The following is a 111,174-nucleotide window of genomic DNA, read 5'->3' as shown; positions in this document are numbered from 1 at the left end:
CTGCTGCTGGCCCTCAAGCAAGGCATTGAAAGTATGAAAGAATTCTTCCTGTGAGCGATCCTTTCCCGCAAAGAACTGAATGTCATCGATCAGTAGGGCGTCCGCCGAGCGATAGTGCTGCTTGAATTCGTCGATCGCGTTGTGTTGCAACGCCTTGATCATGTCGGCCACGAAACGCTCGGAGTGCAGATAGATGATCCTTCCCTCCGGGTGGCGCGCCAGGATGCTATGCCCGATGGCGTGCATTAGGTGGGTTTTGCCGAGTCCGACCCCGCCGTAGATGAATAGGGGGTTATAGGCGACACCGGGGTTTTCGGCGACCTGCAGACTGGCCGCTCGAGCCAGCTGATTGGACTTACCTTCGACAAAGGTCTCGAAGGTGAAGGCGGGGTTGAGATTGCTCACGGGCCCTTGCGGGCGTGGCGCGGCCCGGGAGGTTTCCGCCGCCGTCTGTTGGCTGCCAGCTGACTGCTCGCGAGTCGCCGCGGCCGACACTGCAGGCAGTTCGGCACCCCCGATCCCCAGGCGGACCCGGCGGGCGTCTTGGTCATTACCTGGCTGCAGTTCGTCCACCGCCGCCTCGATCGATTCGAGCAGATGATCGCGGACATGTTCGAACACGAACTGATTCGGGGCGAGCAGGCGCAGGGAGCCGTCCGCTTCCTCGGCATGCAAGGGCCGTAGCCACGTATTCAGTTGCTGCTCGCTGACCTTCCCCTGCAAGCGATCCAGACAGGCTGTCCACAGGGTCTTGGCTGACACGCGATCGTCTCCGGGGCGGCGGGGCATTGGAAGCCACCGAGTCTACGCCGATGCGACCACTGGGTGCTAGCCGGTCTCCTCAGGTCGAGATTGACTTTGCTGCCAGATAACGCTAGTTTTCACCGCCCTTTAACCAAGCGTCACGGGAACTTGTCATGAAGCGCACTTTTCAACCCAGCCGGCTCGTTCGCGCCCGCACGCACGGCTTTCGGGCCCGCATGGCCACCCGTGGTGGTCGCAAGGTCCTAAACGCTCGCCGCGCCAAGGGCCGCAAGCGCCTCTGCCCGTAGTACGGGCGGCGCGCCGGCTCCCGTGACCGCGGCGCCTGTTATCCAGACCTTTCCGCGGCACGCCCGTCTCCTAAGCGGAGCGGATTACCAGCGTGTGTTCCAGGATGCCCGGCGCCAGCGGGGCCGCGAGCTGACGTTGCTGTACCGGCATTCGGAGTCTGGCGAAGCCCGCCTTGGTCTGGCCATCGGTAAACGCCACGTCCGCCGCGCGGCCGACCGTAACCGGATCAAACGGCTGGTACGTGAGGCCTTCCGCCATCGGCGGACCCGTTTGCCGGCCATGGACCTGATCGTACTAGCGCGCGGTAGCGCGGCCACGGCGGACCGTCGTGTGTTGCGCGCCGAGATCGACAGCCTGCTGGAGCGTCTGTGATGACCCTGCCACGCAAGATTGCCCTGTTGCCCGTGCGGGCCTACCAATACGGGATTTCACCGTTCATGGCCCCCCACTGTCGTCATTACCCGACCTGTTCGGCCTACACCGTTGAGGCCGTCGAGACCCACGGGGTTCTAAGGGGATTCTGGCTGGGGCTGCGGCGTATCCTGCGCTGTCACCCCTGGTCCCCGGGTGGCTATGATCCGGTCCCGGCCCCGCGTTCCGATTCTCCCAGCACCCGACCCTTAAAGTAGTCGCGCTCATGGATAACCTTCGCCCCCTTCTGTGGCTGACCCTGGCCTTTGTCCTGTTCCTGATGTGGCAGGCCTGGAACCAGGATTACGGCACTGCTTCGCAGCCCGAAACCGCTGCCGAGCAGGCTGAAGACGACCCCGATGCCCGGCCGGAGGATGTCCCCGACGCCCCGCAGTTCGAATCGGAGGCGGATTCGCAGGCCGAGGATGCCCCGCAGGTGCACACCCTGCAGGAGCCTGATCGCCGCCAAATTACGGTGCGGACCGACACCCACGAGATCCTGATCGACACGCGCGGCGGGACCCTGCTGCGCGCCGACCTTCTGCAGTATCCGCGGGACCTGCAAGACGACCCCCTGGTGCCGGTGCGCTTGTTTGACCATCGCGTGCGTGGGTATGTGGCTCAAAGTGGTCTGACCCATGACCGGGTCGATGACCGATCCATGGAGCGCCGCGCGCCCTCGCACCATGCGAATTTCGAGGTCGATCAGGATCGCTTCGAGCTCGGTGAAAGCGACGATCAAATCGAGGTCCCGCTGCGTTGGACCTCCGAGGATGGCGAGATCGAGGTCATCAAGACCTACACGTTCACCCGTGGCTCGCATCTGATCGACGTGCACTACGAGATCCATAACCGCTCTGACTCCACCTGGAGCGGTCGCCAGTACCGTCAGCTTCGTCACGGCCCGACACCGGACCGCGAGTCCTGGTGGCTGTACACCTTCACCGGGGCGGCCTACTTCGACGGTAGCTATGAGCGCGAGCGTTTCGAATCCCTGCGGGACGATCCGATCCAGGCACGCATCCAGGGTGGTTGGGTCGCGATGATCCAGCACTACTTTGTGTCCGCCTGGATTCCGGGCGAGGACGAGGTCAATGCGCTGTATGCCCGCGCCGTCCCGGGCGAGGTGGGTGACGAATACCTCATTGGCCTGCACTCCGAATCGCGCCAGATCGCCGCCGGAGAAACGGGCGAGTTCCGCACCCGCCTGTGGGTTGGGCCCAAGCTGCAGGACGAGCTCTCCGAAATTGCCCAGGGGTTGGAGCTTACGGTCGACTACGGCATGTTCACCTTCCTGTCCAAGCCGCTGTTCTGGCTGCTGGACAAGATCCACATGGTGGTGGGCAACTGGGGCTGGTCGATCGTCCTGCTGACCATCCTGATCAAGCTCGCCTTCTTCAAGCTGTCCGCGACCAGCTACCGCTCGATGGCGCGCATGCGCAAGGTCGCGCCCAAGCTGCAGGCCCTGAAGGAGCGCTACAAGGACGACAAGCAGCGCATGAATCAGGCGCTGATGGACCTGTACAAAAAGGAGAAGATCAACCCGCTGGGTGGCTGTCTCCCGATCCTGGTGCAGATCCCGGTGTTCATCGCCCTGTACTGGGTGCTGCTGGAGAGTGTGGAACTGCGCCAGGCGCCGTGGTGGTTGTGGATCCAGGACCTGTCCTCGCGTGATCCGTACTTCATCCTGCCAATCCTGATGGGCGTGTCCATGTTCGTGCAGTACAAACTGAACCCGCCGCCGATGGACCCGGTGCAGCAGAAGATCTTCATGGCGCTGCCATTCGTGTTCACCATCTTCTTCGCCTTCTTCCCGGCGGGCCTGGTGCTGTACTGGTTCACCAACAACCTGTTCTCCATCGCCCAGCAGTGGTACATCACGCGCAAGATCGAGGGCGGAGAGGACCCGGACAAGAAGAAGGAATGACCGCGTCGTGACCGTGGCGGAGACCATCGTCGCGGTCGCCACCCCGCCGGGGGTCGGCGGTATCGGCGTGGTTCGTCTGTCGGGTCCCGAGGCACTCCCCATTGGGCGGCGGCTCACCGGGCGCGTGGATCTGTCTCCTCGCCACGCCCACTACGTCACCCTCCGTGACTCGAGCGGTGCCACGCTGGATGACGGGGTTGCCTTGTTCTTCCGGGCGCCGCATTCCTACACGGGCGAAGACGTGGTCGAATTACAGGGCCATGGCAGCCCCGTCCTGCTGGACGCCATCGTCGAGACCTGCGTGGCCCAGGGTGCCCGCCGCGCGCGGCCTGGCGAGTTCACCGAGCAGGCCTTCCTCAATAGCCGCCTGGATCTGGCGCAGGCCGAGGCGGTCGCCGACCTGATTCATGCCCAGACCGAGGAGGCCGCGCGGCTGGCCCGCTCCAGTCTGGACGGCGCCCTGGCGACCGAACTGGAACCCGTATCCCGCGCGATCCGCGAGATGCGGGTGATCATCGAGGCCGAGATCGATTTTGGCGAGACCGATCTCGAGTCCGAGGCGGCGGCCGACATCGCGCATCGTTCCGGCTCGTTGCACCAGACGGTAAGCCAGTTGCTCGAACGCCTCCGTCCCGCGCGCTACTTCGCTCAAGGCATGCGCCTGGCCCTGGTCGGAGCCCCGAACGTCGGCAAATCCAGTCTGATGAACCGCCTCGCCGAGAGCGAGGTCGCAATCGTGACCGATCGCCCCGGGACCACGCGCGACGTCCTGCGCTCGCCGATCGCGATCCACGGCATTCCGGTGGAGATCATCGATACCGCGGGCCTGCACGCCAGCGAGGACCCGGTAGAGCGCATTGGTATGGAGCGGGCGCGCGAGGCCGCGACCGGTGCCGACGTCATTCTCGAATTGCGGGATCTGACCCGGCCGGATGCACGCCCGGACCTTCAGGCACCGGAGGCGATCCCCCGTATCGTGGTGTGGAACAAGAGCGATCAGGTCAACCAGTCTGTTGCGGCCGGCGACGGCGGCGGGTTGCAGATCTCTGCCCTTACGGGCCGGGGCGTCGAGGCCCTCAAGCTAGCCATCGTGAACCAACTCGGCGTCGGTGACGGGGGCACGCAACGGTTTAGCGTGCGCGCCCGGCACATCGACGGACTCCGCGCCGCGGCCACCCATCTCGCCGCAATCGACGCGCTCGCCCCGCCGGACCTCATTGCCGAGGAACTGCGCCTGGCCGAGCGCGCCCTGGACGAACTCCTTGGCCGGCAGGACCACGAGGCCCTGCTGGGCGAGATCTTCGCCGGGTTCTGCATCGGCAAGTAGCCACGCCGCCGACGGAGCCCGAAGCGCACGCCGCAGTTGCTGCGGCCCCGCCGCGACCCCGTAATAACGAGGACACCGGGTGCCCGGAAAACCATCCGCGTCCGGGGGCGCTTCGCGCGCGCGTAACTCCCTGCTAGAATTCCGATTTTTAGAGGCCCCCCAAGGGGTCGCGCCGCGTGCAGGCACAGGCCACAGACTGGCCGGGATAGCAGGACCATGGCAAACGCTTTTGATGTCATTGTGATTGGCGGCGGACACGCCGGGACCGAGGCCGCACTGGCCGCGGCGCGCGGCGGTGCGCGCACGCTGTTGTTGACCCACAACATCGAGACCATCGGCCAGATGAGTTGCAACCCCGCCATCGGCGGTATCGGCAAGGGCCACCTGGTCAAGGAAATCGACGCCCTGGGCGGGGTGATGGCCCGCGCCGCGGATGCCGCCGGGCTTCACTTTCGTATCCTGAACCGGCGCAAGGGTCCGGCCGTGCGCGCCACGCGGGCGCAGTCCGACCGGCAGCTGTACCGCCAGGCAATCCGCCAGTTCGTGGAAGCCGAACCCAACCTTGAGGTCTTCCAGCAGCCGGTGGCCGATATCACTCTGGACGGTGACCGGGTCACCGGGGTCGTGACCGAGGCCGGGATCGCGTTCGGGGCCCGTGCCGTGGTGCTGACCGTCGGGACGTTCCTGAATGGGCAGATGCATACCGGCCTAACCCAGCAGCCCGGCGGGCGTGCGGGCGACCCGCCCAGCGTGCGCCTGGCCGCGCGTCTGCGTGAGATGGCCTTTGCCGTGGGACGCTTGAAGACCGGTACGCCGCCGCGCATCGACGGGCGCAGCGTGGACTTTTCGCGGCTCGAGCCGCAGCCCGGGGACGATCCGCGACCGGTGTTTTCGTTCATGGGGTCGACCGCCGATCACCCGGCCCAGCGTCCCTGCCATATTGCGCGTACCAGCGAGAAGACCCATGACCTGATCCGGGAGAACCTGGACCAGGCGCCGATGTACAGCGGCCAAATCGACAGCACTGGCCCACGCTATTGCCCGTCGATCGAGGACAAGGTCGTGCGCTTTGCCGACAAGACCAGCCATCAGGTCTTCGTCGAGCCGGAAGGACTCACCACCCATGAGCTCTACCCGAACGGGATCTCCACCTCGCTGCCGTATTCGATCCAGGTACCCCTGGTGCAGAGCATCGCCGGCTTCGAGCAGGCGCGGATCACCCGCCCGGGCTATGCCATCGAGTACGACTACTTCGATCCGCGCGGTCTGCGCCCGAGCCTGGCGACCCGCGAGGTGGGCAACCTGTTCTTTGCCGGACAGATCAACGGCACCACCGGCTACGAGGAGGCCGCGGCACAGGGACTGGTCGCCGGTCTGAATGCCGCGCGCCTGGTGCAGGAGGCCGAGCCGTGGATCCCGCAGCGCTCCGAGGCCTATATCGGTGTGCTGATCGACGACCTGGTGACCCGCGGCACCCAGGAGCCTTACCGCATGTTCACCTCGCGCGCCGAATATCGCCTGCTGCTGCGCGAGGACAACGCCGATCTGCGTCTGACCCCAGTAGGCCGCGAGTTCGAATTGGTCGACGATGCACGCTGGGCACGGTTCGAGGCACGCGCCGCGGCCATTGATGCGGAGCGCGAACGCCTGAGCGGCCTGCGCCCGGACCGCGAGCAGCGTAACCGTGCTGCCCTGACCGAGCTGCTGGGGGCCACCCCCGACCCCGAGGCCACCGTCCTGGATCTGCTGCGCCGACCGCAGGCCGACTACGCGAGTCTGATGGCGACCCTGCCGGAGTTGGCCGCTGAATGTGCCCCGGACGTCCGCGAGCAGGTCGAGATCCAGGCCAAGTACGCGGGCTACATCGAGCGCCAGCAGGCCGAGATCAATCGCCAGGCCAAGGCCGAGCAGACGGCTCTGCCGGACAGCTTGGATTATCATCGAGTTCACGGATTGTCGAACGAGATTCGCCAGAAACTGGCGGAGTTACGGCCGCACACCATGGCCCAGGCGCAGCGAATTCCCGGCGTCACCCCGGCCGCCCTGTCAGCCCTGGCTGTGCACCTGAAGCAGTGCGCCAGTGGCGAGTAGCGACTGGGCGGCCCAGCTCGAGCCGTATGCGGATACCTGGGATCTGGATCCTCGAGCCTGCGCGGTGCTGGCCACGTATCTTGCCGAACTGGTGCGCTGGAATAGGGTACATAACCTGACCGCGGTGCGCGATCCGACGCAGTTGATCCCGCGCCACATCCTCGACAGCCTGACCCTGCGCCCGTATCTTCAGGGCGGGCGCGTCCTTGACGTGGGCACGGGGGCCGGGCTGCCGGGCTTTATTTTGGCAGCGACCGAGCGTGAACAGGCCTTCTGTCTGCTCGATAGCGCGGCCAAGCGCATTCGGTTTCTGCGCAATGTGATCGGCCTGACCGGTCTGTCGGGTGTCGAAGCCCTGCACTCTCGGATCGAGGATTTCCATCCCGAGGCGCTGTACACCACGGTGCTGTCGCGTGCCTTCAAGGCCCCGGCCGAAATGCTGGACCGGGTGGGCCACACGGTTGCGCCGGGGGGTCGTGTACTGGCCATGCTGGGCCAGCGGCGGGTCGTGGACGACCCATTACCTGCGCCGTGGTCGTATCACCGCGTGGACCCAGTTACCATTCCTGGCGAAATGGCCGAGCGCCATGTTGCCATTATCGAGAGAGCCTGAGCCGTGACCGATACACTCGCGATCACCAATCAGAAGGGCGGAGTCGGCAAGACCACCACCTGCGTCAATCTGGCGGCGTCCCTGAGCCGGTTGGGCAAGCGTGTGCTCGTCGTGGACCTGGACCCGCAGGGCAACGCGACCACCGGTTCGGGGGTCGACAAGCATGCCGACGACCCGACCTCCTGCGAGTTGCTGCTGGGCGAGACCACGGTGGAGCGCGCCGCGCATCGGGTCGAGGCCGGCTACGATCTGGTCCCGGCCAACGGCGACCTGACCGTGGCCGAAGTCCGCTTGATGGAGTCCGAGCGCCGCGAATACCGCTTGCAGGACGCCCTCGCGGACGCCGCAGCGAATTATGACTACATCCTGGTGGACTGCCCGCCCTCGTTGAACCTGCTGACGGTCAACGGACTGGTGGCCGCCGACGGGGTCGTGATCCCAATGCAGTGCGAGTACTACGCGCTGGAGGGCCTGACGGCCCTGATGCGTACCATCGAAAGCATCCAGCGGGGGCCCAACCCGAAGCTGCGGATCTCCGGCTTGCTCCGCACGATGTTCGATCCGCGCAACCGCCTGTCCGGCGATGTCTCCGCACAACTGACCGGCCATTTCGGCGAGCGGGTCTTTCGCACGGTGATCCCGCGCAACATCCGCCTGGCCGAGGCCCCCAGTTTTGGCCAGCCAGCCTTGTTGTATGATGCCTCCTCGCGCGGCGCGGTGGCCTACCTGGCCCTGGCCGGCGAGATGCTGCGGCGCTGATCGCCGCCAACCCCTTACCCGACTGCCCGCAGGAACGACAGACCATGGCGAAACGTGGATTGGGCCGAGGCCTGGATGCCCTGCTCTCCGGCGCCCAGGCCGGTGGCGACGAAAGCGACAGCCTGGAACAGCTCCCGATCGAGCAGATCCGGCGTGGCAAGTACCAGCCGCGGGTCCATATGGCCGAGGCGGCCCTGGCCGAGCTCGCAAATTCCATTCGCGCCCAGGGCATCGTTCAGCCGGTTGTCGTTCGGCGGCTGGAGGAGGGCTATGAGCTGATTGCCGGCGAACGCCGCTGGCGTGCCGCGCAGATCGCCGGCCTGGAGACGGTCCCGGCCGTGGTGCGCGACATCCCCGATCAGGCCGCCGCCGCAATGGCGCTGATCGAAAACATCCAGCGCGAGGATCTGAATCCTCTCGAGGAAGCCCAGGCCATTCGCCGGCTGATTGGCGAGTTCGAGATGACTCACCAGGCGGCCGCTGATGCCGTGGGTCGCTCGCGGACCTCGGTCACCAATCTGCTGCGTTTGCTCGAACTCCACGACACCGTCAAGGAACATGTGAACGAGGGGCGGCTTGAGATGGGCCATGCGCGTTGCCTGTTGGCCGTCCCGCTGGATGACCAGCCCGGTGTCGCCGCCACGGTCGTCAAGCGCGGTCTCTCGGTTCGTGCCACCGAGCAGTTGGTCAAGAAAGTCCTTGCCGCCACCCCGGAACCGAAGAAAGAAGCTGCCCCCTCGCCCGAAGTGCGTCAGCTCGAGAGCCGGCTGTCCGATCAGCTGGGCGCGGCCGTTCAGGTGCGTTACAACCGCCAGGGAAAGGGCCGGTTGGTCATCGAATACAATAGTCTGGACGAGCTCGACGGCATCCTCGCGCACATTCAGTAACGCCTCCGCTACCCCCAAAACCAGGCCCCGCGCGGTTTGACGCAATACAAGCGCTCTCTTATACTACGCGCACTTTTTGGGAGAGGGGTGGGCGTTCCCATCCGCTAAATGACACCGCGACGCTTCAGCCACGCAAAACAATCGCTGGGCCTGCAGCTCGCCTTAACGCTGATACTATCGGGCCTGCTTTTGGCCCTGTTTCCCCCGATCGTGGCGATCTCGGCCGCGGTGGGCGGCATGACCGCGACCCTCGGCAACGCCGTGGCCGCGGTTGTCGTGTTTAGGGCCTACCGTTCCGATCAGGTGGGTGCGCTAACCGCCCGCATGATGGGCGCCCAGTTGGGACGATTGGCAATCATCGCGGTGGCTTTTGGTGTGACGTTCGCTTACCTGAACGAGCCGGATCTATTGGCCCTGTTCGGTGTCTTCCTCCTGGTGCATCTGGCCCCCTTGTGGTGGCTCCACCGGGTTTCTGATCAAGCAATGACGAGATAACTGCATGGCTTCAGAAAGCGAACTGCCCACCATGGAAGAGCATATTGCTCACCATTTGACGAACCTCACGTTCGGGCTACACCCCGAAAACGGCATGAGCTTCGCCACCACCAGCACCGAAGCGGCCGAGATGGGTTTCTGGGCCATCCATGTCGATTCCATGATCTGGTCGATTGCGCTGGGCCTCCTGTTTATCCTGACGTTCCGCGCCGCAGCCAAGAAGGTCACCGCTGGTGTCCCAGGCGGCTGGCAGAACTTCGTCGAAATGACCATGGACTTCGTTAATGACAACGTCCGTGGCTCCTTCAAGCACAAGAACGATATGGTCGCGCCGCTTGCGCTGACTATATTTGTCTGGATCTTCCTGCTCAATCTGATGGATCTGGTGCCGGTGGATCTGATCCCGCACATCGCCTATCTGCTGGGCATCCCGTACTTCAAGATCGTGCCGACGACGGATATCAACGTCACGGCGGGTCTCGCGCTGGGCGTGTTCATCCTGATCATCTACTACTCGCTGAAGATCAAGGGCCCCGTCGGCTTCATCAAGGAACTGACCGGCATCCCGTTCCAGACGAACATCGTGTTCCTGAAGCCGCTGTTCTGGACGATCAACTTCGTGCTGGAGTTCATCAACCTGCTGGCCAAGCCGGCCTCGCTCGCCCTGCGACTGTTCGGCAACCTCTACGCCGCAGAGATGATCTTTATCCTCATTGGCGTGATGTACTCCGCGGGCCTGATCCTGGGTCTGGCCGGTGGTGTGCTGCACGTGGGCTGGGCGATTTTCCACATCCTCGTGGTGCCGCTGCAGGCCTTCATCTTCATGGTGCTCACCGTCGTCTACATCGACATGGCGTACAGCGAAGACCACTGATTCCGACTTCACTACTCAACTGACTGTTTCAACACTCGACTGGAGATACAAAAATGGAAATGGCAAACGCTTTGATCGTTCTGGCTGGCTCTCTGCTCCTGGGTCTGGCCGCTGTCGGCGCCGCGATCGGCGTGGGCACCCTGGGTGGTCGTTTTCTGGAAGGCGCCGCGCGTCAGCCGGAACTGATCCCGATGCTGCGTACCCAGTTCTTCATCGTGATGGGTCTGACCGACGCCGTGCCGATGATCGGCGTGGGTATCGGCCTGTACGTTCTGTTCGCCCTGGGCTAAGAGGCTGACCGAGTCCCGAGGATCCCTCACACTCGTCAACCCGAGGTAGCAGGATGAATATCAATCTGACCATCATCGGCCAGCTGCTCGCGTTCAGCGTCTTCGTGTGGTTCACGATGCGCTACGTCTGGCCGCCCATCTCCACCGCCCTGGAAGAGCGTCGCAAGAAGATTGCCGACGGCCTGGCCGCCGCGGAACGTGGCGAGAAAGAGCAGGAGCTCGCCCAGGAGCGTGCGACCGAGGTCCTTAAGGACGCCAAGCAGCAGGCGAACGAGATCGTCGCCTCGGCGCAGAAGCGCGCCAACGAGCTGGTCGAGGAAAGCAAGACCACGGCCCGTGAGGAAGGCGAGCGCATCAAGGAAGCGGCGCAGTCCGAAATGGAGCAGGAACTCAACCGTGCCAAGGAAGAGCTGCGTAAGCAGGTCTCCCAGTTGGCGGTTGCCGGTGCCGAGCAGATCCTGGCCAAGGAGATTGACGCCAAGGCTCACGGCGATCTGCTGAAGAAGCTCGCGGCCAAGCTCTAAGGAGACGTTATGTCAGACCTGATTTCGGTCGCCCGACCCTACGCCCGCGCAGCATTTGAGCGGGCCCGCGAGGCCAACGATCTCGCTGGCTGGGCCGAGCAGCTCGAGTTGTTGGCCGCCATTGCCAGCGACTCGCAGATGCACAGTCTCCTCTCCAATCCGCGGCTCCCGCGCCCGGACCGCGCCCAGCTCGTGCTGGACGTCGCCGGCGACAAGATCGGCGCCGAGGCCGGGAACCTGGTCCGCTTGCTGGCCGAGAACGGCCGCCTGCCGGCCCTGCCCGCGCTGCGCGACGCCTTTGCAGAACTGAAGGCCGCTGCCGAACAGCGCGTGCAAGCGGACGTCACCGCGTTTCGCAAGCTCACGCAGGCGCAGGAGAAAGAGATCCACGACGCCCTGGCCAAGGGCCTGGGTTGCGAAGTCGATCTCGAGTGTTCGGTCGACAGCTCCCTTCTTGGAGGGGCCATCATCCGCGCCGGCGACCTGGTAATCGACGGCTCCGTGCGAGGCCAGCTGAACCGCCTGGCAGCCAATTTGAGTCGCTAAGAGGACATTTATCATGCAACTGAATCCCTCCGAGATCAGTGATCTGATCAAACAGCGCATCGAGAAATTCGATGCATCCTCCGAGGCCTCCAACGAGGGCACCGTCGTCAGCGTGACCGACGGTATCGCTCGTGTGCACGGCCTGGGGGACGTCATGCAGGGCGAGATGCTCGAATTCCCTGGTGACACCTTCGGTATGGCGCTCAACCTTGAGCGTGACTCCGTCGGTGTCGTGATCCTGGGTGACTACAAGCACATCACCGAAGGGCAGACGGTCAAGTGCACCGGCCGTATCCTGGAAGTCCCGGTCGGCGAGGCTATGCTCGGCCGCGTGGTCGACTCCCTCGGCCGCCCGATCGACGGCAAGGGCCCGGTGAACACCGACCTGAGCAGCCCGATCGAAAAGATCGCCCCGGGCGTTATCGAGCGCCAGTCGGTGGATCAGCCGCTGCAGTCCGGCATCAAGGCCATCGACGCGATGGTCCCGGTTGGCCGCGGCCAGCGCGAGCTGATCATCGGTGACCGCCAGACCGGCAAGACCGCGGTAGCGATCGACGCGATCATCAACCAGAAAGACTCCGGCGTTAAGTGTGTCTACGTGGCGGTTGGCCAGAAGGCCTCCTCGGTGGCCTCCGTGGTGGCCAAGCTGGAAGAGGCCGGCGCGATGGATAACACCATCATCGTTGCGGCCAACGCCTCCGAGTCGGCCGCGATGCAGTTCATTGCCCCGTACGCCGGCTGCGCGATGGGCGAATACTTCCGCGATCGCGGCGAAGACGCCCTGATCGTGTACGACGATCTGACCAAGCAGGCCTGGGCCTATCGTCAGGTCTCCCTGCTGCTGCGTCGTCCGCCGGGCCGTGAAGCCTATCCGGGTGACGTCTTTTACCTGCACTCCCGTCTGCTGGAACGCGCGTCCCGCGTGAATGCGGAGTACGTCGAAGAACAGACCAACGGCGAAGTGAAGGGCCAGACGGGTTCGCTGACGGCGCTGCCGATCATCGAGACCCAGGCCGGTGACGTGTCCGCATTCGTGCCGACCAACGTGATCTCCATCACCGACGGTCAGATCTTCCTCGAGACCGACCTGTTCAACTCGGGTATCCGCCCGGCGATCAACGCCGGTCTGTCGGTCTCCCGAGTGGGTGGGGCCGCGCAGAGCAAGATCATCAAGAAGCTGGGTGGTGGCGTGCGTCTGGCGCTGGCCCAGTACCGTGAGCTGGCGGCGTTCTCGCAGTTCGCCTCGGACCTGGACGAACTGACCCGCAAGCAGCTGGATCGCGGCAAGCGCGTGACCGAGCTGATGAAGCAGGGCCAGTACCAGCCGATGTCCATTGGCGAGATGGCCTTCTCCCTGTACGCCGCCAACGAGGGCTTCCTCGATGACGTCGACGCGGACAAGATCGTGAGCTTCGAAAAGGAACTGATCGCCTATGCGCGTTCCTCGCAGAAGGAGCTCCTGGACGAAATCAACAGCACTGGCGACTACAACGACTCTATCCAGGAAAAGCTGAAGAAGGCCCTGGAAGAGTTCAAGGCCAAGCACAGCTGGTAACGGGAGCACGCAATGGCGGGCACTAAGGAGATCCGGACGCAGATCAAGAGTATCCAGAATACTCAGAAGATCACCAAGGCCATGGAGATGGTCGCGGCGTCCAAGATGCGCAAGGCCCAGGACCGCATGGAAGAGTCCCGGCCTTACGCCCAGAAGATTCACGACGTGATCGGTCACGTCGCCATGGCGAATGCGGAATACAAGCATCCGTTCATGGTCGAGCGCGAGGTCAAGCGTGTTGCGCTGATTATCGTGTCGACGGACCGCGGCCTTTGTGGCGGGCTGAACACCAACCTGTTCAAGAAGGCCGTCATCGAGATGCGCCGCTACCGCGACGAAGGCGTCGAGGTGGACCTGTGTGTGATCGGCAACAAGGCGCTGCAGTTCTTCAAGCGATTGGGCGGCAACATCGTGGCCGAGGCCAAGGATCTGGGTGACCGTCCCCACATCAACGATCTGATCGGGTCGGTGAAGGTGGTCCTGGATGATTTCCGCGACGGCAAGATCGATCGCGTCGTCCTGCTGGAGAACCAGTTCGTCAACACGATGACTCAGCAGCCCGAGGCGACCCAGTTGTTGCCGACGGCCCCGAGCAGTGACGAATCGCTCAAGCATCACTGGGATTACATCTACGAGCCCGACACGCATCCGGTGATGGATACGCTGCTCGAGCGCTATGTCGAGTCCCTGATCTACCAGGCGGTGGTCGAGAACGTGGCCTGCGAAATGGCGGCACGTATGGTGGCCATGAAGTCCGCCTCCGACAACGCCGGAACGATGATCAAGGATCTGCAACTCGTCTACAACAAGGCGCGTCAGGCTTCGATCACTCAGGAGATCTCCGAGATCGTCAGCGGCGCAGCAGCGGTCTAGCGCCCAAACGAATCGGTCGACTCGGCACGAATTACGACTTACGAGGATGAACAAATGAGTTCTGGAAAGATTGTCGAAATCATCGGCGCCGTCGTGGATGTGGAATTCCCCCACGGCGAAGTGCCCAAGATCTACGACGCACTGACCCTGGAAAACGGTCTGACGCTCGAGGTCCAGCAGCAGCTGGGCGACGGCATCGTGCGTACCATCGCCATGGGTACCACGGAAGGCGTCAAGCGTCAGACCCCCGTGACCGCGACGGGCAGCCCCATCTCCGTGCCAGTCGGCACGGGCACCCTGGGCCGTGTGATGGATGTCCTCGGCCGCCCGGTGGACAACGCCGGCGACGTGGAAGCCCAGGAGACCTGGTCGATCCACCGCGCCGCCCCCACCTTCGACGAGCAGGCGGGCTCCACCGAGCTGCTGGAAACCGGCATCAAGGTCATCGATCTGCTGTGCCCCTTCGCGAAGGGCGGCAAGGTCGGCCTGTTCGGCGGTGCCGGCGTGGGCAAGACCGTGAACATGATGGAGCTGATCCGCAACATCGCGATTGAGCATTCCGGCTACTCGGTGTTCGCCGGCGTAGGCGAACGTACCCGTGAGGGCAACGACTTCTACCACGAGATGAAGGACTCCAACGTCCTCGACAAGGTGGCCCTGGTCTACGGCCAGATGAACGAGCCGCCGGGCAACCGCCTGCGGGTCGCGCTGACCGGTCTGACCATGGCCGAGTTCTTCCGTGACGAAGGTCGCGACGTGCTGATGTTCATCGATAACATCTACCGCTACACCCTGGCCGGGACCGAGGTCTCCGCGCTGCTGGGCCGTATGCCCTCCGCGGTGGGCTACCAGCCAACCCTGGCGGAAGAGATGGGTGTGCTGCAGGAACGCATCACCTCCACCAAGAAGGGCTCGATCACCTCGATCCAGGCCGTGTACGTGCCGGCGGATGACTTGACCGACCCGTCCCCCGCCACCACGTTTGCGCACCTGGATGCGACCGTCGTGCTGTCGCGCCAGATTGCCGAGCTGGGCATCTACCCGGCCGTGGATCCGCTGGATTCCACCTCGCGTCAGCTGGACCCGCAGATCATCGGGCAGGAGCACTACGATACCGCCCGTGCGGTGCAGGGTACGCTGCAGCGCTACAAGGAGCTGAAGGACATCATCGCGATCCTCGGCATGGACGAACTGTCGGAAGACGACAAGCTGGTCGTGGCCCGCGCACGTAAGATCCAGCGCTACCTGTCGCAGCCGTTCTTCGTCGCCGAGGTCTTCACCGGCGCGCCTGGCAAGTACGTCTCCCTGAAGGACACCATCCGTGCGTTCAAGGCGATCGTCGCCGGCGAATACGATCACCTGCCGGAGCAGGCCTTCTACATGGTCGGCACCATCGAGGAAGCCGTCGAAAAGGCCGAGAAGCTCGGCTAAGGAGCAGGCGTTATGCCCATGACTATGCATGTGGATGTGGTCAGCGCGGAGGAGTCGATCTACTCCGGCAAGGCCCTGATGATCGCCGCACCTGCCGAAGGTGGCGAGGTCGGCGTGTATGCCGGGCATACCCAGATGCTCGCCCGGCTGAATCCCGGCGAGCTGCGCATCCTGGAAAAGGAAGGCGAAGATCCGCAACCGGTGTTCGTGTCCGGCGGCATCCTCGAGGTGCAGCCTTACCATGTGACCGTTCTGGCCGACACCGCGGTCCGAGCCAAGGACCTCGACGAGGCCGAGGCGCTGGAAGCCAAGAAGCGTGCGGAAGAGGCCCTGGCCAACTCCAAGGCCGATTTCGACTATGCCCAGGCTCAGGCCGAGCTGGTCGAAGCGGCGGCCAGATTGCAGATGATCCAGAAGCTGCGCCGAAAATAACTCGGCAAATTGCGAAGGATGACCTACCTTAAGGGCCAACCATGTCGGTTGGCCCTTTATCATTGCAACCATGCCTGAAACGAGCCCACTTCATATCGCGGTACTTGCGGCGGGAAAGGGAACGCGCATGCGTTCACACCAGCCAAAGGTCCTCCAATCCCTTGCGGGGCGACCCTTGCTCGCGCATGTGCTACAACGCGTGTCCGCGCTTGAGGTCGCGGCCTGCCATGTGGTCGTTAGCCACGAGCAAGAGCGGGTTCGGGCGATGTTCAGCGAATCCACGCTGGCGATTGACTGGGTCGACCAGGGGGAGCCCCGAGGCACCGGACATGCGGTGTTTCGCGCCCTCGAAACCATTCCGGAAGCCGCGCGAGTTCTGGTCACCTACGGGGATGTGCCGCGCATCCCGGTCTCCGACCTTCGGGCTTGTGCCGCCGGCGACGGGGTCACCGTACTGGCCGCTCGCGTGGCCGACCCCGCGGGGTACGGACGCCTGATCCTGGATTCCGCCGGACATCTCGAGCGGATTGTCGAGGATAAGGAGGCCACGCCGGATGAAAAGACGGTTGATCTCATCAATACGGGCGTTCTCGCCGCTCCTGCGGGCGAACTGCGCCGCTGGCTGAAGGCCTGCGAGCCGGCCGCCGGGGGAGCCCGCGAGTGGTACCTGACCGACGTGGTTGCGGGGGCGCGAATGGACGGCCACGCGGTGACGGTCGTCGAGAGTACCGATGCCTCTGCCGTTCTCGGCGTCAACGATCGCCAGCAACTCGCTGTCCAGGAACGCCTCTATCAGTCCGAGTTGGCCGCGCAGATGATGCGCGAGGGACTCGCATTGGCGGACCCCGCTCGCCTGGATGTTCGAGGCGATCTCAGTTTCGGAGTCGATTGCGAGATCGACGTGAATGTCGTGATCGAAGGCACGGTCACGCTCGCGGATGATGTCTACATTGGCCCCGGCTGCGTCCTGCGGGACTGCGAAGTGGGCCCCGGAACGCAGCTTGGCGCCTATTGTGTCCTCGAGGGTGTGCGGATTGACGCAGATGCGCGCGTCGGACCGTTCGCCCGTTTGCGACCGGGGACGCAGCTCGCTCGCGGTGCCCGCGTGGGCAACTTCGTGGAGATCAAGAACGCCACACTGGGGCCCGGGGCCAAGGCGAACCATTTGACCTATGTCGGCGACGCCGAGGTTGGCGCGGGCGCCAATCTGGGAGCTGGCACGATCACCTGCAATTACGACGGCGCGAACAAGCATCGAACCGAGATTGGTGCCCGCGCCTTTATCGGTTCGAATACCGCGTTGGTGGCGCCCATCCGAATCGGCGACGATGCAACCGTTGGTGCAGGGTCCACCCTGTCGGACGATGTCGAGCCGGGCGCCCTGGCGCTCACGCGTGCGCGGCCCCGGACCATCCGCGATTGGCCGCGGCCGAAAAAGCGTGGCAACAAAGAGGAAACCTAAGCAATGTGCGGACTGGTTGCAGGCATTGGCGAACGGAACCTGGTCCCGGTCCTGGTCGAGGGATTGCACCGCCTCGAATACCGCGGCTATGACTCGGCCGGGGTCGCCGTAATCAACGACCAGGCGGTGGCGGATATCCGCGCGATTGGCAAGGTCGCCGCCCTGGAACAGCGCATTGATGCCGCGGGTACCCAGGGTCCGGTGGGTATCGCCCATACCCGATGGGCAACGCACGGCGCCCCGACCGAGGAAAACGCCCACCCCCATCGGTCACGCGACGGCCGCGTGGCAATCGTGCACAACGGGATTATCGAGAACCATGCCGATCTGCGCGCCCGCCTGGATGCCGCAGGGTGGCCCTGCATCTCAGCTACCGACAGCGAGGTCATCGCCCACTGGCTGGAACAGGCCCTTGAGGCGGGTGCCTCGCCGTGTGAGGCCATGCGCAGCACCTGCGCCGAGCTTCACGGGGCCTATGCGATTGCGGCGGTCTTCGCCGACTTCCCGGATGAAGTGATCGTGGCCCGCTCCGGGAGCCCGGTCCTGATCGGCCTGGGCATTGGCGAGACCTTCGCCGCCTCGGACGTCCAGGCCCTGCTGCCGGTTACCCAGCGTTTCATCGACCTCGAAGACGGCGATATTGCGCGGCTTACCCGAGCTGGTGTGGAGATCAAAGGCGCCAATGGCGTCCCCGTAGAGCGCGGAATCCGCGAAAGCCGCTGCCAGGTCAGCATCGCGGATCGTGGCGAGTACCGGCATTTCATGCTCAAGGAGATCTACGAGCAACCCCACGCCCTGGAAGAGACCCTGTCGGGGCGTCTGGGCGAGTCCGCCGTCCTCGAGAACATCCTTGGACCCGGTAGCGACAAGCGCCTGGCCGACGTCACCGCCGTTCAGATCGTCGCCTGCGGTACGAGTTATCACGCCGGTATGGTCGCGGCCTACTGGGTCGAAGAACATCTCGGCCTCCCGGCTCGGGTCGAGGTCGCGAGCGAGTATCGTTACCGCCGCCATGTCCTCGCACCGGGGACCCTGCTGGTTGTCATCTCGCAGTCCGGAGAGACGGCCGACACCCTCGCCGTATTGCGCCAGTCCCAGGACGAGCCGTTCCTGGCCCGACTGGCGATCTGCAACGTGCCCGAGAGCACGATGGCGCGTGCGGCCGATCTTGTATTGATGACCCATGCCGGCCCCGAGATTGGCGTCGCCTCCACCAAGGCGTTCACCACCCAGCTCGCGGCCCTGTCCATCCTGGTGCTTCTGCTGGGCCAGGTTGCAAAGGCCGCGCGTATGCCGGCGGCCGAGTGCGCAGAAGCGGTCGCCGCCTTGCGAAGTCTGCCGGAACAGGTGGCCCGGATTCTCGCCCTCGATACGCCCATCGCACGCATCGCCGAGGACCTCCTCGAACGCCAGCACGCCTTGTTCCTGGGGCGTGGCGCCCATTACCCGATTGCGCTGGAAGGCGCGTTGAAGCTGAAGGAGATCTCCTACATCCACGCGGAGGCCTATCCCTCCGGTGAGCTGAAGCACGGACCCCTGGCACTGGTGGATACCGAGATGCCGGTGGTCGCCGTGGCACCGGACGATGCCCAGTTGGAGAAGCTATCGAGCAACCTTCAGGAGGTTCGGGCCCGCGGCGGCCAGCTGATCGTGATCGGTGAGTCCAGTGCGGCGCGTGCGCTCGCGCCGGAAGATACCTGGATCGGCCTGCCCCAGACCGACACCGTCAGCCCCTGGCTGGCCCCGATCCTGTTTACCATCCCGTTGCAGCTGCTGGCCTATCACACGGCGGTGCTGAAGGGGACGGATGTTGACCAGCCGCGCAACCTGGCCAAGTCGGTGACCGTCGAGTAGCCCGCCGTAGCCGCCAACCGGTTCAATCCATCAGGAAACGCTTGTATTCGCGCCCCGGGTCCGCTAGATTCGGGCGCGCTTGAATAACCTGTCACAGGAGTACCTTATGGATCAGCAAGAGCTCAACAACCGCTGCGTTTCCCTGTTTCAGTCCCCGCGTATCCAGACCAAGTTGTGGAATCCGCGGATGTTCTGGGAAGTGGGCCGCAAGCTCAACACCAACCCGGACGAGCTGACCCAGCCGAAGGTCGATCTGTGCGAGCTGGAAGTGATGCTCTCCGCAGCCGCCTACGAGCCGTCGCAGTGCGCCGACAATCTGAACCACCGTGAGGCCGGCCGAGCCGACTTCATCCGTCGTGCGGTGCAGTCCGGCCAGCGCCCGTTCCTGCGCCGCGCGGCCTGATCCGCAGCACGCAGCGAACCCCGGGACCCGGCCTCGTGCCGGGTCTTTTTGTTTTGGGGTATTCCGACACCCGCTTGTTCACCACAGAGGCCACAGAGGATCCGGAGAATGGCGGGTCAAGGGCCTTTCACAGGAAGACGGGAAGCGGATGAAGGTTTTGAATGGAATGCCGTGGGACCGCCAGGTGATGGATCATCCCGGCCCTACCCCGCATCTCTCTCGCACCCACAGAGCCCTTATCCGGGGAACCCTTCTAGGGGTTTCCTCCGTGTTCTCCGTATTCCCTGTGGTAAAGCCGCCCTTCGCCGTCCTTCGTTTCTTCGTGTCCTTCGTGGTGCAATCCGCCCTTGACCTTCCGCGTGCACTCGGCAGGGCGCTACGGCCCCCGGGCCTCAAGCCAGAAGGTGACGGGCCCGTCGTTGGTCAGGCTCACCTGCATGTCGGCACCGAAGCGACCGCTGGCGACGGGGTGATGCCGCTCAGCGGCGCGCTCCACCAGTCGCTCGAACAGCGCGGCCCCGTGCTCGGGACTCGCCGAGCCGGAGAAGCTCGGGCGCATGCCCTTGCGAGTATCCGCCGCCAGCGTGAATTGGGGAACCAGCAGCAGCCCGCCCCCGGTCTCGCCCAGGCACCGGTTCATTCGGCCGGTCTCGTCCGTAAACACACGGTATCCCAGTAGCCGGTCCAGCATGCGCTCCACGCTGGCCTCACGATCGCTCGGCTCCACGGCGACCAGCGCCAGCAGCCCCTCGCCGATCGCGCCAACCTCCTCTCCCTCGATGGCGACCCGCCCCTCACGGACCCGTTGAATCAGTGCGATCACGCGTGTGCCCTGCCGGTACCGGGTTCCACCATGCCGGCCAGATCCGCGGCGAGCTGGTCGGTTGCCGCCACCAGCCGCCGGACGATGCCGGGCTCGGCCGCCGAATGCCCGGCATCCGCCACGATCTCCAGCCGGGCCTGCGGCCAGGCACGGTGCAGGGCCACCGCCTGATTCACCGGGCAAACCACGTCATAGCGCCCGTGCACCAGAACGCCCGGAATGTCCCGCAGGCGTCCGGCATCGCGCAGGAGCTGATCGGGCTCGAGGAAGGTGTCGTTCATGAAGTAGTGGCACTCGAGCCGGGCCAGGCTGACCGCGACGTCCGGCTCCTCGAAATGCGCGATCACGTTCTCGTTCGGAATCAGGCAGGAGGTGCGGCCCTCCCATCCAGACCAGGCCCGGGCCGCCGCCTCGCGCACGGCGCGGTCGTCGCCCGTCAGCCGGCGGTAATAGGCCGCGACCATGTCACTGCGTTCCGCTTCGGGGATCTGCGACTCGTAGTCGGCCCAGGCCTCCGGGAACAGGCGATCGGCCCCTGTCTGGTAGAACCACTGGATGTCCTGGGGCCGACACAGGAAGATTCCCCTTAACACCAGCCCCAGCACGCGTGCGGGGTGGGTCTGAGCATAGGCGAGTCCTAGCGTGGAGCCCCAGGAGCCGCCGAACACCACCCAGCGTTCGACCCCCAGGTGCTCGCGCAGGCGCTCGATGTCGGCGACGACATGCCAGGTGGTGTTCGCCTCCAGGCTGGCGTGCGGCGTCGAACGTCCGCAGCCGCGCTGATCGAACAATACAATGCGGTAGCGCTCCGGGTCGTAAAACCGGCGGTGCCAGCCTTCGCACCCGGAGCCCGGGCCACCGTGCAGGAACACCACCGGCATGCCGTCCGGGTTCCCGCATTCCTCGAAATAGAGTTCGTGGCCGTCGCCGACCTTCAGGCGGCCCATGCCGTAGGGTTCGATCTCGGGGTACAGCGCGTCCATCGCGGCTCTCCGGGCAAAACCCCGAGTGTCGCCAAAATCCCCGAGCGGGGAAACCCTTGATGCGGGTCTATTCCGGATCCTCAATGATGCGCCCGCGGTATACGCGACGCTTCGGTGAATGGGCGTGTGACGCGGATGACCCGCCTTCCTTGTTGGGTCGTTCCACTTCGGGCCGCTTCAGGTACCCGCTCCCCTCCAGCTGGCTGCGCAGCGTCAGGGCAGCTGCCTGGACCATATTCGATTGCGAACGTCCGGCGTAATCCAGGATCGCCTCCATGAAGTCCGGGTCGCTCACCGACAGCCTGGCCACTGCGGGAAACTCGGCGCGCAGATTGCGCCGTAGTTCGGCGGCCAGACTCAGGCTCTTGCGGTCGTGCATGACTCCTCCCGGAGGGCTTTCCCATCTGACTGCTTGCAAGCCGAGTGCCAACGGTCGTGCTGCCTGTGGCGGCGTCGTGGAGGTCAAGCGTGGGCATGCGTGGGGCGTCTTGCCCATCCCGGGTGCGTCCATGGCGCGAACCGCACCGCGTCGGTGCGCGCCTCACCCTAAGCAGGCACGCTTGCGCACAACGCCCCTATTCGTGGCGGTCGCCCTTGCGCAGTGGCCGTCTGCGCCCTATGTTGCGGGGCCATGGAGACACCATCCGTTCCCACCTCGATCCGCCGTCTGGCCGGGCGCGCCATCGCCGATTTCGACATGATTCGGGACGGTGACCGCATCCTGGTTGGTCTGTCCGGCGGCAAGGATTCGCTGACGTTGTTGTGGCTGTTGCACAACCTGTCGCGGCGGGCCCCGGTACGCTTCGAGGTCGGTGCGGTGACGATCAACCCGGAGATTGAGGGTTTCGAGCCGCAACGTCTGATGGATTACCTCGGCGGCTACGGCATCCCATATCACTTCGTGTCCGAGCCGATCGCGGAGCTGGCGGATGCGCACATGGACAATGACTCGTTCTGTTCCTTCTGCTCGCGGATGAAGCGCGGCCTGATGTATCGTACCGCGCGTGAGCAGGGCTACAACGTGCTCGCCCTCGGTCAGCACCTCGACGATCTTGCCGAGAGCTTTATGATGAGCGCCTTCCACGGCGGCCAGCTGCGGACCATGAAGGCCCACTACGCGATCGATGCGGGTGATCTGCGGGTGATCCGCCCGCTGGTCTACGTGCGCGAGCGCCAGACCCGCGACTTCGCCGACGCTGCCGGGCTCCCGATCATTCTCGACAACTGCCCGGCCTGCTTTGCCATGCCCACCCAGCGCGAGCATATGAAGCAGCTCCTGGCGCAGGAGGAGGCCAGTCACCCGCGGTTGTTCCGCAACCTGCGCACCACGCTCAAGCCGCTGATGACCGAGGGCGGCATCCCGCCGCGCACGCCAGCCCAGGCCGACACCGACCACCCCGAAGCCCCAGCCCATGGCCCAACGTCGGCATCTGCGTGACCGCCTGATCGGCGGTGCGCTGCGTCTGCTGGCGCGACTGCCCCTGCGGATCAACCATGCGCTGGGCGGCGCGGTGGGGACGCTGGTGTGGTATTTCCCAACTCGCGCGGCCCGGATCACGCGCATCAACCTGGCGCTGTGTTTCCCGGAGAAGGACCCGGCCTGGCACCGGCGTGTCGGGCGCCGTTCCCTGATGGCCATGGGTCAGGCCCTGACCGAGTCTCCCTGGTTGTGGCAGTCACGTCCCGAGACCCTGCAGCATCTCGCGATTGAACCGCCGCAATACGCACGCCTGCGGGCGCGCCCGGCGGGCCAGGCACTGTTCCTCTGTGCCCCGCATCTGGGTTCCTGGGAGTTCGCGGGCCTGCAGGCCGCCCAGCATGGGGCAATGGCCACGCTCTACAGCCCATTCAAGACGCCGGAGATCGACCGCTGGGTCCGTGAGGCCCGGGCCTCCACCGGGGCCGAACTGGCCCCGGCCGATCGCAGTGGCCTGCGTATCCTGCAGCAGGCCCGCGATCGCGGCGAGATCATCGGCATCCTCCCGGACCAGAGCCCCAAGGGCGCCTCGGGCCAGCACGCGCCGTTCTTTGGCCGCCCCGCCCTGACCATGACCCTGTTGCCGCGGCTACTGCGCGGGCGGACGGATCATGTGGTGTTCCTGTTTGCCGAGCGCCTGCCCAAGGGGCGGGGTTTCCGCTATCACGAGATCGAGGCCGGGCCCGAGGTGGGCGATCGCGACTTCGCCCGAGCGGCCGCTGCCATCAATGCCCATGTGGAGACGCTGGTCCGCCGCTGCCCCGAGCAGTACAACTGGGCCTACAAGCGCTTCCACCCCGCCCCGGAGGGCTGGCTGGACCCCTATCGCAAGGCTTGAGCGCCCCTACGGGCGCGCCTCGGCGCTGGATGGCAGGGTCATCACGCTGGCGGCTCAGAGGATGTAGCGCGACAGGTCCTCGTCCTCGACCAGGTCGCCCAGGCGCTCGTCGACGAAGGCCCGGTCCACGATCACGGCACCGTCGACATCAGGGGCGCGATACGCGACGTCCTGCAGCAGGCGCTCCAGAACCGTGTGCAGGCGGCGTGCGCCGATATTCTCGGTGCGCGAGTTCACGTCGAACGCGATCTCGGCCAGGCGCCGCACGCCATCCTCCTCGAAGCGCAGCTCCACCGCCTCGGTCTTCATCAGTTCGGTGTACTGCTCGGTCAGCGAGGCCGTGGGCTCGGTCAGGATGCGTACGAACGCATCCACCGACAGCGAGTCCAGTTCGACGCGGATCGGCAACCGGCCCTGCAGCTCCGGTACCAGGTCGGATGGCTTGGACAGGTGGAAGGCACCCGAGGCGATGAACAGGATGTGATCGGTGCGCACCATCCCGAGCTTGGTCGAGACCGTGGTGCCCTCGATCAGCGGCAGCAGGTCGCGCTGCACGCCCTCGCGGGAGACCTCACCTCCGCTGGTCTTTTCGCTGCCCTTGGCCACCTTGTCGATCTCGTCGAGAAACACGATACCGCTTTGTTCCACCCGCTCGATCGCCTGCAGCTTCAGCTCTTCCTCGTTGATCAGGCGTGCCGCTTCTTCCTCGATCAGCAACTTGCGCGCCTCGGCAATCTTGAGCCGCCGCGAGCGGGTCTTCTGGCCCCCAAGGTTCTGGAACATCGACTGCAGCTGGCTGGCCATTTCTTCCATGCCCGGCGGCGTCATGATCTCCACCCCCTGCGGATTCTGCGAGACCTCGATGTCGATCTCGCGATCGTCCATGTCACCCTCGCGCAGGCGCTTGCGCAGCTTCTGGCGGGTCTCGCTGTTGGAATCCTCCGGCTCCGATTCGGTGAAGCCGGCGTTGCGCGGTCGCGGCAACAGGGCATCGAGGATGCGTTCCTCGGCAGCATCCTCGGCCTTCACGCGATTTTCCTTGATTGCTTCATCGCGCAGCTGCTTGACCGCGGCCTCCGCAAGATCGCGGATGATCGACTCAACATCGCGCCCGACATAGCCCACTTCGGTGAACTTGGTCGCCTCGATCTTGATGAAGGGTGCGCGCGCCAATTTCGCCAGGCGACGGGCGATCTCGGTCTTGCCGACGCCGGTCGGGCCGATCATCAGGATGTTCTTGGGCGTGACCTCCGGCTGCAGCTCCGGTGGCAGCTGGCGGCGGCGCCAGCGGTTGCGCAGGGCAACCGCCACGGAGCGCTTGGCCTCGTCCTGGCCAATGATGTAGCGGTCCAGTTCCTGGACGATCTCGCGGGGGGTCATGTCGGTCATGGCTATCGGGCCTTGGTCGAATCGCTTGGAGAGGGCAGCAGGCGCTGGCGCGTTATTCCGCGTCCAGGCTCTCCAGGGTGATGTTGTGGTTGGTGTACACGCAGATGTCGGCCGCGATGTTCAGCGACTTCTCGACGATCTCGCGGGCCGAAAGATCGGTGTTCTGCAGCAGCGCCTGGGCGGAGGCCTGGGCGTAGGGACCACCGGAGCCAATCGCGATCAGGGCATTTTCGGGCTCGATTACGTCGCCATTGCCGGAGATCACAAAGGAATTCTCGCGATCCGAGACCGCCAGCAACGCCTCCAGCTTGCGCAGGGCGCGGTCGGTGCGCCAGTCCTTGGCCAGTTCCACGGCGGCGCGGGTGATGTTGCCGGAGTGTTTCTCCAGCATGCCCTCGAAACGCTCAAACAGGGTGAAGGCATCCGCGGTGCCGCCGGCGAAGCCGGCCAGGATGCGGTCGTGGTAGACGCGGCGCACCTTGCGCGCGTTGCCCTTCATCACGGTGTTGCCCAGCGATACCTGGCCGTCGCCGCCAAGCGTGACGGCGCCGTCCTTACGGACGCAAACGATGGTGGTGCCGCGAAACTGTTCCACGGGCGGTCTCCTTTTGCTGCAGTCGGGGGCGATCCTGGGACGGTTCAGGCCCCAGGGCCCCGGGTGCGGCGTGCATTCGGCCGGCTTACCCGAGGCCGTGAGGGTGCGGTGTCCCAAGGCTTCGCGCAATGAATCGTTGGCGAGGGTGTGGCTTCTCCCGAGGTTTTTGACGATCCTGCGGCCGTGTTCAGTCAGTGTCGGCCGGGCGGCTCCGCCGGGCCCGCGGGTGGGCCGCATCATACACCTGCGCCAGGTGCTGATAGTCGAGATGGGTATAGATCTGGGTCGTTTCAAGGTTGGCGTGGCCAAGAAGTTCCTGGATCGCCCGCAGATCGCCGCTGGACTCCAGCAGGTGGCTGGCAAAAGCGTGGCGCAGCCGGTGCGGGTGCAGGTGTACGTCGAGACCGGCGCGCCGCCCGGCCTCGGCCACCCGGCGCTGGACTGCGCGGTTGCCAATACGCTGGCCTCGACGGCTGACGAATACGGCGCGCTCGTCCGCCGCCGCCCACTTGCCCCGGCGCTTCAGCCAGGCGCGCAGCGCGTCGCGGGCCACCCGTCCGACCGGGACGCTGCGTTCGCGCCGGCCCTTGCCGAGCACCCGCACCAGCCCCGCATCCAGATCGAGATCGATCAGGTCCAGCCCGGTCAATTCCGACAGCCGCAGGCCGGAGGAATACAGAAGCTCCAGCATGGCGTGGTCGCGGGCGGCCAGCGTCGGGTCCAGGCCCTCGGGTGGGGCCAGCGCTTGCTGGGTTTGGTCGACATCGAGATCACGCGGCAAGGCGCGCCCGGCGCGCGGGCCGCGCATGCCGGCGGCCGGGTTGGCCGGCATGCGCCGCTGTTCTACCTGGTAGGCGAAGAAGCCGCGCACGGCGGACAGAAAGCGCTGAATGGAGCGCGGGTGGCGGCCCTGACGGGCAAGCTGCCCCGCGATGCGGCGCATGTCGGCCGCCTTGAGCGCATCCCAGGGGCCGTTGTGCAGCGCGCGCAGTTGCGTCAGGTCGCGTCGGTAGGCCTGGACGGTGTGTGGCGAATGGCCGCGAATATCGCGTAAATGCGCCAGAAACGCCGCGATATCCGCATCCAGCGAGTCGGCGGCCTTGTCAGGCTGCAGCGTGGGTCCGCTCGACATGACAGCGGATCGATTCGGCCAGCAGGTCGCCGATATGGGTGACGAAGTAGGTGCCCATGTCGGGCTGGAAGCGATCCGCGGATTCGCTGGCCAGACCGAGCACGCCGATGCGGTTGGTATCGTCACCCAGCGGCATCAGGATCCCAGAGCCGATCTCTTCGGTGTCGTCGAACAGCACATCCAGCATCTCGGCCGGCACTCGCCCGCACTGGGCCTTGCCGCGGCTGAACAATGAATCGAAGGTCGCCAGCTCGCTGGACTCCAGCGCGTGCAGGTCCGCGGCCTCGCGATGGGCCAGGCGGATGCTGACGCGCTCCGCGCCCAGCTCGTTGCGCAGGGCGTCCTGGGTCAGGGCCAGCACGGCGTCCAGATTTTCGGCCCGCATCAGGGTCTTGGCCAGCTCGTGCAGGTGTTGGCCCATGCGTTCGTTGTCGCGGGCGCGTTCGACCAATTCGCCCATGTGCTGCTCCATCGCGCGGTGCTTCTCGCGCAGCAGGGCCACCTGGCGCTCCAGCAGGGACACCGCGCCACCGGTCGGGTGTGGCAGGCGCAGGATGTCCAGCAGAGGCAGGTGCTCCTGGAAGAAGTCGGGGTGGTCGCGCAGATAGGCCTCGACATCGGCCGCGCGGATCGTGTCCTTGACGCTGTTTTTCGGGTTGCGGGTCTTTGTTGCAGAGGCGTTTGAGGATTGCCCAGTCATAGATCGATCCAGCCGTTGAATACCGTGGTGGCCGGGCCGGTCAGCCAAACCGGTGCCTCGGCCTGTCCGTTCCAGCTTAGCACAAGGCTCCCGCCCGGCAGGGCCACCTCGACTTCGTCGTCGACCAGTCCGCGGCGACGCAATACGGCCATCGCGGCGGCTGCGCCACTGCCGCAGGCCAGCGTCTCGCCCACTCCGCGTTCGAACACGCGCAGGTCAACATGGCTGCGGTCGCGCAGCGCGGCAAAACCGACGTTCACCCGCCGAGGGAAGTTGTCGTGACGTTCAATGATCGGGCCGATCTCGGCGACCGGGGCGTGGCCCACGTCGTCCACCAGGATCACCGCATGCGGGTTGCCCATGGACACCGCGCCCAGGGTGATCGAGTGGCCCTGTATGTCCAGGGTGTAGGCGTCGGCCTCCTGCTCGGCGACCAGCGGGATTCGTTCGGGCGTGAACACGGGCTGCCCCATGTCCACCCGGACCTGCTCGTTGTCCTCGATGTGCAGCACGATGCGGCCGCCCAGGGTCTCCACCGGGATCTCGCGGGCCTCGGTCAGGCCGTGCTCGCGCACGAAGCGGGCAAAACAGCGGGCACCGTTGCCGCACTGTTCCACCTCGGAGCCGTCGGCATTGAAGATGCGGTAGCGAAAAAGTGCCTGCGCGGGATCGCCCGGTGGCTCGACCAGCAGGATCTGGTCGCAGCCGACGCCGAAGTGACGGTCCGCCAGCAGGCGCAGGCGGGGTTCGTCCAGGGCGACGTTCTGGCGCATGCCGTCGATGACCACGAAGTCGTTGCCCAGGCCGTGCATCTTGGTGAATTCCAGGCGCATCAGCGGGCCTCCGGTAAGCGACCGTAGATGATCATGTGCCGGTCCGAGGTAGTCCGTACCTCGAATCCGCCAAGCCCGGCGGCGGCCAGTTGTTCGCGTACCTCTCCCGGGGTGAAGGCGGCGTGCAGGGAGTTCTCGAAGTCATGGCGCAGCACCTCCGGGTCATTGGCCGCGTACTGCGCGACCAGGGCCTGGACCGTGTCGGTCGAGTCTGGCCGTCGCAGGTCCATCACGAAGACCAGCGCGCCGGGGGCGCCGTCGCGGCGGACGGCCTGCCACAGGGCGGAAGGATCATGCAGGTGGTGCAGCAGGGAGTTGCTGATAAGCGTCGCATAGGGCGCGCGCGGGCCCCGGGCCTCGGGCAGGCAGCCTTCCGCGAGGTGCACCCGATCTACCGCCGGATGGCCCTGCATCAGGGTTTCGCCGACAGCCAGCATGGCCGGGGCACCGTCCAGCCCGTCCACCTCGCAGGTCGGGTAGCGCGCGGCAAAGCGCAGCGAGACATCCCCTGGCCCGCAGCCCAGATCCAGCACAGGGCCGGACACGGACCCCGGGAAGACCTCGGCAAAGGCATCCACAAAGCCCTCGTGCGGGGCGGCGAAGTCGGCCTCGGCATAGGCGCGGGCCTGTTCCGGCGCCAGCATCAGCTCGGGTTCCGGGCGTCGCGGGATCACGGGTCCACGCCCCCCGGCGGATTCTCGTCGTCGGGGTCATGCGGCAGCATGCTCTCGCGCATCATCAGGTGATCCACCTGCTCGCGGCGGTTGATGATCTGGAAGTGGTCGCCGTCGACCATGACCTCCGGCGGGCGCGGGCGCGAGTTGTAGTTGCCGGCCATTACATAGCCATAGGCCCCGGCCGAGCGCACCGCGAGAAGGTCGCCCGCGGCCAGCGCCAGTTCGCGCTCGCGACCCAGGAAGTCGCCGGTCTCGCAGACCGGGCCGACGATGTCGTAGGTGCGCGCTGGCGTGTCATGGTGCTGTACGACCGGGACGATCTCTTGCCAGGCGCCGTACAGCGCCGGGCGCAGCAGGTCGTTCATCGCGCCGTCGACGATCGCGAAGTCGTGGGCCTCGGTATGCTTGAGGTACTCGACTCGGGTCAGGAACACGCCGGCGTTCGCCGCGATCGCGCGGCCCGGCTCCAGCAGCACCTTCATCTTGCGCTCGCCCATGACCTCGCGCAGTGCGCTGGCCCACGCATCCGGCTCCGGTGGCGTCTCGTCGCGGTAGCGTACGCCCAGCCCGCCGCCGACATCGATGTGCTCCAGTTCGATGCCGTCGGCGGCCAGTTGGTCGATCAGGGTCAGCACACGCTTCAATGCGTCGGTAAACGGATCGATGCGGGTCAGCTGCGAACCAATGTGAAAATCGACTCCGGTTGCCTCGAGATGCTGGCTGTCGCGCACCCGGGCATACAGCGAGGGCGCCTCCTCGATGGCGACGCCGAACTTGTTTTCGCGCAACCCGGTGGCGATATACGGATGGGTCTCGGCGTCCACATCCGGATTTACGCGGATGGACACCGGGGCTTGCACGCCCATTTCCGCCGCGACGGCCTCGAGGCGTTCCAGCTCGGGGGCCGATTCGACGTTGAAACAGTGGATGCCGACCCGAAGCGCCCGGCGCATCTCGGCTGCAGTCTTCCCGACGCCGGAGAACACCACCCGCGCCGGATCGCCGCCGGCACGCAGCACGCGTTCCAGCTCACCGCCGGAGACAATGTCGAAGCCCGCGCCCAGACGCGCGAGCACGTTCAGCACCCCCAGCGCGGAGTTCGCCTTGACCGCGAAGCACACCTGATGCGGTATACCGATCAGCGCCTCGCTGAACGCGCGATAGTGACGCTCCAGAGTGGCGCGGGAATATACGTAGGCGGGAGTGCCGACCAGCTCCGCAAGGCCGTCCAGGGCCACGCCCTCACAGAACAGCGTGCCGCCGTGGTAGTCGAAATAGTCCATCAGTGGTCCTTCAATGGGATCAGTACGGGTTCAGCATTCCTGTGGCGTTTCGCTGCAAGGATCACTCGCGACGCTCCTCGGTTTCTTCGTCGTCGGGTAGGTAGAGATCCCCCTTCTGTCCGCAGGAGGCGAGCATCTGCATCGTGCCAAGCACGATAACGACGGCGATCAGGAGCCATTGGGCCTTGCAGGAGAACATGGGTCGAGTCCGGGGTTGCGTTGCATCAAGAGGCGATAGTGTGCCATTGATACGCCGCTGGCTTCAGGTGTGGCTCGCCTTCGTGGCGGCGATTTCCTGGAAATCCACCCGATATTGAACGGTGATGATTTTTGTTCATCAATGATTCAGCCAGGTTTGGGACGATGCACCTGCAAGACCAGCAAAAGACCACCAAGCTGGTCAGGGGCGGAACCCGATCCGCTGGGAATAGAGACCTGCCGGTCGCCGTCCAGAGCAACAGGCGTCACTGCGGTTTACCGCACCGACGTCCCGGAATGATCCGGAACTGACCCACAAGATGAGAGGAGATCATCCATGATTAGCACCAAGCGCCGTGTCTTCCTGAAAGGCACTCTCGCCGCCGGTACTGTCGGTGTCGCCGTCGGGGCCGGTCTGCTGGCTCCGAGCAAGCTGCTCGCCGCCTGGCCGTCCGAAGCCTTCGAAGCCGAAGGCCTGGAAGCCGCCTTTGAAGCCGTCACCGGCTCCAGCGAAATTGCGGATGGCGATGTGACCCTGAGCGCCCCGGAAATCGCCGAAAACGGCGCCGTGGTTCCGGTGTCCATCGAGTCCAGCCTGGACGACATCACCGAAATGGCCGTGTTCGTCGAGCTGAACAACCAGCCGCTGACCGCTCACTACGTGCTGGGTGATGGCGCCCACGCCAACATCTCTGGCCGTATCCGCATGGGCGAGTCGTCCAACGTGGTCGCCGCCGTGAAGTCCGGCGACACCTGGTACAAGACGGTTCAAGAAGTGAAGGTCACGGTTGGTGGTTGCGGCGGCTAACGCCGACCCCCAATCGCTGATCCGAACACTACTGGAGGTTTAAGATATGTCTATTCGAGTTCGCGCCCAGGAAAGCAATGGCGTAATTAACATCCGTGCGCTGATGAGCCACGACATGCTCGTCCCCGAAGATGACGGTGGCCCGCACTTCATCGAGACCGTGGAAATTGGTCGCAACGGCGAAACCGTGCTGACGGCCAACTGGAACTACACCGTCTCGCGCAACCCCTTCGTGCAGACCGAGATCGATGGTTCTGCCGGTGACACCGTCTCCGTCTCCTGGACGGACAACAAGGGTGAATCCGATTCGACCGAGGTCGAAGTAGGGTAATAAGAGGGATTTCATTCCTCTTGAAGAAGCCGGGGCTTGTCCCCGGCTTTTTTTGTTTCTGGGCAACGGGAATGCCCCGCAGCCCCTTTGTTTCGCAACGAAGCGCACGAAGGTGCGAAGAAGGGCCAGGTCAAGAGCGGTTTACAGGAAGATGGGAAGCAGGGAAGGGATTGGTTGAAGTGCTCCTGGATGGTCAGGACCTTGAGGGGCGACCGACCGCCGGATCGTCATGCCCGCCGGAGCGCGGCGAAGAGCGCGGGATCTCCAGCGTTTGCAGTGCCACATCGGGAAGATTCCAAATCACTGCTGCGAGGTGTCCGGGATGGCAAAAGCGTATGGCATGCCTCACCGCGACGGCATTCTGGACAATCCAAAAACATCCAAACGCCCTTCTTCCAACCTTCCTGCCTTTCTGTAAATCGCTCTTGACCTGGCCTTTCTTCGTGCGCTTCGTAATGGAGCCAACCGTAAAGGCGGTCAGGCGGCGGGGAGCCGGGCTGTGGCCTACACTCAGTTCAGACCCATGTGTAGCGATCCGTTATGCCACCTGAACCGCTTATCTCCCCCGCGGGCACCGAGATGCGTCCGGCCTTGCTCCTCGAACCCCACCAGCCGTTGTGGCAACGCCTGCCCCGGCGCGACGCCGAAGGCCGGCGCCTGGCGGATTTCATGATGCTGATCCCCGGCCTGCGCGAGCGGCCCCGCGCCGAACTTCACGCGCGAGCCCACGCCATCGAGCGGGTGCTGAATGGGTATGGCCGCGAGATCGCGTTCGTGGAGTTGAACCTAAAGCTGAATACGCTGTGGGTGTCGCTGACAGCCCGCCCCGGCATCTGCAGCGAACTCCCCTGCGCGATCCAGGCGGTTGTGCCCGAGGCCCTGCTGGTCGGTCCCAAGCTCGCCCCGAGCCGATAGGCTCTCCTTCGAGGCCGCATTCCACGCGCTGTCATACCGGGCGCGCGCCAGCCTTGCTACACTGGCCTTTTACCGTGCCTGAACCGGAACATGACTGAACGTACTGCATCCGTCCGCCGCGACACCCTGGAGACCAAGATCGCCATCGAGTTGAACCTCGATGGTACCGGTCAAAGTCATCTCGAGACGGGCATCCCGTTCCTCGATCACATGCTGGATCAGATCGCCCGCCACGGCCTGGTCGATCTCGATGTGCGCGCCGAGGGTGACCTGCACATCGATGCCCACCACACGGTGGAGGACATCGGGATCACCCTGGGACAGGCGCTTGCAAAGGCCCTGGGGGACAAGAAGGGCATTCGCCGTTATGGCCATGCCTACGTCCCGCTGGACGAGGCGCTGTCGCGGGTGGTCATCGACTTCTCCGGGCGTCCGGGGCTGGAGATGCATGCTGATTTCCGTCGTTCGCACATCGGCGAATTCGACGTGGACCTGTTCCATGAATTCTTTCAGGGGCTGGTCAACCACGGCTGGATGACCCTGCACATCGATTGCCTGCGCGGAGACAATGCGCACCATGTCGCGGAGACCATCTTCAAGGCCTTCGGGCGTGCCCTGCGCGCGGCGGCGGAGATGGATCCGCGCGCGGCGGGCATGATGCCGTCCACCAAGGGCAGTCTGTAAAGAATCAGAGGACGAGACCCGGCCATGGAAACTGTTGCCGTCATTGATTACGGCATGGGCAATCTGCACTCGGTCGTGCGTGCGCTGGAGCACGAGGCGGCGGCCGACCAGCGTGTGCTGCTCACGGACGACCCCGAGACCTTGCGCGAGGCGGACCGCCTGGTATTTCCCGGCCAGGGCGCGGCGGGTGATGCCATGCAGGCACTGTCCAGCCGGGGGCTCGATCGCCTGTTGCCGGAACTTGCGGCCGACCGCCCGTTCTTGGGCCTGTGCCTGGGCCAGCAGATCCTGATGGATTCGAGCGAGGAGAGTGGCGGCGTTGACCTGCTCGGGATCCTGCCGGGCAAGGTCGCCCGTTTTCCGGCGATGGATGGCCCGGACGGGCGCCGCCTGAAGATCCCGCACATGGGGTGGAACCGCGTGCTGCCGGCCGCGGAGCACCCCTTGTGGCATGGCCTGCCGGAGACCCCTTGGTTCTACTTTGTCCACAGTTACCGGGTACAACCCGAGCGCGAGGCCGATGTGGCCGGGCGTACCGACTATGGCGAGACCTTTGCCTCGGCACTGGCACGGGGCTCGTTGTTCACCATGCAGTGCCATCCGGAGAAGAGCGCCGCCTGCGGGCTGCGCCTGCTGCACAACTTTCTGCGCTGGGACGGAGACGGTCCCGGGGCGTCGTGAGGAGTCGAAGATGCTGGTCATCCCCGCAATCGATCTGAAGGAAGGCAAGTGCGTTCGCCTGCGCCAGGGGAACATGGACGATTCCACGGTGTTCGGCGAGGACCCGGTGGAGATGGCGAAGCGCTGGGTGGACGCCGGGGCCGAGCGCCTGCACATCGTGGATCTGGATGGCGCCTTTGCCGGCCAGCCGCGCAATGCTCAGGCGGTGCACGCGATCGCCAAGGCCTTCCCCGACCTGCCGATCCAGATCGGCGGTGGCGTACGCGACGAGGACACGGTGCAGGCCTATCTCGATGCCGGGGTCGAGTTCGTGATCATCGGTACCCGGGCGGTCAGCGCCCCGCACTTCGTGAACGACCTGTGTCTGGAGTTTCCAGGCCGCATCATCGTCGGTCTCGATGCCAAGGATGGCAAGCTGGCGGTGGATGGTTGGTCCAAGCTGTCGCACCACGACGTGATCGACCTGGCCCAGCACTTCGAGGCTGACGGCGTGGTCGCCTTCGTCTACACCGATATCGCCCGTGACGGCATGATGAAGGGTCCCAATGTGGAGGCGACCGCGCGTCTGGCCAGCAACGTGCGTGTGCCGGTTATTGCTTCCGGCGGTATCAGCTCGCTGGACGATCTGCGCAACCTCGCCGCCCAGGAGGAAGAGGGCATTACCGGTGCCATCGTCGGGCGCGCACTGTACGAGGGCGCCTTCACCCTGGAGGAGGCCCGCAAGGCCGCCGCGAACTGAGATGCTTGCCAAGCGCATCATCCCCTGCCTGGATGTCGACGCTGGCCGCGTGGTCAAGGGCGTCAACTTCGTTGGCATCCGTGATGCCGGCGATCCGGTGGAGATCGCTCGGCGCTACAACACCCAGGGTGCGGACGAGATCACCTTCCTCGACATCACCGCCTCCAGCGATGACCGCGAGACCATTGTGCATGTGGTCGAGGCGGTTGCGCGCGAGGTCTTTATCCCGTTGACGGTGGGTGGCGGCGTGCGTGCGGTGGAGGACATCCGCCGCCTGCTGAACGCCGGGGCCGACAAGGTTTCCATCAACACCGCCGCCGTGCACCGGCCCGAGCTGGTGCGCGAGGCCGCTGACTGGGTCGGCAGCCAGTGCATTGTGGTCGCGATCGATGCCAAGCAGGTCAGCCAGGGCAATGAACCGCCGCGCTGGGAGGTCTTTACCCACGGAGGCCGCCGCGAGACGGGGCTGGACGTGGTCGAGTGGGCGCAGCGCATGGAGTCGCTGGGCGCCGGCGAGATCCTGCTGACGAGCATGGACCGCGACGGCACTCGGGTGGGTTTCGATCTAGCGCTTACCCGCGCGGTGAGCGATGCGGTCGGCGTGCCGGTGATCGCCTCGGGTGGCGTCGGCGAGCTGCAGCATCTGGTCGAGGGCGTGACCGAGGGCCACGCCGACGCGGTGCTGGCGGCCAGCATCTTTCACTTCGGGCAGCATACGGTGGGCGAGGCCAAGGACGCGATGGCGGCCGCCGGGGTGCCGGTGCGGCCAAACGACGCCGGGTTGGCCACGCAATGACCGATTCGACTTCTGCGCGTCCGAGTGGTGCCGAGGTGCTATCCGCGCTGGCCGAGGTGATTGAACAACGGCGTCAGGCCGATCCGGGGCAGTCCTATGTGGCCAAGCTCCATGCCCGCGGCCTGGACGAGATGCTCAAGAAACTGGGTGAGGAATCGGCGGAGACGTTGATCGCCGCGAAGAACGACGACACGGACGCGCTGGTGTCGGAAATGGCCGACCTGTGGTTTCATGCCTTGGTGGTGCTCGCGGCACGCGGCCGGCACCCGGATGATGTACTGGACGAGTTGGCTCGGCGCTTCGGTCTGTCGGGTGTTGCCGAGAAGGCCGCACGCGAGAGCAGTGGTCGACGCTCCGACCATTAGTCGTGTCCCGGCCCCTTTTTATTTTCGGCCGTAAAGCGTTCGTTCATGTGGCTTGGCTACACTGCGATCACTGCGTCTTGTCTACGAAATCAAAAGGGACTTGAGCGCGAACGTGTACATTACTCGGTGTGCCCCTAGTTGATTATGCGCCTGGCGCCGTTCAGGCTACCCCCAAAGTCGTTTTACCGGAGACAGAGTTCATGGGTATCGGTGGTATCAGTATTTGGCAGCTCCTCATTATCCTGCTGATTGTCGTGCTGCTGTTCGGCACCAAGAAGCTGCGCAACATGGGTGGGGACATTGGTTCGGCCATGAAGAACTTCCGCCAGGCGGTCAAGGATCCCGACGCCGAAGAGAAGAAGGAAGGCGAGGAAGACGGTGAGCCGCGCGAGGTCGAGGACCAGACCGACAGCGACGGCCGGGTGGTCGACGCTGAGGTGAAGAAGAGCAGCGAAAAGGATTCCGACGCCTCGCAATCGGACAAGAAGTCCTGAGCGCCGCGCCCTGCGCGGTGACTGGGTCCAGGCGGCGGTAGCCCATGTTCGACATCGGCTTCTGGGAGATCATCATCATCGTGCTGGTAGCGCTTCTGGTCGTGGGGCCGGAGCGTCTGCCCGGGCTCGCGCGCGAGATCGGGCGCTGGGTCGGCAAGACCCGGCGGTTCGTGCATAGCGTGCGTTCCGACTTCGAGCAGGAACTCCAGACCGACGAACTGCGCAACATGTTGAAGAGCCAGGATCGCGAGATCCGCCAGCTCAAGAACATGATGGACGAGACCGAGACCAGCCTGCGTGAGGACATCGAAGACACCGAGCGAGGTCTCCGCGAAGACATCGAAGGCGAGCCAAAGAAGGGCGGCAAGGATCTCTCCACTCAGGAGAAGAAGGCCCTGGCCGAGAAAAAGAAGGCCAAACCCGCGGTGCGCGACAAGCCCTCCCGGCAGGTTTCCGATGATGCCGCCGATCCTGACGGCAAGAAGGATACGGCGGATGACAGCGCTGAGGGAGACGCCACCGAGGTGCGTCGGGTCCCTGCGAAGGGCGGCCTGGATGGCAACTTGATGACCGACGACCCGGCTCTGGCCGCCGAACAGAAGGCCCGCAGCGCCGATGGCCCGCGTCCGCAACGCAAGAAGCCTGCCGTGCGCGAGCGCCGCACGCCGGACACAGCCAACGAGCCGCCGGCTCCGGATTCAACCGCCAACGCCGATACCACCCACGACGATCAGACCCCTGACAAGCACTCATGAGCAAGACCAAACCGGGGGTTGAGCCGAGTCCGGAAGCGACCGAGACCCTGCTCACGCACCTGATCGAGCTGCGCGACCGCATCCTCAGGATGTTCATTGCCATCCTGGTGATGTTCCTGATCCTGTTCCCGTTCGCGAATCCGATCTACACCTGGCTGGCCGGCCCGCTGATGCAGCATCTGCCGGAAGGCACCAGCATGATCGCGATCGACGTGGCCGCGCCGTTCCTGATCCCGTTCAAGCTGACCCTGCTGCTGGCGGTGGTGCTCAGCATCCCCTATTTGCTCTATCAGGTCTGGTCGTTTGTGGCCCCGGGCCTGTACGCCCACGAAAAGAGTATGGCGCTGCCGCTGGTGGCCTCGTCCACCATGCTGTTTTACCTGGGCATGGCGTTTGCCTACTTTGTCGTCTTCCCACTGATCTTCGCGTTCTTCACGGCCACCGCACCCGAGGGTGTGGCCGTGATGACCGATATTTCGCGATATCTGTCGTTCGTGATCATGCTGTTCATTGCCTTCGGCATCGCCTTCGAGGTGCCGGTGGCGACGATCCTGCTGGTCTCCATGGGGGCCACCACGCCGGCGAAGCTGGCACAGAAGCGCCCCTACGTGATCGTCGGCGTGTTCCTGGTCGGCATGGTCCTGACCCCGCCGGACATCATCTCGCAGACCCTGCTGGCCCTGCCGATGTGGCTGTTGTTCGAGATTGGCCTGATCCTGTCGCGCATCATGGAGCGCAAGAAGGCCCAGCGGGCTGCGACCGCGGGTGGACCCGACGCGGATCTGGATGACGACGGACCGTACGATGACGGCCCTGACGACGATGGCCCTGGGGGCGGTGGCGGCTCCTCGCGCAAAGGCTCTAGTGGTTACAAGCGGTACTCCTCCAAGGTCGCGAACCCCTCGAAGGGCGGCTCCAAGGGGGTCGCCAAGGGTGCCGCCAAGGGACAGGCGAAGGCGAGCAAGGGCACCAGTGCCGCCGCGCGGACCGGGTACACGCCACTGACTGACGATGAGATGGACGCCGAACTCGACCGCCTGGAGGAAGAACAGGCCGAGTTGCGCCGCCAGCGGGAGGCCCGCCAGACCGGTACGGCAACGGAGGATGCGGCGCCGGAGTCCACGGACAAGCCGCTGCCGGACGCGGATGAACGCGACGCCACTGGCGCCTCGGAGCCGGATCAGGACCCGCCGCGGGACCGCTGATCTGGCGCGCCGATTTGTGTGGGGTCGCGCCCCATCCAAGCATCGGAACTTGCTAAAATGCCCGGGTAATCCATTGACTCAGGTATTGATTCCGCGATGGCCGATCCGCGTTCGACCCCCCGCCGCCCCGTCCTGTTGATCATCATGGACGGGGTGGGCGTCAATCCCGCCAAGGTGAATAACGCTTACGCCGAGGCGGACACCCCTCGCCTCGACGAGTATCTGTCCTCCCATACGCACACCACGCTGGATGCCTGCGGTCGTGCAGTCGGGCTACCCGACGGGCAGATGGGCAACTCTGAGGTGGGGCACCTGACGCTGGGTGCCGGGACCGTGATCAACCAGGACCTGGTGCGCATCGATGACTCCATTTCCGATGGCAGCTTCTACGAAAACGATGCCCTGGTCAGCGCCGCGCGGGCGGCCGCCAATAACGACTTGCCGTTGCACCTGATCGGCCTGGTCTCCGATGGCGGTGTGCATTCGCATATCCGTCATCTGCGAGCACTGGTCGAGATCTGCCAGCGCGAAGGCGCGCGCCCGATGGTGCACATGATCACGGATGGCCGTGACACCGCTCCGCGCTCCGCGCTCCAGTACCTCGACCCATTGGAGGAGGAGCTGGCCAACGCTGGCGGCGCGATCGCCACTGTATGCGGCCGCTATTACGCCATGGATCGCGACAAGCGCTGGAACCGGACCGAGAAGGCCTTCCGTGCAATCGCCTACGCCGAGGGTGAACCCGCCAGCTCCGCGCGCGAGGCGATCGAAGCCGCTTACGCCGCGGGCGAAGACGACGAGTTCATCAACCCGCGCATCATTAACGGCGGCGCGCCTCTTGGGCAGGATGCGGTCTGCGTGCTGTTCAACTTCCGCAATGACCGTCCGCGTCAGCTTACCGCGGCGCTGGGCATGGATGATTTCGACGGTTTCGACCGCGGCGATTTTCGGCCAGTCGCCGAGACCTGCCTAACCGAGTACGACCCCCGCTTCCTGTCGCCGATCGCCTTCCCGCCGGAGCGCCCGTCGACCACCCTGGGTAGCACGATCGCCTCCGCCGGCATCCCGCAGTTCCACTGTGCGGAGACCGAGAAATATGCCCACGTCACCTTCTTCTTCAATGGCGGCAAGGAAGAGCCCTACGCCGGCGAACAACGGGTGATGGTCCCGTCGCCGGCGGTGGACACCTATGACGAGCAGCCCGAGATGAGCGCACAGGAGGTCGCGGACGAGACCATCAAGGCGATGGAGAGCGGGCGTTACGGCTTTATCCTGGTCAATTTTGCCAATGGCGACATGGTTGGCCATACCGCCAAGCGCGAGGCCTTGCTGGAGGCCGTCCAGGTCCTGGACCGCGAAGTCGGGCGCGTCCTGGATGCGGCCAAGGAGCTGGAATATTCCGCGATTGTCACCGCCGACCATGGCAACTGCGATGAGTACGTCGATCCGGTCACCGGCGCTCCGCACACTCAGCACACCATCTACCCGGTGATGTGCATGATCACCGACTCGCAGCGCTGGCGCCTGCGCACCGGCGGCGGTCTGGCCGACGTCGCCCCGACCGTCCTCGAGCTGATGGGCGTCCCCAAGCCCGCCGCGATGGGGGGCAGCAGCCTGCTGTTGGAGGAAGTGCCGGCCTCGGCCTGAGCACTCGAACGCGATGCACACCCGTTACTCCGACATCCCGGCCTACGACACCAAGGACGGCTCCGAGATCCGTGAGCTGATGCACCCCGCGGTGCACGGAAACGCCGCACAGAGCCTGGCCGAGGCCGTGGTCGAGCCCGGAGCGATCACCCGCCTGCACCGCCACGCCCACACCGAAGAGCTCTACCATGTGACCCGCGGGCAGGGCGAGATGCGTCTGGGCGAGGACCTCTTCCCGGTGACCGTGGGCGACACCGTCTGCATCCAGCCCGGTACGCCCCACAACATCCGCAACACGGGCCCCGAACCGCTACATATCCTCTGCAGTTGCTCCCCGCCCTACTCGCACGACGACACCGAACTGCTGTAGTCCCGCGGTCATCTCAGTCCGAAACCCTCCGGTCCCTTTCCCTCTCGTTGAGAGAAAACAAACGACGATGCTCGCGCCTTCCAGGGCCTCACAGTGCCGGGAAGGCTAGGGAGACGCTGATTTAATCGCGCGTCGGCGTTGGTGCCTCCTGTTTTCCGAGACAAGGCGCGTCGTGTAGCGGGTAGTGGTTCTACCCGCCCGTTTCTGATGGATTGGGGGCGCAACGCAGGATCGGGGAACAGGGGGCACCAACCCCACAGGGGCTCGGCCGCCCGTTGTTATCAAAAACGGGCGCGCGCACGGCGTTGCGGCTCCCTTGTGCAGAATGACTGCACGGCAGTCACCGCGCCTTGTTCCCACGCAAAAGCGACTCGAGCGCGGACGCGCGATTAAATCAGCGTCTCCCTACACCCCGTATTCGGCCCGGTAGGCGCGCAGGGCCTCGAGGTGCTCGGGGTCGCGGCCCGTCTCTTCCAGCATGGATACCAAATCGCCGAGGCGGGCGACGCGCACGACCTGAAGGCCGAGGTCGGCTTCGACCTCCTGGATGGCCGAACGCTCGCCTCGGCCGCGTTCTTCACGATCCAGCGCGATTGCGACGCCGATCGGGGAGGCCCCGGCGGTGCGGATCAGGTCCACCGACTCGCGGATGGCGGTGCCCGCGGTGATTACGTCGTCCACGATCAGTACGCGGCCTTCCATTGGTGCGCCAACGATGTTGCCGCCCTCGCCATGATCCTTGGCCTCTTTGCGATTAAAGGCCCAGGGGCGGTCCATACTGTGGTCGCGGTAAAGCGCCTCGGTCACCGCGGCGGCCAGCGGGATCCCCTTGTAGGCCGGGCCGAACACCAGGTCGAACTCGATCCCGGAATCGACGATCGCTTGTGCGTAAAACTCCCCCAGCCGAACCAGATCGGAACCCCGATTGAACAGGCCCGCGTTGAAGAAATACGGGCTGATGCGCCCGGATTTCAGCGTAAATTCGCCAAAGCGCAGGACATCGCGTTGCAGGGCGTATTCGAGGAAGGCATGGGCGGTCATCGGGTGGCTCCGGTCTCAAACATCGTATTTTGACACAGACCTGTGCCGGTGCCGCAGTCCGGGGCTTTTCCACGCGCCCGGGCGCAGGTATCGTTCGTCGCCATGCGCATACTCTCGATGAACGCCAATGGCATCCGTGCCGCGGCCCGCAAGGGCTTCTTCGACTGGCTCCCGGGGACCGAGGCCGACGTGGTCTGTATCCAGGAGACCAAGGCTCAGATCCACCAGATCCAGGGGGAGCCCTTCCATCCGCCCGGCTATCACAGTGTCTATGTCGATGCGGTCAAACCGGGTTACAGCGGTGTGGCCCTGTACAGCCGCCGCCAGCCGGACGAGGTGATCACCCGTATCGGCTTCGAGGAGGCCGACAACGAGGGCCGCTATGCCGAGATGCGCTTTGGCAACCTGTCGGTGGTGTCGCTCTACCTGCCCTCGGGGTCTTCGGGCGACCATCGCCAAGATTCCAAGTGGCGTTTCCTTGAGTTCTTCCGCCCTTGGCTGGAGGAGCGCATGCAGGACGGGCGTGAGTGGGTCATCTGCGGCGACTGGAACATCGCCCATAAGGAAATCGACCTCACCAACTACAAGTCCAACCGCAAGAATTCGGGCTTCCTGCCGGAGGAGCGGGCCTGGCTGGACCATCTGTTCGACGAGATCGGTATGGTGGATGTGTTCCGCCGGCTAGATGATCGGCCGGAGCAGTACACCTGGTGGTCCAACCGCGGCCAGGCCTGGGCCAAGAACGTGGGTTGGCGGATCGACTATCAGATTGCCACCCCGGGCATTGCCGCCACCGCGCGCGATCCGTATATCCACACCGCCGATCGTTATTCGGACCACGCGCCGTTCTGGATCGACTATGACTCCTAGCGGCGTGCCGGACTCGGGGCTGATCCGCTTCGGCGACTCTGCATGACCGACGTCGTCGAGGCGCAACGTCCGCCCCATCGCGACTGGCGCGCTGCGCTGGCGGTTTACCGCCACCCCCGCGTTCTCGGGATGCTGTTCCTCGGCTTCGCCGCCGGGCTCCCGTTGCTGCTGACCGGCGGCACGTTTACTGCCTGGCTGCGCGACCTTGGGGTGGAGCTGGCCTCCATCGGTTTTCTCTCCTGGGTCGGGATGGCCTACAGCATCAAGGTCTTCTGGGCACCGGTGGTCGATCGCATGGCCCTGCCGGTGCTGACTCGGGTCTTCGGACGGCGCCGAGCCTGGATGCTGTTCGCCCAGGCGGTGATCATCCTGGGGCTGGCCGGCATCGCGCTGACCGACCCCACGGAAAAGCTCTGGCTGGTCGCCGTCTGGGCGGTACTGACCGCCTTCGGCGCTGCCACCCAGGACATCGCCATCGACGCCTACCGCATTGAGGCCGTTAGCCAGGAACGCCAGGGTGCGATGGCTGCGGCCTACGTAACCGGCTACCGCGTCGCGCTGCTAACTGCTGGCGCCGGCGCCCTGCATATTGCCGCAGTGGGTAGCTGGAGCCTGTCCTACGGCGCGATGGCCGCGCTCATGTTGGTCGGCGTGGTGTGTACCCTGATCGTTCGTGAACCTGAAGTACTGCAGCGGGATTCGGCCACCGCGCGGCTTGAGGACCGAGTGGTCGCCTATCTCAACAGCACCGCGGATACCGGCTGGTGGCGAGACTTCAAGGCCTGGTTTATCGGGGCCGTCATCTGCCCCTTTGTCGAGTTCTGGCAGCGCTTTGGGCGAGTCGCACTGCTGGTGATCACATTTATCGCGGTCTTCCGCATCGCGGACATCTTTATGGGGGTGATGGCGAATCCGTTTTATCTCGACATCGGCTTCACCAAGGACGAGATCGCCAACATCGCCGCCGCCTTCGGTCTGGCGATGACCCTCACCGGTGCTGCGCTGGGCGGGCTGCTGGTCGTGCGCTTCGGCATCATGCGCATGCTGATTGCCACCGCTGTGCTGGCCCCGCTGACTAACCTGACCTTCTCCTGGCTGGCTACCCTGGGCCCCGAGACCTATGGCCTGGTGTTCGCGATCATGGCCGACAACTTGTCCGGCGGCATGGCGATCTCGGTGTTCATCGCCTACCTCTCCAGCCTCACCAACAGCGCCTACACCGCCACCCAGTACGCCCTGTTCAGCTCCATCATGACCCTGCCGGGGCAGTTCCTCGCCGGCTTCACCGGAGTGCTGGCCGAGAACATCGGCTGGGTCTGGTTCTTCGCCAGCTCCGCCCTGATCGGCATTCCCACCATCCTGCTCGCGTTCGCCCTGATGCGCTGGGCTAACCCGGATCGTATGGCTCAGCCGGGCCGACCGATTCCGAACCGGTTACCCGAGAGTAGTTGTCGACGGCTTCCATCCGGCGGTCACTAAAAAGCCCGCACCATAGTGGGCGCGGGCTTGAGTCATCCGCCTGCAGCTGGAGGTACGTTAGAAGCTGTAGTGAACACCAACCATGAACACGTTATTGCTACCCCCACCTGAGGGAAACGGAATCGGGTCGGTACCAGAGTCCCGTGCCTTGACCGCAGGGATTGCTCCAGTCGCTTCTTCTTCATAGTAGTACTCGGCGAACAGGGTCAAGCCGTCCATCCAGTTAAAGGCATAGCCCAAGTGGTAGACGTCCTCCCCATAGTTGTCGACATTCGCGTACGTACCGTGGAAGACGTGCTGTCCCATGGTGTAAGCCGCGTAGATGTTGGCCGCAACGTCACCATCATCGCCGAACGCACCAATGTCTTGGTCACTGTCGATGTACTCGACCTTCGCGGCTAGCGACAGCGGACCCATGGTGTGCATCGCAGAGAGGCCCCAGATGCGGGTGTTGTTTGCACCATCGACGTCATCGACCCCGACCGAAAGCGTGGTATCCCCTACGCTGTAGGTGCCGGTCAGCTGTATCCGGTCATCGGCGGAACCAGAGCTGTCCGCGTAGCCAGCGTTTGCACTATGGGATGCAGCAAAGGAAAAGCCGTTGAAGTCAGGCGAGTAGTACATGACGCTGTTGCTTTCGCGGAACGTCGTATAGGTCGCGAATCCGCTCTGGAACGAATAGAACATGTCCACCGGGAAGGCGATCGCGTTGTAGTAGGGCAGCCAGTCGCGACCGTAGGCCACGGTACCGAAGTTGCCCGAAAGCCCGATCTTGCCTATCCGGATGTCTTCATCACGGGTGTTGAAGGGGTCCTGGATTTTTCCATTGGCGAGATCAAGCGGTACTTCCAGCTGTGCGAATGCACTGATGTTGTCGTTGATTTCATAATTTGCGTTGAAGCCGATGCGGGAATACGCATCTCGAAAGCCGTCGTAGCTATCTTCGCCCTTGGGGCTCGCCGCTTCGTACTGCAATCGCAGTGATCCATAGAAATCGAACTCCACGCCGCCAGCGCCTTCCTGCTGTGCCAAGACGGTATTCGGGCCCAGGATCAGGGCCAACGCAACGGCACCGGACAGCGGCGCCAGGGTCCAACTCATCGTCGTCTTCATTGCGATTCCTCTCGGGTCAGGCGGTTGGGTGTCGCCAGGTCCTGCCCTGGCAGACACAGTGCGCAGGCATGCGAAGGTTTCTCTGCGCTCTCTTTATAGGCAGGGGCCGGGACGTTGTAAACAAGACACGTTAACTCGACGTTCTGTTGCATGACCGCGACACCCATCCCTTGTTCCTGGTGATGGCCTTCGCGTGTCAGTGGCTCTTTTCCAGCTCGGCTTTCCCGCTGTGAAGGCGTCGGCAAAATGCTCGCGCGATCTGCCCAAATCACCTACTTAGAGCTCTTTGCGCCATTTCGCCAGCCGAGGTGCAAGTTGCAATGGAACTATTTTTGTACAAAACTAACTATACGAGTAATTAAACCTGCGAGAACTCCGATGTCCCTGAGCCATGCCTCCCATTCATCCCCGGATAACCCGCCCGGCACCTCCGCCAGCTCCGCCGAGCCGGATGTTGCGCGTTCGGTGATCCGCCAGCTGCGGGTGATCATCCGCGCCCTGCAGGGGCACTCGCGGACGGTGGAGAGGGCCTGCGGGATCAGCGCCTCGCAGCTCTGGGCGCTGTGGGAGTTGCAGCGAACACCGGGTCTGAACGTGAGCGACCTGTCGCGTCGGCTATCGGTCCACGCCTCGACCACTTCCAACTTGCTGGACAAATTGGAGTTTCGCGGCCTGATTGAGCGCCGGCGTCCGGAGAAGGACCAGCGCATTGTCCGCCTGTATGTGACGGACGCGGGTATGGAACTGCTGGACAAGGCCCCGGCTGCGCCACAGGGCGAGCTCAACCGGGCCTTGCAGTCGTTGCCCAAGGGTCGGCTCGAAGAACTGGACCAGGGCCTGGATCTGCTGGTCGAGGCCATGAACACCACCGAGCCCAAGGCCGGTCTGCAGCCGTTCGACGGCAAGTCCTGAACCGGTCGCCGCGGAGCCTCTTGATGCGTCTGGTTTTCTTTCTTCTGTTGCCTCTGCTCTGGAGCCCGCTGGTGGCGGGCGCAGCGCCGGCCTTTGACGCGCCCCCCGAGCGCTCGACCGACGGCGGCTTCACCCTGAACTGGGATGCGGACACCCCCGTGGTGCTGGAGCAGTCCACAGGCCCGGATCATGCGGATGCGCGCATCATCTACGAAGGTGGCGACACCAGCACGGTGATCAGCGGCCTGTCCGATGGCGAATATCGCTTCCGGCTGCGTGCCGCGGAGGCCGATGACTGGGCCGATCAGGCCACGGTCACGGTGGAGCATCACAGCCTGGCCCGCGCCTTCGGCTTCTTCGCGGTGGGCGCGATCGTCTTTCTGGTCCTGATCGGGGCCATCCTGCGCGGGCGTCCGCGCGACTGATTCACTTGGTCCAGTCCTGGCGATCCGTGTTCATCTGACGTTGAAACGTGACCCGGACTGGACCCGCTTTTGGAGGATTCCATGACGGATCTGAAGATCAACATGCAGCGTCTGCAGCAGGACATCAACGAGCTGGGTCAGATCGGACGCGATGCCGACCGAGGCCTGCATCGCCGCGCCTTTAGCGAGGGCGATCGCGCCGGTCGTGAGTGGTTTCGCGGACGCCTGGAGGCCGCCGGGCTGGATGTCTGGCAGGACGGAGCCGCCAACCTCCACGGGCGCCTGGACTACGACGGCAAGCGGCCTGTAGTCGCGATGGGTTCGCACCTCGACACGGTGCCGGGCGGCGGTCCGCTCGATGGCGCGCTGGGCGTTCTGATCGGCCTGGAGGTGCTGCGTACCGCGAAGGAAAACGAGGTGGATCTGGCGTACCCCCTGGAGGTGATCGACTTCACCGACGAGGAGGGTCGCTTCGGCGGGATGTTCGGCTCGCAGGCCATGGCCGGCAAGCTGACCCCGGAAAGCATCAGCCATGCGCGCGATCTCGAGGGCGTGACCCTGGTCGAGGCGATGGCCAACTGGGGCCTGAACGCCGACGATGCCTTGGCCGCGCGGCGTGACCCACACACCCTGCACGCCTTTATCGAGACCCATATCGAACAGGGTCCGGTCCTCGATCGGCGGGGCCTGAGCGTGGGTGTCGTTGAGGCGATCACCGGGCTGTTCAAGTGGGAGGTGCGCCTGAAGGGGCAGCCGAACCATGCGGGCACCACGCCGATGGACATGCGCATCGACGCCTTCCAGGGCCTGGCCGAGTTTGGTGGCGAGATCAATCGCCTCCTGGAGGAACACGGCAGCCCCAACTCGCGGGCCACTATCGGACGCGTGGAACTGGCGCCCGGTGCGGCGAATACTGTCCCCGGCATGGCGACCTTCTCCTTTGAGGTGCGCGATACCGACGAGAAGGTACTGACGGCGCTGGCCCATGCGGCCCGCCGCACACTTTCCAGCCTGGCCCGCCGTCGCGACCTGATGTTCGAGTTCGACGTGCTGTCCGAGATCGACCCGGTGCGTTGCGATACCGGCATCGTGCAGACCATCGAGGCGCAAGCCGAGCGCATGGGTCTGGAGTACCTGACCATGCCCAGCGGTGCGGCCCACGATACGCAGAGTATGAGCGCCATCACCCGCACCGGCATGATTTTCGTGCCGAGTCTGCAGGGGCGTAGCCATTCCGCCGCGGAATGGACAAACTGGGAAGACATCGAGACCGGTGCCAATCTGGCCCTGCAAAGTGCCCTGGCGTTGGCGGCCCGGCAATAAACCGCGAATAAAGGAAACGCCCGGAATGGTCGAAAACGACAACGTCTCCCATATCAGTGACTACGATTACGACAATCTGGACCCGCTGCGCGAGCAGTACCAGGAAAGCCTGATTACCACACCGGTCCTGCGCCGGGAGCTGCGGGAGCACCATGTGGCGCTCTTGTGCATCGATTTGCAGTACCTTGATGCCGCTCGCGGTCACGGGGTGTTTGCCGACTCCGCCGAATCTGGCGTGCCGCTCGAGGCCCAGGAGTACTACTTCAACCGTCTGGAGCAGACGGTGCTGCCGAATGTGCGGCGCCTGCAGGACGCCTTCCGCGAGAAGGGGCTGGAGGTGATCCATACCCGCATCCGTTCCCTGACCCACGACGGCCGCGACCGCAGCCCCGGCCACAAGCGCCTGAATCTGCATGCCGCTCCGGGCTCCAAGGATGCCGAGTTCGTTGAGCAGGTCGCCCCGGTGGGGGACGAGATCGTCCTGGACAAGACGGCCAGCGGAGTCTTCAACTCGACCAACCTGCATTACATCCTGCGCAACCTGAACATCAGCGCGTTGTTTATCGTTGGGGTGTACTCCAACGAGTGTGTGTCCACTGCGGTGCGCGATGCCTGTGATCTCGGGTTTTATGTCAGCCTCATGGATGACGCCACGGCCACGGTGACGCCCGAGATGCAGAAGGCTACGATCACGACCATCAAGGATCGCTACGCCCGGGTCATGAGTACGGACGAGGCGATCCGCGAGATCAAGAAGGTGAAGGAGGCCTCGTGACCGGTCTCGACGACCCCATCCTGCCCACCTCTATTGCCTGGGGGCTGCTGGCGGCGTTCAGCGTCCTCTGGGTGGTGCTGGGCTGGTGGCTGGGTCGTCGTAACAAGACCGCTGAGGACCACATGCTGGCGGGCCGTAATGTCGGCCTGGCGCTCGCCACCGCCACGGCGATGGCGACCTGGGTCACCGCCAACACCACCATGACGGCCCCGCAGCTAGCGCTGCAGTTGGGTGTCTGGGGCATGCTCGGGTATTCGCTGGGTGCGCTGGGCCTGATCCTGTTCGCGCCGCTGGCGCGACGCATCCGCGAGCTGATGCCGCGCGGATTCACCTCCGGCGACTTCATCCGCCTGCGCTTCGGCACCTTCACCTGGCGCGTGTTCCTGGTGGTCTCGCTGATCTACGCCTTTGGCTGGCTGGTCTCGATGGCGATGGCCGGCGGGGTGCTGATCAATGCCCTGGCCGGGATCGACTATCGCGTGGGCATGACCGTGATCCTGACCGTGTGCGTGCTCTACACCCTGCTCGGTGGTCTGCGCGCGGTCATCGGGACCGATTTTATCCAGACCATCATCATCATCGCGGGTGCGGCGTTCATCGCCTGGCTGACCATCGACAAGGTCGGCTTCGAGGCGATCCACTTCAACCTGATGGAAGAGCGTCCGGAACTGCTGAGCCTGTTGTTCCCGGCCGCGATCATGTTCCTGTTCAACAACCTGCTGTTCGGCGTCGGCGAGATCTTCCATTCCAATGTCTGGTGGTCGCGCGCCTTCGCCTTCGGTCGCCACGTCGGCTTCCGCGCCTATCTGTTCGGTGGGTTGCTGTGGCTGCCGATCCCGATTGTCGCGGGGTTCATCGCCTTGGCCACGCCGGCCCTGGGGATCAACGTACCCGCGGCGGACATGGTCGGCCCCTTGGTCGCCGCGGAGGTGCTGGGCCTGACCGGCGCGATCGTGGTGTTTATCGTGGTGTTCGCCGCGCTCGCCTCCAGCCTCGACTCGTTGCTGGCCGCGACCTCGGATCTGGTGACCCGCGACATCTATCGCGGTCATATCCGGCCGCAGGCCAGCGAGCAGAACCAGTTCCGTGCCACCAAGGTGATTGTGGTCCTGCTGGGGCTGTTGACCTGGCTGGCGGCAAGCTACCGCGGCGAGCTCCCGATCGTCGGTTCGCTGGCCGAGCTTCTGTACTTCACCGGGGCCTTCGTGGCCTCGGCCATCTGGCCGATCGTGGCCGGGCTGTACTGGAAGCGAGCGAACCCGCAGGGTGCCGCCTGGTCGATGATATTGGGGTCGGGCCTGGGGCTGGCCAGCTATTTCATGATCGGGTTCTACGTCGCGGCTCTGGTGGGCGCGGCGGTGTCCCTGGCGGTGATGGTGCTGGCCACCTGGCTGGCCCCGCGCCCGTTCGATTGGGACCGTCTGGCCCGTGATGACACCCAAGTGATGGGGAGCCCGGCATGACGATCTCGACCACCGCCCTGTCCATCATCGTCGTGATCGCCACGCTGGTGGCGACGCTGACCCCGATCCTGTTGATCGCCCTGTTTATCCGCGACTGGAAAAAAGGATGCCTCTGGTGAATTACACCGAAGATCCCCTGCACGTGCTCCACCCGAAAGACGGCGCGGCCGGCACCGACCGACCAAAGGCTTTGCTGGACGCGGTGGAGGAAGACCCGGATCCGCTTCTGAAGCTGGCGGCCTCGCATGTGGTCTCCAGTCAGCAGTTCTCTTGCGACGAGTTGCTGCAACTGTTCCGCCTGGCGGCACAGTACGAGACGACCCCGGCCCTGATGCACCTGCCGCTGGCGGGCAAGATCCTGATCAGCGCGTTCTACGAGCCGTCCACCCGCACGCGATTGTCGTTCGAGAGCGCCTGGCACCGCCTGGGCGGGTCGGTGATGTCCATTACTGACCCCAAGAGCACCGGGATCGCCAAGGGCGAGTCGCTGGCGGACATCGCCGAGATGTTCAACAACTACGGCGACGTGCTGGTGCTGCGCTCCTCCGATGGCGAGGCGGCGCACAACATGCTGGAGAACCTGCGTATCCCGCTGGTCAACGCCGGCAACGGGATCGACGAGCATCCGACCCAGGCCCTTGCCGATGTCTATGCCCTGGCCAAGTGGCGCCCGGAGCTTTTTACCGGCGAGGTGCCGCCGGAGCAGCGGATCAAGGTGGGCATCATCGGGGTCCCTTCGCGCATGCGCACGGTCCGCTCCCTTCTGCGGCTGTTGAGCCTCTTCCCCGATGCAATCGAGGAGGTTGTGCTGATCTCGCGCGCGGACGAGAACTTCGATCCCGGCCAGCGCGAGGAACTGGAGCAGGCCGGCCTGAAGCTGCGCGTGGTGCACGACCTGGACCCGGAACTTCCGGGGCTCGATGTCGTGTACATCAACGCCATCGCCTGGGTAGGTGATACCTTCGAATCCATGGGCGAGGGGTTGAAGCTGGATCGCAACTCCCCGCTCAAGAAGGGCGCCATCATCTTGCATCCGCTGGCACGTGGGGACGAGTTGTCCACCGACCTCGATGCCACGCCGCACAACTGGTATTTCGCCCAGGCCCGCGGGGCGGTGTTTGTGCGCATGGCTTTGCTGACCACGGTGGTGCGCCGCATTAGCGCAGTGATGGATACGCCCGAAGGTTGAAACCCGACTCGTAAACCGAACCGCGAGCGGCGTGGCGCGCCGGGATGGCCCGGGCCGCGCCCCGCTCGCCCTGATTGAATAACCAAGGAGACATGCCATGTGTGGCATTGCCGGAATCTTTAATGCCGACCCGAACCGCAAGGTCGATCCCCAGACGCTGGTCAACATGGCGGCGATCCAGTATCACCGCGGCCCCGACGGCTTCGGCTACAAGACCCAGGATGATCGCGGCGTGGGCTTCTCCCATGCCCGGTTGTCGATCATCGATCTCGACGAGAATCGCGGCCGCCAGCCGTTCTGCATGAGCGACGGGGAGATCATGACCGCGGTCAACGGCGAGCTCTATGACTACAAACGCATCCGTACCGATCTCACCTCGCGAGGCGTGAAGTTCAACACCAAGAGCGACTCCGAGATGGTGATGCACCTGTATCAGCGCGAGGGGCTGGAGGACGCGGTGAAGCACTTTCGCGGCGAGTTCGCGATCTCGCTGTATGACCGCAAGCACGACCGGCTGATCCTGATCCGCGACCGCTTTGGCATCAAGCCGCTGTACTTCACCGAGGCCAACGGCAGTTTCGTGTTCGGTTCCGAGCTGAAGGTGTTGTTCGCCAACCCGGACGTGCCGCGCCAGTTTGCCGATGACGGTCTCTATCATCAGCTGATGCAGACCATGGTGCCCGGCACTACCGCATTCGAGGGCATCCACCAGGTCAAGCCGGGCCACATGGTCATCGTCGAGCGCGCCCACGGCAAGCTGAAGATCCGCCAGGAGAAGTACTGGGACATGGACTTCCCGCTGGCCTCCGAGCGTCCGCCCGAGAGCGAGACCGACGAGAACTACTGGATCGAAGGCGTGCGCGAGAAGCTGATGGAGGCGGTACAGCTGCGCCTGGAGGCCGACGTGCCGGTGGCCTGCTACCTCTCCGGCGGGATCGATTCCTGCATCACGCTGGGGCTGGCCTCGGCCAGCCAGCAGTCGTCGGTCAAGGCCTTCACCATCGGCTTTGACAACGACGACTACGACGAGACCGCGATCGCCCGCGAGATGGCCGAGAGCGTCGGCGCCGACCAGGACATCATGACCCTGAATGCCGACCACCTCTACGACAACTTCGAAGAGGCCCTTTGGCACGCCGAGCGCACCATCTACAACACCCTCGGCGTGGCCAAACTCCTGATGAGCCGCCACGTGAACAAGGCCGGCTACAAGGTGGTGGTAACGGGTGAGGGCTCGGACGAACTGTTCGGCGGTTACCCCGCCTTCCGCCGCGACATGTTCCTGCACGGTCTGGACACCCTGCCGGAGGCTGACCGTCAGGCCTGGCAGCAGATGCTGAACGAGTCCAACGAGCTGGTCTCCGGCGCGATGCTGGCCGAGAACGAGCTGGACGATCCCGAGTTCACGAAGATGATGGGCTTTACGCCCTCCTGCCTGCAGCCCTGGCTGGCCGCGGCGGACCACGTGCCAGGCCTGCTGCACCCGAAGCGTCGCGAGCGCCTGCAGGGCTACCAGCCCGGCAAGGCCATCGCCGATGCCCTGGACAACGATATGCTGGAAGGCCGCCACCCGTTGGACAAGGCCCAGTACGTCTGGATCAAGACCATGCTGGAGGGCCAAATCCTGACCTGGGGTGGCGACCGCATGGACATGGCCAACTCGATGGAGGCGCGCCCGCCGTTTCTCGACCATCACCTGGCCGAGTTCGCCGCCCATCTGCCGCCGACCCTGCGCATCAAGGGCAAGACCGAGAAGTACGTGCTGCGCGAGTCGATGAAGGGCCTGCTGCCGAAGGTGCTCTACGAACGCGAGAAGTTCGCGTTCATGGCGCCGCCGGCGCACACCGATCCGGTCAAGTGGGCCGCGATGAAGGCCCTGGCCGACCGCTATCTCTCACCCGAGAAAGTGGAGGAGGCCGGCCTGCTGGATCCGGAAGGCGTCCGTCAGGTCTTCGAACTGCACGAGTCGGAGGACACCCCGGCCGCCACCCAGGTGCAGCTGGACGCGGTGATCAACCACATGATCGGAGTACAGGTGCTGCACGAGAAGTTCGTCGCCACCGACATCCCGGCCCTGGCGCGACAAAAAGCCGAGGAGTTCGGCTGGCACGCTTGATGGACTCCGTCGGGGGCCACACCAGAGATTGAGTGGCACCCCCGCACGGGGTATCAGGCGGGCAGCCAGTCCCGCGTGGCGTGTTGGTAAAAACCGGTGTCGGCCGTGGTCGCGCCCTGCAGGCTGCAGACGGTCGCGGCGAAATCCAGGGCGCGTTCCAGCGTTGTGTCCCAGGCCCAGCCATTGAGTTGGCCGATGATGGCGACGCTGGCGAAGGCATCGCCAGCACCGACGGCGTCGCGGAAGCCTTCGACTGCAGGGGCCGGAGCCTGCCTGGACTCGCCGTCGACGGTGTGGATCGCAGCGCCGTCGGCACCATGAGTGAGGATCAGGGCCGAGCGGATGCTGGCGCGTTCCAGCAGGACGAAGGGGCGGTCTTCGGCCGCTGCATCCGGTGCCAGGATCGCGGCTTCGTCGGTGTTCAGCTTGACCACGTCGGCACCACGTATCAGGGCCAGCACGTCGTCCGTTTCGTACCAGGGCGCGCGCAGGTTGGCGTCCACAAAACGGCTCTGGGCGCGTGCCTGCAGCCGCTCCAGCAGGTCGCGATTGCCGGAGCGTAACGCCAGGGTGCCGTGGTACAGGATTGGACTGGTGTCGGGCAGTTGCTCGGCCCAGTCCGCCGGGACCGCGTCGTAGGCCTGGTCGGGGACGATCGTGTAGGCGGGCTCGCCGTCTTGAAGCTCGACTCGCACCTGCCCGGTGGCGGTCGAAGGGTGCCGGTACAGGCCTTGGTCATCCATGCCGATGGCGGCCATCCGCTGACGGATCTCCTGGCCTGCCCGGTCGTTTCCGACGCCACCTACGAAGCAGGCAGCCTGGCCCAGTTGATGCAGGTTCCAGGCGACGTTGAAGGGCGCGCCACCGAGCACCCGGGTGCCGTCGGGGAAGACATCGAACAGCGCCTCGCCAAAGATGAGGCTGGGGGCCTGCGTGCCGCTCACGGTCCGGCCCTTTCGATACGGTCCCGACCCCGCTTCTTGGCCTGCAGCAGGGCCTGGTCTGCCGCATCGAAGATGGCCTCCGGCGTATGGGTGGGATCGACCCCGGCCAGACCGGCCGAGATCGTGACCTTGAGCCGCTTCTTCCCGGCGCGGACGATCAGCCGATCCACCGCCTCGCGGATGGTGTTGGCCTGGGTCTCGGCGACACCGGGTTCGTGGTGGATGATCATCACGAACTCCTCCCCACCGTAGCGCGCGACGAAATCCGGCTCGCGGACGCCTTCGGCCAGGATCTCGGCGACCGCCCGCAAGACCTTGTCCCCTGCCGAGTGGCCGTATTCATCGTTGATCGACTTGAAGTGGTCGATGTCCCAGACGAGCAGCGAGGCCGATCCGGAACGCTCGATCTTCCGGGGGAGGTCGCGCAGACGCTCTTCAAACGCGGTGCGGTTGGGCAGCCCGGTGAGGCTGTCCCGTGTGGCCTCGGCGCGCGCTTGTTCCAGCCGGTTGCGCAGCGCTTGCACTTGCGTTTCCAGGCTGCGGCCCTTGGAGCGCAGGAGGCGGTTGCGTTCCAGCGCAGCCAAAAGCTCACTCTCTTGTGTGTCACGGAAGGCGCTAACGCGCTCGACCATGCGATCCAGTCCGCGGGTGACTTCGGCGCGCAGGGTCGGCAGGTCATTGATATCGACCACCCGGCCCTTGATGTGCTCCACATCTCCGGAGATCCCGGCCTGCAGCTCGGACACCGACTCGCGGGCCCGCTGGCCCCTTGCCTCGTCCTCGGACAGGGCCGTGTCCACATCCTCCAGCCGGTGCCAGATCTCGCCCACCACTTCCGTGAGCTCTTCGCGCTCGGTCATGGCCTGCTTGCATTTGTCGTGCAAGACCGAGAACAGGCGGCCCAGGGTGCGTTCGATTGCAGTCTTGTCGCGGCGGTCGGCTGCGCGAGCCAGGGCCTCCACCTCGGGATCGAGGAACTCGAACCCGTTCAGACCCCGCCTTACGACCTCCAGGATGCCCTCCGCCAGGTCCTGACGATGATCGCTGGAGCGGACGGCATCCGCGAGCTGTCCGCTCAGGCGGTCCAGCCAGGCGGTATCGCCGGGATCGGATTCGATCGCCCGGGTAAGATCCCGCACCGCGCCTTCCAGGGCGGGTGCCTTGGCGGCTACAACGGCGAGAGACCGCAACGCTACACGGCGGGTGGCATCTTGTACCGCACGTTCCCGGTCCAGCGATCGTTCCAGATCGATGATGGTCTTGCGCAGGTCGCTGTCGGACATCGGGAAATCCCGGAAGGATGGCGCATCAATTTAAACGCGGAATTGGGTTGGATGCTACCGCTTCAAGCCTACTGCTATGTCTTGATCGCTTTAGTGCGATGGATCATGAAGGGCCTGGCGTTGAGGTAACTCGATTTCGATGCCGACCGGAAGATGGTCGGACAGCGCTACGTTGTAGACCCGGACGTCGCTCACATGAAGGTCGGGCGTAAGCAGGATGTGGTCGAACACCAGGCGCGGATCCCAGGCGGGATAGGTTGCGGGGCAGGCCATGGGCTCCATCAGACCGGTGCGCGCGATGAGTTGGCGCAACTCCTCGCTGTCCTGCTGGCAGTTGAGATCGCCCATCACCACGGCATGTGGCAGGTTCTGAATATGCTCGGCGACGTAGGCGAGCTGCGATTTTCGGGTGCGCTTACCCAATGCCAGATGCAGCAGGAACAGCACCAGCTCCTCGCCATCCCCCATCGCGTAGCGGGCCTCAATGGCCCCGCGTCCGGGCAGGGCGCCGGGCAGCCGATGCATCTCGACGCGATCCGGTTCCAGGCGCGAGAACAGCGCGAGGGAGTGCTTGGCGAACTGGCCCAGATCGCGATTGATGCGGTTGTAGGTATGGGGGAACTGAGCCCGTTCGGAGAGATAGGACGCCAGATCGACGAAGTTGCTGCGCAGGCTGCCGCCATCCAGCTCCTGAACGCCCACGATGTCGAATTCGGATATGAAGCGCGCCACGCGGTCGAGATTGTCCATCCGCCCCCCGTAGGGCAGCACGTGTTTCCAACTATTGGTTACGTAGTGGTGCAGGCGGGAGGAGTGAATACCGACCTGGGCATTGAAGCTCAGTAGCCGCAAGCGCTGGTTGCCGGGTTCGTGCTGGTAGCCCAGTTGTTCGGGGATGGTGTTGTTAGTCGAACCGGAGACGTCGGACGCAGGGTCCGATGCGTGGTCATGCGTGGGCGCGATCGAACTCATCGCGGGTGTTCTCCTGCTGGCGGGAAAGTCCGTGTTGTCAGAATGGACAAACGAGCTCGCCCAAACGTTCCGTCAGCTTCATGTTCTCACTGTAGTCGACCGGGCAGTCGATGACCGTTACGCCGGGGCTCACCAGGGCCTCGCGCAGCGCCATCTCCAAGCTGTCGCCGGGCTCGATGCGCACGCCCTGGGCTCCGAAGGACTGCGCCAACTGGACGAAATCGGGGTTGCCGAACTCGACGAAGGCCTTGCGGCCGTATTCGCGGACCTGCTTCCACTCGATGAGGCCGTAGGCGTTGTCGTTCCAGATCAGTACCACGAAGTTCAGGCCCAGGCGTACCGCGGTTTCCAGTTCCTGCACGTTCATCAGGAAGCCGGCATCGCCGGTGACGGCGACCACCTGGCGTTCCGGGTAGAGTTTCGCGGCCGCGATGGCGCCCGGCAGTGCGATCCCCATGCTGGCAAAGCCGTTGGAGATCAGGCAGGTGTTGGGCAGCTCGCAGCGGAACATGCGCGCCATCCAGAGCTTGTGCGCCCCCACATCGGTGATCATGATCGCGTCGAGATCTGCGGCGGTGCGCAGGTCCCAGATCAGCTTCTGCGGCTTAAGCGGCACCTGGGTATCGTCGCGGTGCTCGTTCATGTCCGCGATCAGGCTCTGGCGCAGCGGCCGCAGGATGGTCTCCTCGCGCGGGCTCACCTGCTCGGCCAGTCGGTGCAGGCAGGTCACCAGGTCGCCCAGCACCTCGGCGGTCACATTGTAGTGGCCGTCAATCTCGGCCGGGGCCGAATCAATATGGATCAGGGTACGATCCGCGTCCGGGTGCCAGAAGCTGGGCGGATATTCGACCAGGTCGTAGCCGATACAGACGATCACATCCGCCTTGTGGAAGCCGAAGTTCACAAAGTCCTGGCTCTGCAGGCCCACCGAGCCCAGCGCCAGCGGATGTCGGAAGGGCAGTACGCCCTTGGCCATGAAGGTGTTGGCAACAGGGATATTCAAGGCGCTGGCGAGCGCCGCCAGGGCGCCACTGGCGCCGGAGCGGATGACGCCGTTGCCGGCGAGGATCAGCGGATGGTGGGCCTCGTTCAGCAATCGAGCAGCCGCTTCCAGGGAGGCCTCGGCGGGAACAGCGGCGGGGCCCGAATGCACCGGTAGTGGCGGATTCGGGCACGGCATCGACGCGATGTTCTCCGGGAGCTCGAAGAAGCTGGCGCCGGGCTTGCCGCCTTCGGCCCACTTGAATGCCTTGCGCACGATCTCCGGGAGGATCTCCGGCTCGACAACACTGGAGCTGTATTTGGTGATTGGCTGAAAAAGCCCCTTCAGGTCCAGGACCTGGTGGGATTCCTTGTGCAGCCGGTGGGTGCTGGCCTGGCCGGCAATGGCGACCAGGGGCGCATGATCCATGTTGGCGTCCGCGACGCCGGTGATCAGGTTGGTCGCTCCCGGTCCCAGGGTCGCCAGGCAGACCCCCGCGCGACCCGACAGCCGACCGTGCACGTCGGCCATAAAGGCCGCGCCCTGCTCGTGACGGGTTGTGACGAATTCAATGGGGGAATCGGCGAGGGCATCGAGAACCGCCATGTTCTCTTCGCCTGGGAGACCGAAGATGCGTTCAACGCCCTCCTGTTCCAGGCATTCGACCAGGCGTTGTGCAGTGGTGGGCTCGCTCATGGCCGCGTGGCCAATCGTGTGCCGGCCACGCGGGATGTAGCCCCGTTAGCCGCGGGCACGTTCGATCAGGTAGTCAGCAACCTCCAGCATCTCGTCGTGACCGCCGGCCATGCTGGCGGAGACGATGGCTTCGCCGTTGATGACCAGCGTGGGTACGCCGCCCACTCCATAGTCCTGTACGGCCTCGGTGGCCTGCACGACACGGCGCCGGATCTCGTCCGAGCGCATGGTCTCGCGGAACTCGTCCGCGTCCAGGCCGCGCTGGTTGATGAAGCGCAGGATGGCGCTCTCCGAGCGCAGCTCGCGACCCTGGTCGTGGATGGCGTCGTAGAACGCCTGGTGGACGTCGTCCAGCACGCCCAGTTTTTCGGCGGTGTAGAACACGCGGGCGTGCAGGGCCCAGACGTCGTTCATCGGCGCCGGCAGGTATTCAAACTGCACGTCGTCGGCCAGTTCGGGCTTCCAGGCCTGGACCTTGGGCTCGAAGGAATAGCAGTGCGGGCAGCCGTACCAGAAGACCTCGACGACCTGGATCTTGCCGTCTTCCAGGCCGGTGTCGACCGGCGGCTGGATGGCTCGGTAGTGCTGACCTTCGCGGAATTCCGCGGCCAGACTGGTGCCGCTGGCGAGGAGCAGGCCGGCCCCACCCAGGGCCCCCATGAATTCACGACGCTTCATTTACAGCTCTCCGTAGGAATGCAGCCCGGACAGGAACATATTCACGCCCAGGAAGGTAAACGTGGTCACGAACAGGCCGATGATGGCCCACCAGGCCATGACCGGACCGCGCCAGCCCTTGGTGAAGCGCATGTGCAGCCAGGACGCATAGGTCAGCCACAGGATCAGGCTCCAGGTCTCTTTCGGGTCCCAGGTCCAGTAGCCGCCCCAGGCCTCGGCCGCCCACATGGCACCGAGCACCGTGGCGATGGTGAAGAAGGCGAAACCGATCGCGATCGCCTTGTACATCACGCTATCCAGCGCGTCCTTGGAGGGCAGCCGATGGGTGATCGGGGCGTCCGGACGGGTGCGTTCGAAGCGGTGCTTGACCAAGTACGCCACGCCCAGCATGGCCGCGATGGCGAAGCCGCCGTACCCGACGAAATTGGTGGGCACGTGGATCTTCATCCACCAGCTGTTCAGAGCGGGCACCAGCGGTTCGATCTCTGCGGCCCCTCGATCGTAGGCGTACCACAGCAGGAAGGTCACCGAAGCGGCAATCACCAGCATCACGAACGCGCCCATGGTCCGCTGCCCGGTGCGGCTTTCATAGTACAGGTACATCAGCGTGGTCATCAGCGCGAGCAGGATGAACACCTCGTAGAGGTTCGCCACTGGGATGTAGCCCCAGCTCGGGTCGGTCAGGTAGATCTCGCGCCAGCGAACCAGCAGTGCCATCAGGCCGGCACCCGAGCCGACCCAGGCGAAGGCCGCGCCGGCGCGGCTCGGGAAGGTGGAGCTGGAGAACAGACCCATTACGTAGGCCGCGGTGGCCAGGTAGAGCATCACGCTCATCCACATCACACCGGCCTGACCGGAGCCGATGTAGTTCAGCCAGAAGTTGGTTTCTCCTCGCGTGAGGTCATCGCCATACATCCAGATACTGAACAGTGCGAGGGACCCGACGATGATCGAGTAGGCCTGCCAGGGCCGCCAGAACCAGCCCATCCAGGAGCTGGCGACAACCGCTAGGATCAGGCCTCCAACGTCGTAGCGGTCCATCATGTGACCGTACAGCGAGTAGGCAATCACACCCGTGGCGACCATAAGGGCGAAGTACGCCCAGTCGCGCAGCTGAATGCGCCGGAAGATGCTCGGCCGTTCGAAATCCAGGGCCTCGTGGGGTACGGACATGGGTAGTGCTCCTCCGACTTCTCGCTGACTCAGTCGTTCTTGTTGGTGTTAGAACCGGTGGTTTTTTGGCCATCGTCCGCGTTCTGCTGATCGATGATCCACCGCTTAAGATGCGCGAAACGCTCTTCAAATTCCACTTTATGGCGATTGCTGGTGCCTGCCATGGTGACATGGGTTCCTTGGCCATCCTCGCGCCGTCGCGCGATGATCCACAACCGTTGATACGACACGTAGAACAGCAGGAAAATCCCGACGATCAACATTACGCTGCCGGTGTAGACCGTGCTTTGTCCAGGAGCCCTTGCGATCTGCAGGCCCGAGGCCTCGCGGTGCTCGAAGTCCTTCAAGTGGAAGAAGAACGGCGACTGGTACAGGCTGATCGCATTGATTGCCGAGATGGTGTCTTCCAGGAAGCGTTGCTCTTCTTCCTGGATCGAGACTACACCCTCGTCCTGCAGGACTTCCATGTAAAGCCCCTGGAGGCCCGCGTGCAGGATGCGGATCATCAGGTCGCGCACGTCGTCCAGACGCTCGGCCGGGACTCGGCGTTCAATCTCGTTGTGCACTGCCGTGTAGCCGCCTTGAGCGAACAGGCCCATCAGCTCGGCGGTAGTGCTCGCGATAGCCTGAGTCTGCTCATTCGGGACGGTTTCGTCGTCGCGGGCCACCTGGCGGGCGATTTCGTTCCGTACCTCGGGGTTGTGCAGCATCGCCAGGTAGGTGCGGAAGCGGTCTAGCGACTCATCGGCGTCCGCCGGTAGGAACAGATAGTGGAACTCGTCTGCCGGACTCTCGCGTACGCCACTGAGGAAGTACATTGCGCCTTCCTGCAATGCGGGGCGCTTGTAGTTGCGGTAGTACAGACCGTGGCCAGTGCGGTCCATCAGGCGGAAGTCGAAGCTCGGCCCCATGTGCCGGTTCTCGCGCACACCTTCTTCGTTGAGAAGCTGGATCACGTTCTCCACCTGGAAGTTGATGAACTCGATCGTGCGGGTGTTACCGTCCGGGGTCGGGATATCCATCTCCTGGAACACTCGGCCGGGCACTTCCAGTTCGCGCAACGCCTCGGCACCCAGCGGGATTGCATCGATATCCAGCCGGGTTCCGCCGTCGGCAAAGCTCGCCTGGTAGATCGCGTAGCCGTTGTAGATCAGTGGATGGTTGACCGAGATGGTGTGACGCAGGGGCTCGTCCCGGTCCGGGTCATGGATGATCAGGTCGGATTCGTAGGAGCTCTCGGCGCCCGTGGAGAAACGCTCAATGCGGAATTCTTCCAACTCGATACGGAACGGCAGCTCCTGTACGAAGTAACCCTCGCGCATGGGCAGGAACACGACGTTGGCTGAGGCGCCCTCGGGGATCTCGACCGATCCACGGAACGACGGATTCCATTCCGGAATCCAGGCCGAGCGCGGGACCTCGGAGATCGGCACGCTACGGGTCTCGATCTCCAGATTCCCCAGCCACTCGTTGATCTTGAGCAGGGTGGTGCCGTCAGCCAGGGCGCCGACGCAGATCACGACGATGCCGACATGGGTCAGCAGGTAGCCCATGCGGTTCCATCGCCCGCGCATCGCGGCAATCACGGTCTGGCTGTCGGAGTTCTTTTCGCGCGCCCTGAAGCCCTGGGCCTTCAGCACCCGGTGGGCGTGTTGGACAAACTCATCCTGGGGCTGGTCCAGGTCGCTGGCTGCACTCGAATGGAACGAGAGCAGGGACTTTTCCTTTACCTGAAGGTTGTAGCGGCGCAGGTCTTTTAGCAGGCCCGGGGACTGGCGGTAGACACAGAACGAGGTGGAGACGACCAGAAAGCCCACCACCAGCAGGAACCAGGTCGCCGAATACACCTGATAGAGACCCATCCCGGCAAAGATCTCGTGCCAGAATGGCCCGAAGTCCATCAGGTACTCGGTGTAGGGTTCGTTCTGCACCAGGACGGTGCCGATTACCGACGCGATGGCCAGTGCCACCAGCAGGGTGATCGCCAGGCTCATTGAGCCCATGAAATCGACAAGAATACGGCTTCGCCGCGGCTTGCGCGCGGTTTTCTGGCGGGATGCGGGGACCGTTCCGGTGGTCGCGGCCTGATCGTTATTGGACATTCTTAAACCTGCTTTAACCCTGGCGACTATGCGAAGCAACCCGACGGGGGTTCAATTTCCACGATAAACAGCGCGGGCGTTGCCCGGTGCACTGGATGGACCCATGACGAGCCCGGGAGTTCGTCATGCCCCACCATGACGCACTCGGTTGCAGGGGCATTCCCGCACAGGCCATTTTTTTGCCCAATGAAAAGGGGCGGCCGAAGCCGCCCCTTCCCTGGGTCCTGCGCACCGCCAGTCCAGCGCGGCGCTGCACTGCGGTCCGTATCAGTTGCCGGACTGCAGGCCAGCCATGTACTGGGACACGGCTTCGATGTCGGAGTCGGACATGTTGCGCGCGACATTGCGCATCATGCGGCCGTTGTCATTGGCGCGGTCGCCGCTGCGGAAGTAGCGCATCTGGTCAGCGCTGTACTGCGCATGCTGACCGGCAACGGCCGGGAACATGGCTTCCGGGTTGCCCTGACCGTTCGGGCCGTGGCAAGCGATACAGGCGGCAACGTTCTGCGACGGGATGCCGCCGCGGTAGATCTGCTCGCCGCGCTCGACGACGTCTTCGTCGGCGGTTTCACCGGACATCTCCTGTTCGGCGTAGTAGGCCGCCAGGTCACGCATGTCCTGCTCGTCGAGGTCGGCGACCTGGCCCAGCATCAGGCTGTTCTCGCGGCGCTCGGACTTGTAGTCCTGCAGCTGCTTGACGGTGTACTTCGGATGCTGACCCGCGAGCTTGGGCCACTCCGGGTTGGTCGAGTTGCCGTCAGCCTGGTGGCAGGCCGCGCAGGACTGGGACAGTTCCTGGCCGCGCTGAGGATCGCCCGCCTGGGCCGCCGACAGCGGGAGCAGCAGGGATACGGACAGGGCAGCAAAGAGAGCGGAAAGCTTGTGGTTCATGATGGAAGAATCTCCTGCTTGTAAATGCGTCCCGGGTTTCGACCCGTTCCTTGTGCCCCGTGGCAGGGCGATCTGTACCCGCGCCCCATCGGCACGGCGTGCAACATAAGGGGCGCAGTTTATAGCACAATGCTAAATTGCGCTCAAAAATATCCCTAGCCCTGTACTCGGCCAAAGACCTCTGTGAGTCTTCTATGCAGCCCCGATTCCGTGAGACCGCCTTCCTTCAGGGCGTAGCCCAATTGCATCAGTTGCCGGCGGATACCGGGGTCGAGATCGCCTTTGCCGGGCGTTCCAACGCGGGCAAATCCAGCGCCCTCAATGCCTTGTGCGGCCGCAAGGCGCTGGCGCGGGTCGGGCGCACGCCTGGGCGCACCCAGGAGATCAACCTGTTTGGTTTGCCGCCGAACGAGAATTCGCGCCTGGTGGATCTGCCGGGCTACGGCTATGCGAAGGTTTCGGCGGGCAAGCGCGCCGAGTGGGATCAGCTTCTGGGCGGCTATCTGCAGAAGCGCCAGTGCCTGATCGGACTCGTATTGATCATGGATATCCGCCGACCCCTGACCGACCTGGACCGCCAGCTCCTGGACTGGGTCCCGCTGGAGCGCTGCCGGTTGCACTGCGTGCTGACTAAGGCGGACAAACTCTCCCGCCAGGAGGCCGACAAGCAGTTGCGCAAGGCCCACGGTGAGCTGGAGGCGATGGGCATCGAGGCCTCCCTGCAGACGTTCTCCTCTCTGAAGAGCCAGGGTGTTGATGACTTGCGCGGCCTGCTGGGCGACTGGCTCATCGAGCACGCGGCCGGAGACCTTGCAGGCGACTGAAGTCCGCCCCGGGAGCTGGAGGGGCGTAGACAAAAAGAAGCCCCGGCCTTGGGGTTGGACCGGGGCTAACTTCGGCCTCTACAGGGGGAGAGAGACCTATTTGCCCGCACAGGGAGAAAAGCGGGCCGCGCTGGGCTAGAGCGCTTACTGATTGAGAAAGCGGCGCACGGGCAAAGTTCCGGCGGGGTTTGCTGCAAATGCGATTTTTTTCACAGTTTCTTTCTTCGTCCGCGCCGAACACGTTTCGCGGCGCCCCCGGGCGATTCATTCATCTTCCGATTCCGCGTTCATGTGGGCTTTGAGTGACTCCAGCAGTTGGGCCGACGACGTCCCGTGCGGGTAGATCTCCAGTAGCTCGCCGTTCGGGCCGACCAGGTAGGTCGACGAGCTGTGGTCGATTACGTAGCCCATCGCCGAATCCGTCTCCGCCCGCTCGAAGAACACGCCATAGTTCTGCGCCGCCGCGTGCACCTGTTCTTCCGGCCCGGTCGCGGCGTGAATGGCTTCGTGGAAGTGGCCGACATAGTTGGCCAGGTGGTTGCGCGAATCCCGCTCGGGGTCCACGCTGATCAGCACGCCGTTGACCTGGCCTCGCAGGTCATCAGGCAGTTGGTTCAGGGCGCCGCTGATCCAGCCCAGGCCGGTCGGGCAGGCATCCGGACAACTGGTGTACCCGAAGTACAGCCATACGTACTGGCCCTCGTAGTCGTCTAGATCGAAGCGCTCGGCATGAGTGGCCACTGGCAGCTCGATGGCCCCGCCGCGGACCTCGTCCGCCACCGGCAGCTGTGTGTGGCCCGGTTGCGGGTGGGGTGGCTCCCCAGGGTTCAGGGTGACGAATACGAGCAGGGCCCCGGCCGCCAGAACGGCCAGACCCCAGAAAACGCTGCTGATCGGGATTCGTTGCATCGTGGTTATGGCTGATGATCGCGGGCGGTAACGAAGCGGAATTGTACGAAGGATGCCTCGGGCGTGCCGGCTGGCATGGCCGTGGCGGCCCAGGTCATGGATTCGGTGGTGCAGATCGGCAGTGTTGTGGTGCCGCGGTAGAGGCCGCCGCCCGTGTGTTCCAGGCGGGGGCGCTGAAAGCCCATGTACATCTCCACTCCGGCCAGGTCCAGTTCCAGCGCGTCCGGTTCCTCAAGGGCCACGCGGGCGGTGGTATCCAGCTCCAGCTCCAGTGTCAGCTCCCGCAGCATGGGTATGGGCCGCGGGGTGATCGTCAGGCGGACCTCGCCTCCCAGCGGCAGGACGGTGCTACAGGCGCCGGTGTTCAGGTCGCACTCTTCCGGTTGCACGACGGCGAGGTCGGTGGGTGCGTCGGTGTCCAGGTAGCGCTCGGCCAGCATCCAGGCGGTGGCGACCAGCAGGAGCGCGACCAGCCAGGCAGCAATGCGGTTGAAACGGGTGGCAAACATTCGGGTCACCGGATTAATGGGCATCGTTCCAGTTGGGGCCGGCGCCGACATCCACCACCAGGTCGACGTCCAGCTCTGCGGCGCCGCCCATCGCCTCGCGAGCGAGACCAGTCAGCGCCTCTATCGCGTCGACCGCCACCTCGAATACCAGTTCGTCGTGCACCTGCATGATCATGCGGGCATCGATCCCGGTCTCGGTCAGGGCGTTCGCCATGCGCACCATCGCGCGCTTGATGATGTCGGCTGCGGTGCCCTGCATCGGAGCGTTGATCGCCACGCGTTCGGACTGCTGGCGGCGGGCGCCGTTGCGGCTGTTGATCTCCGGCAGGTACAGGCGACGACCGAACAGGGTCTCCACGTAGCCATTCTCGCGCCCGCTGGCGCGTGCCTGCTCCATGTAATCGTGCACCCCGGGGTAGCGGTTGAAGTAGCGGTCGATGTACTCGCGCGCCTCGCCCTGCTCGATGCCGAGGTTGCGTGCCAGGCCCCAGGCGGACATGCCGTAGATCAGGCCGAAGTTGATCGCCTTGGCGGCACGCCGTTGGTCGCTGGTGACGGCGTCCGGCTCATACCCGAAGACCTCGGCGGCGGTCGCGCGGTGGATGTCCTGGCCCTCGGCGAAGGCCTTGAGCAGGCCCTTGTCCTGCGACAGGTGCGCCATGATGCGCAGCTCGATCTGAGAGTAGTCGGCCGCCAGCAACTGGTGACCCGCCTCCGCGATGAACGCTCGGCGGATGCGCCGCCCGGCCTCGGTGCGCACCGGGATGTTCTGCAGGTTGGGTTCTGATGAGGACAGGCGCCCCGTCGCTGCCCCCGATTGGTGGTAGGAGGTGTGCACCCGTCCGGTCTCCGGGTGGATGCGGCGCGGCAGAGTCTCGGTGTAGGTGCTGCGCAGCTTTGACAGGCCGCGGTGCTCCAGGATCAGACGCGGCAGGGCGTAGTCATCCGCCATCTGCTCCAGCACGTCCTCGGCGGTGGAGGGCTGACCTTTGGGCGTGCGGCGCAGTACCGGCAGGCCCAGGCGTTCGAAGAGGATCTCCTGGATCTGCTTCGGCGAGCCGAGATTGAACTCGGTACCTGCCTCCTCGAAGGCCTCGCGCTCGATGCGTTCCATCTCGGTCAGCAGTTCCTGGCTTTGCTGGCCAAGCAGGTCCGGGTCGACCTTCACGCCGACGCGTTCGATATCTGCCAGCACCGGGACCAACGGCATCTCGATCTCGCGGTACACGAACGCGGGGCCTTCCGCTTCTTTCAGGCGAGGCTGGAAGACTGCGTCCAGTTGCAGGCAGATGTCCGCGTCCTCGCCGGCGTAGTCGGTGGCGATGCCGATATCCACCTCGGCGAATGGAATCTGCTTTGCGCCCTTGCCGGCTACATCCTCGTAGTGCGTGGTCTTGTAGTTCAAGTGGCGCTCGGCCAGGGAGTCCAGGTCGTGGCGGTTGGCGCCGGCATCCAGGCAGAAGGATTCCAGCAGGGTGTCGTCGACAATCCCGCGCATGGTGATGCCGTGATTGCCCAGCACATTGCGGTCGTATTTCAGGTGATGGCCCAACTTGCCGTGCTCCGCTGAGTCCAGCCACGGCGTCAGGCGCTCGAGTGTGGCCTCCAGCGGAAGCTGCGGGTCGGCATCCGGCCCAGTATGTGCCAGCGGCAGGTAGTACGCGGTGCCCGGTTCGAACGCGAAGGACATGCCGAGCAGCCGGGCACGCATCGCGTCCAGGCTGGTGGTCTCGGTATCGAAGGCGACGCGGTCGGCCTTCTCCAGGCGTTCCAGCAGTTGCGCGAAATCCGTCTCTTCACGCACGGTCTGGTAATCGCCCTGGGTCTGCGAGGGGCCGGGGTTGTCGCCTGCGGCCGCGGCGTCTCCCCCTTCCAGTTCTGCGCGCCAGCGGGTGAAGCCGTAGCGGCGCACCATCTCCAGAAGGTGGTCATGGTCCGGTTCCTGGATGGTTAGGTCGTCCGGGCCGACGTCCAGCTCGACGTCGCGCTTGACGGTAATCAGCTCGCGCGAGGTCGGGAGCCGTTCGGCGGCGGCGCGCAGGTTCTCGCCAATCTTGCCGCCGAAGCGATCGGCCTGATCCAGGATCGTGTCGAGATCGCCGTACTGTGCAATCCACTTGGCGGCCGTTTTGGGCCCGACCTTCTCCACCCCAGGGATGTTGTCGACCGTGTCGCCCATTAGGCTGAGGTAATCGACGATCTGCTCAGGCGCAACGCCGAACTTTTCCTGCACCCCGTCCGGGTCCAGAGTGACTCCGCTCATGGTGTTGACCAGCGTGACGCGGTCATCGACCAATTGCGCCAGATCCTTGTCGCCGGTGGAGATCACCACGTCGTGGCCGGCCTTTGCCGCCTGGTCGGCTAGGGTGGCGATGACGTCATCGGCCTCGACCCCCTCGACACACAGAAGCGGCAGGCCCATGGCCCGCACGAGTTCGTGCAGGGGCTCGATCTGGGCTGCGAGCTCCTCTGGCATGGGCGGGCGAGTCGCCTTGTATTCCGGGTAGAGGTCGTCACGGAAGGTCTTGCCCTTGGCGTCGAAGACCACCGCCATGTTGTCGGGGCCGTAGTCCGCTCGCAGCTTGCGCAGCATGTTGGCCACGCCGATCATTGCGCCGGTCGGAGCGCCATCCGGTGCGGTCAGGGGGGGCAGCGCATGGAACGCGCGGAACAAATATGACGAACCGTCGACCAGGACGAGGGGCGCTTTCGACATGAAACAGAATCCAGACGGGGGACGCGCGACATTCTACAGGGCTGATCGGGACGCGCCCATTCGTGCAGCCCATTTGTACGGACCCAGGGCGGCCGTTACGCTACGCTCAAAGCCCACCGAGACCCCTGGATGAATAACCGCGAACGTGCCGAACACCCGGGCCTGCGCCCGATCGATGACTCCGCCCTGACCCGAGAAAGCTGGAAGATCTTTCAGATCATGGCGGAGTTTGTGGAGGGCTTTGAGCGCCTCGCGCATATCAAGCCGTCCGTAAGCATTTTCGGCTCGGCCCGTTTTCCGCCGGAGCACCGCTACTATCAGCTGGGCGAGACCGTCGCGCGCCAACTGTCGGATGCCGGATTCGCAGTGGTCAGTGGTGGCGGACCCGGCATCATGGAGGCGGCAAACAAGGGGGCCTTCGCCGGCCGATCGCCCAGCATCGGCCTGAACATCCAGTTGCCACACGAGCAGAGTGCGAACGATTATCAGGACATCGGCCTGGGGTTTCGCCACTTCTTCTCGCGCAAGGTGATGTTCGTCAAGTACGCATCCGCTTACGTGGTACTGCCCGGGGGGTTTGGCACCCTGGACGAGATGGCGGAGATCCTGACCCTCGTGCAAACCGGCAAGACGCGCCGGATCCCGATCGTGCTGGTCGGGAGCGAGTTCTGGAAGGGGTTGCTGGACTGGTTCCAGGACACCCTTGTGGAGCAGGGCACCATCGACCAGGAGGACCTGCAGCTATACTCGCTGGTAGATTCCCCGGAAGACGTGGTGGACGTGATCTTTGAATACTACGAGGCCCGCAGCTTCGAGCCTTCTGCGGAAGAAAAGAAACGACTGATGGAGCTGTGATGATGCCCCTGTCTCGCATGACCCTGTCCCTGACGTTGAGCGCCAGCCTTATGCTGGCGTTTGGGTCGGTGTCGGCGCAGCAAGACCGCGAGTGGGATGACGCCCCGCCGCCGCCGGAACTGGAAGAGGGGGCCGATCCGCCGCCGCCGGTTCTGGATGAACGTGCCCGCGAGCAGCGCTCGCTGGAGGACGCTGACATCATCATCATTGAACGCGATGGTGAAACTCGGCGTGAATATCGCGTGGGCGGCGAACTCGTGATGGTCGAGGTCACCCCGGCGGTGGGTCCGACCTACTATCTGATCGACACCACGGGCGACGGCACTCTTGATGGTCGTCGTAACGAGCTTGACCCCAACTTTATACCCCCGTCCTGGGTGATTTTCCGATGGTAATGAATGATTTCGAGATCCAGGCGTGCAGCGCGCTCACCCGTCTGATACTAAGTGTTGGTCCCGAGGGTGCTGAACTTGAAGGCCGGCCGGTGCAGTGTCTGCGTCTGTCGGACGCTGCGGCGCCAGCGCTCGAAAAGGCGCTCGCCGAGGTGCCGGTTGGCTGCGGACGCGTCGTGGGTCGAGGGATCGACGAGGCCCAGCAGCAGACCGTCCTGGTGCTTGAGCGAGGTCGGTCCCTGCAAGACGCGGTCGCAGACGAAGGCCCCGGGAGTATCGAGGCGCTGGGCGAGCGGGCGGCCGATTGGCAAGGCCGTCACACCGCTGCCGTCCTGCCAGCTGGCGAGGGATACCGCCGCGGCGTGTTGCAGCAGCAGATGCGCGAGCGGGCGGATGCCCTCGTGGCTACGCTCGACGATGGCACGCGCGCGGTCCTGGATGCCGAGTTGCACCATCAGGGACTTTATCGGTTCGAGGATCTGCCCTTGGCCGGGAGCTATTGGCGGTCTGTTCGGGTCTACCCAGAAGGAGCCGGACTCGCAGATCTGGTGGTTCCCCCGGCACCGGTGCCGGCATTCTGGCAGCTGGCACGCATCGCCCTGGCGGTGGCCGTCGATGCCGAAGGTCGGCCGGACGCCACGCGTTATCGCGCGCTGCTAGATGGGTACAACGGGCGACGCCCTCTGACGGCTATTGAGCGCGGGGCGGCCCCCACGATGCTGCGCCTGGCGGCCCTGGATGACTGGCTTGCTGCACTCGAGGGCGGTTCTGGTGGTGACAGGGAGCGGGATCGACTCGCGAACTTGCAGGCCGAGGCCGCTCGTCTGCAAGGCGTATGGATTCGCGCAGCGGCCTGACTCGGGGCAGGTCGCCCTCGGCAGCTGGATACGGATCAGACCGGGGTTCCGGTCGCCGGCCATACCCTGGAGACGGGTCCACGGAGCCGTCGCTACACGGAGGAAAGTCCATGTTCCGCTTCTTTACCCTGCTGGCCTTACCGGTGGCTGCCCTGCTGCTCCCGGCGCTCCTGAGTGCCGATGTCTATCGCTGGACCGACGACCAAGGCAACGTGCACTTTGGCGACCGGCCGCCCGAGGGGAGTGCAAGCGAGTCCGTTGACGTCCGCGAGCCCATGCGCGCGGTTCCGCTGGAGGGCGCGCGCGAGATCCTTGAGCGCCCGGTTCGGCCGCGAGGTCAGCCTGAGGCGGAGGGTGATTATCAACGGGTCGTAATCTCGCGCCCGGAAGACGGCCAGGCTGTGCGGGCTAACGATGGCAACGTGACCGCCGAACTGGACCTGGAACCTGGGCTGGATACTGAGGCCGGCCACCGTGTCGTGTGGTTGCTCGATGGTGAGGCGGCCGGTGAGGGGGCGTCGGCCAGTGCGACCTTCGAGGGCCTGAACCGCGGTGCCTACTCCTTGCAGGCTCGGATCGTGGACGAATCCGGTAACGAATTGGGTGTCAGCGACACGATTGAGTTTAACGTGCTGCGAATGGCCATTCCCCGCAGCCAGCAGCAGCAGCAACGTCCCCAGCAGTTCCCCTCGGGTGGCGCGCCGCAAGCTCCCCAGGCTCCGCAGGCGCCTCGTGCCCCTCAGCCGGTGGCGCCTGGTCCAAACTGACCCGGCATGCGCGCACCTAAGTAGTGCGACTTAAGCCCTATGTTGGTGCTACTATTGCACCAACATAGGGCTTTTTGATTCTGAGGCGGCCGGGACTCGGCAGGTTTCTTTAGTGCGGTCCCCGGCTTCGGCGCTTCGCTAGACGATTCGTCCTTGGCGCGATTCCTGCTTGAGGCCCTTTAATGAACACGTCCTCCGCTAATCTCGACTCGACCGCGCCTCGGTGGTGGGACGATCTCTCCACGGCCGTCCTGGTCACGGATGCGGACCTTTGCCTGCTCAGTATGAACAGTGCTGCGGAGGTTCTGCTCGGGCTCAGCCGCGAACGCATCATCGGGCACCCGCTGGGGCAGTGGCTCAAGCTGGACCGAAACTTGTCCTCGCGCCTGAGCTCGGCATTGACTCTGGATCAGCCTATCACCTTGCGCGCCCGTCAGATGGAGCCCCTGCGCGCCGATCGTTTTCTAGCCGATGTAATCATTACGCCGTTGCACGGCGGCATCAGTGAACGGCCGGGTCAGCTCTTGTTCGAGCTCAATGCGATCGACCGGCACGAGCGCATCAGCCGCGAGGAACAGTTGCAGAAGCAGCAAGCCATTACGCGCGCGGTGACCCGCGGCCTGGCCCACGAGATCAAGAACCCGCTGGGTGGGTTGCGCGGCGCGGCACAGTTACTCGCAAGCGAGCTGGACGACTCGGGCCTCAAGGAATATACCCAGATCATCATCCGCGAGGCTGACCGCTTGCGCAGTCTGGTCGATCGCATGCTGGGGCCGAACAATCTTCCCCGACGCGAGGCGGTCAATCTGCACGAGGTGTTGGAGCACGTGCGGGGCCTGGTCAGCGTGCAGCTGCCGCTGGGATTGAAGATCCGCGGCCACTATGACCCCAGCATCCCGGATGTGCAGGCGGACCGCGACATGCTGGTGCAGGCGATCCTGAATCTGGTGCAGAACGCAGTGCATGCGTTGGAGGATGGTGGCGAAATCACCCTGCGTTCGAGCATCCTGCGTCAATACACGATCTCCGGGAAACGTCACCGCCTGGTGGCCAGGCTCAGTGTTTGCGACAACGGCCCGGGCATCCCCGAGGACATCCGCGAGCGCATCTTCTTTCCGATGGTCACCGGGCGCGCGGCTGGTACCGGACTGGGATTGCCGATCGCCCAGAGTCTGATCCAGCTGCATGACGGACTGATCGAGTGCCGCTCGCGGCCCGGTGCGACCTCGTTCGACATTCTTCTTCCGATCGACTCCCCGAAGGCCCAGGAGGGCAGAGGCTGATGGATCCGACTGTCTGGATCATCGACGACGACGATTCGATTCGCTGGGTGTTGGAGCGAGCCCTGCAGCGTCAGGACATCGCGGTACGTGGTTTCGAGACTGCGGATGCCGCCTGGGCGGCTCTGGACCACGACCCGATGCCGGATACCATTGTGGCGGATATCCGCATGCCGGGGCTGAACGGTCTGGATTTCCTCGCACGCATGCAGACCCGCCCGGATCCGCCGCCGGTCATCATCATGACCGCCTTCTCCGATCTGGAAAGTGCGGTTGGGGCCTATCAGACCGGGGCCTTCGAATACCTCCCCAAGCCGTTCGATGTGGACGAGGCCGTGGCCCTGGTGCAGCGCGCACTCGAGGCGCGTCGCGCCGGGCAGGAGAATGGCGCCAGCGGACCTGAGATCGAGGAAGCCCCGATCATCGGTGAAGCGCCGGCGATGCAGGAGATGTTCCGCGCGATCGGTCGGCTATCTCGCAGCAACATTACTGTGTTGATCAACGGCGAATCCGGTACCGGCAAGGAGCTGGTCGCGCGGGCCCTGCACCAGCACAGCCCGCGTGCCGATCAGCCGCTGATTGCCCTGAACACGGCGGCCATCCCCAAGGATCTACTGGAGAGTGAACTCTTCGGGCACGAACGCGGGGCGTTCACTGGAGCCAACCAGAGCCGCAAGGGACGCTTCGAACAGGCCGATGGCGGCACGCTGTTTCTCGACGAGATCGGCGACATGCCCTTCGACCTGCAGACTCGGCTCCTGCGCGTCCTGTCCGACGGGACGTTTTATCGAGTCGGCGGGCACACTCCACTCCGGGTGGATGTTCGCATCATCGCCGCGACCCATCAGGACCTGGAGGAACGGGTACGTGCCGGGCTATTCCGCGAGGACTTGTTTCACCGCCTGAACGTAATCCGAATCCATGTGCCCTCGCTGCGTGAGCGCCCAGAGGACATCCCGTTGTTGGTGCAGTACTTTATGGCCGAGGTTGCGCAGGAGCTGGGGGTGGAGTCCAAGACCATGCGGCCCGAGGTCGTCGCGGAACTGCAGCGTCTGCCCTGGCCAGGCAATGTCCGTCAGTTGGAGAACACCTGCCGTTGGTTAACGGTCATGGCGTCCGGTCGTGAGGTCCATCTGGACGACCTGCCTGCCGAGCTGCATCACGAAACCGAGACCCGCGCTGACTCGGGCAGTGCCCCGGCCAGCGTTGCCGCCGGGCCGAGGGACTGGACGGCGGAGCTGGCCCAGGTCGCGCGCCAGCACTGGCAGCGCGGCGACCACGACCTGCTCGGCTCGGTCCTGCCACAGCTTGAGCGTACCGTAATCCGCGAGGCCCTGAACGCCACCGGCGGCCATCGCCAGCAGGCCGCGGCCCTGCTCGGCTGGGGGCGCAACACCCTGACCCGCAAGATCCATGAACTCGGCCTCGACGACCACTAGGTTGATTCCACCACGAAGCACACGAAGGCACGAAGAAGGGCCAGGTCAAAAACGGTTCACAGGAAGAAGGGAAGAAGGGAAGGGTTTTTGGCTAAAGGCCGCTGGCCCCTGTCCTGGGGCCTGCCCGGCGGGTTGATCAGTCCAGGGGCAACATTCCCGCGTTCTTCCGTCCTTCCCATCTTCCTGTTAATGCTCTATCGCTTTTGACCTGGCCCTTCTTCGTGCCTTCGTGTGCTTCGTGGTGAAAAAGGCCTTCAGGTGGTGGGGTCCTGCGGCGCGGGTGGGGCGCAGGCGGAGATGGCACCGTTGAGCTCCAGGGTGCCGGTCAGGTCGCGTACGTGGGTGTAGCCGTGGCGGTCCATGTAATCGCTGATGCCGTGCAGAATCTTGGGCAGACATAACGCGTCGTAGAAAAGTCCCGTCCCTACACCCACGGTGCTGGCGCCGGCGATCAGGAATTCCAGGGCATCGGTCGCGTTCATGACGCCGCCCTGCCCGATGATCGGCACGTTGTGCGGGGCGGCGACCTGGTAGACCTGCTGCACCTTCAAAAGCGCGATCGGCTTGATCGCGGGACCCGATAGCCCGCCCTGGTTGTTGCCGATCAAGGCGCGGCGGTTCTCCACATCCACTGCCATCCCCATCAGCGTGTTGATTACCGCGAAGGCATCGGTGCCTGCCTCGATACAGCGTCGCGCATTCTCCGCGATGTCGGTCTGGTTCGGGGACAGCTTGGTGATGATGGGCTTGGACGTCACCGCGCGGCAGGCCTCGACCACTCGTGCCGACATGTCCGGGTCGTTGCCAAAGGCGACCCCGCCTTCCCTCACATTGGGGCAGGAGATGTTGATCTCGATAGCATCAATCGGCGAGTCGTCGAAGCGCCGGGTCACCTCGATGTACTCCTCAATGGTGGAACCGGACACATTGGCGAAGAACCGGGTCTCTTCGAAATCCAGCTGTGGCAGGGTCTGGTCCACCACGTGATCAACGCCCGGGTTTTGCAGGCCGATCGCGTTGAGCATGCCGTCCGGGGTTTCGTAGACCCGGTGCGGTGCGTTCCCCAGCCGGGCCTGACCGGTCGTGCCCTTCAGGCAGATGGCGCCGGCGTCACGGTTGGAGAAGCCGGCCACCCGTGTGTACTCCTCGCCGAAGCCGACGCAGCCGGACAGCAGCACCAGCGGCGTGTTCAAATGCAGACCGCAGAGCTCCAGGGCCAGCCGCGGATCGGTGCGCGAATCAATCATGCTTCACATCGTCCTTTATGAACCGGAAATCCCGCCGAACACGGGTAATATTATTCGTCTGGCGGCCAACACCGGGGCGGCGCTCCATCTGATCCATCCGCTCGGTTTCGAGCTGGACAGCGCGCGGGCGCGCCGCGCCGGACTCGACTATCACGAGCTGGCCCGGGTGCAAGAGTATGACAGCCTCGAACAGTGGCGGGAATCGGTACAGCCCTGCCGGATCTTCGCAATCACCACACGTGGGCAGGTGCGCTTTGATGCCCCGTCCTTCCGCGATGGCGATGCCCTGTTGTTCGGGCCGGAGACCCGCGGCTTGCCGGACGCCGTGCTGGCTGGGCTCCCGCAGGAACAGTGCCTGCGCCTGCCCATGCGCGAGGGCAGCCGGAGCCTGAACCTTTCCAACGCGGTGGCCGTCGTGGTCTACGAGGCCTGGCGCCAGCAAGGGTTTCCGGGCGGGGCCTGACCCGTCCCGGGCACGCCTTGCAGGATTGTTCTACCCTCGGAAGAAAGCCCTGTCTCTCGCCGTCTCTCATTGGAACGGCCCGATACCCCGCACGAGGTTCATTCCATGTTCTACGTCCTTCGCTCGTTCTGCCTGATTGCTGCCACGACCCTGATCGCCGCCCCACTGGCCGCCGATGAGCCCACCGGTTCCGACAACTGGTGGTGGGACGACGACTGGTGGGAAGACGGCCAGATGTATTCCGACCTGGAAAACCACGAGGTCAACATCGAGCGTATCGAGTACGAGCGCGACGGCATCGGGATTCCGGCGATGGTGGCGCGCCCGGCCGATGGCGAGGCTTATCCCGCCATCCTCTGGACCCACGGCCGGCGCGGACTGGATGACCTGGCCGAGCTGCACGTGAAGCGCCTGGCGGCCCGCGGGTTCGTGGTGCTGGCCCCGGACCTGTACACCGGCCGCTTCATGGAGAGCCACCCGCTGGATCATGACTACGAGTTGGAAGGCGATCTGAACACCGGACTGGATGTCCTGCTGGCGCGTGACGACATCGCGGGTGACCGTGCCTGCCTGGTCTCCATCACCCGTGGCGGCTACAAGACCCTGAAGGTCGCCGTCACCTTCGAGCGCCAGGTCGAGGATGTCGCCTGCTGGGCCGGCTACTACCCGCACCTGCAGGACCCGAATCTTGGCGAGCCGCACCAGGTGTACCGATACGCAAACGAGGTCAATCAGCTCGAGATCCCGATGATGATCCTGATCGGCGACGAGGAGCAGTACCAGCGTCACCGCACCGCGCGCATGGCCGCGGATGGACTGGAGAGCCGCGGCGGTGATGTCACCTGGATCGAATACCCCGGTGTGGGTCGTGGCTTCGACTTCCGCAACGGCAATAACCGCACCTTCGCCGATGACCTCGCCTCGCGCGACGCGATGATTCGGGTCACGCACTTCGTCAATCAGCACCTGCGCGACTGAGTTCTGCATTGCCCCCTGCCGGGGCACAACTGACGCTTATGCAGGGAGGACCGCCAGGCTTCGCGACATTAAATAAGTTTATGATAATAAAATTAAACAATTCCGTACTTGGGGTGCGGAATTTGCTATCTTCGGGCATTGTTGCATCGAGATGCCCCGGTCGTTGCGCGGCCGGTTCACCGATTGTTCGCACGCAAGTCGCAAAAGGAGGACGAAGATGGCCAAGGTTCTGATCGCCCAGGGTGGAGGCCCGACGGCGGTAATCAATCAATCCATGGTGGGTGCGGTCCTCGAGGCCCGGAAATTCACCGATGTCGAACTGGTCTACGGGGCCTTCCACGGAGTCCGTGGGATCATCGACGAGGAATTCCTGGACCTGACCCAGGAGACCACCCATAACTTGGAGATGGTCGCGCAAACGCCCTCGTCCGCCCTGGGGTCCACGCGCGACAAGCCGGACCTGGACTACTGCAAGGAGATCTTCAAGGTTCTCAAGGCCCACGAGATTACCTACTTCTTCTACATCGGAGGGAACGATTCCTCCGACACGGTGCGGATCGTGAGCGAGGAGGCCCGCAAGGCCAACTATCCGATGCGCTGCGTGCATATTCCGAAGACCATCGACAACGACCTGGTCGAGAATGACCATACGCCGGGCTTCCCGTCGGCGGCGCGTTTCGTGGCCCAGTCGTTCATTGGGGCCAACCTGGACAATTACGCCCTGCCGGGTATTTATCTGGCCGTGGTCATGGGGCGTCATGCGGGGTTCCTGACCGCGGCCTCCGCACTTGGCAAAAAATTCCCGGACGATGGTCCCCACCTGATCTACGTGCCGGAGCGCGTGTTTGAGGTGGATCGCTTCCTGCAGGATGTGAAGGCGACCATGGACCGCTACGGCCGTTGCGTGATTGCGGTCAGTGAAGGCATCCACGATGCCAACGACGAACCCATCGCGACCAAACTGGCCAAGGATGTGGAGAAGGACGCGCACGGCAATGTGCAGCTCTCGGGTACCGGTGCCCTGGCCGACATGCTGTGTGGCGAGATCCGCGACAAGCTCGGCGTGAAACGCGTGCGCGGGGATACCTTCGGTTATCTGCAGCGGGCGTTCATTGGCTGCGTGTCGGACGTCGACCAGCGCGAGGCCCGTGAGGTGGGCGAGAAGGCCGTGCAGTTCGCGATGTGGGAAGGCCGGGACGGCTCGGTGGCGATCAAACGCACCGGCTTTTACTCGGTGGACTACGAATACGTCCCACTGGAGGCCGTGGCGGGCAAGACCAAGGTGATGCCGGACGAGTTTATCGATTCCTCTGGCACCGATGTTACCGATGCCTTCCGCATGTACCTGCGGCCCCTGCTGGGTTCCGGTATGCCGGATGCCTACCGTCTGCGACAGAACAAGGTAACCAAGGTGCTGGGTCGCTAGCGCAGTAACGGCAGGAGACAGGTCGGCTGGTACGGCTGACCCTGTAACGCAGTACCCGTAACGCAACAGGCCCGCCCGGTTTTCCGGGCGGGCCTGATTGCTTCCAGGGCGGCGCCTTTCAGCGTCCCCCGGCGTGGGTTCAGCCCAGGGCGTTGAAGATCTGGTCGCGGATGTCTTCCACCGACCCCGTGCCCTTGATATGCACGCATTTCGGCGCTGCGGCGTCACCGCTTTCCGACCACTTGGCGTAGAAGTCCACCAGCGGCTGGGTTTGGCTGTGGTATGCCTCGAGGCGCTTGCGCACCGTTTCCTCGTTGTCGTCCTCGCGCTGGATCAGGTCCTCGCCGGTGACATCGTCCTTGCCCTCGACCTTGGGCGGATTGAATTCGACGTGATAGGTGCGCCCCGAGCCCGGGTGCACTCGCCGCCCGCTCATCCGTCGGATCACTTCTTCGTCCGGTACGTCCACTTCCACGACAAAGTCGAGCGGTACGTCCTGGTCCTTCAGGGCCTCGGCCTGCGGGATGGTGCGCGGGAAGCCGTCGAACAGGAAGCCGGTATCGCAGCAGTCGGGCTGCTCCACCCGTTCCTTGACCAGGCCCAGGATCAAGTCATCGGAGACCAGGCCGCCGGCATCCATGACCTCTTTGGCCTTGAGGCCAAGTGGGGTGCCCGCCTTGACTGCGGCGCGCAACATGTCGCCGGTGGAGATCTGCGGGATGTTGTACTTCTCGCAGATGTACTGGGCTTGCGTGCCCTTTCCGGCGCCGGGCGCCCCCAACAAAATCAATCGCATGCTCTCGCTCCTATGAGGAGTGGATGGGTGTGCTATGGTCGCGGCAGGCACTCCTGAGCCGCGCAAGTTACAGTACAGGCATTGTGGTTGTAGGTACAACCCTGCCCTGTGTGCTCGGAGGCGCACCGCCCGCAAGGAGCAAATAACCGTCATGCAAACCGGCCCCCGCGAGATCACCACGCCGTTTCGGCCCATCCCCCTGGATATCCCGGAGGGCATGAAGCCCAACGAGTTCTTCAACAGTACCGAGAACCTCGCCGACCTGGTCAATAACAACGGCCTGCTGGTCAACCCCGAGAACCTGCTGCTCTATCGCAAGGCGTTGGGGCATAGCAACGAGTTCGACTGTTCCATCATCTACAACACCTCGCAGACCATCCTCGACCCGATGGGCCGCCCAGTACGGCGGACCCAGGTTCCGGAGCCGGTACGGCATGTCTGGAACCGCATGAACGGGGTGATCATCGAGTACATGCTGGAGCAGTACCCGGACCCGGCCGAGGCCCTGGTGCTGGCGGGGGAGGCGAGTCTCGACGCGACCTGGCCGCTGACCGCACCAGGTGTACCCAGCATCCGCATGTTGCACAACCACTTCATGGTGTTCCCGATGGCGACACTGGCCGACGCACCGCTGGCGGATACGGCTAATCCCAACCTGACCGATGGTGGCCAGCACAGCCTGTTTCAGGCCTACATGCGCGATGTCTATCGCGAGTTCTTTACCCGGGCGCTGGATCTGCGCATCCTCCGCCCGGCGTCGGATCACGAAGCGCGTCTGGGTCTGACCGGCTATCCGCATGGCCTGCCAAGCTGGGAGATCCAGGGTGGGGTCGACGCATTGAAGGACATCCGCTTCTGGCGTGAATACGATGCGGTCCTGCAGGGTTTTCTCGACTTCTACCGCACCTTTTTCTCTCAGGTCTCCACGCGCAACGCGCCGATGCCCGAGGGCGTACATTTCCCTGACGCTGTGGAAGAAGTGCTCCTGTTCAACAACGACTTCCTGAAGACCGCGAAGAAGGTGCGTGACCGCTGCTTTACCGACGCCAAGTACGCCCATGCGATCCGTTGGCAGCCAGCCTTCAAGCAACTTATCTATCGCAACGATGAGGGCCGCCTGATCGTCACGATCAGCCAGAACTCGATCGGCAACGCGATCACCGAGCTATTGGGCGTGGTGGTAAACCGGGAGCCGGACGCCGAGGCCTACGAGCGGGTCGAGCCGGCCCTGGTCGAGAAGTTGCTGGAGGTGCGCCGTCGCCTGATCGAGGTGGACTTGGGTGAAGGGATCGCCACCGACCACTGGTCGGCCGCCTGAAGGCGGTGCAAGGTTGGTAACGAGGGGCGAGTGAATTCGCCCCTCGCAAGGTTTCAGCCGACTGACTGGTAATAGATGTTTTGCGGATGATTCGCCTGAGCGAAGAAGAACCACCGTTCCGCGACCAATCCCAGATACTGGATCACGAAGGCGGCGATGAGGACGCCGACGGGGTCGATGCGCGTCACGAGGACGATGGCCAGCAGCAGAGCCGGAATCACGAATGCCCCGAGCAGGAAGATCCACTTCATGGCTCGCAGGAACGCCGCCGACATGTGGTGGAAGAACTCCCGGGTGTTGAACGACCCGCCCATAAAGCCCTGGGACTTCTGCTGGATCCTCGGATGCTTCACGCCGATCGCGGTTTGCACGGTGGATTTGGCCTTGATGCGCGAGTTGCGTACGAGCGACGCGACCCGGGTGGCCAGTCCCAGCAGGGTCAGAACGACCGCGATGGTTGCCGTGAACGTCACCAGGGGTACGCCGGCCCACGCCGAATAGGCGGCCGCCAGGGTGAATCCGGAGGCGGCGCCGAGAACCGTGTAGTTGACCACGGTCAGTGGCGAGTGCCACTCCTGCAGGAACTTGATGCAGGCGTAGATCATCGCCGTGGTGACATACAGCACGACCGCGAGTAGTGCCCCGAGGGACCCAAGCAGCATGGTGGCCAGGATCGGGTATTCACCCGGCAGTGTGCCGAGGGCCGGGTTGACCCCGAACCAGTGGGCGGCCCCATACAGGAACACGAGGCCCATGAATGCGGGCAGCACAATCACCTCGCGCGATAGCCAAGAGGTGCGCCACTTGGTGGCCGTGCGCCAGGCACGTTCCGGACGCCCCAGGTGGAAGAACGAGGCGACCAGGCCGAGCACCAGGAATACCAGGGCGAGTACGGACCCCAGCGCCAGGAATTCGGAACTGGGGGCCGGCAGCACCCCCAGCAGGCCCAGGGCCTCGGCACCAAACAGCGCCAGGAACAGGCCCTGGCCGGCCCCGATCAGGGTGGTGAGGAAAATAACCGAGAAGGCAGGATGCATAGTCTGTTCGTCCCTGATTACCAGCTGGTGACGTCGTCGAGAGAGGGTTCTTCCTGTCCGGGCTTGGGTAGCTGGCTGTCAATCTTGAGGGGATTGTCAGCGCGTTCCACCTCGTCCTCGCGGATGGTGAGTTGGGTCTTGCGTCGCGGCAGGTAGTGATTGGCCGGCTTGCTGCCCCATTCGGGCATCAGTTGGTAGCCCCCCGCCTCGCGTATCGCCTTCGAGACCACCGACTCGGGGTCATGGATGTCGCCGTACAACCGCGCATTCGTCGGACAGGCGCGTACGCAGGCCGGCTTGCGGTCCCATTCCGGCAGCTCCTCGTTATAAATGCGGTCTACGCACAGCGTGCACTTGGTCATCACCTTGCTTTCGGCATCCACTTCGCGCACGCCGTAGGGGCAGGCCCAGGAGCAATACTTGCAGCCGATGCACTTGTCGTAGTCGACCAGCACGATACCGTCCGACTCGCGCTTGTAGGACGCCCCGGTCGGGCAGACGGGCACGCAGGGTGGTTCCTCGCAGTGCAGACAGGACTTGGGAAAGTGCACCGTCTCGGTGTTCGGGTACTCACCGACTTCGAAACTCTGCACCCGGTTGAAGAAGGTACCGGTCGGGTCCGCATCGTAGGGGTTCTGGTCGACCAGCGGGCCGGCATCGCCGGAGGTGTTCCATTCCTTGCAGCTGGTGACGCAGGCGTGGCAGCCCACGCATACGTTGAGATCGATGACAAGGGCGAGTTGGGTCATTTCTTGCCTCCTGGGGAAACGCTGCACAATGTGCGCACTCGCGCTCGAGTCGCTTTTGCGTGCGAACAAGACGCGGCGACTGCCGTGCAGTCACTCTGCGTAGGGGAGCCGCAACGCCGTGCGCATGCCCGTTTTTGATAACGACGGGCGGCCGAGCCCCTGCTTTTCAATGGTTTGTGGGGTTGGCGGACCAGGTTCCCCGATCCTGCGTTGCGGCCCTTGCCGGTAAAACCACTACCGGCTGCGCACCGCGCCTTGTCTCGGAAAACCTGGGGTGCCAACGCGAGTATGTACATTGTTCAGCGTTTCCCCAGGCCCGCAAAGAAGTTCACTACACGAGCCCGTGTGGATTGGCCGGGGTAGGGTTTGAGGGACTTGAACTGGGGCGAAGTCTCCTGCGGTTCCCCTTCTTCGGCCTTGTAGATGCGAACGCGTACGTCGTACCAGGCGGCCTGGCCGGTCACCGGGTCGGAGTTGGAGATCGGGCCTTCATCGCCCGGGAGCTCCTCGGAGATCAGGTGATTCAGCAGGAAACCCTTGCGCGACTCGTTCGCCTTCGGGGTCAGGTTCCAGGCGCCTGCGGCCTTGCCGATCGCGTTCCAGGTCCAGACCGTGCCGGGCTCGACCGCTTCCGAGTACTTGGCCATACAGCGCACCCGGCCCCACTGACTCTCCACCCAGATCCAGTCTTCGTCGTGGATCCCGGCCGCCTTGGCGGTACGTGAATTGACGTACAGCACGTTGTGCGCGTGGATCTGACGCAGCCAGGCATTCTGGGAGTCCCAGGAGTGGTACATCGCCATCGGCCGTTGCGTGATCGCGGCTAGCGGGTAGGTGTGCTTGTTGGTGGACTGGTATTCCAGCGGGTCGTAGTAGAACGGTAGCGGGTCGAAGAAGGTCTCGACACGCTTGGCCAGGTGGGCCGGCGCCTTGCGCGAGGGGCCCTTGCCCTGGGCGGCGGCGCGGAACTTCATTAGCACCTCGGAGTAGAGGTGGATCAGGATCGGCTCGCCAAAGCGCGTGATGCGGTTGCGCTGCGACCACTCGAGATAGCCTTTGTTCCAGTTGCGCATGTACTGGTAGCTGCGCGGCAGCTCGTACTGGAATACGCAGTTGTTCTGGGCGTACATCTCCCACTGGTTGGGGTTCGGTTCGCCGCGCAGGGATTTCTCCCCGCCCTTACCGCGCCAGCCCGCCAGAAAACCGATGCCGGAGCCTGGTTCGGTCTCGTAGTTGACGACAAAATCGGGGTAGTCGCGGAACTTGCGTTCGCCCTTGTCGTTCACGAATGCCGGCAGTTTCAGGTGCGAGCCGAGTTCGATCAGCACCTCCTGGAACGGCTTGCACTCGCCCTTGGGTGGGACGACGGGAATGCGCACCGAGTCCACCGGCCCGTCGAACTCGGAGATCGGGCGGTCCAGCATGGACATCACGTCGTGGCGCTCGAGATAAGTGGTGTCCGGCAGGATCAGGTCGGCGAACGCCGTCATCTCGGACTGGAAGGCATCCGCCACGACCAGGAACGGGATCTTGTATTCCCCGTTGTCGTCCTTGTCGTTCAGCATCTTGCGGACCTCTTCCGTGTTCATGGTCGAGTTCCACGCCATGTTGGCCATGAAGATCAGCAGGGTGTCGATCGGGTAGGGATCCCCGCGCCAGGCGTTGGTGATCGCGTTGTGCATCATGCCGTGCACGGCCAGCGGGTATTCCCAGGAAAACGCCTTGTCGAGGCGCACGGGCTCGCCCTTGTCGTCCACGAACAGGTCGTCCGGGCTGGCTGGCCAGCCGAGCACCATGCCGTCCAGCGGCTTGCCGGGCTGCACGCCCTCCGGCCCCTTCGGCGTGCGGGCGCAGGGCGGAATCGGACGCGGGAACGGGGCCTTGTGGCGGAAACCGCCAGGCCGGTCGATCGTGCCCAGCAGGGACATCAGGATCGATAGCGAACGGATGGTGTGAAAGCCGTTCGAGTGTGCGGCCAGCCCGCGCATCGCGTGGAAGGAGACCGGGTTACCGGTCACCGACTCGTGTTCCTCGCCCCAGGAATCGGTCCAGGCGATCGGAAGTTCGATGCGCTGATCGCGAGCCGTCACGCCCATTTCATGGGCCAGGCGGCGGATATCCTTGGCCGAGATACCGGTGATCCGTTCGGCCCATTCGGGGGTGTATTCGGCGACCCGATCCTGCAACAGCTGGAACGAGGGTTTGGTGCGGGTGCCGTCTTGCAGGGTGAACTCACCCAGCAGGTACGGGTCGGCGCCTGGGGTATGGGTCGTTACCGGGCGGCCCGTCTTGCGGTCCCACCAGAGCTGGTTCTGTGCGTCGTAACAGCCTTCTTCCGGTGGCGCTTCCTCGCGCAGGAACATGCCGAAGGCATCGCTGTCCTCGTCCATGTTTACCAGCTGGCCGGCATTGCTATAGCGGACCAGGAAATCGCGGTCGTACAACCCCTTGTTCATGATCTCGTGGATCAGAGCCAGCAGCAGGGCGCCGTCGGTGCCCGGACGAATCGGGACCCATTCGTCGGCGATCGCGGAATAGCCCGTGCGCACCGGGTTGATGGAGATGAAGCGTCCGCCCTGGCGCTTGAACTTCGAGATCGCGACCTTCAGCGGGTTGGAGTGGTGATCCTCGGCGGTGCCGATCATCACGAACAGTTTGGAGCGTTCGAGGTCGGGCCCACCGAACTCCCAGAACGAGCCACCGATGGTGTAGATCATGCCGGCGGCCATGTTGACCGAGCAGAAGCCGCCGTGGGCCGCGTAGTTGGGGGTGCCGAACTGCTTGGCGAACAGGCCGGTCAGCGCCTGCATCTGGTCACGTCCAGTGAACAGGGCAAAGCGTTTCGGGTCGGTCTCGCGGATGTGGCCGAGGCGTTCGGAGAGGATCTCGAAGGTCTCCTCCCAGGAGATCGGCTCGAACTCGCCATCGCCGCGTTCGGCGCCCGCCTTGCGGCGCAGTGGCTGGGTCAGGCGTGCCGGCGAGTGCTGCTTCATGATGCCGGAGGCACCTTTTGCGCAGATCACGCCTTCGTTGATCGGGTGGTCGGGGTTGCCATCGATGTAGCGAACCTCCCCATCCCGCAAGTGCACCCGGATGCCGCAACGGCAGGCGCACATGTAACAAGTGGTGTTCTTGATTTCCTGCGAGGGGGTCTGTGCCATAAATCGTTAGCGCCTTAATGGTTTAGACAATCACGATATAATTGTTTCCCCCTGTCGCGTTCTCACAGGGTTGCCCCCACTATGCAGTTCCGGGGTGACCGACACAAGACACTTCGATCATCCCGATTGTGACGGGAGACGCGGGTAAATTAATGCGGCCATTCTTGATTAAAATAGGCAGATTTGCGGCATTAGGGTTCGGTAATGAAGCTCGAATGTCCTTGGCTCGCCGCGGATTGTCAGCAAGTAAAATCGACTCGTGCGTGAAGGCAGTCTTCAATTAGAATGTGATTAAATTACGGAAGCCAGCTGGCTGGTCATCGATCCCGAAAACGCGGGTCAACGCTCCTGTGGCGGTTCATGCAGTAGGCATCACAAATCAACCCGATCGACGACAAAAAGGTCTGCGAATCCTATGAAGGTATGTATTGTTTCCGACAGTCATGACCGCGGCCCTATGCTGGCGCGGGCGATCGAGGCCGGTATTGCCGAAGGGGCCGAAGTGGCGATCCACTGCGGTGACCTGATTGGTGGGAATACCCTGCGCGCCTCGCTGAAGCTCGGTATTCCGATCCACGCGGTACATGGAAATAACCTGGGTGATCCGGTGGCGATCTCGCGCATTGCCCACCAGTCCGAAGGCCTGCTGACCTACTACGGGCAGGATGCCTCGATCACGCTGGGCGGGCGGCGCATCTTTGTCACTCACTACCCGCACCATGCCCACGCGATGGCATGCACGGGTGACTACGATCTGGTCTGTTGTGGGCACAGTCACGAAACCGAGATCCGACAGCAGCCTCATGTCCAGAATGGCTCGACCTGGCTGGTAAATCCCGGGACGGTGGCGGGGCTCGGCGCGCCCGAGGCGACCTGGGCCATTGGCGACCTGGACAGCATGGCCTTCGAGATTCGGACTACGCCTGAAGAATCGAGTGTGGTCGCGGCTCGGATGTGAGGCCTTGGCGGACTTCACCCTGGGGCTGAGGCTCTGGAATGGTGCGCTCGTTAATCCGCGGGTCAGATTTTGGCTTGTCCGCAGACGCCAAGCAGTGCATCGTCTTAGGGACCTTCCCTGGATGGAGAGAGCACGATGACCGCAGAAAGCCCGCACAAGCCCCTGCCTTCCCACAAGGCCAACCTCGGAACCGGCCTGCAGCAGGTGACCGAAGAGGCGCCCCAGGTGACGATGGCCTCCTCGGCGCTTTGTGTGATGACCGATTTTCGCAAGGTTCCGGTCGCCACCATTGGGCCCGATGCGACGCTGGGTCAGGCGACCGAGGAGATGATCGCCAAGGGCGTCCGCTTGCTGGTTGTGGTCGATGAGTCGCGCGTCCGCGGCCTGATCACGGCGCGCGATACCCAGGGCGAGCGCCCGATCCAGATGGTGAACGAGCGGGGCATGAAGCATGAGGATCTCCGGGTCCGCGACCTGATGGCCCCCGTGGAGGATATTGATCTGCTCGACATGCATCGGGTGATGCGGGCCGACGTAGGTGACATCATCGCGACCTTGAAGAACTGGGGGCGACAGCACGCGCTGGTGGGTCAGACCAATCCGGAGACCGGGGAGACCTGCATTCGGGGGATATTCTCGGCAACTCAGATCGGCCGTCAGTTAGGGCTGGAGGTCCAGACCTTCGACGTTGCCCGGACCTTTGCGCAGATTCAGTCCGCGCTGACCAAGGCGTACTAACCGAAAAATTCCCGCCAAGGCAGGCCCGTTCCGGCCGGCCCTGGCGGTTTTTCGTTTGACCGGCGCCTTGTCCCGAGACGCCTCCAGTCGCCCTCTACTTCTGATTGAGCTGCTGGTAGTAGTCCATCAGGATCTCCGCCACTTCGGGGCGGGAGAACTCCTGCGGGGGTGCCTCGCCACGGCCCAGCATCTCGCGGACCTTGGTTCCGGACAGGAGGACAAAGTCTTCCTTGGCGTGGTCGGGCGCGTCGCACATCATCACGACCCGGTTGAGCTTCTTCGAGTAGGCCGTGTGGTCGGCGCGGAAGATCTCGATCTCCAGGGCGTCGTCCGGTACCTCGGTATCGAAGATGGTCTGGGCGTCGAATGGCCCGTAGTAATCCCCGACCCCGGCGTGATCACGACCGATGATGAAATGCGTGGCTCCCATGTTCTGACGGAAGAGGGCGTGCAGAACCGCCTCCCTCGGGCCTGCGTAGAGCATGTCGAAGCCGTAACCGGTAATCATCACGGAGTTCGGCGGGAAGTAGATCTCGGCCATCTTGCGGATGGCGGCATCGCGCACCGGTGCCGGAATGTCGCCGGGCTTGAGCTTGCCCAGCAGCATATGGATCACCACGCCGTCGGCCCCAATCTGCTCCATCGCCATGCGGCAGAGCTCTTCGTGGGCGCGGTGCATCGGGTTACGGGTCTGGAATGCCACCACCGTATTCCAGCCACGTTCCGCGATCTCGTTGCGGATCTCGACCGCAGTGCGGAAGGTATCCGGGAAGTCGTCCTGGAAATAGGAAAAGTGCAGGACCTGAATCGGCCCGGAGACGCAGATGCGGCCGGCGCTGTTGAAAGCGTCGACACCCGGGTGTTCGCGGTCGGTCGTGCCATAAACCTTCTGGGTCATGGTCTCCATTTGTTCCGGCGAGAACTCTTCGATCGCCTCGACGTCCTGGATGGCCAGGACCGGATTGCCCTCCATGTTGGGGTCGCGCAGGGCGACCCGCTTGGCTCCGCGGATGGCGTCGGCATTCTCGATCAGGTTGACGACCGGCACCGGGAAGAACAGGCCGCTGGTGGTCCGCATGTTCTCGGCACAGCTCATGGCGTCGGCGACATTCATGAAGCCGGTCAGCGGGGTGAAATATCCCCCGCCCATCATCACCGCGTTGCCCGCGGCGGCCGAGCTGATCATCACCGAGGGGAGGCTTTCCGCCTCCTGCATCAGGGCGTGATGTTGTTCGGGGTCGTAGACAAACAGAGGCTTCAGGCTGTCTGCACCGTGTGGTTTGATCATGGGGCGTTTTCTCCTGCCGACGCTGGATGTGGGCGTATTAGTTGGGCGGACATGGCCGCCTTTTGTTGAGTTTGTTGCGCAAGCAGCCACGCCGATCTAAAGGCCGGGCGTGTCGCTTCGCCGATCCAGAACGTAGCACAAGATAGTCCATAAAGCGCCGGGTTTTAGATCGGCCCATCTGACCCAAACGCAAGACCCTCGTTCCGGTCTTTCCTCCGCTTCCGCGTTTAGCAACACTTGTCCGGCCCCTCCTGTAGTATCTTGTCAGTCGCGAATTTTGGCGGGATGTGTTTTCTTGCAATCTCCAAACTCAACCAGAGCCCACATAGTCGACGTCGGCCTAATATTCGGTTTTAATAATTTTCTAAATTAGCGAACCCATAAATAAGGATATCGCCCCATTCATTACTCTTATGTTGCGACAGGTAAGATTGATTTGAAGCGAAATTAGCTATGACACAGACTCGTTGTGCTAATTGGACACACCAAGGAGGCCAGACACCGTGATCACTACCAATCCCTTCGCCGAACTCGCCGCGGTCATTCCACCGTCCGCCATGCAAGTGTACGTCGTGCTCATGGTCGTCCTGGTGGCCGCCGGCACGATCTTCGACATGATGCACAAGAAGAGTGCCAAGTACTTTTTCGAAAATTCCAAAAAGGCTCAGCAGAACGCCACGCGCTCCGTGGACGGTGGCGAGAAATTCTCGCTGGCGCTGAAGACCATCGGTAAGGAAGTCATCACCGCCGGTGAATTCGACAACCCTCAGCGCCGTATCTCCCACCTGTTCATCATGTACGGCTTCCTGGTGTTCGTGATCACCTCGGCCATCCTGATCTTCGCCCAGCCGGCCGCGACCGCCGCTCCGGTGACGTCGCTGTTGTGGCATCTGGGTGCGCTGTCGCTGGCCTTTGGTGGTTACTGGTTCTGGTTCTTCATCCGCGTCGATGTCTCCGCAGAGGGGCGTCGCTGGTATCAGCTGGTGCGGGCCGACCTGTTCATCCTCTCGCTTCTGGGCATGGCCACCTTTGGCATCCTGTGGTCGCTGACCCAGGGTGGCGCACTCGGCTGGCTGTTCTTCGCCCTGTTCCTTGCGGCTACTACGACCCTGTTCGCATCGGTCTACTGGTCCAAGTTCGCGCACATGTTCTTCAAGCCCGCTGCGGCCTATCAGAAGCGTCTCACCAAGGCCGATGGTTCCGCCGAGAACCTGCCGACCCTCTCGCGCGACGATCCGGAGCAGCAAAAGCGTCACTCGATGGAACTGCTGCGTGACGCGCCGATGGAGATGGGGCTGGGTATCAAGCGCGAACCGCCGCACCACTACTAAGCCATTCACCCGAACATCAGCATCGAACGAGGACAACCATGCCAACTTTCGTATACATGACCCGTTGTGACGGCTGTGGCTACTGCGTGGATATCTGCCCGTCGGACATCATGCACATCGACGAGACCACGCGTCGCGCCTACAACATCGAGCCCAACATGTGCTGGGAGTGCTACTCCTGCGTGAAGGCCTGCCCGCAGCACGCCATCGACGTGCGTGGCTATGCCGACTTCGCGCCGTTGGGGCACAGCGTCCGCGTCCATCGCGACGAGGAGCGGGGCACCATCGCGTGGCGGATCAAGTTCCGAGATGGCCGCGAGAAGAATTTCCTGTCTCCCATTACGACCAAGCCCTGGGGCAAGCACATTCCACAATTGTCGGACGTGCCCGGCCCGGACAAGTCGATGCGGGACAGCCAGCTGCTGTTCAACGAGCCGAAGTACATCCGCATGGATGAGGGGGGCCTGCACACGCTGGAGGCCGCGGGTCTCAAACTGAAAGAAGGGGTGTATTACTGATGGCCTATAAGACAGTCGTCGAAGACAACATCGACATTCTCGTCTGTGGCGCCGGATTGGGCGGCACGGGCGCAGCTTGGGAAGCCCGGTACTGGGGCCAGGACAAGCGAGTCGTGATTGCCGAAAAGGCCAACATCGACCGTTCCGGCGCCGTGGCCCAGGGCCTGTATGCGATCAATTGCTATATGGGCACCCGCTGGGGTGAGAACAACCCCGAGGACCATGTCCGCTACGCCCGCATCGACCTTATGGGCATGGTGCGCGAGGACCTGCTGTTCGACATGGCGCGCCACGTGGATTCCACGGTGCACCAGTTCGAGGAGTGGGGCCTGCCGCTGATGCGCGATCCCAAGACCGGCGCCTATCAGCGTGAAGGTCGCTGGCAGATCATGATCCACGGCGAATCCTACAAGCCGATCGTCGCCGAGGCCGCGAAAAAGTCTGCCGACAAGATCTACAACCGCATCTGTGTCACCCACCTGTTGATGGACGAATCCAAGGAAAACCGGGTGGCCGGTGCCGTCGGCTTCAACGTCCGCACGGGTGACTACCACGTATTCAAGTCGAAGTCGGTCGTGGTCGCCGCGGGCGGCGCATCGATGATCTTCAAGCCGCGTTCGGTGGGCGAAGGTGCGGGTCGCGTCTGGTACGCGCCGTGGTCTTCCGGTTCTGCCTATGGCCTGCTGATCAACGCCGGCGCCAAGATGACCCAGATGGAAAACCGCATCGTGCTGGCCCGTTTCAAGGACGGTTACGGCCCGGTCGGTGCCTACTTCCTGCACCTCAAGACCCGTACCCAGAACTGCGTCGGGGAAGAGTATGAGTCCAAGTGGTGGCCGCAGCTGCAGGAAATGGTCGGCAAGGAATACCTGGATCCGGAGCTGTCGCACGCGACCCATCGTCCGATCCCGACCTGCCTGCGCAACCACGCCTTCCTCAGCGAGGTGAACGCCGGCCGTGGCCCGATCCACATGATCACCATGGAGGCCTTCCAGGATCCTCATTTAGAAGAGGTGGGCTGGGAGAACTTCCTCGGCATGACTGTCGGCCAAGCCGTCCTGTGGGCCGCGACCGACGTCGATCCCAAGAACGAGAACCCCGAGCTGACCACCTCCGAGCCCTACGTGATGGGTTCGCACGCCACCGGTTGCGGCGCGTGGTGCTCCGGCCCTGAGGATGTCTCCCCGCCCGAGTACTTCTGGGGTTACAACCGCATGACCAGCGTCGAAGGCTTGTTCGGTGCCGGCGATGCCGTGGGTGGTACGCCGCACGCGTTCTCCTCGGGCTCGTTTACCGAGGGCCGTCTGGCCGCGAAAGCCGCTTGCAAGTACATCGACGATGGCAAGGCCGACGGCATCCGGGTCTCCGACGATCAGGTCAACAAGCTGAAAGACGAGATCTACAAGCCGCTCGAGCATTACAAGGTCTACCGCAACGAGGTCGTCGCGGGTTCGGTCAACCCGAACTACATCAACCCGCGCCAGGGTCTCGACCGCCTGCAAAAGATGATGGACGAGTACTGCGGTGGCGTGACGGTCAGCTACATGACCAACGAAAAGCTGCTCAACATCGGTCTGAAGAAGATGCATACGCTCGAAGAGGACCTGGAAAAGCTGGCCGCGGAGGATATCCACGAGCTGCTGCGTGCCTGGGAACTCAAGCACCGTTTCCGTACGGCCGAGAGCGTCTTCCATCACACGCTGTTCCGTAAGGAAACACGTTGGCCGGGATACTACTATCGCGGTGACTATATGAAGCTCGACGACAAGAACTGGCACCACCTCACCGTATCCCGCCGTGATCCGAAGACCGGCGAGTACACCATGGAGAAGGCGCCGTGCTATCACCTTGTCGACACAGACGAAGCCCCCGCCAAAGAGGCCGAGAAGGAAGAGGCCTAGGGTGTTAGCGTGACGGGGTCAGCAATGACCCCGTCACGACTGCCGGAAGCAGCGAAGACCAACGGGCGAGCGCGTTGGTCTTCTTTTTCAACCGCCACATCCGGGAGCTTTTCCAACATGAACAGCACAGCCGATGCACAGGCACTGCCGGAGACTTCGATGAACATCATCGATCACTCCGACGAAGAGATTCTCGAGGTTGCCAACCCCATGTGGAGCGATCTCATCAAGTATTCCAACAAGGGGCAGTTTGGGAACTTCGTGCGCAAGTTCTCCTACAACCTCCTGTTTGGTCTGAACGAAGTCGAAGTGGGCAAGCAGTTCGCACAGAGCGAATTGACCCGTAGCCTCAGCGACGATTGGGACTACCTCGGCATGATCCGCCGCGGCGAGCATGTCACCGTCCTGTACCGGGTCCGCAGTACCAAGAAGGAAGGCGAATGGCTGGGGCGCATGGTCCTCGGCTACGAAGAAGGCGAAATACGAATCTTCGGCGCGTCCATTTTTTGATATGACGGAATTGGCAATGACAAAGAACGTAATCCAAGCCAACCAGTACGTCGAACTGACCTACAAGGTCATCGACCAAAAGTCCGGTGAGGTCCTGACCGCCGTCGAATTTCCGCTTGGCTACGTCCACGGGGTCAACGAGATCCTGTCCCCCCAGGTCATGTCGGAGCTCGAGGGTCGTGCCCAGGGTGACACCATTGAGGTGCCGATCGACTGCAACGCCATCTACGGCCCGCGCGATGAGTCCCTGGTGATTACGGATTACATCGAAAATGTCCCCGAGGAATACCGCGAGGTCGGCACCGCCATCCTGATGGAGAATGACCGGGGTCAGACCAAGAGTTTCCTGGTGACTCGCGTCGATGAAAGCACGGTGACCATTGACGGCAACAATCCGCTGTGTGGGCGGGAAGTCATCTTCAAGCTGGATATCACGCTGGTTCGGGATGCTTCCGACGAGGAGATTGCACACGGCGGCAAGGTGGAAACCGGCCCGGATATCGACACCGGAAAGGCAGTGCCCATCGACATGGTCAACGGGAATCCCTAGGCCGAACAAAGTCTGGCCAAGGCGACTGTGCGCGTGAAGGTTTTGCGCATGCGGCCGCCAGCGAAGAAATGGCGCAAGCACCAACACAAACACCTGTCAGCAATTTGGGGGGCTGACGCCAGTAAACCCCTTCCCCCACTTTCATCGAGACGAGGTGAAGCATGAGTGCAGCAACCGATAAGAAGAAGCCCGAAGTGCCGGATGGCAAGTCCCAGTTCCTGACCACTCGGCAGCTTCCGCCCAACGAAAAGGGCTACGTGGGCTATGAAACCATCTGGGAACCCTTCCAGAAAGAGGCCGAATACCAGACCCCCAAGCGCCCGTAATCGTACCGGCCGCGCAACCGCGATTTGCTTGCGCGGCCGTTTCCATGCGACCTGATCAGCCGAGCACGTCATGGATGCACGGGCAGGCATAGCTCGACAGACGCGCGGGTGGGTTGCCCCTCCGGTAACGGAGTTCCCAACGACGGTGGCCTGTTCTGTATCTGTCACCTCCGCTCTTATGGTGGGATATACGCAAGTCCAGCGGTAGGTCGGGCCGATCGATGGCACTGACCGTTTTGACAGTCCCCAGCTAGGTTCCTCCCCCAAACCTGCGGCACGGATCGCCGAGGTCACAGCAACGGAATGCGCTCGTAAACCCCGTTACGCTCGCGGGCATCCTGCCCGCAATCACCGTGGCGCTCGCCGCGGGCTGCAGCTCACCCTTTCCTGACGAAGCCGAATTCGATTTGGGTAACCTGTCCATGGCCGAGCGGACACCCTTGCAGCCGGAGGTCCTGGCCCGCCTCGTGCCCGGCTTGTCGAAGACAGCAATGGTTGGCGAATCGCCTTTTGGCTATGTGCTCCCGACAGAAAAAAGCCCCGCCGGGGCGTAGACCGGCGGGGCTTGGTGAACGGGGAGGGCGGTCCTGGCCGCCGGCCCCGGTGCTGCACGATCAGAAGTCGTAACGCATCCCAATCGAGAACGCGGTGGCGTTTTCACCCGCGGCGCCACCCGGACCGGAGGTGCGCGCGGCACCCCATGGCGTCAGGGCCGAAGCGTCATCGTTGTCGACCATGGCGATGTTGCCGTAGAAGCGCAGATCGTTATCCAGGCGATACTCGAGACCCAGCGCGTACATGGTGGCGTCGGCATCGTCCAGATCGGAATCCAGTTTGAAGGCGTGGCCGTTCAGATACATGCTCGGGGTCAGGCGGAACTGACCGCCCAGACCATAGATGTCGGCGTCGTCACCGTTCACCGTCTCGGAGTTCTGGTAGAAGGCGCCCATCCGGAAGGCCGGCGTGATGCGGTAGCCGACCGCCAGACGCCAGGCGTCCGGATTAACGTCACCGTCTTCCTGCTTCTCGTAGGCCAGGGCGCCGGTCAGGTCCCCCATGTTCAAATTCAGTGAGGTCGAGTAGGCCTTGTTGTCGGCGCCGTCGACCGTAGTGGCCCCTTCAGTCTCGTTCGAGTACTGAATGTTCCAGGTCAGGCCACCGAAGCTGGGGGTCTGGTAATGGATGCTGTTGCGGAAACGCTCGTCGAACCGACCGGTCTGGGCCGCCGAACGCGTCAGGTTACGCATGTCGCCGACCTGGTCGCCAAAGAAGTTCGCAGGGCCACGCGCGCGCTTGAAAGGTGTGTCGAACTTGCCGACGCGCAGCATACCCCAGTCGGAACCCTTCAGGCCCACAAAGGTGTCGCGAGTGGCGAAGTCCGTCCCATCGGTATCGAAGTCGATCTGCTGTTCGATCTGGAACACGCCAACGAGTTGTTCGCGGAACTCGCGCTCGCCACGGAAGCCCAGGCGGCTGGAGTTGCTGGAGACGTTGAATTCGTTGTAGTCCGCGCCGTCGTCGAGAACGTCGGCGGAGACATGGGCGCGGCCATAGAGGGTCCAGTCGGCGGTGGCGATGGCCGGGGCGAGCAGGCCGGCGGCGATCAGGCTGGTCAGAAGGTGCTTGCGGTTCATGAGGTTCTCCCTGTTTGCATTGCGAAATTTGGCGGGACACGGGGGTGTGCCGACAGGACGCAAGCATGGGGAGGCGGCGTGACGTTCCGGTTAAGCGGCTATGAAGATCGCGTTAAATGGCAACACTGTTGTAAATACGAGACTTGGGCTAACGGGAACCCCTCGGACGTCCGCGAGTCCTCCTAAGGACGGGGTGTGGCCGACGAATCGCACCCTTTGCGGGGGCGGCAGGAGGGAGGTTGGCAATGCGACGATCTCAGTGGATGGCCCCTCGATCGGCGCCCCTCGCGGTTGCGGCTCTGCTGCTGAGCCCGGCGCAGGCGCCAGCCGAGGACCAACCACCAGTATTAGATCCCGTGGAGGTCACGGTCACCGCACCGCGCTTGGCTACACCGCTGGCGGATCTGCCGGCCGCGGTCTCGCGGGTCGACGAGCGCCAGGCCACCGAGGGGCGCCAGGGCCTGCAGCTGGATGAGTCGCTGAACCGCGTGCCGGGGCTGTTCGCCCAGAATCGCTACAACTTCGCGCAGGACGCGCGCATCTCCATCCGCGGCTTCGGCTCGCGCGCACCGTTCGGCGTGCGCGGGCTGCGTATCCTGCAGGACGGGATCCCCGAGACCACGCCGGACGGCCAGTCACAGGTGGATACGATCGACCTGTTGAACCTGCGCGACATCGAGGTGCTGCGCGGACCCAGCGCGGCGCTATACGGCAATGCCTCCGGCGGCGTGATCTCGGCGCGCACCCGCGACGGGCGCGACCCGCGTGGCTTTGGCGGTGGTGTACAAATGGGCAGCTACGGCTATCGCCGCGCCGAGGCCATCGCCGAGCAGGACTATGGGACCTATCGCTACTCCCTGACCGCCCACGACTTCGCCATCGACGGCTACCGCGACCAGTCCACCGCCGAGAAGCGCTACCTGCGCCTGCATACCGCCTCGGAGCTGGAGGCTGGCACGCTGAACTTCCACCTGCGCTACCTCGATGCCCCACGCACCGACGACCCCGGCGGACTCACCCGCGAGGAGATGCGTCAGAACCGCCGCGCGGCCGCCCCGCTAGCCACGGCCCTCGACAGCACACAGGAGGCCGAGCAGCTGACCACGGGATTGCAGTGGGAACAGTCGCTCGGCCCCGGCGAGCTGCGCCTCGGCGGGTTCTGGACCCAGCGCGACTACGAACAGCAACTGCCATTCCCCGGCGACTCGCGGGTGGCCTACGAACGAGACTTCTACGGGCTCAACGCCCAGTACGAACAGGATATCGGGCCGACCCGGGTGCTGACCGGTATTGATCTCGAGGAACAGCGCGACGACCGCACCCGGCGCTGCACCGATATCCAGGGACAGGCGAATTGCCCGGGCGGCACCCCCTCGATCGACGATCTCGCGCTGGATCAGCGCGAACGCGCCCGCTCGCGTGGGGTGTTCGTGCAGACCGACACCGCGCTGGGGTCCGACTGGAACATGGTGCTCGGCGCGCGCCACGACCGTATCCGCATGTCCATCGATGACCATTTCTCCGAGCAGGTGGGCGAACCGGACCGCTCGGATGAGCGGACCTTCCGCGAGACCAGCGCGATGGCGGGGCTGATCTGGCACTTCCGTCCGGACTACCGGGCCTACGTGAACGTGGCCACCAACTTCGAGACGCCGACCTTCACCGAGTTCGCGAACCCCGAGGGCGGGGGTGGCTTCAACGACGGCCTCGACCCCCAGCGAGCACGCAGCATCGAGGTCGGAATCCGCCGCGAGACCGGTCGCCTGGCCTGGGACGCCTCGGTCTACGCGACCCGCGTGCGCGACGAGATCGCCCCGTTCGAGGAGCCCAACGTGGACGGGCGCACCTTCTACACCAACGCCGGCCGGACCGCGCGCAACGGCTTCGAGCTGGCGGTCGACTGGGCCGCAACCGAGCAGTGGACGCTGTCCAGCGCGCTCAGCCTGAACGACTTCCGCTATCGGGATTTCGTGGACCAGCAGGGCGAACGGCAGGACGGCAACCGCCTGCCCGGCCTGCCGCGCGAGCAGCTGTTCGTGGAGGCCGACTGGCGCCAGGGCCCGTACTTTGTCACCGTCGATGCGCTGTACACGGGCGGGCGCTACGTGAACGACGCCAACGACGAACGGGTAGGCGGACAGACCACGCTGAACCTGCGCGCGGGCCGCCACTGGCAGGACGGCAACGCCCATGTCGAGGCCTTCGTGGCCGCGAACAACCTGCTGGACGTGGACAACGTCGACAACATCCGCATCAACGACGGCAACCGCCGCTACTACGAGCCGGCACCGGGCCTGACCCTGATGGCCGGCATGCGCATGACCTTCGGGCGCTAGCGCGCGCCACCAAGCCGGACCCTGCACCGTCATTGCGAGGAGGCGCAGCCGACGAAGCAATCTCCCTCCGGAAGCACCGCGTTGCCAGCGTTCGGAGATTGCCACGTCAGCTTCGCCTCCTCGCAATGACGGTGCGTTGAAGAGGCGCCGTCGTCACTACGTCGCGGGATGCCCCGAGCGACGCGAGCTGCATTAAGGACGGGTGTTCGGCTAGTCGCGACGTCCGGGCCCCTCCGGCGGTTCTTTCGGCTCGATCTCGTCGAGCCGGCCCTGCTCGATCTTGCGCAGGGTCTCCGGATCGGTCCCGTCGTCCTCCTCCCAGGAGGGCCGTCGCGCGGGCGGTAGCGGGTCGCGCCGGTACAAGAACCAGCCGCAGATCGCACCGACCACGGCGCCGAACAGGTGCGCCTCGAACGAGACCCGGGGCGCGCTGGGGAATACGCCCCAGATCATGCTGCCGTAGAGGAACAGGATGATGATGGCGAGCGCGATGGACAGCGCGTCGCGCCGACGAATGCCAATGACTACGGCAAAGAACATCAGGCCGTGCGTCAGGCCCGAGGCCCCGATGTGCAGGCCTTCGCGGGCGAAGAGCCAGACGCCGAGGCCACCCATCAGCCAGATCAACGGGACCGCCACCCGCGTGGCGTGAGGGAATCCATAGAGGGTGAGCATGCCGAGCACCCAGAGGGTGGGTACGTTGGCCAGCAGATGTCCCCAGGAGCCGTGGATCAGCGGAGAGGTGATGATGCCCAGCGCGCCTACCGCGTCGCGCGGCAGAATGCCCAAGCGAGCCCAGTCCCCGCCGGTCAGCTCCTGCAGGGCATGGATCGCGATCAGGATGCCTGCCCCGAGCATGGGCCACGTCAGGGCGCGTCGAATGCGCTCGCGTTCGGCCCTGGGATCGGTCGGGGGCGCCGGCCGGCGAAGGTTCATCATGCGCCTAGCCTGCCACGCCCCGGCGCGCGGTCCAATCTCTCCAGTCCCCAGGCGCTGGTACCAGCACCGTCATTGCGAGGAGCCGAAGGCGACGCGGCAACCTCCATCCGGAGCCATCGAATCCCGAGTCGGTTCCAGCTTTCGGAGGTTGCCGCGTCGCCTTCGGCTCCTCGCAATGACGGCCTCGAAGGCGAACGGCGGCGCTAGTGCCCGCCCGGCCCCAGGTCGGCGCCCTTGTCGTGCACAGCCAGCTTGTCGTGCAGTTCGCCGCTCTCTCCGCGCGGGGCCTTCACCGCGACCTCCATACCATTGCGGCGGAACTTGCCGACGACCTTGTCGATGGCGGCTACCGCCGAGCTGTCCCACAGCGAGGCGCGCGTCAGATCGATCTCGATGTGATGGATGCCCTCGCGGTAGTCGAAGCTGTCGATGAACTTGTCCACGGCGACGAAGAACAGCTGGCCGCGCACGGTGTAGATGCGCGTCCGACCGTCCTCGGACAAGGCGCTGGTGACCTCGACCGCCTTGACCATCTTGCGCGCGAAGAAGATCGCGGAGAGCAGCACGCCGGCGAACACGCCCAGCGACAGGTCGTGGGTGATCACGGTGGTGCCGACGGTCACGATCAGCACGGTGGCGTCGGTGCGCGGCAGCTTGTGCAGGGTGGTCAGCGAGCCCCAGTCGAAGGTGGCGATGGAGACCATGATCATCACCGCGACCAGCGCGGCCATTGGGATGATCGAGACCAGGTCGCCGAGGAACACGATGAAGATCAGCAGGAAGATCCCCGCCGACAGCGTGGACAGGCGCCCGAGCCCCCCGGACTTGATGTTGATCACCGACTGGCCAATCATCGCGCAGCCCGCCATGCCACCGAAACAGCCGGTGACGATGTTGGCGATGCCCTGGCCCTGGGCCTCGCGGTTCTTGCCCGACGGCGTGTCGGTCAGGTCGTCGAGGATGGAGGCGGTCAGCAGTGACTCCAGCAGGCCGACGATCGCCAGGGCGAAGGCGGTCGGGAAGATGATCTGCAGGGTCTCCCAGTTCAGCGGGATGTCCGGGAACAGGAACACCGGCAGGCCGTCCGGCAGCTCGCCCATATCGCCGACCTCGAGGGTCGGCAGGCCCATGAAGTAGACCACGACGCTGAGCACGACGATCGCGACCAGCGGCGGCGGCAGCAGCTTCGGGTAGCCCGGGATCATCGGCAGGCCGTAGAGGATGATCAGCCCGGCGGTGACCAGCGCCCACATGGTGGTGTCACCGTCCACCAGGTAGGGCACCTGCGACAGGAAGATCAGGATCGCCAGCGCATTCACGAAGCCGACGAGCACCGTGCGCGGTATGAACATCATGTAGCGCGCGAGCTTGGCCCACGCGAACAGGATCTGGATGATCCCGGTCAGGATGGTCGCGGCCAGCAGGTACTGCAGCCCGTGCTCGGCGATGAGTGTCACCATCAGCAGCGCCATGGCCCCGGTCGCGGCCGAGATCATGCCGGGGCGTCCGCCGGCGAAGGCGATCACCACCGCCATGGTGAACGAGGCATACAGCCCCACGCTCGGGTCCACCCCGGCGATGATGGAGAACGCGATCGCCTCCGGAATCAGGGCCAGCGCGACCACGATCCCGGCGATCAGATCGGCACGCACATTGAACAACCAGATCTTGCGCTGGCGTTGCAGGAAGTCGTTCAGGGTCTGCTGCACGTGGGAATCCCCAATACGGATGCGCGCCGCTCTATCGACCGGGGGGCCGGACTGACGACGGGTGAGCGAACGGGTGCCGGGGGAGACTCGCCCGTGTGACACCCCTGGCGGGCGCGGTTGCAAGCGGTCTGGTGCCAGTACAGACTGAAACCGCCAAAAAGGGGGCGGAGTCTAGCACCTCGCACCACGGTGCTGAACCTCGCGGCCCCGTGCAGGGTTTCGCTGGCGCCCTTACTTCCCATAATTAGCCCGAGGATCTCCATGCTGCAGCGTGTCATCATCGCCGTCGACTTCTCGCCCGCCTCGGCCGCGGCCCTGGCCGTGGCCCGGCAGCATTGCCCGGGGGCGACGAAGCGGCTGCTGTACGTGATGAAGCCCGCCGAGGTGGCCAAATCCAGCGCGGCGGGTGCGTTCAGTGGTGCCGGGAGCTCGCCCCTGAATGCGAAGGCGATGCGCGACTCGGCGGAGGAGCAGGTGCGTGCGCAGCTGCAGCAATGGGCCGAGGAGGGTGACGAAGTGGCGATTGTGTTCGGCAGCGCCGCGGAGGAGATCTCCCGCCATGCCGAGGAATGGGGCGCGGACATGATCGTGATGGGTACGCGCGGGCGCAGCCAGATCTCCAACATGCTGACCGGCTCCGCCACCGAGTGGCTGGTGCGCCATGCCCGTCTCCCGGTGCTGGTGGTGCACGACGTGCCGCTGTCCGACTCGATGAAGGAGAAGCTGCCGCCGGAGGGCGCGGTCGACTGAGCCAACCCGCAATCCCGACACGCAGAAGGCCCGCTTTCCAGCGGGCCTTTCTTGTTCCTGCGGAATGCTCTCGCGGGGGTGGGGTCTCGGATGTGCAGCCGGTCAGCCCCTGAGCGATGGGGTGCTGATCAAGCCCCATCGCTCAGGGGCTGAGCTCCTACGAATAGCGGAACAGGGGCTGGAAGATCGCCACGGCGCTGAGCGCCTCGCGATGACGGGCCCGGTGGGTGAGCAGCTCGGGAGTCGTCAACCGCCGGTCATGGACATGAAGCGCAGGACCTTTTCCGGGCGTTCGGAGAACTCGTGGCGCTCCGGCTTCAGGTTGATGGCTTGCACCACCAGGTCTTTCAGTTCCGAGTCGGTACAGCCTTCGCGCAGGTAGGGGCGCAGGTTCAGGCTGTGCTCGTTGCCGAGGCAGGTGTAGATGGTGCCGTCGACGGACAAGCGCACGCGGTTGCAGGTGTCGCAGAAGTGCTGCGAGATCGGCGTGATGAAGCCGATGCGTACGTCGCTATCCGGGATCTGCATGTAGCGCGCCGGGCCGCCGCCCGGCATCACGCCGGGGACCAGGTTGTAGCGCGGCTCCAGCCGGGCGCGTACGTCTTGCAGGTTTACGTAGTGGCCTTCTTTCGCCTGGCGGCCGGTGTCGCCCATCGGCATGGTCTCGATGAAGCGCAGGGTGAAGCCATGCTCGATGCAGAACTCGACCATGTCTTCGACTTCTGGCTCGTTGATCCCGCCCATTACCACCATGTTGATCTTGATCGGGTTCAGGCCGGCGGCCTTGGAGGCCATTAGCCCGTCCAGGACCTTCTCCAGCTTGCCGCCGGTGATCTCCTTGAAGACTTCCGGCTTGAGCGAGTCGAGACTGACGTTGATGCGCGCCACGCCAGCATCCTTCAGTTCCTGGGCATGGCGCGCCATGCGCGTGGCGTTGGTGGACAGCGAGATGTCGTCGATGCCGGGCAGGGCGTTCAGGCGTGCGGCCAGGTCCGGGAGATTCTTCCGTACCAGCGGCTCGCCGCCGGTCAGGCGCACGCGGCGGGTGCCGAGGCGCCCGAAGGCCCCCATCACGCGCTCGATCTCCTCGAAGCTCAGCCAGTGCTCCGGCTCCTCGAAGTCACGAAAGCCCTTGGGCATGCAGTAGAAGCAGCGCAGGTCGCAGCGGTCGGTAACCGAGAGACGGACATATTCGATGCGGCGGCCGAAGGCGTCGACCAAGGCGTTCTCTTCCTTGAGGGGTTGTTCCATGGCGGCATCCGTCCTGCTGATCGGGGCGATATGTTTCATGAGACACATCGTAAACCATTTTTCCGGGAACGCCACAACAAGGCCCCAGATTCATTGCTACAATAAACTTGGTCTATTGCAGATTAATCTCACTTATTTATGGATAAGAACTTTTCGTTGTTCAAAAGGCCCGTTTATGGCCAGACTATCCCGTGAATAAGCAAACAATGATCTATGGGGTCGCCTGAATGAGTGCCTTGCCCGAATTTGAGAACCACAGTCAGCAGGAGATCAAGTACACGACCTGCTACATGTGTGCCTGCCGTTGCGGCATCAAGGTTACCGTGGAGGACAACAAGGTCCGCTATATCCAGGGGAACCGGCATCACCCGATCAACAAGGGCGTGCTCTGTGCCAAGGGCAACGCCGGGATCATGAAGCAGCAGTCCCCGGCGCGCCTGCGTCAGCCGATGCGCCGCAAGCCGGGCACCGAGCGCGGTGCCGGCGAGTTCGAGCCGATCTCCTGGGACGAGGCCCTGGACATGCTGTCCACGCGTCTGCAGAAGATCCGCGAGACCGACCCGCGCAAGCTGGCGTTCTTTACCGGCCGCGACCAGATGCAGGCCCTGACCGGCCTGTGGGCGACCCAGTTCGGCACCTACAACTGGGCGGCCCACGGCGGCTTCTGCTCGGTGAACATGGCCACTGGTGGCCTGTACACCACGGGCTTTGCCTTCTGGGAATTCGGCGATCCGGACTGGGACCGCACCAAGTACCACATGCTCTGGGGCGTGGCCGAAGACCATGCCTCCAACCCGATCAAGATCGGGCTGGAAAAGCTCAAGCGCAGCGGCGGCAAGTTCGTCGCCATCAACCCGGTGCGCACCGGTTACCAGGCGATCGCCGACGAGTGGGTGGGCATCAAGCCCGGTACCGACGGTCTGTTCGCGCTGTCGATGCTGCACGTGCTCTTGAAGAACGACCAGTTCGACTGGGACTTCCTGGTGCGCTACACCAACGCCACCCAGCTGGTGGTGCAGACCCCGGGGCAGAAGGGCGACGGCCTGATCCTGCGTGGCGAGAACGGCAATCCGCTGGTCTGGGAGCTGGAACAGGAGGCGTTTGTCGACGGCACCCAGGTGGATATCAAGCCGGCCCTGTTCGGTGAGTACACCGCCCCCGACGGCCGTCCGGTCAAGACCGTGATGACCGTCCTGGCCGAGCGCTACCTGAGCGACGAGTACTCCCCGGAGAACACCGCCAAGGTTACCGGTGTGCCGGCCGACCAGACCGAGCGCCTGGCGCTGGAGATGGCGCACGTCGCCTTCAAGGAAACCATCGAACTCGACATCGAGTGGACCGACTCCTGGGGCCGCAAGCACGACAAGGTGTTCGGGCGCCCGGTGTCCATGCACGCGATGCGCGGCATCTCCGCGCACTCCAATGGCTTCCAGACCTGCCGCGCGATTCACCTGCTGCAGATCATGCTGGGCTCGGTCGACTGCCCCGGCGGCCACCTGGCCAAGCCGCCGTATCCGAAGCACGTCCCGCCGGGCATCAAGCCGGCCAAGGAGTGCGCGCCGAACACCCCGCTGAAGAGCCCGCCGCTTGGTTTCCCGACTGCGCCGGAGGACCTGGTCATTGATGATGACGGCAACCCGCTGCGCATCGACAAGGCCTTCTCCTGGGATGCGCCGATCTCGAACCACGGCCTGATGCATATGGTCGTGACCAATGCGGTCAACGGTGACCCTTACCCGATCGACACGCTCATCTTCTTTATGGCGAACATGTCGTGGAACTCCTCCATGAACACCGCCGAAGTGATGGACATGCTGCGAGCGAAGGACGAGAACGGCGAGTACAAGATCCCGTTCCTGGTGGTCGCCGACGCGTTCCATTCGGAGACGGTCAACTTCGCCGATCTGGTGCTGCCGGATACCACCTATCTGGAGCGCTACGACACCATCTCCATGCTGGACCGCCCGATCTCCGAGCCGGCCGCGGCGGCGGACTCCATCCGCCACCCGATCCTTGAGGTCGACCGCGATGTGCGCCCGTGGCAGGAAGTCATGGTCGAGCTGGCGGGTCGCCTGAAGTTCCCGGCGTTCACCAAGGACGACGGCAGCCGCAAGTTCTCGGATTACAAGGACTTCATCGTCAACTACGAGAAGGAGCCGGGCATCGGCTTCCTCTCCGGTTATCGCGGCAAGGATGGCCAGACCCACCTGCGCGGCGAGCCGAACCCGAAGCAGTGGGAGGCGTACATCGAGAACCAGGGGTTCTTCATGTACCACCTGGCGCCGAACCAGCAGTTCTATCGCTATGCGAACAAGGACTACCTGGAGCTGGCCAAGCACGCCGGCTGGGTGGGCAAGACCGATCCCATCACCATCGAGCTCTACTCCGAGACCCAGCAGCGCTTCAAGCTGGCCGGCCAGGGCCTGTATGACGGCCCGCAGCCGACCAAGCAGGAGCACAAGGATCGCCTGACCCAGTTCTTCGATCCGCTACCGATCTGGCACAAGCCGCTGGAGCAGACGCGTATCGACGAGGATGAGTACCCGTTCTACGCGGTCAACCAGCGTCCGATGTTCATGTACCACTCCTGGGACTCGCAGAACGCCTGGCTGCGCCAGATCTGCGCCCAGAACTACCTGTACATGAACCGCGGCAGGGCGGAATCCATGGGCATCGAGGACATGTCCTGGGTGTGGATGGAATCGCACAACGGCAAGATCCGCGTGCAGGTGAAACTGATGGAAGGTTGCGAACCCGGCACCGTCTGGACCTGGAACGCGATTGGTAAGCAGAAGGGCGCCTGGGGCCTGAAGCCGGACGCGAACGAGTCCAACAAGGGCTTCCTGATGAACCATCTGATCAGCGAGTTGCTGCCGAAGAAGGGCGACGCGATCGATGCGATCACCAACTCTGATCCGGTAACCGGGCAGGCCGCGTGGTACGACCTGAAGGTCAAGATCACCCCGGCCGATGCGCCGGAACCGGACGAACAGGGTTCCTTGCCCGAGTTCGAGACGATCAAGCCGGCCCCGGGCATGACCGAGGCCCCGGACCAGTTGCGTTATTCCACGCACAAGCCGGTGCACCTGAATCGTTCCATTCGCGATGTCCTGACCCGCGGCTCGCTGGACGAAGAAAAGTAGCCACGCCGGACAAGGGACCTGCCGCCGGCTGTAGCCAGCGGCCCTAGAGAAATTTGAGGAGTACCTGATATGCGACTTGGACTCGTAATCGACATGGATACCTGCGTTGGCTGTCACGCCTGCGCGGTGGCCTGTAAGCAGTGGAACACCAGTGGCACCACCGGCGCGCTGACCGACTATCGCCCTTATGGCGAGGACCCGTCGGGGGTGTGGTTCAACCGCATCCGCCACTACGAGGTGGGTGACTACCCCAACAACAAGACCGTGAACATCCCGATGTCCTGCATGCACTGCCAGCATGCCGACTGCGTGAATGTCTGCCCGACGGGTGCCTCCTACAAGCGTCCGGAAGACGGCATCGTGCTGGTCGACCAGGACAAGTGCATGGGTTGCAACTACTGCGCCTGGGCCTGCCCCTACGGTGCGCGCGAGCTGGACCGCGAAGACGGCGTGATGAAGAAGTGCACGCTCTGTGTGGACCGCATCTACGACCAGCAGCTGCCGCCGGAAGAGCGTCAGCCCGCCTGCGTGATCACCTGCCCGGCGCATGCGCGCTTCTTCGGGGACTTCGATGACGCCAACTCCGAGGTCAGCCGTCTGGTGCGCGAACGGGGGGGGGTCAAGCAGATGCCGGAGCTGGGCTACAAGCCGGTCAACACGTATCTGCCGCCGCGTATCACCCGACCCATTCCCACCGACGATGTGCGAGCCAATCGGTTGGTCACCTCGGTGAAGGACTGGGTCAACAAGATGGTCGCGCGCTAAGCGCGGCCCGATCGGGAGAATTCGTTATGCATCCAGCATTTTCCGTTATTCTGTTTACCGTCATCTCGGGTGCGGGCTACGGCCTGTTCATCCTGCTGGCGGCCTTCCACCTGGCGGGTGTCGGCCCGGCGATGAGCCACGGTGAACTGCTCGTGCACGGTGGCGTTGCCATGGGCATGATCACGCTTGGCCTGCTGCTTTCCACCGGGCACCTGGCGAACAAGAAGAACGCCTGGCGTTCGTTCATGCGCTTCAAGACCTCCTGGCTGTCCCGCGAGGCGGTGTTCGCGGTGCTGTTCTACCCCTTTGCCGGGATCTACGCCCTGGGCGTGCTGTTGCAAGGGCCGGCTGTCGGTCCGCTGGCGGCCGTCGCAGGCGTCCTGGCTGCACTGCTGGCCGTGATCACCCTGTTCTCCACCGGCATGATCTATGGCTGTCTGAAGACGATCCGTCAGTGGAACACTGCGTTGACGCCGGCCAACTACATCATGCTTGGCATCGCCACCGGTACCACGCTGTTTGCCGCCATCGCCAGCGTGTTCGGCAACGCCACCCCCATGCACGCCGGCGTTGCCATGGTGGCGCTGGTCGCCGCGGCCCTGCTGAAGGGGATCTACTACTTCTGGATCTCGCGCGTGAACGGCCCGACCATCAACACCGCGACCACCTTCAACCGTGCAACCGTGCGTCTGCTGGATACCGGCCACACCGCCGGCACCTTCCTGACTGACGAGTTCGGCTATGACCCGCGCAAGGACACCATCGACAACATCAAGATGGGGGTCTTCCTGCTTGGCTTCATCGCCCCGGTACTGGTCTTCGCGTCGATCCTGTCCGGTGCCCCGGAGGCCGTCGCCTGGCTGGCCGCGATCTCGAGCCTGATCGGGATTGGCATGGAACGCTGGCTGTTCTTTGCCGAGGCCAAGCATGTCGTGCGCCTGTATCACGGTGCCCCGAACTGCACCAGCCCGCTGACCCAGCCCGCCAGCGACGGACCGGAAGTTCCGGAAACCGCCGGTGCCGGCGAGAAAGGGCCCGGCTGGCGCCTGGGCGACACGCCCGGGGGTTCGGGCTCCTGACCGACCCTGAAAGATCAAGAAGCCCCGGGCAGCTGCCCGGGGCTTCTTGCTTTTGGGTCAGCACCAAGTCCGGGTCGAGAGGCCCCCGTTGCCCTGACGCCTTGCGTTAATGGGACTTGTCGTCTTCGTGCATGCCGTGAACGATGAAATACCCCACGTAGGCGAAGAACGCGACAATCCCCAGCAGGGTGATGATCGTCAGGATGCCAATCGGCGACTGAAACATGATTTCGGTGAGCATGACAGATCCTCCTTCGTTTGCCTGTCTGTCACCTTCGACGCTAGCCTCGGGATACAAACCATCGATTGATCTGGATCAACACCGCGGTGTTTTCGGGAGGCGAGTTTGCGGCTGGGCGCGCTACGATCGCGCGTGGCGAATGGTGCGGACATGGGAGTTCGAATCGGACCCTTCGCTACCCCATTACGCAGAAAGGGACCACGAGGGTCCCTTTCTGCGTAATGGCGCGCCCGGCAGGATTCGAACCTGCGACCCCTGCCTTCGGAGGGCAGTACTCTATCCAGCTGAGCTACGGGCGCAAGATCTGCAATGATACGGGCGCGTACTTCGGTGCGTCCAGCCATATTTGACCGCCGCGCTAGGTTTGTGGTCGTGCTCTGTTCGATGCCCTATACTCTGCGCCCGATTTGCGCGTCTTGCGCGCACGCTTTCAGATAAGCACACCACAAGGCCACGAATGGCCGGAATCTCGGAGGGAGAGAAGTGGCAAATCAACCGATCAAGATGGACACCGGGAACAAGGTGTTGCTGTTTATCGCGTCGCTGGCGCTGTTGGCCACGGTCCTTTTCCTGGTGTCGCACCTGGCCGGCTGGCTCGCCGGTTTGCAGGTCTCCCAGCCCGAGACCGTTAGCGAGGAGCGGATCGCTCAGCGCATCGCCCCGATCGGTCAGGTCACTTCCGGTCGGGTGGATGCAGCCGAGGAAGCGGACGATCTGAGCCCGGGTGATATCTACTCCAACGTCTGCGCGGCCTGCCATGACAGCGGCGCCTCCGGCGCCCCGCTCAAGGATGACACGGACGAGTGGAGCAATCGCCTGAACGAGAAGGGTCTGGAGGGGCTGTTCGAAAACTCCATCAATGGGATTGGCGCGATGCCGGCCCGTGGTGGTGATTCGAGCTTGAGCGACGAACAGGTGCAGGACGTTGTGGCCTTCATGCTGGACGAGGCCGGTGTGGAACATGATCACGAGCCCGCCACCGATGACAACGGAAATGGCAACGGCAACGGCGATGAGGCGGCCGCCGAGGGCGACGAGCCGGTCGAGACCACCGAAGCGGGTGAAGCGGCCGCCGAGGAAGAAGCGGAAGCCGTTTCCGCAATTGTCGTCGACGAGGGTGATGTCGAGCGTGGCCAGTCTCGCTACAACACCTGTGTCGCCTGCCACGGTGCCCAGGGCCAGGGTACCCCGGTGTTCCCGGCGCTGGCCGGTCGTGATGCGGAATACATCGCCGATAAGCTGGTGCGCTACCGTGCCGGCGAGACAGTGGGTGACCAGACGGCCCTGATGGCGCCGAATGCCGCGAACCTTTCGGATGAGGATATCGCGGACCTGGCGGTCTACGTGGCGACCTTCGAAGACTGATTGGCGTCGGTGTCACTGCAGTACCGAAGCCCCGCCCGGGTTCAGCCCGCGCGGGGCTTTCTTTTTGTTGGAGCGCCTACTGCGTGCGCCAATGGTCCAGGGCTCGGTAGCAAAGGGCCTCGGTCAGGTGGGATGTTGTGATCGACGGGGCGTTGTTGAGGTCGGCGATGCTGCGGGCGACACGCAGGATGCGGTGGTAGGCGCGTGCGGATAGGCGGAATCGTTCGGCTGCCGTATCCAGCAGTTGTCGGTCGGTGGGCTGCAGCTGGACGTAACGATCCAGCGCCGTGCCGTCCAGCGTGCTGTTGAGTCGGCCCTGGCGCTCGTTTTGTACCGCTCGCGCTCGGGCGACGCGCGCCGCCACACTTGCCGAGCCTTCGCAGGGTTCGTTCGAGCCGGCCAGCTCCGCGGGCGGAATGCGGGGGACCTCGATCGCGAGATCGATGCGGTCCAGCAGCGGGGCCGACAGGCGCTTGCGGTGGCGTGTGCGCTGCTCCGGTGTGCATTCGCAGCGTTCGGCTAGGTCGCAGTCGAACCCCTGTGGGCAGGGGTTCATCGCCCCTACGAGCTGGAAGCGCGCCGGAAATTCGGCCTGACGCGCCGCGCGCGAGATGTGGATGACGCCCGTCTCCAATGGCTCGCGCAGCACGTCCAGCACCGAGCGGTCAAACTCCGTTAGCTCGTCCAGGAACAGCACGCCCTGATGGGCCAGCGAGATCTCGCCGGGACGTGGAGTGCTGCCCCCTCCGACCAGCGCCACGCCCGAGGCCGTGTGGTGGGGCGAGCGAAACGGCCGTGCCCGCCAGTCCCCGCGTAGATGGGTACTGCCGCGCAGGCTGTGGATCGCGGCGGTCTCCAGGGCCTCGCCCTCGTCCATTGGGGGCAGGATGCCGGGGATGCGGGCGGCCAGCATGGACTTGCCGCTCCCGGGCGGTCCCACCATCAGCAGGTGATGCCCTCCGGCCGCTGCGATCTCCAGTGCCCGGCGGGCCTGATGCTGGCCGCGGACGTCGGCGAGATCCGGATGCGCGGGCGGGGTCGCGTCAGGCGTGCGCGCGGCCGGAAGGGCGGATCGACCGGCAAGGTGAGAGCAGACCTCGGTGAGATGGTGGCCGGTCAGCACGCGCGTGCGGCTCGCCAGCACCGCTTCGGCTCCGTCCTCCGGGCTGACGATCAGGGTGCGTTCCGAATCGGCGGCCGCGAGCCCTGCAGTCAGGGTTCCGCCGACCGGCCGCAGCTGGCCGTCCAGCCCCAGCTCGCCCAGGAATTCGTATTGGGCGAGGCTCTCCAGCGGGACCTGCTGGCTGGCGGCGAGGATGCCAAGTGCGATCCCGAGATCGAAGCGTCCGCCATCCTTCGGCAGGTCGGCGGGGGCCAGGTTGACGGTGATGCGTCGGCGGGGGAACTCGAAGCCACTGGTCTGGATCGCGGCGCGCACGCGGTCGCGGCTTTCGCGTACCGCGGCCTCGGGCAGGCCGACGATCTGGAAGGCGGGCAGCCCGTTGGCCAGGTGAGTCTCGATGGTGACCAGCGGCGCGTGGATTCCGTCGAGCGCGCGGGCGTAGGCGATGGCAATGGGCATCCTTGCCCCTCCGTTCTGCGGCCGGGCGGTCCGTGCCCGGCGCGGGGATTCAGGTGGACGTTACGATTCGCTTTTGTCGCTTGCTTGAGCTTCCAGTAAAGCGACCCGGGCCTCGAGTTCGGCCAGGCGTTCGCGGGTGCGCTCGAGCAGTGCGACCTGGATATCGAAGTCCTCGCGGGTCACCAGGTCCATGCGTTCGAAGCCGCTTTGCAGGGACGAGCGGACCTGGCGCTGCACGTCTTCCTGCACGTGACGCACCGACTCTGGCAGGCTCTCGGTGATGCGGCGGGCGAGGTCGTCGAAGCGTTTGGTATCGATCATGCGGCACTCTCCTGGCGCAAATTCTTGATGGGACCAGTGTAGCGCGTCCGGCCGGGGTCGCGGCTACTGCGAAGCCGAGCGCCCACCGTCCACCGGGATGATCTGGCCGGTGATGTACGGCGCGTCCAGCAGCAGGAAACGCACGGTGCGGGCGATATCCTCCGGACTCCCCTCGCGCTTGAGGGCGGTGCGTTCAATCATCGCCTCGTGGGTGCCGGCGTTGGTGGCATCTTCCGGCGCGAGGATCGCGCCGGGGGCGACGCCGTTGACCCGCACATCCGGTCCCAACTCGCGGGCGTAGGCCTGGGTCAGGGCCCATAGCCCAGCCTTGGCGGCGGAATACACCGGGTAGCCCTTCAGTGGGCGCAGGGCGTGGATGTCGACGATGTTCACAACGGCCCCGCGCTGGTGCCGCAGCGCCTGGTGGCAGGCCTGGATCAGGAAGGTCGGGGCCCGCAGGTTGGACCCCATCAGGTCATCCCAGGCCTGTGGCGTGATGGCGCCCACGGCGGTCGGATAAAAGGTCGAGGCGTTGTTGACCAGGAAGTCGAGGCGGCCCCATGCGTCCACGGCGTCGCGCGCCAGGCGTTCGATGGCGTCCAGGTCCAGAAGGTCGGCCTGCAGAGTGCGGGCGCTGTCGGGTCGGTCGCCGTTGAGTTCGCCAGCCAGGGCATCGGCATCCAAGTGCGACCCGCGATAATGGATCAGCACCCGCAGCCCGGCCGCGTGCAGCACGCGCGCAATGGTCGCGCCCACGCGGCGGGCCGCCCCCGTGACCAGCACCACGGGTGCTCCGTCGGGGGCCGTATCCCTGCTGTCGGACTGCGCCTGCGTCACGTCTGCCCCCGGGTTGGTACCATTCGTCGCCATGATGCCGCCGAAACCTAGCACAAACGCCCCCGACGATCCGGTCGCCGCCGCGATCGCCGAACACCTGCAGGCCTCCCTGAAAGAGAGTATCGCGGCGGGCGACGGGTTCCTCCCGTTTCTCGATTACATGCAGGCCGCGTTGTATGCGCCAGGCCTGGGGTATTACGTGAACGGCGCGCACAAGCTGGGCGAGGGCGGCGACTTTGTAACGGCGCCGGAGCTCTCTCCCTTGTTTGGGGAAACCCTGGCCACGTGGTTGGCCCCCGTGTTGCGTGACGACCTTGGCGGGCACGGAACCATGCTCGAATTTGGGGCTGGGAGTGGCCGGCTGGCGGGTGATGTTATTGCCACGTTGCGTGAGCAGGGCGTCGACTGGGAGCGCTACTGGATCATT

112 protein-coding genes and 1 tRNA gene (2 of these 113 running past the window's edge) are annotated in these 111,174 nt (G+C 64.2%); 72 read left to right on the top strand and 41 right to left on the bottom strand.

What is annotated here, in order from left to right; genetic code table 11:
* Positions 1 to 762 carry the 5' portion of a chromosomal replication initiator protein DnaA gene (dnaA, locus tag F462_RS06020; RefSeq protein ID WP_038052398.1) on the bottom strand. Its footprint begins 615 nt before the window's first position, so the window shows 762 of its 1,377 coding nt (coding positions 1–762); the start codon lies at positions 760 to 762; the stop codon falls past the left edge of the window.
* 155 nt (positions 763 to 917) lie between these two features.
* Here dnaA and rpmH point away from each other — a divergent pair, with 155 nt between their 5' ends.
* The 21 genes from rpmH to F462_RS05920 all read left to right on the top strand — a co-directional run bounded on the left by rpmH (position 918) and on the right by F462_RS05920 (position 19,807).
* The gene (gene rpmH, locus F462_RS13265; protein WP_018141118.1) at positions 918 to 1,052 is read left to right on the top strand and encodes a 50S ribosomal protein L34; all 135 of its coding nucleotides are present in this window, start codon (positions 918 to 920) and stop codon (positions 1,050 to 1,052) included.
* A gap of 22 nt (positions 1,053 to 1,074) precedes the next feature.
* Positions 1,075 to 1,425, top strand: a complete 351-nt coding sequence (gene rnpA / locus F462_RS06015; protein ID WP_038052396.1) for a ribonuclease P protein component — start codon at positions 1,075 to 1,077, stop codon at positions 1,423 to 1,425.
* Positions 1,425 to 1,682 carry a membrane protein insertion efficiency factor YidD gene (gene yidD, locus F462_RS06010; RefSeq protein ID WP_038052394.1) on the top strand — a complete coding sequence of 86 codons (258 nt, stop codon included), beginning with the start codon at positions 1,425 to 1,427 and terminating at the stop codon, positions 1,680 to 1,682. Before rnpA ends, yidD begins: the two co-directional genes overlap by 1 nt.
* An 8-nt stretch (positions 1,683 to 1,690) precedes the next feature.
* Positions 1,691 to 3,391 (top strand): membrane protein insertase YidC, encoded by a 1,701-nt coding sequence (gene yidC, locus F462_RS06005; RefSeq protein ID WP_038052392.1) that lies wholly within the window; start codon positions 1,691 to 1,693, stop codon positions 3,389 to 3,391.
* Positions 3,392 to 3,398: 7 nt separating this feature from the next.
* On the top strand, positions 3,399 to 4,718 hold the full coding sequence (gene mnmE / locus F462_RS06000) for a tRNA uridine-5-carboxymethylaminomethyl(34) synthesis GTPase MnmE (protein WP_038052389.1): 1,320 nt from the start codon (positions 3,399 to 3,401) through the stop codon (positions 4,716 to 4,718).
* 216 nt (positions 4,719 to 4,934) lie between these two features.
* Complete coding sequence (gene mnmG / locus F462_RS05995; RefSeq protein WP_038052388.1) at positions 4,935 to 6,809, top strand: tRNA uridine-5-carboxymethylaminomethyl(34) synthesis enzyme MnmG; 1,875 nt, start codon at positions 4,935 to 4,937, stop codon at positions 6,807 to 6,809.
* Positions 6,799 to 7,422: a 16S rRNA (guanine(527)-N(7))-methyltransferase RsmG gene (gene rsmG, locus F462_RS05990; protein WP_038052385.1), complete on the top strand. Its 624-nt coding sequence runs from the start codon at positions 6,799 to 6,801 to the stop codon at positions 7,420 to 7,422. Before mnmG ends, rsmG begins: the two co-directional genes overlap by 11 nt.
* 3 nt (positions 7,423 to 7,425) lie before the next feature.
* Positions 7,426 to 8,181 (top strand): ParA family protein, encoded by a 756-nt coding sequence (locus tag F462_RS05985; RefSeq protein ID WP_038052381.1) that lies wholly within the window; start codon positions 7,426 to 7,428, stop codon positions 8,179 to 8,181.
* Positions 8,182 to 8,225: 44 nt separating this feature from the next.
* A complete protein-coding gene (locus tag F462_RS05980) occupies positions 8,226 to 9,068 on the top strand; it encodes a ParB/RepB/Spo0J family partition protein (protein ID WP_038052378.1) in 843 nt (280 codons plus the stop codon).
* A gap of 108 nt (positions 9,069 to 9,176) precedes the next feature.
* Entirely contained in the window at positions 9,177 to 9,563 is a 387-nt protein-coding gene (locus tag F462_RS05975) for an ATP synthase subunit I (RefSeq protein WP_038052375.1), read from the top strand.
* A 31-nt stretch (positions 9,564 to 9,594) separates the two neighbouring features.
* Positions 9,595 to 10,437 carry a F0F1 ATP synthase subunit A gene (gene atpB, locus F462_RS05970; RefSeq protein WP_026181570.1) on the top strand — a complete coding sequence of 281 codons (843 nt, stop codon included), beginning with the start codon at positions 9,595 to 9,597 and terminating at the stop codon, positions 10,435 to 10,437.
* 53 nt (positions 10,438 to 10,490) lie between these two features.
* Positions 10,491 to 10,727, top strand: a complete 237-nt coding sequence (gene atpE, locus F462_RS05965; RefSeq protein ID WP_012983953.1) for a F0F1 ATP synthase subunit C — start codon at positions 10,491 to 10,493, stop codon at positions 10,725 to 10,727.
* Positions 10,728 to 10,780: 53 nt separating this feature from the next.
* Positions 10,781 to 11,251 carry a F0F1 ATP synthase subunit B gene (locus F462_RS05960; RefSeq protein WP_018141107.1) on the top strand — a complete coding sequence of 157 codons (471 nt, stop codon included), beginning with the start codon at positions 10,781 to 10,783 and terminating at the stop codon, positions 11,249 to 11,251.
* Between the two features lie 9 nt (positions 11,252 to 11,260).
* Positions 11,261 to 11,797, top strand: a complete 537-nt coding sequence (locus tag F462_RS05955) for a F0F1 ATP synthase subunit delta (RefSeq protein ID WP_038052372.1) — start codon at positions 11,261 to 11,263, stop codon at positions 11,795 to 11,797.
* A 13-nt stretch (positions 11,798 to 11,810) separates the two neighbouring features.
* A complete protein-coding gene (gene atpA / locus F462_RS05950; protein WP_018141105.1) occupies positions 11,811 to 13,352 on the top strand; it encodes a F0F1 ATP synthase subunit alpha in 1,542 nt (513 codons plus the stop codon).
* 12 nt (positions 13,353 to 13,364) lie between these two features.
* Positions 13,365 to 14,225, top strand: coding sequence for a F0F1 ATP synthase subunit gamma (gene atpG / locus F462_RS05945; RefSeq protein ID WP_018141104.1), 861 nt, complete (start codon positions 13,365 to 13,367; stop codon positions 14,223 to 14,225).
* A 54-nt stretch (positions 14,226 to 14,279) separates the two neighbouring features.
* Positions 14,280 to 15,656 carry a F0F1 ATP synthase subunit beta gene (gene atpD / locus F462_RS05940; protein WP_038052369.1) on the top strand — a complete coding sequence of 459 codons (1,377 nt, stop codon included), beginning with the start codon at positions 14,280 to 14,282 and terminating at the stop codon, positions 15,654 to 15,656.
* A gap of 12 nt (positions 15,657 to 15,668) precedes the next feature.
* The gene (locus F462_RS05935; protein ID WP_018141102.1) at positions 15,669 to 16,088 is read left to right on the top strand and encodes a F0F1 ATP synthase subunit epsilon; all 420 of its coding nucleotides are present in this window, start codon (positions 15,669 to 15,671) and stop codon (positions 16,086 to 16,088) included.
* Between the two features lie 127 nt (positions 16,089 to 16,215).
* Complete coding sequence (gene glmU, locus F462_RS05930; RefSeq protein WP_038052366.1) at positions 16,216 to 17,550, top strand: bifunctional UDP-N-acetylglucosamine diphosphorylase/glucosamine-1-phosphate N-acetyltransferase GlmU; 1,335 nt, start codon at positions 16,216 to 16,218, stop codon at positions 17,548 to 17,550.
* 3 nt (positions 17,551 to 17,553) lie between these two features.
* Entirely contained in the window at positions 17,554 to 19,404 is a 1,851-nt protein-coding gene (gene glmS, locus F462_RS05925) for a glutamine--fructose-6-phosphate transaminase (isomerizing) (protein ID WP_038052363.1), read from the top strand.
* A 106-nt stretch (positions 19,405 to 19,510) separates the two neighbouring features.
* Positions 19,511 to 19,807 (top strand): hypothetical protein, encoded by a 297-nt coding sequence (locus tag F462_RS05920; protein WP_038052360.1) that lies wholly within the window; start codon positions 19,511 to 19,513, stop codon positions 19,805 to 19,807.
* A 376-nt stretch (positions 19,808 to 20,183) separates the two neighbouring features.
* Here F462_RS05920 and dtd read toward each other — a convergent pair whose 3' ends face one another.
* From dtd to F462_RS05905, 3 genes are all read right to left on the bottom strand, one after another.
* A complete protein-coding gene (gene dtd / locus F462_RS05915; protein ID WP_038052358.1) occupies positions 20,184 to 20,630 on the bottom strand; it encodes a D-aminoacyl-tRNA deacylase in 447 nt (148 codons plus the stop codon).
* A complete protein-coding gene (pip, locus tag F462_RS05910; protein WP_038052356.1) occupies positions 20,627 to 21,613 on the bottom strand; it encodes a prolyl aminopeptidase in 987 nt (328 codons plus the stop codon). The genes dtd and pip overlap by 4 nt, the downstream gene beginning before the upstream one ends.
* A gap of 67 nt (positions 21,614 to 21,680) precedes the next feature.
* Positions 21,681 to 21,992 carry a hypothetical protein gene (locus F462_RS05905; RefSeq protein ID WP_018141096.1) on the bottom strand — a complete coding sequence of 104 codons (312 nt, stop codon included), beginning with the start codon at positions 21,990 to 21,992 and terminating at the stop codon, positions 21,681 to 21,683.
* Between the two features lie 252 nt (positions 21,993 to 22,244).
* Between F462_RS05905 and F462_RS05900 the strand changes: the two genes are divergently transcribed.
* Together F462_RS05900 and F462_RS05895 are read left to right on the top strand one after the other, a co-directional pair.
* Positions 22,245 to 23,051 carry a PP-loop family protein gene (locus F462_RS05900; protein ID WP_038052354.1) on the top strand — a complete coding sequence of 269 codons (807 nt, stop codon included), beginning with the start codon at positions 22,245 to 22,247 and terminating at the stop codon, positions 23,049 to 23,051.
* Positions 23,026 to 23,928, top strand: a complete 903-nt coding sequence (locus F462_RS05895) for a lysophospholipid acyltransferase family protein (RefSeq protein WP_038052352.1) — start codon at positions 23,026 to 23,028, stop codon at positions 23,926 to 23,928. The genes F462_RS05900 and F462_RS05895 overlap by 26 nt, the downstream gene beginning before the upstream one ends.
* A 54-nt stretch (positions 23,929 to 23,982) precedes the next feature.
* Here the strand turns inward: F462_RS05895 and hslU are convergent, their stop codons facing one another.
* The 8 genes from hslU to F462_RS13260 all read right to left on the bottom strand — a co-directional run bounded on the left by hslU (position 23,983) and on the right by F462_RS13260 (position 30,736).
* Positions 23,983 to 25,317, bottom strand: a complete 1,335-nt coding sequence (gene hslU / locus F462_RS05890; RefSeq protein ID WP_018141093.1) for an ATP-dependent protease ATPase subunit HslU — start codon at positions 25,315 to 25,317, stop codon at positions 23,983 to 23,985.
* Between the two features lie 52 nt (positions 25,318 to 25,369).
* Positions 25,370 to 25,912 (bottom strand): ATP-dependent protease subunit HslV, encoded by a 543-nt coding sequence (gene hslV / locus F462_RS05885; RefSeq protein ID WP_018141092.1) that lies wholly within the window; start codon positions 25,910 to 25,912, stop codon positions 25,370 to 25,372.
* A gap of 187 nt (positions 25,913 to 26,099) precedes the next feature.
* Entirely contained in the window at positions 26,100 to 27,044 is a 945-nt protein-coding gene (gene xerC / locus F462_RS05880; protein WP_038052350.1) for a tyrosine recombinase XerC, read from the bottom strand.
* On the bottom strand, positions 27,016 to 27,744 hold the full coding sequence (locus tag F462_RS05875) for a DUF484 family protein (protein WP_038052348.1): 729 nt from the start codon (positions 27,742 to 27,744) through the stop codon (positions 27,016 to 27,018). Before F462_RS05875 ends, xerC begins: the two co-directional genes overlap by 29 nt.
* Positions 27,741 to 28,577 (bottom strand): diaminopimelate epimerase, encoded by an 837-nt coding sequence (dapF, locus tag F462_RS05870; protein ID WP_038052346.1) that lies wholly within the window; start codon positions 28,575 to 28,577, stop codon positions 27,741 to 27,743. The genes F462_RS05875 and dapF overlap by 4 nt, the downstream gene beginning before the upstream one ends.
* The gene (locus F462_RS05865; RefSeq protein WP_038052344.1) at positions 28,577 to 29,251 is read right to left on the bottom strand and encodes a class I SAM-dependent methyltransferase; all 675 of its coding nucleotides are present in this window, start codon (positions 29,249 to 29,251) and stop codon (positions 28,577 to 28,579) included. Before F462_RS05865 ends, dapF begins: the two co-directional genes overlap by 1 nt.
* Positions 29,248 to 30,537: a diaminopimelate decarboxylase gene (gene lysA, locus F462_RS05860; protein WP_038052342.1), complete on the bottom strand. Its 1,290-nt coding sequence runs from the start codon at positions 30,535 to 30,537 to the stop codon at positions 29,248 to 29,250. The genes F462_RS05865 and lysA overlap by 4 nt, the downstream gene beginning before the upstream one ends.
* Before the next feature lie 61 nt (positions 30,538 to 30,598).
* On the bottom strand, positions 30,599 to 30,736 hold the full coding sequence (locus F462_RS13260) for an LPS translocon maturation chaperone LptM (RefSeq protein WP_081911364.1): 138 nt from the start codon (positions 30,734 to 30,736) through the stop codon (positions 30,599 to 30,601).
* Positions 30,737 to 31,072: 336 nt separating this feature from the next.
* On the opposite strand from F462_RS13260, the gene soxY reads away from it, so the two are divergent.
* The 13 genes from soxY (at position 31,073) to F462_RS05795 (ending at position 40,525) form a co-directional block, all read left to right on the top strand.
* Entirely contained in the window at positions 31,073 to 31,543 is a 471-nt protein-coding gene (gene soxY, locus F462_RS05855) for a thiosulfate oxidation carrier protein SoxY (protein ID WP_038052340.1), read from the top strand.
* Positions 31,544 to 31,589: 46 nt separating this feature from the next.
* Entirely contained in the window at positions 31,590 to 31,874 is a 285-nt protein-coding gene (soxZ, locus tag F462_RS05850; protein ID WP_018141084.1) for a thiosulfate oxidation carrier complex protein SoxZ, read from the top strand.
* 540 nt (positions 31,875 to 32,414) lie between these two features.
* Positions 32,415 to 32,789 carry a hypothetical protein gene (locus F462_RS05845; RefSeq protein ID WP_244270850.1) on the top strand — a complete coding sequence of 125 codons (375 nt, stop codon included), beginning with the start codon at positions 32,415 to 32,417 and terminating at the stop codon, positions 32,787 to 32,789.
* Between the two features lie 90 nt (positions 32,790 to 32,879).
* Positions 32,880 to 33,473: an imidazoleglycerol-phosphate dehydratase HisB gene (gene hisB, locus F462_RS05840; protein WP_018141082.1), complete on the top strand. Its 594-nt coding sequence runs from the start codon at positions 32,880 to 32,882 to the stop codon at positions 33,471 to 33,473.
* Positions 33,474 to 33,497: 24 nt separating this feature from the next.
* On the top strand, positions 33,498 to 34,154 hold the full coding sequence (hisH, locus tag F462_RS05835) for an imidazole glycerol phosphate synthase subunit HisH (RefSeq protein WP_018141081.1): 657 nt from the start codon (positions 33,498 to 33,500) through the stop codon (positions 34,152 to 34,154).
* A gap of 10 nt (positions 34,155 to 34,164) precedes the next feature.
* On the top strand, positions 34,165 to 34,893 hold the full coding sequence (gene hisA, locus F462_RS05830) for a 1-(5-phosphoribosyl)-5-[(5-phosphoribosylamino)methylideneamino]imidazole-4-carboxamide isomerase (RefSeq protein WP_018141080.1): 729 nt from the start codon (positions 34,165 to 34,167) through the stop codon (positions 34,891 to 34,893).
* A 1-nt stretch (position 34,894) separates the two neighbouring features.
* Entirely contained in the window at positions 34,895 to 35,689 is a 795-nt protein-coding gene (hisF, locus tag F462_RS05825) for an imidazole glycerol phosphate synthase subunit HisF (protein ID WP_018141079.1), read from the top strand.
* Positions 35,686 to 36,054, top strand: a complete 369-nt coding sequence (locus F462_RS05820) for a phosphoribosyl-ATP diphosphatase (RefSeq protein ID WP_038052338.1) — start codon at positions 35,686 to 35,688, stop codon at positions 36,052 to 36,054. Before hisF ends, F462_RS05820 begins: the two co-directional genes overlap by 4 nt.
* Positions 36,055 to 36,254: 200 nt before the next feature.
* Entirely contained in the window at positions 36,255 to 36,548 is a 294-nt protein-coding gene (gene tatA, locus F462_RS05815; RefSeq protein ID WP_018141077.1) for a twin-arginine translocase TatA/TatE family subunit, read from the top strand.
* A 44-nt stretch (positions 36,549 to 36,592) separates the two neighbouring features.
* Positions 36,593 to 37,303, top strand: a complete 711-nt coding sequence (tatB, locus tag F462_RS05810) for a Sec-independent protein translocase protein TatB (protein WP_038052336.1) — start codon at positions 36,593 to 36,595, stop codon at positions 37,301 to 37,303.
* Positions 37,300 to 38,508, top strand: a complete 1,209-nt coding sequence (gene tatC, locus F462_RS05805) for a twin-arginine translocase subunit TatC (protein ID WP_038052332.1) — start codon at positions 37,300 to 37,302, stop codon at positions 38,506 to 38,508. The genes tatB and tatC overlap by 4 nt, the downstream gene beginning before the upstream one ends.
* Before the next feature lie 96 nt (positions 38,509 to 38,604).
* Positions 38,605 to 40,155: a 2,3-bisphosphoglycerate-independent phosphoglycerate mutase gene (gene gpmI / locus F462_RS05800; protein ID WP_018141074.1), complete on the top strand. Its 1,551-nt coding sequence runs from the start codon at positions 38,605 to 38,607 to the stop codon at positions 40,153 to 40,155.
* Positions 40,156 to 40,168: 13 nt separating this feature from the next.
* The gene (locus tag F462_RS05795; protein ID WP_038052329.1) at positions 40,169 to 40,525 is read left to right on the top strand and encodes a cupin domain-containing protein; all 357 of its coding nucleotides are present in this window, start codon (positions 40,169 to 40,171) and stop codon (positions 40,523 to 40,525) included.
* 405 nt (positions 40,526 to 40,930) lie between these two features.
* Here the strand turns inward: F462_RS05795 and pyrE are convergent, their stop codons facing one another.
* Positions 40,931 to 41,566 (bottom strand): orotate phosphoribosyltransferase, encoded by a 636-nt coding sequence (gene pyrE / locus F462_RS05790; RefSeq protein WP_038052326.1) that lies wholly within the window; start codon positions 41,564 to 41,566, stop codon positions 40,931 to 40,933.
* A 102-nt stretch (positions 41,567 to 41,668) separates the two neighbouring features.
* Between pyrE and F462_RS05785 the strand changes: the two genes are divergently transcribed.
* A complete protein-coding gene (locus F462_RS05785; protein ID WP_256378270.1) occupies positions 41,669 to 42,436 on the top strand; it encodes an exodeoxyribonuclease III in 768 nt (255 codons plus the stop codon).
* 42 nt (positions 42,437 to 42,478) lie between these two features.
* Positions 42,479 to 43,915 carry an AmpG family muropeptide MFS transporter gene (locus F462_RS05780; protein WP_038052320.1) on the top strand — a complete coding sequence of 479 codons (1,437 nt, stop codon included), beginning with the start codon at positions 42,479 to 42,481 and terminating at the stop codon, positions 43,913 to 43,915.
* Positions 43,916 to 43,972: 57 nt separating this feature from the next.
* On the opposite strand, the gene F462_RS05775 is transcribed toward F462_RS05780, so the two are convergent.
* The gene (locus F462_RS05775) at positions 43,973 to 45,028 is read right to left on the bottom strand and encodes a porin (protein WP_018142357.1); all 1,056 of its coding nucleotides are present in this window, start codon (positions 45,026 to 45,028) and stop codon (positions 43,973 to 43,975) included.
* A gap of 378 nt (positions 45,029 to 45,406) precedes the next feature.
* Between F462_RS05775 and F462_RS05770 the strand changes: the two genes are divergently transcribed.
* The 8 genes from F462_RS05770 (at position 45,407) to asnB (ending at position 53,231) form a co-directional block, all read left to right on the top strand.
* Positions 45,407 to 45,940, top strand: coding sequence for a MarR family winged helix-turn-helix transcriptional regulator (locus tag F462_RS05770; RefSeq protein WP_038052317.1), 534 nt, complete (start codon positions 45,407 to 45,409; stop codon positions 45,938 to 45,940).
* A gap of 23 nt (positions 45,941 to 45,963) precedes the next feature.
* Complete coding sequence (locus F462_RS05765) at positions 45,964 to 46,365, top strand: hypothetical protein (protein WP_038052314.1); 402 nt, start codon at positions 45,964 to 45,966, stop codon at positions 46,363 to 46,365.
* Between the two features lie 81 nt (positions 46,366 to 46,446).
* Entirely contained in the window at positions 46,447 to 47,688 is a 1,242-nt protein-coding gene (locus tag F462_RS05760; protein WP_018142354.1) for a Zn-dependent hydrolase, read from the top strand.
* 25 nt (positions 47,689 to 47,713) lie between these two features.
* Entirely contained in the window at positions 47,714 to 48,463 is a 750-nt protein-coding gene (locus tag F462_RS05755) for a cysteine hydrolase family protein (RefSeq protein ID WP_038052311.1), read from the top strand.
* Entirely contained in the window at positions 48,460 to 49,926 is a 1,467-nt protein-coding gene (locus F462_RS05750; RefSeq protein WP_018142352.1) for a sodium:solute symporter family protein, read from the top strand. The genes F462_RS05755 and F462_RS05750 overlap by 4 nt, the downstream gene beginning before the upstream one ends.
* Positions 49,923 to 50,045 carry a hypothetical protein gene (locus F462_RS14015; RefSeq protein WP_018142351.1) on the top strand — a complete coding sequence of 41 codons (123 nt, stop codon included), beginning with the start codon at positions 49,923 to 49,925 and terminating at the stop codon, positions 50,043 to 50,045. Before F462_RS05750 ends, F462_RS14015 begins: the two co-directional genes overlap by 4 nt.
* Positions 50,033 to 51,115: an aspartate/ornithine carbamoyltransferase family protein gene (locus F462_RS05745; protein WP_038052308.1), complete on the top strand. Its 1,083-nt coding sequence runs from the start codon at positions 50,033 to 50,035 to the stop codon at positions 51,113 to 51,115. Before F462_RS14015 ends, F462_RS05745 begins: the two co-directional genes overlap by 13 nt.
* 97 nt (positions 51,116 to 51,212) lie before the next feature.
* Entirely contained in the window at positions 51,213 to 53,231 is a 2,019-nt protein-coding gene (asnB, locus tag F462_RS05740; RefSeq protein ID WP_038052305.1) for an asparagine synthase (glutamine-hydrolyzing), read from the top strand.
* Between the two features lie 53 nt (positions 53,232 to 53,284).
* Here asnB and F462_RS05735 read toward each other — a convergent pair whose 3' ends face one another.
* The 8 genes from F462_RS05735 to F462_RS05700 form a co-directional block, all read right to left on the bottom strand.
* Positions 53,285 to 54,175 (bottom strand): PfkB family carbohydrate kinase, encoded by an 891-nt coding sequence (locus F462_RS05735; RefSeq protein WP_038052302.1) that lies wholly within the window; start codon positions 54,173 to 54,175, stop codon positions 53,285 to 53,287.
* The gene (locus F462_RS05730) at positions 54,172 to 55,458 is read right to left on the bottom strand and encodes a GGDEF domain-containing protein (protein WP_038052299.1); all 1,287 of its coding nucleotides are present in this window, start codon (positions 55,456 to 55,458) and stop codon (positions 54,172 to 54,174) included. Before F462_RS05730 ends, F462_RS05735 begins: the two co-directional genes overlap by 4 nt.
* A 90-nt stretch (positions 55,459 to 55,548) precedes the next feature.
* Positions 55,549 to 56,430 (bottom strand): endonuclease/exonuclease/phosphatase family protein, encoded by an 882-nt coding sequence (locus F462_RS05725; protein ID WP_038052296.1) that lies wholly within the window; start codon positions 56,428 to 56,430, stop codon positions 55,549 to 55,551.
* Between the two features lie 37 nt (positions 56,431 to 56,467).
* Positions 56,468 to 58,108 (bottom strand): acetolactate synthase large subunit, encoded by a 1,641-nt coding sequence (locus tag F462_RS05720; RefSeq protein ID WP_038052294.1) that lies wholly within the window; start codon positions 58,106 to 58,108, stop codon positions 56,468 to 56,470.
* A gap of 45 nt (positions 58,109 to 58,153) precedes the next feature.
* Entirely contained in the window at positions 58,154 to 58,786 is a 633-nt protein-coding gene (locus F462_RS05715; RefSeq protein ID WP_038052291.1) for a thiol:disulfide interchange protein DsbA/DsbL, read from the bottom strand.
* Complete coding sequence (ccsB, locus tag F462_RS05710) at positions 58,787 to 59,959, bottom strand: c-type cytochrome biogenesis protein CcsB (protein WP_018142337.1); 1,173 nt, start codon at positions 59,957 to 59,959, stop codon at positions 58,787 to 58,789.
* Between the two features lie 29 nt (positions 59,960 to 59,988).
* The gene (locus F462_RS05705; protein ID WP_038052288.1) at positions 59,989 to 62,061 is read right to left on the bottom strand and encodes a cytochrome c biogenesis protein ResB; all 2,073 of its coding nucleotides are present in this window, start codon (positions 62,059 to 62,061) and stop codon (positions 59,989 to 59,991) included.
* A 267-nt stretch (positions 62,062 to 62,328) separates the two neighbouring features.
* Positions 62,329 to 62,952, bottom strand: a complete 624-nt coding sequence (locus F462_RS05700) for a c-type cytochrome (protein WP_018142335.1) — start codon at positions 62,950 to 62,952, stop codon at positions 62,329 to 62,331.
* A 194-nt stretch (positions 62,953 to 63,146) separates the two neighbouring features.
* On the opposite strand from F462_RS05700, the gene yihA reads away from it, so the two are divergent.
* The gene (gene yihA / locus F462_RS05695) at positions 63,147 to 63,776 is read left to right on the top strand and encodes a ribosome biogenesis GTP-binding protein YihA/YsxC (protein WP_038052286.1); all 630 of its coding nucleotides are present in this window, start codon (positions 63,147 to 63,149) and stop codon (positions 63,774 to 63,776) included.
* 264 nt (positions 63,777 to 64,040) lie between these two features.
* On the opposite strand, the gene F462_RS05690 is transcribed toward yihA, so the two are convergent.
* Genes F462_RS05690 through polA form a run of 3 tightly spaced genes read right to left on the bottom strand, consistent with a single transcriptional unit; the run spans position 64,041 to position 67,910 of the window.
* Complete coding sequence (locus F462_RS05690; RefSeq protein ID WP_038052283.1) at positions 64,041 to 64,685, bottom strand: SCO family protein; 645 nt, start codon at positions 64,683 to 64,685, stop codon at positions 64,041 to 64,043.
* A 5-nt stretch (positions 64,686 to 64,690) separates the two neighbouring features.
* Positions 64,691 to 65,194, bottom strand: coding sequence for a hypothetical protein (locus tag F462_RS05685; protein WP_038052280.1), 504 nt, complete (start codon positions 65,192 to 65,194; stop codon positions 64,691 to 64,693).
* A 13-nt stretch (positions 65,195 to 65,207) separates the two neighbouring features.
* Positions 65,208 to 67,910, bottom strand: a complete 2,703-nt coding sequence (polA, locus tag F462_RS05680) for a DNA polymerase I (protein ID WP_038052277.1) — start codon at positions 67,908 to 67,910, stop codon at positions 65,208 to 65,210.
* A gap of 129 nt (positions 67,911 to 68,039) precedes the next feature.
* Between polA and F462_RS05675 the strand changes: the two genes are divergently transcribed.
* The 6 genes from F462_RS05675 (at position 68,040) to ntrC (ending at position 73,500) form a co-directional block, all read left to right on the top strand.
* Positions 68,040 to 68,765: an LOG family protein gene (locus F462_RS05675; RefSeq protein ID WP_018142330.1), complete on the top strand. Its 726-nt coding sequence runs from the start codon at positions 68,040 to 68,042 to the stop codon at positions 68,763 to 68,765.
* On the top strand, positions 68,765 to 69,160 hold the full coding sequence (locus F462_RS05670) for a DUF2782 domain-containing protein (protein WP_038052274.1): 396 nt from the start codon (positions 68,765 to 68,767) through the stop codon (positions 69,158 to 69,160). The genes F462_RS05675 and F462_RS05670 overlap by 1 nt, the downstream gene beginning before the upstream one ends.
* A complete protein-coding gene (locus F462_RS05665) occupies positions 69,160 to 70,014 on the top strand; it encodes a protein kinase family protein (RefSeq protein WP_038052272.1) in 855 nt (284 codons plus the stop codon). The genes F462_RS05670 and F462_RS05665 overlap by 1 nt, the downstream gene beginning before the upstream one ends.
* Before the next feature lie 110 nt (positions 70,015 to 70,124).
* Complete coding sequence (locus tag F462_RS05660) at positions 70,125 to 70,781, top strand: DUF4124 domain-containing protein (RefSeq protein ID WP_038052271.1); 657 nt, start codon at positions 70,125 to 70,127, stop codon at positions 70,779 to 70,781.
* 182 nt (positions 70,782 to 70,963) lie between these two features.
* On the top strand, positions 70,964 to 72,064 hold the full coding sequence (gene glnL / locus F462_RS05655; protein ID WP_038052269.1) for a nitrogen regulation protein NR(II): 1,101 nt from the start codon (positions 70,964 to 70,966) through the stop codon (positions 72,062 to 72,064).
* Complete coding sequence (gene ntrC, locus F462_RS05650; RefSeq protein WP_038052268.1) at positions 72,064 to 73,500, top strand: nitrogen regulation protein NR(I); 1,437 nt, start codon at positions 72,064 to 72,066, stop codon at positions 73,498 to 73,500. Before glnL ends, ntrC begins: the two co-directional genes overlap by 1 nt.
* Positions 73,501 to 73,754: 254 nt before the next feature.
* On the opposite strand, the gene F462_RS05645 is transcribed toward ntrC, so the two are convergent.
* Positions 73,755 to 74,747: a dihydroorotate dehydrogenase gene (locus F462_RS05645; RefSeq protein WP_038052265.1), complete on the bottom strand. Its 993-nt coding sequence runs from the start codon at positions 74,745 to 74,747 to the stop codon at positions 73,755 to 73,757.
* Between F462_RS05645 and F462_RS05640 the strand changes: the two genes are divergently transcribed.
* The 3 genes from F462_RS05640 (at position 74,746) to F462_RS05630 (ending at position 77,614) form a co-directional block, all read left to right on the top strand.
* Positions 74,746 to 75,210, top strand: coding sequence for a tRNA (cytidine(34)-2'-O)-methyltransferase (locus F462_RS05640; RefSeq protein ID WP_038052262.1), 465 nt, complete (start codon positions 74,746 to 74,748; stop codon positions 75,208 to 75,210). The genes F462_RS05645 and F462_RS05640 overlap by 2 nt on opposite strands.
* A gap of 105 nt (positions 75,211 to 75,315) precedes the next feature.
* A complete protein-coding gene (locus F462_RS05635) occupies positions 75,316 to 76,188 on the top strand; it encodes a dienelactone hydrolase family protein (RefSeq protein WP_038052260.1) in 873 nt (290 codons plus the stop codon).
* Positions 76,189 to 76,405: 217 nt separating this feature from the next.
* Complete coding sequence (locus tag F462_RS05630; protein WP_038052257.1) at positions 76,406 to 77,614, top strand: 6-phosphofructokinase; 1,209 nt, start codon at positions 76,406 to 76,408, stop codon at positions 77,612 to 77,614.
* A gap of 139 nt (positions 77,615 to 77,753) precedes the next feature.
* Here the strand turns inward: F462_RS05630 and adk are convergent, their stop codons facing one another.
* Positions 77,754 to 78,410 (bottom strand): adenylate kinase, encoded by a 657-nt coding sequence (gene adk, locus F462_RS05625; RefSeq protein ID WP_038052254.1) that lies wholly within the window; start codon positions 78,408 to 78,410, stop codon positions 77,754 to 77,756.
* 151 nt (positions 78,411 to 78,561) lie between these two features.
* On the opposite strand from adk, the gene F462_RS05620 reads away from it, so the two are divergent.
* Complete coding sequence (locus F462_RS05620) at positions 78,562 to 79,728, top strand: hypothetical protein (RefSeq protein ID WP_018142319.1); 1,167 nt, start codon at positions 78,562 to 78,564, stop codon at positions 79,726 to 79,728.
* Positions 79,729 to 79,781: 53 nt separating this feature from the next.
* Here the strand turns inward: F462_RS05620 and F462_RS05615 are convergent, their stop codons facing one another.
* The 3 genes from F462_RS05615 to F462_RS05605 all read right to left on the bottom strand — a co-directional run bounded on the left by F462_RS05615 (position 79,782) and on the right by F462_RS05605 (position 84,675).
* Entirely contained in the window at positions 79,782 to 80,765 is a 984-nt protein-coding gene (locus tag F462_RS05615) for a dimethyl sulfoxide reductase anchor subunit family protein (protein WP_018142318.1), read from the bottom strand.
* A 17-nt stretch (positions 80,766 to 80,782) separates the two neighbouring features.
* The gene (locus tag F462_RS05610) at positions 80,783 to 81,514 is read right to left on the bottom strand and encodes a 4Fe-4S dicluster domain-containing protein (protein ID WP_018142317.1); all 732 of its coding nucleotides are present in this window, start codon (positions 81,512 to 81,514) and stop codon (positions 80,783 to 80,785) included.
* Between the two features lie 299 nt (positions 81,515 to 81,813).
* Positions 81,814 to 84,675 (bottom strand): molybdopterin oxidoreductase family protein, encoded by a 2,862-nt coding sequence (locus F462_RS05605; protein WP_038052251.1) that lies wholly within the window; start codon positions 84,673 to 84,675, stop codon positions 81,814 to 81,816.
* 415 nt (positions 84,676 to 85,090) lie between these two features.
* Between F462_RS05605 and F462_RS05600 the strand changes: the two genes are divergently transcribed.
* Together F462_RS05600 and F462_RS05595 are read left to right on the top strand one after the other, a co-directional pair.
* Entirely contained in the window at positions 85,091 to 85,633 is a 543-nt protein-coding gene (locus tag F462_RS05600) for a metallophosphoesterase family protein (protein WP_038052249.1), read from the top strand.
* A 135-nt stretch (positions 85,634 to 85,768) separates the two neighbouring features.
* Positions 85,769 to 86,371 carry a CBS domain-containing protein gene (locus F462_RS05595; protein ID WP_018142314.1) on the top strand — a complete coding sequence of 201 codons (603 nt, stop codon included), beginning with the start codon at positions 85,769 to 85,771 and terminating at the stop codon, positions 86,369 to 86,371.
* 94 nt (positions 86,372 to 86,465) lie between these two features.
* Here F462_RS05595 and sat read toward each other — a convergent pair whose 3' ends face one another.
* The gene (sat, locus tag F462_RS05590) at positions 86,466 to 87,659 is read right to left on the bottom strand and encodes a sulfate adenylyltransferase (protein ID WP_038052246.1); all 1,194 of its coding nucleotides are present in this window, start codon (positions 87,657 to 87,659) and stop codon (positions 86,466 to 86,468) included.
* 557 nt (positions 87,660 to 88,216) lie between these two features.
* On the opposite strand from sat, the gene F462_RS05585 reads away from it, so the two are divergent.
* The 3 genes from F462_RS05585 to aprA are packed head-to-tail and all read left to right on the top strand — an operon-like array spanning position 88,217 to position 91,409.
* Positions 88,217 to 88,990 (top strand): hypothetical protein, encoded by a 774-nt coding sequence (locus F462_RS05585; RefSeq protein ID WP_026181717.1) that lies wholly within the window; start codon positions 88,217 to 88,219, stop codon positions 88,988 to 88,990.
* A 38-nt stretch (positions 88,991 to 89,028) separates the two neighbouring features.
* Positions 89,029 to 89,508 (top strand): adenylyl-sulfate reductase subunit beta, encoded by a 480-nt coding sequence (gene aprB, locus F462_RS05580; RefSeq protein ID WP_018142311.1) that lies wholly within the window; start codon positions 89,029 to 89,031, stop codon positions 89,506 to 89,508.
* Entirely contained in the window at positions 89,508 to 91,409 is a 1,902-nt protein-coding gene (gene aprA, locus F462_RS05575; protein ID WP_038052243.1) for an adenylyl-sulfate reductase subunit alpha, read from the top strand. Before aprB ends, aprA begins: the two co-directional genes overlap by 1 nt.
* On the opposite strand, the gene F462_RS13640 is transcribed toward aprA, so the two are convergent.
* The gene (locus F462_RS13640) at positions 91,406 to 91,579 is read right to left on the bottom strand and encodes a hypothetical protein (protein WP_156100397.1); all 174 of its coding nucleotides are present in this window, start codon (positions 91,577 to 91,579) and stop codon (positions 91,406 to 91,408) included. The two genes, aprA and F462_RS13640, sit on opposite strands and share 4 nt — an antisense overlap.
* Between F462_RS13640 and F462_RS05570 the strand changes: the two genes are divergently transcribed.
* From F462_RS05570 to F462_RS13755, 3 genes are all read left to right on the top strand, one after another.
* On the top strand, positions 91,569 to 91,919 hold the full coding sequence (locus F462_RS05570; protein ID WP_038054835.1) for a hypothetical protein: 351 nt from the start codon (positions 91,569 to 91,571) through the stop codon (positions 91,917 to 91,919). The two genes, F462_RS13640 and F462_RS05570, sit on opposite strands and share 11 nt — an antisense overlap.
* Before the next feature lie 16 nt (positions 91,920 to 91,935).
* Positions 91,936 to 92,469 (top strand): FKBP-type peptidyl-prolyl cis-trans isomerase, encoded by a 534-nt coding sequence (locus tag F462_RS05565; protein ID WP_018142308.1) that lies wholly within the window; start codon positions 91,936 to 91,938, stop codon positions 92,467 to 92,469.
* A gap of 161 nt (positions 92,470 to 92,630) precedes the next feature.
* Positions 92,631 to 92,795 (top strand): hypothetical protein, encoded by a 165-nt coding sequence (locus F462_RS13755; protein ID WP_167549483.1) that lies wholly within the window; start codon positions 92,631 to 92,633, stop codon positions 92,793 to 92,795.
* Positions 92,796 to 93,409: 614 nt separating this feature from the next.
* Here F462_RS13755 and F462_RS05560 read toward each other — a convergent pair.
* Positions 93,410 to 94,429 (bottom strand): porin, encoded by a 1,020-nt coding sequence (locus tag F462_RS05560; RefSeq protein ID WP_038052241.1) that lies wholly within the window; start codon positions 94,427 to 94,429, stop codon positions 93,410 to 93,412.
* A gap of 263 nt (positions 94,430 to 94,692) precedes the next feature.
* Between F462_RS05560 and F462_RS05555 the strand changes: the two genes are divergently transcribed.
* On the top strand, positions 94,693 to 96,765 hold the full coding sequence (locus F462_RS05555) for a TonB-dependent receptor family protein (RefSeq protein WP_038052239.1): 2,073 nt from the start codon (positions 94,693 to 94,695) through the stop codon (positions 96,763 to 96,765).
* Positions 96,766 to 96,975: 210 nt separating this feature from the next.
* On the opposite strand, the gene F462_RS05550 is transcribed toward F462_RS05555, so the two are convergent.
* Positions 96,976 to 97,704, bottom strand: coding sequence for a rhomboid family intramembrane serine protease (locus F462_RS05550; protein ID WP_038052237.1), 729 nt, complete (start codon positions 97,702 to 97,704; stop codon positions 96,976 to 96,978).
* Positions 97,705 to 97,907: 203 nt separating this feature from the next.
* A complete protein-coding gene (locus F462_RS05545) occupies positions 97,908 to 99,413 on the bottom strand; it encodes a SulP family inorganic anion transporter (protein ID WP_038052234.1) in 1,506 nt (501 codons plus the stop codon).
* Positions 99,414 to 99,674: 261 nt separating this feature from the next.
* Here F462_RS05545 and F462_RS05540 point away from each other — a divergent pair, with 261 nt between their 5' ends.
* Positions 99,675 to 100,163 carry a universal stress protein gene (locus tag F462_RS05540; protein ID WP_038052231.1) on the top strand — a complete coding sequence of 163 codons (489 nt, stop codon included), beginning with the start codon at positions 99,675 to 99,677 and terminating at the stop codon, positions 100,161 to 100,163.
* Positions 100,164 to 100,409: 246 nt separating this feature from the next.
* Here F462_RS05540 and moaA read toward each other — a convergent pair whose 3' ends face one another.
* Positions 100,410 to 101,414, bottom strand: coding sequence for a GTP 3',8-cyclase MoaA (moaA, locus tag F462_RS05535; protein WP_038054833.1), 1,005 nt, complete (start codon positions 101,412 to 101,414; stop codon positions 100,410 to 100,412).
* Positions 101,415 to 101,641: 227 nt separating this feature from the next.
* On the opposite strand from moaA, the gene F462_RS05530 reads away from it, so the two are divergent.
* From F462_RS05530 to F462_RS05520, 3 genes are all read left to right on the top strand, one after another.
* The gene (locus F462_RS05530) at positions 101,642 to 104,557 is read left to right on the top strand and encodes a molybdopterin oxidoreductase family protein (protein ID WP_018874239.1); all 2,916 of its coding nucleotides are present in this window, start codon (positions 101,642 to 101,644) and stop codon (positions 104,555 to 104,557) included.
* A gap of 69 nt (positions 104,558 to 104,626) precedes the next feature.
* Positions 104,627 to 105,322 (top strand): 4Fe-4S dicluster domain-containing protein, encoded by a 696-nt coding sequence (locus F462_RS05525; protein ID WP_018142299.1) that lies wholly within the window; start codon positions 104,627 to 104,629, stop codon positions 105,320 to 105,322.
* 26 nt (positions 105,323 to 105,348) lie between these two features.
* A complete protein-coding gene (locus F462_RS05520; protein ID WP_038052229.1) occupies positions 105,349 to 106,401 on the top strand; it encodes a dimethyl sulfoxide reductase anchor subunit family protein in 1,053 nt (350 codons plus the stop codon).
* Between the two features lie 106 nt (positions 106,402 to 106,507).
* Here the strand turns inward: F462_RS05520 and F462_RS14010 are convergent, their stop codons facing one another.
* Positions 106,508 to 106,642, bottom strand: coding sequence for a hypothetical protein (locus tag F462_RS14010; protein WP_018142297.1), 135 nt, complete (start codon positions 106,640 to 106,642; stop codon positions 106,508 to 106,510).
* A 222-nt stretch (positions 106,643 to 106,864) separates the two neighbouring features.
* Positions 106,865 to 106,941 (bottom strand) — tRNA-Arg (locus F462_RS05515).
* Between the two features lie 184 nt (positions 106,942 to 107,125).
* On the opposite strand from F462_RS05515, the gene F462_RS05510 reads away from it, so the two are divergent.
* Complete coding sequence (locus tag F462_RS05510) at positions 107,126 to 108,007, top strand: c-type cytochrome (protein ID WP_038052227.1); 882 nt, start codon at positions 107,126 to 107,128, stop codon at positions 108,005 to 108,007.
* Between the two features lie 76 nt (positions 108,008 to 108,083).
* On the opposite strand, the gene F462_RS05505 is transcribed toward F462_RS05510, so the two are convergent.
* From F462_RS05505 to F462_RS05495, 3 genes are all read right to left on the bottom strand, one after another.
* Positions 108,084 to 109,589 carry a YifB family Mg chelatase-like AAA ATPase gene (locus F462_RS05505; protein ID WP_038052225.1) on the bottom strand — a complete coding sequence of 502 codons (1,506 nt, stop codon included), beginning with the start codon at positions 109,587 to 109,589 and terminating at the stop codon, positions 108,084 to 108,086.
* A 60-nt stretch (positions 109,590 to 109,649) separates the two neighbouring features.
* Positions 109,650 to 109,910, bottom strand: coding sequence for a ubiquinone biosynthesis accessory factor UbiK (locus F462_RS05500; protein ID WP_038052223.1), 261 nt, complete (start codon positions 109,908 to 109,910; stop codon positions 109,650 to 109,652).
* A gap of 63 nt (positions 109,911 to 109,973) precedes the next feature.
* Entirely contained in the window at positions 109,974 to 110,696 is a 723-nt protein-coding gene (locus F462_RS05495) for a pteridine reductase (protein ID WP_038054831.1), read from the bottom strand.
* Positions 110,697 to 110,778: 82 nt separating this feature from the next.
* Between F462_RS05495 and F462_RS05490 the strand changes: the two genes are divergently transcribed.
* A protein-coding gene (locus F462_RS05490; protein ID WP_038052222.1) for a class I SAM-dependent methyltransferase crosses the window boundary here: on the top strand, positions 110,779 to 111,174 show its start. Its footprint extends 804 nt past the window's final position; only the first 396 of its 1,200 coding nucleotides appear in the window; its start codon is at positions 110,779 to 110,781; the stop codon falls past the right edge of the window.

Origin of the sequence: Thioalkalivibrio sp. ALJ1, assembly GCF_000745395.1 — a bacterium.
Classification (GTDB): Bacteria; Pseudomonadota; Gammaproteobacteria; order Ectothiorhodospirales; family Ectothiorhodospiraceae; genus Thioalkalivibrio.
The sequence above is the reverse complement of the archived record's forward strand: the minus strand, read 5'-3'. Positions and strand labels throughout refer to the sequence as shown.

What these genes read in the sequence shown, in the direction of transcription:
- F462_RS05705 (WP_038052288.1), bottom strand. Translation starts at nt 62,061, where the DNA reads ATGTCCAATAACGATCAGGCCGCGACCACCGGAACGGTCCCCGCATCC.
- tatC (WP_038052332.1), top strand. Translation starts at nt 37,300, where the DNA reads ATGAGCAAGACCAAACCGGGGGTTGAGCCGAGTCCGGAAGCGACCGAG.
- ccsB (WP_018142337.1), bottom strand. Translation starts at nt 59,959, where the DNA reads ATGTCCGTACCCCACGAGGCCCTGGATTTCGAACGGCCGAGCATCTTC.
- ntrC (WP_038052268.1), top strand. Translation starts at nt 72,064, where the DNA reads ATGGATCCGACTGTCTGGATCATCGACGACGACGATTCGATTCGCTGG.
- F462_RS05685 (WP_038052280.1), bottom strand. Translation starts at nt 65,194, where the DNA reads ATGTTTGCCACCCGTTTCAACCGCATTGCTGCCTGGCTGGTCGCGCTC.
- F462_RS05500 (WP_038052223.1), bottom strand. Translation starts at nt 109,910, where the DNA reads ATGATCGATACCAAACGCTTCGACGACCTCGCCCGCCGCATCACCGAG.
- tatA (WP_018141077.1), top strand. Translation starts at nt 36,255, where the DNA reads ATGGGTATCGGTGGTATCAGTATTTGGCAGCTCCTCATTATCCTGCTG.
- F462_RS05530 (WP_018874239.1), top strand. Translation starts at nt 101,642, where the DNA reads ATGAGTGCCTTGCCCGAATTTGAGAACCACAGTCAGCAGGAGATCAAG.
- glnL (WP_038052269.1), top strand. Translation starts at nt 70,964, where the DNA reads ATGAACACGTCCTCCGCTAATCTCGACTCGACCGCGCCTCGGTGGTGG.
- polA (WP_038052277.1), bottom strand. Translation starts at nt 67,910, where the DNA reads ATGTCGAAAGCGCCCCTCGTCCTGGTCGACGGTTCGTCATATTTGTTC.
- F462_RS14010 (WP_018142297.1), bottom strand. Translation starts at nt 106,642, where the DNA reads ATGCTCACCGAAATCATGTTTCAGTCGCCGATTGGCATCCTGACGATC.
- F462_RS05540 (WP_038052231.1), top strand. Translation starts at nt 99,675, where the DNA reads ATGCTGCAGCGTGTCATCATCGCCGTCGACTTCTCGCCCGCCTCGGCC.
- sat (WP_038052246.1), bottom strand. Translation starts at nt 87,659, where the DNA reads ATGATCAAACCACACGGTGCAGACAGCCTGAAGCCTCTGTTTGTCTAC.
- yidD (WP_038052394.1), top strand. Translation starts at nt 1,425, where the DNA reads ATGACCCTGCCACGCAAGATTGCCCTGTTGCCCGTGCGGGCCTACCAA.
- F462_RS05505 (WP_038052225.1), bottom strand. Translation starts at nt 109,589, where the DNA reads ATGCCCATTGCCATCGCCTACGCCCGCGCGCTCGACGGAATCCACGCG.
- F462_RS05895 (WP_038052352.1), top strand. Translation starts at nt 23,026, where the DNA reads ATGGCCCAACGTCGGCATCTGCGTGACCGCCTGATCGGCGGTGCGCTG.
- F462_RS05745 (WP_038052308.1), top strand. Translation starts at nt 50,033, where the DNA reads ATGCCTCTGGTGAATTACACCGAAGATCCCCTGCACGTGCTCCACCCG.
- hslU (WP_018141093.1), bottom strand. Translation starts at nt 25,317, where the DNA reads ATGACCGACATGACCCCCCGCGAGATCGTCCAGGAACTGGACCGCTAC.
- adk (WP_038052254.1), bottom strand. Translation starts at nt 78,410, where the DNA reads ATGCGATTGATTTTGTTGGGGGCGCCCGGCGCCGGAAAGGGCACGCAA.
- rpmH (WP_018141118.1), top strand. Translation starts at nt 918, where the DNA reads ATGAAGCGCACTTTTCAACCCAGCCGGCTCGTTCGCGCCCGCACGCAC.
- yihA (WP_038052286.1), top strand. Translation starts at nt 63,147, where the DNA reads ATGCAGCCCCGATTCCGTGAGACCGCCTTCCTTCAGGGCGTAGCCCAA.
- F462_RS13640 (WP_156100397.1), bottom strand. Translation starts at nt 91,579, where the DNA reads ATGATGTTCATCGAAGTCTCCGGCAGTGCCTGTGCATCGGCTGTGCTG.
- F462_RS05960 (WP_018141107.1), top strand. Translation starts at nt 10,781, where the DNA reads ATGAATATCAATCTGACCATCATCGGCCAGCTGCTCGCGTTCAGCGTC.
- F462_RS05775 (WP_018142357.1), bottom strand. Translation starts at nt 45,028, where the DNA reads ATGAAGACGACGATGAGTTGGACCCTGGCGCCGCTGTCCGGTGCCGTT.
- moaA (WP_038054833.1), bottom strand. Translation starts at nt 101,414, where the DNA reads ATGGAACAACCCCTCAAGGAAGAGAACGCCTTGGTCGACGCCTTCGGC.
- F462_RS05980 (WP_038052378.1), top strand. Translation starts at nt 8,226, where the DNA reads ATGGCGAAACGTGGATTGGGCCGAGGCCTGGATGCCCTGCTCTCCGGC.
- F462_RS05675 (WP_018142330.1), top strand. Translation starts at nt 68,040, where the DNA reads ATGAATAACCGCGAACGTGCCGAACACCCGGGCCTGCGCCCGATCGAT.
- F462_RS14015 (WP_018142351.1), top strand. Translation starts at nt 49,923, where the DNA reads ATGACGATCTCGACCACCGCCCTGTCCATCATCGTCGTGATCGCCACG.
- hisF (WP_018141079.1), top strand. Translation starts at nt 34,895, where the DNA reads ATGCTTGCCAAGCGCATCATCCCCTGCCTGGATGTCGACGCTGGCCGC.
- F462_RS05645 (WP_038052265.1), bottom strand. Translation starts at nt 74,747, where the DNA reads ATGATTGATTCGCGCACCGATCCGCGGCTGGCCCTGGAGCTCTGCGGT.
- F462_RS05635 (WP_038052260.1), top strand. Translation starts at nt 75,316, where the DNA reads ATGTTCTACGTCCTTCGCTCGTTCTGCCTGATTGCTGCCACGACCCTG.
- F462_RS05640 (WP_038052262.1), top strand. Translation starts at nt 74,746, where the DNA reads ATGCTTCACATCGTCCTTTATGAACCGGAAATCCCGCCGAACACGGGT.
- atpA (WP_018141105.1), top strand. Translation starts at nt 11,811, where the DNA reads ATGCAACTGAATCCCTCCGAGATCAGTGATCTGATCAAACAGCGCATC.
- dapF (WP_038052346.1), bottom strand. Translation starts at nt 28,577, where the DNA reads ATGCGCCTGGAATTCACCAAGATGCACGGCCTGGGCAACGACTTCGTG.
- F462_RS05725 (WP_038052296.1), bottom strand. Translation starts at nt 56,430, where the DNA reads ATGAGTTCGATCGCGCCCACGCATGACCACGCATCGGACCCTGCGTCC.
- F462_RS05605 (WP_038052251.1), bottom strand. Translation starts at nt 84,675, where the DNA reads ATGGCACAGACCCCCTCGCAGGAAATCAAGAACACCACTTGTTACATG.
- soxY (WP_038052340.1), top strand. Translation starts at nt 31,073, where the DNA reads ATGATTAGCACCAAGCGCCGTGTCTTCCTGAAAGGCACTCTCGCCGCC.
- F462_RS05630 (WP_038052257.1), top strand. Translation starts at nt 76,406, where the DNA reads ATGGCCAAGGTTCTGATCGCCCAGGGTGGAGGCCCGACGGCGGTAATC.
- F462_RS05595 (WP_018142314.1), top strand. Translation starts at nt 85,769, where the DNA reads ATGACCGCAGAAAGCCCGCACAAGCCCCTGCCTTCCCACAAGGCCAAC.
- F462_RS05795 (WP_038052329.1), top strand. Translation starts at nt 40,169, where the DNA reads ATGCACACCCGTTACTCCGACATCCCGGCCTACGACACCAAGGACGGC.
- lysA (WP_038052342.1), bottom strand. Translation starts at nt 30,537, where the DNA reads ATGGACTATTTCGACTACCACGGCGGCACGCTGTTCTGTGAGGGCGTG.
- F462_RS05785 (WP_256378270.1), top strand. Translation starts at nt 41,669, where the DNA reads ATGCGCATACTCTCGATGAACGCCAATGGCATCCGTGCCGCGGCCCGC.
- F462_RS05765 (WP_038052314.1), top strand. Translation starts at nt 45,964, where the DNA reads ATGCGTCTGGTTTTCTTTCTTCTGTTGCCTCTGCTCTGGAGCCCGCTG.
- glmU (WP_038052366.1), top strand. Translation starts at nt 16,216, where the DNA reads ATGCGTTCACACCAGCCAAAGGTCCTCCAATCCCTTGCGGGGCGACCC.
- F462_RS05600 (WP_038052249.1), top strand. Translation starts at nt 85,091, where the DNA reads ATGAAGGTATGTATTGTTTCCGACAGTCATGACCGCGGCCCTATGCTG.
- aprB (WP_018142311.1), top strand. Translation starts at nt 89,029, where the DNA reads ATGCCAACTTTCGTATACATGACCCGTTGTGACGGCTGTGGCTACTGC.
- mnmG (WP_038052388.1), top strand. Translation starts at nt 4,935, where the DNA reads ATGGCAAACGCTTTTGATGTCATTGTGATTGGCGGCGGACACGCCGGG.
- F462_RS05615 (WP_018142318.1), bottom strand. Translation starts at nt 80,765, where the DNA reads ATGCATCCTGCCTTCTCGGTTATTTTCCTCACCACCCTGATCGGGGCC.
- hisA (WP_018141080.1), top strand. Translation starts at nt 34,165, where the DNA reads ATGCTGGTCATCCCCGCAATCGATCTGAAGGAAGGCAAGTGCGTTCGC.
- F462_RS05665 (WP_038052272.1), top strand. Translation starts at nt 69,160, where the DNA reads ATGAATGATTTCGAGATCCAGGCGTGCAGCGCGCTCACCCGTCTGATA.
- F462_RS05730 (WP_038052299.1), bottom strand. Translation starts at nt 55,458, where the DNA reads ATGTCCGACAGCGACCTGCGCAAGACCATCATCGATCTGGAACGATCG.
- F462_RS05780 (WP_038052320.1), top strand. Translation starts at nt 42,479, where the DNA reads ATGACCGACGTCGTCGAGGCGCAACGTCCGCCCCATCGCGACTGGCGC.
- F462_RS13755 (WP_167549483.1), top strand. Translation starts at nt 92,631, where the DNA reads ATGAGTGCAGCAACCGATAAGAAGAAGCCCGAAGTGCCGGATGGCAAG.
- F462_RS05935 (WP_018141102.1), top strand. Translation starts at nt 15,669, where the DNA reads ATGCCCATGACTATGCATGTGGATGTGGTCAGCGCGGAGGAGTCGATC.
- atpD (WP_038052369.1), top strand. Translation starts at nt 14,280, where the DNA reads ATGAGTTCTGGAAAGATTGTCGAAATCATCGGCGCCGTCGTGGATGTG.
- F462_RS05555 (WP_038052239.1), top strand. Translation starts at nt 94,693, where the DNA reads ATGGCCCCTCGATCGGCGCCCCTCGCGGTTGCGGCTCTGCTGCTGAGC.
- F462_RS05690 (WP_038052283.1), bottom strand. Translation starts at nt 64,685, where the DNA reads ATGCAACGAATCCCGATCAGCAGCGTTTTCTGGGGTCTGGCCGTTCTG.
- aprA (WP_038052243.1), top strand. Translation starts at nt 89,508, where the DNA reads ATGGCCTATAAGACAGTCGTCGAAGACAACATCGACATTCTCGTCTGT.
- F462_RS05975 (WP_038052375.1), top strand. Translation starts at nt 9,177, where the DNA reads ATGACACCGCGACGCTTCAGCCACGCAAAACAATCGCTGGGCCTGCAG.
- F462_RS05715 (WP_038052291.1), bottom strand. Translation starts at nt 58,786, where the DNA reads ATGAAGCGTCGTGAATTCATGGGGGCCCTGGGTGGGGCCGGCCTGCTC.
- xerC (WP_038052350.1), bottom strand. Translation starts at nt 27,044, where the DNA reads ATGTCGAGCGGACCCACGCTGCAGCCTGACAAGGCCGCCGACTCGCTG.
- F462_RS05900 (WP_038052354.1), top strand. Translation starts at nt 22,245, where the DNA reads ATGGAGACACCATCCGTTCCCACCTCGATCCGCCGTCTGGCCGGGCGC.
- glmS (WP_038052363.1), top strand. Translation starts at nt 17,554, where the DNA reads ATGTGCGGACTGGTTGCAGGCATTGGCGAACGGAACCTGGTCCCGGTC.
- soxZ (WP_018141084.1), top strand. Translation starts at nt 31,590, where the DNA reads ATGTCTATTCGAGTTCGCGCCCAGGAAAGCAATGGCGTAATTAACATC.
- pip (WP_038052356.1), bottom strand. Translation starts at nt 21,613, where the DNA reads ATGGACGCGCTGTACCCCGAGATCGAACCCTACGGCATGGGCCGCCTG.
- F462_RS05670 (WP_038052274.1), top strand. Translation starts at nt 68,765, where the DNA reads ATGATGCCCCTGTCTCGCATGACCCTGTCCCTGACGTTGAGCGCCAGC.
- F462_RS05760 (WP_018142354.1), top strand. Translation starts at nt 46,447, where the DNA reads ATGACGGATCTGAAGATCAACATGCAGCGTCTGCAGCAGGACATCAAC.
- F462_RS05920 (WP_038052360.1), top strand. Translation starts at nt 19,511, where the DNA reads ATGGATCAGCAAGAGCTCAACAACCGCTGCGTTTCCCTGTTTCAGTCC.
- F462_RS05875 (WP_038052348.1), bottom strand. Translation starts at nt 27,744, where the DNA reads ATGACTGGGCAATCCTCAAACGCCTCTGCAACAAAGACCCGCAACCCG.
- F462_RS05585 (WP_026181717.1), top strand. Translation starts at nt 88,217, where the DNA reads ATGCAAGTGTACGTCGTGCTCATGGTCGTCCTGGTGGCCGCCGGCACG.
- F462_RS05820 (WP_038052338.1), top strand. Translation starts at nt 35,686, where the DNA reads ATGACCGATTCGACTTCTGCGCGTCCGAGTGGTGCCGAGGTGCTATCC.
- F462_RS05565 (WP_018142308.1), top strand. Translation starts at nt 91,936, where the DNA reads ATGACAAAGAACGTAATCCAAGCCAACCAGTACGTCGAACTGACCTAC.
- F462_RS05755 (WP_038052311.1), top strand. Translation starts at nt 47,714, where the DNA reads ATGGTCGAAAACGACAACGTCTCCCATATCAGTGACTACGATTACGAC.
- hisB (WP_018141082.1), top strand. Translation starts at nt 32,880, where the DNA reads ATGACTGAACGTACTGCATCCGTCCGCCGCGACACCCTGGAGACCAAG.
- F462_RS05610 (WP_018142317.1), bottom strand. Translation starts at nt 81,514, where the DNA reads ATGACCCAACTCGCCCTTGTCATCGATCTCAACGTATGCGTGGGCTGC.
- F462_RS05520 (WP_038052229.1), top strand. Translation starts at nt 105,349, where the DNA reads ATGCATCCAGCATTTTCCGTTATTCTGTTTACCGTCATCTCGGGTGCG.
- F462_RS05770 (WP_038052317.1), top strand. Translation starts at nt 45,407, where the DNA reads ATGTCCCTGAGCCATGCCTCCCATTCATCCCCGGATAACCCGCCCGGC.
- F462_RS05660 (WP_038052271.1), top strand. Translation starts at nt 70,125, where the DNA reads ATGTTCCGCTTCTTTACCCTGCTGGCCTTACCGGTGGCTGCCCTGCTG.
- F462_RS05720 (WP_038052294.1), bottom strand. Translation starts at nt 58,108, where the DNA reads ATGAGCGAGCCCACCACTGCACAACGCCTGGTCGAATGCCTGGAACAG.
- hisH (WP_018141081.1), top strand. Translation starts at nt 33,498, where the DNA reads ATGGAAACTGTTGCCGTCATTGATTACGGCATGGGCAATCTGCACTCG.
- F462_RS13260 (WP_081911364.1), bottom strand. Translation starts at nt 30,736, where the DNA reads ATGTTCTCCTGCAAGGCCCAATGGCTCCTGATCGCCGTCGTTATCGTG.
- F462_RS05955 (WP_038052372.1), top strand. Translation starts at nt 11,261, where the DNA reads ATGTCAGACCTGATTTCGGTCGCCCGACCCTACGCCCGCGCAGCATTT.
- F462_RS05560 (WP_038052241.1), bottom strand. Translation starts at nt 94,429, where the DNA reads ATGAACCGCAAGCACCTTCTGACCAGCCTGATCGCCGCCGGCCTGCTC.
- atpB (WP_026181570.1), top strand. Translation starts at nt 9,595, where the DNA reads ATGGAAGAGCATATTGCTCACCATTTGACGAACCTCACGTTCGGGCTA.
- atpE (WP_012983953.1), top strand. Translation starts at nt 10,491, where the DNA reads ATGGAAATGGCAAACGCTTTGATCGTTCTGGCTGGCTCTCTGCTCCTG.
- F462_RS05845 (WP_244270850.1), top strand. Translation starts at nt 32,415, where the DNA reads ATGCCACCTGAACCGCTTATCTCCCCCGCGGGCACCGAGATGCGTCCG.
- F462_RS05905 (WP_018141096.1), bottom strand. Translation starts at nt 21,992, where the DNA reads ATGCACGACCGCAAGAGCCTGAGTCTGGCCGCCGAACTACGGCGCAAT.
- tatB (WP_038052336.1), top strand. Translation starts at nt 36,593, where the DNA reads ATGTTCGACATCGGCTTCTGGGAGATCATCATCATCGTGCTGGTAGCG.
- gpmI (WP_018141074.1), top strand. Translation starts at nt 38,605, where the DNA reads ATGGCCGATCCGCGTTCGACCCCCCGCCGCCCCGTCCTGTTGATCATC.
- F462_RS05700 (WP_018142335.1), bottom strand. Translation starts at nt 62,952, where the DNA reads ATGAACCACAAGCTTTCCGCTCTCTTTGCTGCCCTGTCCGTATCCCTG.
- F462_RS05620 (WP_018142319.1), top strand. Translation starts at nt 78,562, where the DNA reads ATGCAAACCGGCCCCCGCGAGATCACCACGCCGTTTCGGCCCATCCCC.
- F462_RS05570 (WP_038054835.1), top strand. Translation starts at nt 91,569, where the DNA reads ATGAACATCATCGATCACTCCGACGAAGAGATTCTCGAGGTTGCCAAC.
- F462_RS05525 (WP_018142299.1), top strand. Translation starts at nt 104,627, where the DNA reads ATGCGACTTGGACTCGTAATCGACATGGATACCTGCGTTGGCTGTCAC.
- F462_RS05550 (WP_038052237.1), bottom strand. Translation starts at nt 97,704, where the DNA reads ATGATGAACCTTCGCCGGCCGGCGCCCCCGACCGATCCCAGGGCCGAA.
- yidC (WP_038052392.1), top strand. Translation starts at nt 1,691, where the DNA reads ATGGATAACCTTCGCCCCCTTCTGTGGCTGACCCTGGCCTTTGTCCTG.
- pyrE (WP_038052326.1), bottom strand. Translation starts at nt 41,566, where the DNA reads ATGACCGCCCATGCCTTCCTCGAATACGCCCTGCAACGCGATGTCCTG.
- asnB (WP_038052305.1), top strand. Translation starts at nt 51,213, where the DNA reads ATGTGTGGCATTGCCGGAATCTTTAATGCCGACCCGAACCGCAAGGTC.
- atpG (WP_018141104.1), top strand. Translation starts at nt 13,365, where the DNA reads ATGGCGGGCACTAAGGAGATCCGGACGCAGATCAAGAGTATCCAGAAT.